96 protein-coding genes and 15 pseudogenes (2 of these 111 running past the window's edge) are annotated in these 114526 nt (G+C 68.2%); 64 read left to right on the forward strand and 47 right to left on the reverse strand.

Translation table 11 applies throughout. The features are described 5' to 3' along the window. The 3 genes in view from FRCN3DRAFT_RS46005 to FRCN3DRAFT_RS46010 are tightly spaced (at most 17 nt apart) and all read right to left on the reverse strand, a layout consistent with a single transcriptional unit that may run on beyond the window. Window positions 1-306: the beginning of an acyl-CoA dehydrogenase family protein gene (locus FRCN3DRAFT_RS46005; RefSeq protein ID WP_007510869.1), read on the reverse strand. Its footprint begins 921 nt before the window's first position; 306 of the gene's 1227 nt are visible here — the first part of the coding sequence; the start codon lies at window positions 304-306; its stop codon lies beyond the left edge, outside the window. Between the two features lie 17 nt (window positions 307-323). Beyond that, window positions 324-1373, reverse strand: coding sequence for an acyl-CoA dehydrogenase family protein (locus tag FRCN3DRAFT_RS0224315; RefSeq protein ID WP_007510867.1), 1050 nt, complete (start codon window positions 1371-1373; stop codon window positions 324-326). A gap of 11 nt (window positions 1374-1384) precedes the next feature. Beyond that, window positions 1385-1804: a TetR/AcrR family transcriptional regulator gene (locus FRCN3DRAFT_RS46010; protein WP_232794128.1), complete on the reverse strand. Its 420-nt coding sequence runs from the start codon at window positions 1802-1804 to the stop codon at window positions 1385-1387. 103 nt (window positions 1805-1907) lie between these two features. On the opposite strand from FRCN3DRAFT_RS46010, the gene FRCN3DRAFT_RS0224325 reads away from it, so the two are divergent. From FRCN3DRAFT_RS0224325 to FRCN3DRAFT_RS0224335, 3 genes are all read left to right on the forward strand, one after another. Beyond that, the gene (locus FRCN3DRAFT_RS0224325; protein WP_007510864.1) at window positions 1908-2105 is read left to right on the forward strand and encodes a ferredoxin; all 198 of its coding nucleotides are present in this window, start codon (window positions 1908-1910) and stop codon (window positions 2103-2105) included. A gap of 294 nt (window positions 2106-2399) precedes the next feature. Beyond that, on the forward strand, window positions 2400-3683 hold the full coding sequence (locus tag FRCN3DRAFT_RS0224330) for an amidohydrolase family protein (RefSeq protein WP_007510861.1): 1284 nt from the start codon (window positions 2400-2402) through the stop codon (window positions 3681-3683). A gap of 439 nt (window positions 3684-4122) precedes the next feature. Then, complete coding sequence (locus FRCN3DRAFT_RS0224335) at window positions 4123-5565, forward strand: aldehyde dehydrogenase family protein (protein ID WP_051467120.1); 1443 nt, start codon at window positions 4123-4125, stop codon at window positions 5563-5565. A gap of 132 nt (window positions 5566-5697) precedes the next feature. Here FRCN3DRAFT_RS0224335 and FRCN3DRAFT_RS0224340 read toward each other — a convergent pair whose 3' ends face one another. Next, on the reverse strand, window positions 5698-6366 hold the full coding sequence (locus FRCN3DRAFT_RS0224340) for a TetR/AcrR family transcriptional regulator (protein ID WP_007510857.1): 669 nt from the start codon (window positions 6364-6366) through the stop codon (window positions 5698-5700). Between the two features lie 94 nt (window positions 6367-6460). On the opposite strand from FRCN3DRAFT_RS0224340, the gene FRCN3DRAFT_RS0224345 reads away from it, so the two are divergent. The 8 genes and pseudogenes from FRCN3DRAFT_RS0224345 to FRCN3DRAFT_RS46025 all read left to right on the forward strand — a co-directional run bounded on the left by FRCN3DRAFT_RS0224345 (window position 6461) and on the right by FRCN3DRAFT_RS46025 (window position 14611). After that, window positions 6461-6658: a ferredoxin gene (locus FRCN3DRAFT_RS0224345; RefSeq protein WP_007510855.1), complete on the forward strand. Its 198-nt coding sequence runs from the start codon at window positions 6461-6463 to the stop codon at window positions 6656-6658. A 26-nt stretch (window positions 6659-6684) separates the two neighbouring features. Continuing rightward, window positions 6685-7869: an NAD(P)/FAD-dependent oxidoreductase gene (locus tag FRCN3DRAFT_RS0224350; protein ID WP_198536033.1), complete on the forward strand. Its 1185-nt coding sequence runs from the start codon at window positions 6685-6687 to the stop codon at window positions 7867-7869. Between the two features lie 91 nt (window positions 7870-7960). Continuing rightward, window positions 7961-9187 carry a cytochrome P450 gene (locus FRCN3DRAFT_RS0224355; protein WP_007510851.1) on the forward strand — a complete coding sequence of 409 codons (1227 nt, stop codon included), beginning with the start codon at window positions 7961-7963 and terminating at the stop codon, window positions 9185-9187. Window positions 9188-9354: 167 nt separating this feature from the next. Further along, the gene (locus FRCN3DRAFT_RS46015) at window positions 9355-10488 is read left to right on the forward strand and encodes an SDR family NAD(P)-dependent oxidoreductase (RefSeq protein WP_007510849.1); all 1134 of its coding nucleotides are present in this window, start codon (window positions 9355-9357) and stop codon (window positions 10486-10488) included. Window positions 10489-10504: 16 nt separating this feature from the next. Beyond that, entirely contained in the window at window positions 10505-11194 is a 690-nt protein-coding gene (locus FRCN3DRAFT_RS57890) for an aldo/keto reductase (RefSeq protein WP_007510847.1), read from the forward strand. Between the two features lie 141 nt (window positions 11195-11335). Further along, window positions 11336-12199, forward strand: coding sequence for a mycofactocin-coupled SDR family oxidoreductase (locus tag FRCN3DRAFT_RS0224370; protein WP_007510845.1), 864 nt, complete (start codon window positions 11336-11338; stop codon window positions 12197-12199). Between the two features lie 294 nt (window positions 12200-12493). After that, a complete protein-coding gene (locus FRCN3DRAFT_RS0224375) occupies window positions 12494-13255 on the forward strand; it encodes an enoyl-CoA hydratase-related protein (protein ID WP_007510843.1) in 762 nt (253 codons plus the stop codon). A gap of 289 nt (window positions 13256-13544) precedes the next feature. Beyond that, window positions 13545-14611, forward strand: a pseudogene (locus FRCN3DRAFT_RS46025) (integrase core domain-containing protein). Between the two features lie 66 nt (window positions 14612-14677). Here FRCN3DRAFT_RS46025 and FRCN3DRAFT_RS0224385 read toward each other — a convergent pair. The 3 genes from FRCN3DRAFT_RS0224385 to FRCN3DRAFT_RS0224395 form a co-directional block, all read right to left on the reverse strand. Further along, entirely contained in the window at window positions 14678-15448 is a 771-nt protein-coding gene (locus FRCN3DRAFT_RS0224385; protein WP_007510839.1) for an NAD(P)-dependent oxidoreductase, read from the reverse strand. After that, the gene (locus tag FRCN3DRAFT_RS0224390; protein ID WP_157845254.1) at window positions 15445-15759 is read right to left on the reverse strand and encodes a hypothetical protein; all 315 of its coding nucleotides are present in this window, start codon (window positions 15757-15759) and stop codon (window positions 15445-15447) included. The genes FRCN3DRAFT_RS0224385 and FRCN3DRAFT_RS0224390 overlap by 4 nt, the downstream gene beginning before the upstream one ends. A 1035-nt stretch (window positions 15760-16794) precedes the next feature. Further along, entirely contained in the window at window positions 16795-17457 is a 663-nt protein-coding gene (locus FRCN3DRAFT_RS0224395) for a TetR/AcrR family transcriptional regulator (protein WP_027140891.1), read from the reverse strand. A gap of 486 nt (window positions 17458-17943) precedes the next feature. Between FRCN3DRAFT_RS0224395 and FRCN3DRAFT_RS0224405 the strand changes: the two genes are divergently transcribed. The 6 genes from FRCN3DRAFT_RS0224405 (at window position 17944) to FRCN3DRAFT_RS51795 (ending at window position 23286) form a co-directional block, all read left to right on the forward strand. Beyond that, window positions 17944-19485: an MFS transporter gene (locus FRCN3DRAFT_RS0224405; RefSeq protein WP_007510832.1), complete on the forward strand. Its 1542-nt coding sequence runs from the start codon at window positions 17944-17946 to the stop codon at window positions 19483-19485. Window positions 19486-19577: 92 nt separating this feature from the next. Beyond that, window positions 19578-20312, forward strand: coding sequence for an SDR family NAD(P)-dependent oxidoreductase (locus FRCN3DRAFT_RS0224410; RefSeq protein ID WP_007510830.1), 735 nt, complete (start codon window positions 19578-19580; stop codon window positions 20310-20312). A gap of 80 nt (window positions 20313-20392) precedes the next feature. Continuing rightward, window positions 20393-21013, forward strand: a complete 621-nt coding sequence (locus FRCN3DRAFT_RS0224415) for an NADPH-dependent F420 reductase (protein ID WP_007510828.1) — start codon at window positions 20393-20395, stop codon at window positions 21011-21013. Window positions 21014-21242: 229 nt separating this feature from the next. After that, entirely contained in the window at window positions 21243-22097 is an 855-nt protein-coding gene (locus tag FRCN3DRAFT_RS0224420) for an LLM class flavin-dependent oxidoreductase (protein WP_027140892.1), read from the forward strand. Window positions 22098-22116: 19 nt separating this feature from the next. Continuing rightward, window positions 22117-22398, forward strand: a complete 282-nt coding sequence (locus FRCN3DRAFT_RS54260; RefSeq protein ID WP_116439469.1) for a GNAT family N-acetyltransferase — start codon at window positions 22117-22119, stop codon at window positions 22396-22398. Between the two features lie 642 nt (window positions 22399-23040). Next, complete coding sequence (locus tag FRCN3DRAFT_RS51795) at window positions 23041-23286, forward strand: maleylpyruvate isomerase N-terminal domain-containing protein (protein WP_232794130.1); 246 nt, start codon at window positions 23041-23043, stop codon at window positions 23284-23286. A 406-nt stretch (window positions 23287-23692) separates the two neighbouring features. Here FRCN3DRAFT_RS51795 and FRCN3DRAFT_RS0224430 read toward each other — a convergent pair whose 3' ends face one another. Further along, the gene (locus tag FRCN3DRAFT_RS0224430; RefSeq protein WP_007510823.1) at window positions 23693-24199 is read right to left on the reverse strand and encodes a MarR family winged helix-turn-helix transcriptional regulator; all 507 of its coding nucleotides are present in this window, start codon (window positions 24197-24199) and stop codon (window positions 23693-23695) included. 226 nt (window positions 24200-24425) lie between these two features. Between FRCN3DRAFT_RS0224430 and FRCN3DRAFT_RS0224435 the strand changes: the two genes are divergently transcribed. Then, complete coding sequence (locus FRCN3DRAFT_RS0224435; protein WP_007510822.1) at window positions 24426-25064, forward strand: NADPH-dependent F420 reductase; 639 nt, start codon at window positions 24426-24428, stop codon at window positions 25062-25064. 45 nt (window positions 25065-25109) lie between these two features. Next, window positions 25110-25409, forward strand: a complete 300-nt coding sequence (locus FRCN3DRAFT_RS46030; protein ID WP_007510820.1) for a YceI family protein — start codon at window positions 25110-25112, stop codon at window positions 25407-25409. Between the two features lie 191 nt (window positions 25410-25600). Here FRCN3DRAFT_RS46030 and FRCN3DRAFT_RS0224445 read toward each other — a convergent pair whose 3' ends face one another. Then, window positions 25601-25975, reverse strand: a complete 375-nt coding sequence (locus FRCN3DRAFT_RS0224445; RefSeq protein ID WP_007510818.1) for a winged helix-turn-helix transcriptional regulator — start codon at window positions 25973-25975, stop codon at window positions 25601-25603. A gap of 99 nt (window positions 25976-26074) precedes the next feature. Between FRCN3DRAFT_RS0224445 and FRCN3DRAFT_RS0224450 the strand changes: the two genes are divergently transcribed. Beyond that, window positions 26075-26668 (forward strand): YceI family protein, encoded by a 594-nt coding sequence (locus FRCN3DRAFT_RS0224450; RefSeq protein WP_007510817.1) that lies wholly within the window; start codon window positions 26075-26077, stop codon window positions 26666-26668. Between the two features lie 149 nt (window positions 26669-26817). Continuing rightward, window positions 26818-27075 carry a pyridoxamine 5'-phosphate oxidase family protein gene (locus FRCN3DRAFT_RS56435; protein ID WP_007510813.1) on the forward strand — a complete coding sequence of 86 codons (258 nt, stop codon included), beginning with the start codon at window positions 26818-26820 and terminating at the stop codon, window positions 27073-27075. 225 nt (window positions 27076-27300) lie between these two features. Here the strand turns inward: FRCN3DRAFT_RS56435 and FRCN3DRAFT_RS0224460 are convergent, their stop codons facing one another. Continuing rightward, window positions 27301-28611 (reverse strand): IS256 family transposase, encoded by a 1311-nt coding sequence (locus FRCN3DRAFT_RS0224460; protein ID WP_007507620.1) that lies wholly within the window; start codon window positions 28609-28611, stop codon window positions 27301-27303. Window positions 28612-28719: 108 nt separating this feature from the next. Continuing rightward, a complete protein-coding gene (locus FRCN3DRAFT_RS51800) occupies window positions 28720-28890 on the reverse strand; it encodes a protein of unknown function DUF1503 (protein ID WP_007510811.1) in 171 nt (56 codons plus the stop codon). Between the two features lie 52 nt (window positions 28891-28942). Between FRCN3DRAFT_RS51800 and FRCN3DRAFT_RS0224470 the strand changes: the two genes are divergently transcribed. Then, the gene (locus FRCN3DRAFT_RS0224470; protein ID WP_007510809.1) at window positions 28943-29638 is read left to right on the forward strand and encodes an IS6 family transposase; all 696 of its coding nucleotides are present in this window, start codon (window positions 28943-28945) and stop codon (window positions 29636-29638) included. An 8-nt stretch (window positions 29639-29646) separates the two neighbouring features. Here the strand turns inward: FRCN3DRAFT_RS0224470 and FRCN3DRAFT_RS0224475 are convergent, their stop codons facing one another. From FRCN3DRAFT_RS0224475 to FRCN3DRAFT_RS0224485, 3 genes are all read right to left on the reverse strand, one after another. After that, a complete protein-coding gene (locus tag FRCN3DRAFT_RS0224475; protein WP_027140894.1) occupies window positions 29647-29859 on the reverse strand; it encodes a M78 family metallopeptidase domain-containing protein in 213 nt (70 codons plus the stop codon). Between the two features lie 39 nt (window positions 29860-29898). After that, window positions 29899-30324, reverse strand: a complete 426-nt coding sequence (locus FRCN3DRAFT_RS0224480) for a universal stress protein (protein WP_007510806.1) — start codon at window positions 30322-30324, stop codon at window positions 29899-29901. 288 nt (window positions 30325-30612) lie between these two features. After that, entirely contained in the window at window positions 30613-30831 is a 219-nt protein-coding gene (locus tag FRCN3DRAFT_RS0224485; protein WP_007510804.1) for a hypothetical protein, read from the reverse strand. Window positions 30832-31459: 628 nt separating this feature from the next. On the opposite strand from FRCN3DRAFT_RS0224485, the pseudogene FRCN3DRAFT_RS55290 reads away from it, so the two are divergent. From FRCN3DRAFT_RS55290 to FRCN3DRAFT_RS56445, 9 genes and pseudogenes are all read left to right on the forward strand, one after another. After that, window positions 31460-31642, forward strand: a pseudogene (locus tag FRCN3DRAFT_RS55290) (Scr1 family TA system antitoxin-like transcriptional regulator); the annotation flags it as partial. A gap of 98 nt (window positions 31643-31740) precedes the next feature. Then, window positions 31741-31980: pseudogene (locus FRCN3DRAFT_RS46040) on the forward strand (IS6 family transposase); the annotation flags it as partial. Between the two features lie 459 nt (window positions 31981-32439). Then, a complete protein-coding gene (locus tag FRCN3DRAFT_RS0224500; RefSeq protein ID WP_007510797.1) occupies window positions 32440-32805 on the forward strand; it encodes a hypothetical protein in 366 nt (121 codons plus the stop codon). Window positions 32806-33023: 218 nt separating this feature from the next. Further along, a complete protein-coding gene (locus FRCN3DRAFT_RS0224505) occupies window positions 33024-36710 on the forward strand; it encodes a CHAT domain-containing tetratricopeptide repeat protein (RefSeq protein WP_007510795.1) in 3687 nt (1228 codons plus the stop codon). Between the two features lie 57 nt (window positions 36711-36767). Continuing rightward, entirely contained in the window at window positions 36768-37205 is a 438-nt protein-coding gene (locus FRCN3DRAFT_RS0224510) for a hypothetical protein (RefSeq protein ID WP_007510793.1), read from the forward strand. Between the two features lie 3 nt (window positions 37206-37208). Next, on the forward strand, window positions 37209-38144 hold the full coding sequence (locus FRCN3DRAFT_RS0224515; RefSeq protein ID WP_007510791.1) for a hypothetical protein: 936 nt from the start codon (window positions 37209-37211) through the stop codon (window positions 38142-38144). 363 nt (window positions 38145-38507) lie between these two features. Then, window positions 38508-38897, forward strand: coding sequence for a hypothetical protein (locus FRCN3DRAFT_RS0224525; protein WP_007510790.1), 390 nt, complete (start codon window positions 38508-38510; stop codon window positions 38895-38897). 610 nt (window positions 38898-39507) lie between these two features. After that, window positions 39508-40574 (forward strand): annotated as a pseudogene (locus FRCN3DRAFT_RS46045) (integrase core domain-containing protein). 48 nt (window positions 40575-40622) lie between these two features. Then, window positions 40623-40742, forward strand: a pseudogene (locus FRCN3DRAFT_RS56445) (integrase); the annotation flags it as partial. Window positions 40743-40799: 57 nt separating this feature from the next. Here FRCN3DRAFT_RS56445 and FRCN3DRAFT_RS46050 read toward each other — a convergent pair. After that, window positions 40800-41096: pseudogene (locus tag FRCN3DRAFT_RS46050) on the reverse strand (DDE-type integrase/transposase/recombinase); the annotation flags it as partial. A gap of 315 nt (window positions 41097-41411) precedes the next feature. On the opposite strand from FRCN3DRAFT_RS46050, the gene FRCN3DRAFT_RS0224540 reads away from it, so the two are divergent. Genes FRCN3DRAFT_RS0224540 through FRCN3DRAFT_RS56450 form a run of 3 tightly spaced genes read left to right on the forward strand, consistent with a single transcriptional unit; the run spans window position 41412 to window position 43395 of the window. Beyond that, a complete protein-coding gene (locus FRCN3DRAFT_RS0224540; protein WP_007510787.1) occupies window positions 41412-41645 on the forward strand; it encodes a hypothetical protein in 234 nt (77 codons plus the stop codon). Then, window positions 41642-43135: a glycoside hydrolase family 43 protein gene (locus tag FRCN3DRAFT_RS0224545; protein ID WP_007510786.1), complete on the forward strand. Its 1494-nt coding sequence runs from the start codon at window positions 41642-41644 to the stop codon at window positions 43133-43135. The genes FRCN3DRAFT_RS0224540 and FRCN3DRAFT_RS0224545 overlap by 4 nt, the downstream gene beginning before the upstream one ends. Before the next feature lie 5 nt (window positions 43136-43140). After that, window positions 43141-43395, forward strand: a complete 255-nt coding sequence (locus tag FRCN3DRAFT_RS56450; protein ID WP_425343353.1) for an alpha-L-rhamnosidase N-terminal domain-containing protein — start codon at window positions 43141-43143, stop codon at window positions 43393-43395. A 336-nt stretch (window positions 43396-43731) separates the two neighbouring features. Here the strand turns inward: FRCN3DRAFT_RS56450 and FRCN3DRAFT_RS0224550 are convergent, their stop codons facing one another. The 9 genes and pseudogenes from FRCN3DRAFT_RS0224550 to FRCN3DRAFT_RS0224580 form a co-directional block, all read right to left on the reverse strand. Further along, complete coding sequence (locus tag FRCN3DRAFT_RS0224550) at window positions 43732-44955, reverse strand: phytanoyl-CoA dioxygenase family protein (protein WP_007510785.1); 1224 nt, start codon at window positions 44953-44955, stop codon at window positions 43732-43734. 113 nt (window positions 44956-45068) lie between these two features. Continuing rightward, complete coding sequence (locus FRCN3DRAFT_RS0224555; RefSeq protein ID WP_007510784.1) at window positions 45069-47285, reverse strand: glycoside hydrolase family 3 C-terminal domain-containing protein; 2217 nt, start codon at window positions 47283-47285, stop codon at window positions 45069-45071. Between the two features lie 94 nt (window positions 47286-47379). Continuing rightward, on the reverse strand, window positions 47380-48327 hold the full coding sequence (locus FRCN3DRAFT_RS58255) for an alpha-L-rhamnosidase-related protein (protein WP_232794310.1): 948 nt from the start codon (window positions 48325-48327) through the stop codon (window positions 47380-47382). Between the two features lies 1 nt (window position 48328). Continuing rightward, window positions 48329-48484 (reverse strand): annotated as a pseudogene (locus FRCN3DRAFT_RS58260) (hypothetical protein); the annotation flags it as partial. 53 nt (window positions 48485-48537) lie between these two features. Beyond that, window positions 48538-48897, reverse strand: a pseudogene (locus tag FRCN3DRAFT_RS58265) (alpha-L-rhamnosidase N-terminal domain-containing protein); the annotation flags it as partial. A gap of 134 nt (window positions 48898-49031) precedes the next feature. Next, complete coding sequence (locus tag FRCN3DRAFT_RS0224565) at window positions 49032-50330, reverse strand: ABC transporter substrate-binding protein (protein WP_007510782.1); 1299 nt, start codon at window positions 50328-50330, stop codon at window positions 49032-49034. A 101-nt stretch (window positions 50331-50431) separates the two neighbouring features. Further along, window positions 50432-53299: an ABC transporter permease subunit gene (locus FRCN3DRAFT_RS0224570; RefSeq protein ID WP_007510781.1), complete on the reverse strand. Its 2868-nt coding sequence runs from the start codon at window positions 53297-53299 to the stop codon at window positions 50432-50434. Window positions 53300-53305: 6 nt separating this feature from the next. Further along, complete coding sequence (locus tag FRCN3DRAFT_RS0224575) at window positions 53306-55627, reverse strand: ATP-binding protein (RefSeq protein ID WP_007510780.1); 2322 nt, start codon at window positions 55625-55627, stop codon at window positions 53306-53308. 77 nt (window positions 55628-55704) lie between these two features. Further along, entirely contained in the window at window positions 55705-58203 is a 2499-nt protein-coding gene (locus tag FRCN3DRAFT_RS0224580; RefSeq protein ID WP_007510779.1) for a glycoside hydrolase family 2 TIM barrel-domain containing protein, read from the reverse strand. 228 nt (window positions 58204-58431) lie between these two features. On the opposite strand from FRCN3DRAFT_RS0224580, the gene FRCN3DRAFT_RS0224585 reads away from it, so the two are divergent. Together FRCN3DRAFT_RS0224585 and FRCN3DRAFT_RS0224590 are read left to right on the forward strand one after the other, a co-directional pair. Next, window positions 58432-59427 (forward strand): LacI family DNA-binding transcriptional regulator, encoded by a 996-nt coding sequence (locus tag FRCN3DRAFT_RS0224585; protein ID WP_007510778.1) that lies wholly within the window; start codon window positions 58432-58434, stop codon window positions 59425-59427. A 90-nt stretch (window positions 59428-59517) separates the two neighbouring features. Then, complete coding sequence (locus FRCN3DRAFT_RS0224590) at window positions 59518-60729, forward strand: ABC transporter substrate-binding protein (protein ID WP_007510776.1); 1212 nt, start codon at window positions 59518-59520, stop codon at window positions 60727-60729. A gap of 862 nt (window positions 60730-61591) precedes the next feature. On the opposite strand, the pseudogene FRCN3DRAFT_RS0224595 reads toward FRCN3DRAFT_RS0224590, so the two are convergent. Then, window positions 61592-61849 (reverse strand): annotated as a pseudogene (locus tag FRCN3DRAFT_RS0224595) (ABC transporter ATP-binding protein); the annotation flags it as partial. Window positions 61850-61941: 92 nt separating this feature from the next. Between FRCN3DRAFT_RS0224595 and FRCN3DRAFT_RS0224600 the strand changes: the two are divergent. From FRCN3DRAFT_RS0224600 to FRCN3DRAFT_RS57480, 3 genes and pseudogenes are all read left to right on the forward strand, one after another. Next, window positions 61942-63636, forward strand: coding sequence for a GGDEF domain-containing protein (locus tag FRCN3DRAFT_RS0224600; protein ID WP_007510770.1), 1695 nt, complete (start codon window positions 61942-61944; stop codon window positions 63634-63636). Between the two features lie 1712 nt (window positions 63637-65348). Beyond that, window positions 65349-66689, forward strand: coding sequence for an ABC transporter substrate-binding protein (locus tag FRCN3DRAFT_RS0224615; RefSeq protein WP_007510769.1), 1341 nt, complete (start codon window positions 65349-65351; stop codon window positions 66687-66689). 159 nt (window positions 66690-66848) lie between these two features. After that, window positions 66849-67001 (forward strand): annotated as a pseudogene (locus FRCN3DRAFT_RS57480) (IS630 family transposase); the annotation flags it as partial. A gap of 500 nt (window positions 67002-67501) precedes the next feature. Here FRCN3DRAFT_RS57480 and FRCN3DRAFT_RS0224625 read toward each other — a convergent pair. From FRCN3DRAFT_RS0224625 to FRCN3DRAFT_RS0224655, 7 genes are all read right to left on the reverse strand, one after another. Further along, the gene (locus tag FRCN3DRAFT_RS0224625) at window positions 67502-68731 is read right to left on the reverse strand and encodes a cytochrome P450 (RefSeq protein ID WP_007510767.1); all 1230 of its coding nucleotides are present in this window, start codon (window positions 68729-68731) and stop codon (window positions 67502-67504) included. A gap of 467 nt (window positions 68732-69198) precedes the next feature. Further along, window positions 69199-69402: a hypothetical protein gene (locus FRCN3DRAFT_RS0224630; RefSeq protein WP_027140896.1), complete on the reverse strand. Its 204-nt coding sequence runs from the start codon at window positions 69400-69402 to the stop codon at window positions 69199-69201. Between the two features lie 199 nt (window positions 69403-69601). Further along, a complete protein-coding gene (locus tag FRCN3DRAFT_RS0224635) occupies window positions 69602-70159 on the reverse strand; it encodes a nuclear transport factor 2 family protein (RefSeq protein ID WP_007510766.1) in 558 nt (185 codons plus the stop codon). 223 nt (window positions 70160-70382) lie between these two features. After that, window positions 70383-71153, reverse strand: a complete 771-nt coding sequence (locus FRCN3DRAFT_RS0224640; protein ID WP_007510765.1) for an SDR family NAD(P)-dependent oxidoreductase — start codon at window positions 71151-71153, stop codon at window positions 70383-70385. Further along, on the reverse strand, window positions 71150-71893 hold the full coding sequence (locus tag FRCN3DRAFT_RS0224645) for an SDR family NAD(P)-dependent oxidoreductase (protein WP_007510764.1): 744 nt from the start codon (window positions 71891-71893) through the stop codon (window positions 71150-71152). Before FRCN3DRAFT_RS0224645 ends, FRCN3DRAFT_RS0224640 begins: the two co-directional genes overlap by 4 nt. Before the next feature lie 125 nt (window positions 71894-72018). Further along, window positions 72019-73203, reverse strand: a complete 1185-nt coding sequence (locus tag FRCN3DRAFT_RS0224650; protein WP_007510763.1) for a cytochrome P450 — start codon at window positions 73201-73203, stop codon at window positions 72019-72021. Window positions 73204-73363: 160 nt separating this feature from the next. Then, a complete protein-coding gene (locus tag FRCN3DRAFT_RS0224655; RefSeq protein WP_007510762.1) occupies window positions 73364-74554 on the reverse strand; it encodes a cytochrome P450 in 1191 nt (396 codons plus the stop codon). Window positions 74555-74722: 168 nt separating this feature from the next. Here FRCN3DRAFT_RS0224655 and FRCN3DRAFT_RS51815 point away from each other — a divergent pair. Together FRCN3DRAFT_RS51815 and FRCN3DRAFT_RS0224665 are read left to right on the forward strand one after the other, a co-directional pair. Further along, window positions 74723-75129 (forward strand): annotated as a pseudogene (locus tag FRCN3DRAFT_RS51815) (CoA transferase); the annotation flags it as partial. Window positions 75130-75359: 230 nt separating this feature from the next. Continuing rightward, window positions 75360-76031: a TetR/AcrR family transcriptional regulator gene (locus tag FRCN3DRAFT_RS0224665; protein ID WP_007510760.1), complete on the forward strand. Its 672-nt coding sequence runs from the start codon at window positions 75360-75362 to the stop codon at window positions 76029-76031. A 93-nt stretch (window positions 76032-76124) separates the two neighbouring features. Here FRCN3DRAFT_RS0224665 and FRCN3DRAFT_RS0224670 read toward each other — a convergent pair whose 3' ends face one another. Further along, window positions 76125-77054: a TIGR03564 family F420-dependent LLM class oxidoreductase gene (locus tag FRCN3DRAFT_RS0224670; RefSeq protein WP_007510759.1), complete on the reverse strand. Its 930-nt coding sequence runs from the start codon at window positions 77052-77054 to the stop codon at window positions 76125-76127. 554 nt (window positions 77055-77608) lie between these two features. Here FRCN3DRAFT_RS0224670 and FRCN3DRAFT_RS46060 point away from each other — a divergent pair. From FRCN3DRAFT_RS46060 to FRCN3DRAFT_RS0224700, 6 genes are all read left to right on the forward strand, one after another. After that, window positions 77609-78022, forward strand: coding sequence for a hypothetical protein (locus FRCN3DRAFT_RS46060; protein ID WP_007510758.1), 414 nt, complete (start codon window positions 77609-77611; stop codon window positions 78020-78022). A 70-nt stretch (window positions 78023-78092) separates the two neighbouring features. Next, window positions 78093-79367 (forward strand): cytochrome P450, encoded by a 1275-nt coding sequence (locus tag FRCN3DRAFT_RS0224680; RefSeq protein ID WP_007510757.1) that lies wholly within the window; start codon window positions 78093-78095, stop codon window positions 79365-79367. Between the two features lie 65 nt (window positions 79368-79432). Further along, window positions 79433-80176 (forward strand): SDR family NAD(P)-dependent oxidoreductase, encoded by a 744-nt coding sequence (locus FRCN3DRAFT_RS0224685; RefSeq protein WP_007510755.1) that lies wholly within the window; start codon window positions 79433-79435, stop codon window positions 80174-80176. A 157-nt stretch (window positions 80177-80333) separates the two neighbouring features. Next, on the forward strand, window positions 80334-80972 hold the full coding sequence (locus tag FRCN3DRAFT_RS0224690; protein WP_007510752.1) for a TetR/AcrR family transcriptional regulator: 639 nt from the start codon (window positions 80334-80336) through the stop codon (window positions 80970-80972). Between the two features lie 348 nt (window positions 80973-81320). Beyond that, window positions 81321-81914 (forward strand): carboxymuconolactone decarboxylase family protein, encoded by a 594-nt coding sequence (locus FRCN3DRAFT_RS0224695; protein WP_007510751.1) that lies wholly within the window; start codon window positions 81321-81323, stop codon window positions 81912-81914. 172 nt (window positions 81915-82086) lie between these two features. After that, window positions 82087-82572, forward strand: coding sequence for a VOC family protein (locus tag FRCN3DRAFT_RS0224700; RefSeq protein ID WP_007510749.1), 486 nt, complete (start codon window positions 82087-82089; stop codon window positions 82570-82572). 405 nt (window positions 82573-82977) lie between these two features. Here FRCN3DRAFT_RS0224700 and FRCN3DRAFT_RS0224705 read toward each other — a convergent pair whose 3' ends face one another. Further along, on the reverse strand, window positions 82978-84093 hold the full coding sequence (locus FRCN3DRAFT_RS0224705; RefSeq protein ID WP_232794133.1) for an ABC transporter substrate-binding protein: 1116 nt from the start codon (window positions 84091-84093) through the stop codon (window positions 82978-82980). Window positions 84094-85457: 1364 nt separating this feature from the next. Continuing rightward, window positions 85458-85826, reverse strand: a complete 369-nt coding sequence (locus tag FRCN3DRAFT_RS0224710; protein WP_007510745.1) for a hypothetical protein — start codon at window positions 85824-85826, stop codon at window positions 85458-85460. Window positions 85827-86375: 549 nt separating this feature from the next. On the opposite strand from FRCN3DRAFT_RS0224710, the gene FRCN3DRAFT_RS0224715 reads away from it, so the two are divergent. Beyond that, a complete protein-coding gene (locus FRCN3DRAFT_RS0224715; RefSeq protein WP_198536034.1) occupies window positions 86376-87146 on the forward strand; it encodes an SDR family NAD(P)-dependent oxidoreductase in 771 nt (256 codons plus the stop codon). Window positions 87147-87175: 29 nt separating this feature from the next. Here the strand turns inward: FRCN3DRAFT_RS0224715 and FRCN3DRAFT_RS58270 are convergent, their stop codons facing one another. Both FRCN3DRAFT_RS58270 and FRCN3DRAFT_RS58275 read right to left on the reverse strand, forming a co-directional pair. Continuing rightward, window positions 87176-87670: a transposase gene (locus FRCN3DRAFT_RS58270; RefSeq protein WP_269799864.1), complete on the reverse strand. Its 495-nt coding sequence runs from the start codon at window positions 87668-87670 to the stop codon at window positions 87176-87178. A gap of 24 nt (window positions 87671-87694) precedes the next feature. After that, entirely contained in the window at window positions 87695-88186 is a 492-nt protein-coding gene (locus tag FRCN3DRAFT_RS58275) for a helix-turn-helix domain-containing protein (RefSeq protein WP_269799865.1), read from the reverse strand. A gap of 273 nt (window positions 88187-88459) precedes the next feature. On the opposite strand from FRCN3DRAFT_RS58275, the gene FRCN3DRAFT_RS46070 reads away from it, so the two are divergent. Further along, window positions 88460-89029, forward strand: coding sequence for a helix-turn-helix domain-containing protein (locus FRCN3DRAFT_RS46070; protein WP_007510738.1), 570 nt, complete (start codon window positions 88460-88462; stop codon window positions 89027-89029). A 24-nt stretch (window positions 89030-89053) separates the two neighbouring features. On the opposite strand, the gene FRCN3DRAFT_RS0224730 is transcribed toward FRCN3DRAFT_RS46070, so the two are convergent. Beyond that, on the reverse strand, window positions 89054-90337 hold the full coding sequence (locus FRCN3DRAFT_RS0224730; RefSeq protein WP_007510736.1) for an IS256 family transposase: 1284 nt from the start codon (window positions 90335-90337) through the stop codon (window positions 89054-89056). Between the two features lie 89 nt (window positions 90338-90426). Here FRCN3DRAFT_RS0224730 and FRCN3DRAFT_RS46075 point away from each other — a divergent pair. After that, a pseudogene (locus tag FRCN3DRAFT_RS46075) lies at window positions 90427-91269 on the forward strand (IS630 family transposase); the annotation flags it as partial. Window positions 91270-92064: 795 nt separating this feature from the next. Here the strand turns inward: FRCN3DRAFT_RS46075 and FRCN3DRAFT_RS56470 are convergent. Continuing rightward, on the reverse strand, window positions 92065-92322 hold the full coding sequence (locus FRCN3DRAFT_RS56470; RefSeq protein ID WP_007510729.1) for a LacI family DNA-binding transcriptional regulator: 258 nt from the start codon (window positions 92320-92322) through the stop codon (window positions 92065-92067). A gap of 262 nt (window positions 92323-92584) precedes the next feature. On the opposite strand from FRCN3DRAFT_RS56470, the gene FRCN3DRAFT_RS55310 reads away from it, so the two are divergent. The 3 genes from FRCN3DRAFT_RS55310 (at window position 92585) to FRCN3DRAFT_RS0224755 (ending at window position 95764) form a co-directional block, all read left to right on the forward strand. Then, a complete protein-coding gene (locus FRCN3DRAFT_RS55310; RefSeq protein WP_198939478.1) occupies window positions 92585-92968 on the forward strand; it encodes a hypothetical protein in 384 nt (127 codons plus the stop codon). Then, window positions 92932-93555: a DUF4982 domain-containing protein gene (locus tag FRCN3DRAFT_RS56475; RefSeq protein WP_007510726.1), complete on the forward strand. Its 624-nt coding sequence runs from the start codon at window positions 92932-92934 to the stop codon at window positions 93553-93555. Before FRCN3DRAFT_RS55310 ends, FRCN3DRAFT_RS56475 begins: the two co-directional genes overlap by 37 nt. Window positions 93556-94477: 922 nt before the next feature. Continuing rightward, window positions 94478-95764 (forward strand): cytochrome P450, encoded by a 1287-nt coding sequence (locus FRCN3DRAFT_RS0224755; protein WP_007510722.1) that lies wholly within the window; start codon window positions 94478-94480, stop codon window positions 95762-95764. A gap of 613 nt (window positions 95765-96377) precedes the next feature. Here the strand turns inward: FRCN3DRAFT_RS0224755 and FRCN3DRAFT_RS46085 are convergent. From FRCN3DRAFT_RS46085 to FRCN3DRAFT_RS0224790, 6 genes and pseudogenes are all read right to left on the reverse strand, one after another. Beyond that, window positions 96378-97114 (reverse strand): annotated as a pseudogene (locus FRCN3DRAFT_RS46085) (SDR family NAD(P)-dependent oxidoreductase). Window positions 97115-97261: 147 nt separating this feature from the next. Next, window positions 97262-98095 carry a TauD/TfdA dioxygenase family protein gene (locus FRCN3DRAFT_RS0224770; RefSeq protein ID WP_007510718.1) on the reverse strand — a complete coding sequence of 278 codons (834 nt, stop codon included), beginning with the start codon at window positions 98093-98095 and terminating at the stop codon, window positions 97262-97264. A 168-nt stretch (window positions 98096-98263) separates the two neighbouring features. Continuing rightward, window positions 98264-98590 carry a hypothetical protein gene (locus tag FRCN3DRAFT_RS0224775; protein ID WP_007510716.1) on the reverse strand — a complete coding sequence of 109 codons (327 nt, stop codon included), beginning with the start codon at window positions 98588-98590 and terminating at the stop codon, window positions 98264-98266. Between the two features lie 28 nt (window positions 98591-98618). Continuing rightward, window positions 98619-99902 (reverse strand): aromatic ring-hydroxylating oxygenase subunit alpha, encoded by a 1284-nt coding sequence (locus FRCN3DRAFT_RS0224780; protein WP_007510714.1) that lies wholly within the window; start codon window positions 99900-99902, stop codon window positions 98619-98621. Window positions 99903-100199: 297 nt separating this feature from the next. Continuing rightward, window positions 100200-101693, reverse strand: a complete 1494-nt coding sequence (locus FRCN3DRAFT_RS0224785) for an acyl-CoA reductase (RefSeq protein WP_007510712.1) — start codon at window positions 101691-101693, stop codon at window positions 100200-100202. Next, window positions 101694-103097, reverse strand: a complete 1404-nt coding sequence (locus FRCN3DRAFT_RS0224790; protein WP_007510711.1) for a hypothetical protein — start codon at window positions 103095-103097, stop codon at window positions 101694-101696. A 134-nt stretch (window positions 103098-103231) separates the two neighbouring features. On the opposite strand from FRCN3DRAFT_RS0224790, the gene FRCN3DRAFT_RS46090 reads away from it, so the two are divergent. The 7 genes and pseudogenes from FRCN3DRAFT_RS46090 (at window position 103232) to FRCN3DRAFT_RS46110 (ending at window position 110143) form a co-directional block, all read left to right on the forward strand. Continuing rightward, window positions 103232-104302, forward strand: a complete 1071-nt coding sequence (locus FRCN3DRAFT_RS46090) for an alpha/beta fold hydrolase (RefSeq protein ID WP_007510709.1) — start codon at window positions 103232-103234, stop codon at window positions 104300-104302. A gap of 32 nt (window positions 104303-104334) precedes the next feature. Further along, on the forward strand, window positions 104335-105105 hold the full coding sequence (locus FRCN3DRAFT_RS46095; protein ID WP_007510707.1) for a TetR/AcrR family transcriptional regulator: 771 nt from the start codon (window positions 104335-104337) through the stop codon (window positions 105103-105105). Next, window positions 105102-106157: an aldo/keto reductase gene (locus tag FRCN3DRAFT_RS0224805; protein ID WP_007510705.1), complete on the forward strand. Its 1056-nt coding sequence runs from the start codon at window positions 105102-105104 to the stop codon at window positions 106155-106157. The genes FRCN3DRAFT_RS46095 and FRCN3DRAFT_RS0224805 overlap by 4 nt, the downstream gene beginning before the upstream one ends. Window positions 106158-106978: 821 nt before the next feature. After that, window positions 106979-107470: pseudogene (locus FRCN3DRAFT_RS46100) on the forward strand (transposase); the annotation flags it as partial. A gap of 263 nt (window positions 107471-107733) precedes the next feature. Next, window positions 107734-108141: pseudogene (locus FRCN3DRAFT_RS58280) on the forward strand (aldehyde dehydrogenase family protein). A gap of 8 nt (window positions 108142-108149) precedes the next feature. Continuing rightward, window positions 108150-108353, forward strand: coding sequence for a hypothetical protein (locus FRCN3DRAFT_RS49805; RefSeq protein ID WP_007510702.1), 204 nt, complete (start codon window positions 108150-108152; stop codon window positions 108351-108353). Between the two features lie 236 nt (window positions 108354-108589). After that, complete coding sequence (locus tag FRCN3DRAFT_RS46110) at window positions 108590-110143, forward strand: sensor domain-containing diguanylate cyclase (protein ID WP_007510700.1); 1554 nt, start codon at window positions 108590-108592, stop codon at window positions 110141-110143. A 172-nt stretch (window positions 110144-110315) separates the two neighbouring features. On the opposite strand, the gene FRCN3DRAFT_RS54275 is transcribed toward FRCN3DRAFT_RS46110, so the two are convergent. Next, window positions 110316-111110 carry a hypothetical protein gene (locus tag FRCN3DRAFT_RS54275; protein ID WP_007510698.1) on the reverse strand — a complete coding sequence of 265 codons (795 nt, stop codon included), beginning with the start codon at window positions 111108-111110 and terminating at the stop codon, window positions 110316-110318. Window positions 111111-111393: 283 nt separating this feature from the next. After that, the gene (locus FRCN3DRAFT_RS0224845; protein WP_007510697.1) at window positions 111394-112410 is read right to left on the reverse strand and encodes a 2OG-Fe(II) oxygenase family protein; all 1017 of its coding nucleotides are present in this window, start codon (window positions 112408-112410) and stop codon (window positions 111394-111396) included. 595 nt (window positions 112411-113005) lie between these two features. Here FRCN3DRAFT_RS0224845 and FRCN3DRAFT_RS58285 point away from each other — a divergent pair. The 4 genes from FRCN3DRAFT_RS58285 to FRCN3DRAFT_RS0224865 form a co-directional block, all read left to right on the forward strand. Next, window positions 113006-113179, forward strand: a complete 174-nt coding sequence (locus FRCN3DRAFT_RS58285; RefSeq protein ID WP_007510695.1) for a hypothetical protein — start codon at window positions 113006-113008, stop codon at window positions 113177-113179. Continuing rightward, window positions 113176-113445, forward strand: coding sequence for an integrase core domain-containing protein (locus FRCN3DRAFT_RS58290; RefSeq protein WP_007510693.1), 270 nt, complete (start codon window positions 113176-113178; stop codon window positions 113443-113445). Before FRCN3DRAFT_RS58285 ends, FRCN3DRAFT_RS58290 begins: the two co-directional genes overlap by 4 nt. 357 nt (window positions 113446-113802) lie before the next feature. Continuing rightward, complete coding sequence (locus FRCN3DRAFT_RS0224860; RefSeq protein WP_007510692.1) at window positions 113803-114474, forward strand: peptidoglycan-binding domain-containing protein; 672 nt, start codon at window positions 113803-113805, stop codon at window positions 114472-114474. Then, a protein-coding gene (locus tag FRCN3DRAFT_RS0224865; protein WP_007510690.1) for a DUF6603 domain-containing protein crosses the window boundary here: on the forward strand, window positions 114471-114526 show its beginning. 4135 nt of this gene lie beyond the right edge of the window; only the first 56 of its 4191 coding nucleotides appear in the window; the start codon lies at window positions 114471-114473; its stop codon lies beyond the right edge, outside the window. Before FRCN3DRAFT_RS0224860 ends, FRCN3DRAFT_RS0224865 begins: the two co-directional genes overlap by 4 nt.

The raw sequence follows: 114526 nt of genomic DNA on the forward strand, positions 1-114526 counted from the left end.
CTCCACGGAGCCCCACACCATCCGGGTCGTCGACGCCGTGATGTACGGGACGCCGTGATCCCACTTCTCCAATTCGAGGATCCGGTAGCTGACCGGGTCCAGGCCCGCGCCGCCCTCGTTGACAGGCCACTCCGGCATGAGCCAGCCGCGGGAGCCGAGGGCCAGGTGGACATCGAGGTTGAAGCCGTTGCCGGTCTCGCGTTCCTCAGTGAGCGTCTCGTCGGTGACGATCTCGCTGAGGTAGTCGCATACCTCAGCGGCAAAGGCGCGTTGTTCGGCGGTGAGCTCGACGAGTCCGAAATCCATCGTGTTCTCCTTTTCGCTCAGGCGCGCGTCGCGGCGGCGACGAGGCCGGCACCGATACGCGCCAGGTCCGTGACCGGGTCGCCGGCCACGGCACTCCATCCCTTCGCCCGCAGGAAGTACAAGCCCACGTCCGCTTCGTCGGTGAAACCGAGCCCGCCCTGGACGTGGACGCTGGTCGTCGTCGCCCGGACGGCCGCCCGCCGAGCGACGTCGAAGGCCATGAGCGCCAGCTCGGGACGCCGGTCGGGCTCGTGCTGCATCATCCAGCCCGCCTTGTGCACGAGGATGCGAGCTCCAGTGATGTCGATCGCGGCGTCGACGAGCGGGTAGGCGACCCCCTGCAGCGAACCGATCGGAACGCCGAGCGTCGTACGGGACTTGGCGAACTCGATCCCAAGTGCCAGCGCCTCGTCAGCCAGGCCGACGAGCGCGGCGGCGGTCAGCAGCTTCCATTCCCGCACCGCCTGCTCGTACATCACGATCGCCTCCGGACCCGAGGCCAGGGTGATCAGCTCCTCGGCGTCGCTCGCGTCCCACCATGCGAGCGGCGTGCACCCCTGGTTCGAGACGTGCTTGTCCGGGATGGCGGTGCGTGCGGCGACAAGCTCGTCGCCGACAAGCGCGAGCACGTCGGTCGCGACGGCGGCGTCGGCGACCAGCTGAGGCACACCCTTTGTCGCCGTCATGAGCGCGACGGTGAAGACGCGCTCGCCGAGGCGGGCCGCGCCGAGCAGATCGTTGGGGGCATTGGACCGGCCCAGCAGCCGGGTGGCGGTGACATGCCCGGCGAGCGGGATCGGCGCGAGACGCCGTCCCTTCTCTTCACTGATCAGAGCCAAGTCGACCAGAGTGGCGTCGTCACCGCCCTGTGAGGCGGGCAGTCCCATTGCCGCGACACCCATGTCGAGTAGCCGCTTCCAAAGTCTGGCGTCGAATCCGATCGGCTCGGCGGCCCGCACGACCGCCGTGGTCGACTCCTTGGCGAAGAAGGCAGCGAAGGCCTCGCGGACGGACCTCTGGTTCTCGTCCAGTGCCGTTTCGCTGTGTCGAAGCTCGTACGTACCCATCGGATCGCTCCCTACATCGTCACGGCGTGCGTTCGATGAACGCGCAGTCCTCCATACCGCCGGTCGTGTTCTCGCTCGGCGTCGATTTGCAAGCAGTCAAGGCCGGCGTGCTCGGCGAGATTGACGAAGAAGGCGAGCAGTGACCGGGTTCCGTCTTCGGACTGGTCCGTCGAGCCTGGGCCTAGGACGGGCAGGGACTCGATCAGGTCGTCGATCATCGCGGTGCAGGCGGCTTCGGCCAGCTCGTGTACGTCCCGGTAGTGGTCGTAGAAGGTCGAGCGACTGACCCCGGCCCGTTCGGCGACGTCGGCGACGCTGATCTGGGACAGGTCCTGCTCCTCGACGAGTCGGATCAGCGTCTGCTGTAGGGCCGCGTGGGTGCGGCGTACGCGCCGGTCGCCCACCGAGGTGCCGTTTCTGGTCCCAGCCACGCTCTAGCGTACTATCTTAACCTGCACTTGCAGGGTAACCTGCAGATGTAGGGTAACGTTTGTGGACGCACCGTCACACCTGGCCAGCAGAAGGGAACTTGGTGTGAAAGTCACCGTGGACGAGGACAAGTGCTGCAGCGCCGGCCAGTGCGTGCTGATCGCGCCCGACGTCTTCGACCAGCGCGACGAGGACGGCGTGGTGATACTGCTCGACGACGCGCCGCCCCCGAAGCTGCACGACGCGGTCCGCGAGTCGGCCGGGGTCTGCCCGGCCGCTGCCATCCTGCTGGCCGAGTCGTGAGTCGAGCCGTGGACCGGATCGTGATCGTGGGCGCGTCGGCGGGCGGGCTGTCCTGCGCGGAGGCACTGCGCAGGAGGGGGTATGCGGGTGCACTCACGCTCGTCGGCGACGAACCACAACCTCCCTATGACCGCCCACCGACGTGATGGTCGTCAGCCGCAAGCTCGATAGCTGCAAGGTTGTGGCCGAGGAAGTGGCGCTGAAGACAGGACAGCGCACTCTGTGGATTCAGGTGAACGTCGGCGACTGGAATGACTGTGAGTGCCCGTACAGCACGGTGAGCGGAGGCTCGGCATGAATGCGGAAGATCTTGTCTTGATTAGCGTGGACGACCATCTGGTCGAGCCGCCCGACATGTTCAAGGGTCGGCTGCCCGCGAGGTTCTCCGATGTCGCGCCCAAGGTGGTTCGCCGGCCCGACGGTTCGGACGTGTGGACGTTCAACGGCACGGTCATCCCGAACGTGGGGCTGAACGCGGTGGCGGGCCGGCCGAAGGAGGAGTACGGCGTCGAGCCGACCGCCTTCGACGAGATGCGCCCTGGCTGTTACGACATCCACGAGCGGGTCAAGGACATGAGCGCGGCCGGGGTGCTGGGCTCGATGTGCTTCCCGTCGTTCCCGGGCTTCGCCGCCCGGCTGTTCGCGGCCGCGGACGACAAGGACCTGGCGCTCGCCGTCGTGCAGGCCTACAACGACTGGCACATCGACGAGTGGTGCGGTGCGTATCCGGGCCGGTTCATCCCGATGGCGCTGCCGGTGCTGTGGGACCCGGAGCTCGCCGCGGCCGAGGTCCGCCGGGTCGCGGCCAAGGGCTGCCACTCGATCACCTTCACCGAGAACCCGGCCACGTTGGGCTACCCGAGCTTCCACGACAGGCACTGGGACCCGCTGTGGAACGCGCTGGTCGACACCAACACGGTGCTCTCGATCCACCTCGGCTCGTCCGGCAAGCTCACCATGACGGCGCCGGACGCCCCGATGGACGTCCTCATCACCCTGCAGCCGATGAACATCTGCAGCGCCGCGGCTGACCTGCTCTGGTCGCGGGTGCTCAAGGACTTCCCCGACATCAAGATCGCGCTGTCCGAGGGCGGTACCGGGTGGATCCCGTACTTCCTCGAGCGCATCGACCGGACCTACGACATGCACCACCTGTGGACCGGCCAGAACTTCGGCGACAAGCTGCCGAGCGAGGTCTTCCGGGAGCACTTCCTGACCTGCTTCATCGAGGACCCGGTCGGCGTCGAGCTGCGCCACAAGATCGGCATTGACAACATCGCGTGGGAGTGCGACTACCCGCACTCCGACTCCAGCTGGCCGTGGCCAGGCGAGGAGCTGCTCAAGTCCGCGGTCGGCGTCCCGGACGACGAGATCAACAAGATGTCCTACGAGAACGCGATGCGGTGGTACTCATTCGACCCGTTCGCCCACCGGTCCAAGGAGCAGTCCACCGTCGGGGCGCTGCGCGCCGAGGTCGCCGGCCACGACGTGGAGATCCGCCCGTTCGACAAGGGCCGCTTCGAGATCAAACACGAGGGCATCTCCCTCGGCGAGATGGTGGGTAATACCACCGCCTAGCTAGCCTAGTAGGGCTTTATTGACGGGGTGCGGCTGGAAACGGAGCAAGCCACGAACGGCCGGGATGAAAACGCGCGGGAAACCGCGCGGACAAAGGTTCCGGACCATGCGCCTAAAGCGAGATGTCACCGCGCCAGTCGCTACCCTACAGATCGGCTGGAGCTAAGCGTTCAGCTTGCGGCAGCCGCTTCACCCGCACCACGCGGGAGCGTTACGTCCGGATGCCTACCACTCCGAATGTGGACGCCACGTAGTCGCCACCCTCGATCATCTACATGCGGTGACCTGACGATTTCCTATTAGACAAGCTCCCGAGATGTCGTTAGGCGCACGCTCAGTCAGCTGTGGCCATACCTGCCGCGGGCCGCCGAGCGAAACCGGGGAGGGCGGACGGAGCCGAGCAGTGACCGAGAAACTGAAGACTCGCCCGGAATCGCGGATGCTCGTTGACGGCGAGCTGGTCGACGCGTTATCGGGCAAGACGTTCGGCAACGTGAACCCGGCGACCGAGGAGGTCCTCGGCCAGGTGGCCGACGGTTCGGTCGAGGAGATGCGCCGCGCGATCTCGGCGGCCCGGCGGGCGTTCGACGAGACGGACTGGTCGACGAACAAGGAGCTGCGCAAGCGCTGTCTCGGCCAGTTGCAGGAGGCGCTGGAGTCGGAGCGGGAGGAGCTGCGCGAGGAGCTGATCCTGGAGGTCGGCTGCCCGCGGATGATTACGTCGGGCCCGCAGCTGGACCTGCCGCTGGCGGATGCGCTGCGCTATCCGACGAAGCTGATCGACGAGGTCGCCTGGGTGACCGACCTGCCCGAGCTGGTCGGCATGAGCGGGGCGCCGAACAAGCGCCAGATCCGCAAGGAGGCCGTCGGCGTCGCTGGCGCGATCGTCCCGTGGAACTTCCCGTTCGAGGTCACGCTGCACAAGCTCGGTCAGATCCTGGCGACCGGGAACACCGTGGTGCTCAAGCCCGCACCGGACACTCCGTTCAACGCCACCCGGATCGGGCGGCTGGTCGCCGAGAAGACCGACTTCCCGGCCGGCGTGGTGAACGTCGTGACGTCCTCCGACCACCTGGTGGGGGAGGAGCTCGTACTCTCGCCGGAGGTCGACCTGATCTCGTTCACCGGCTCGACGGTGGTCGGCCAGCGGATCATGGAGAAGGGTGCGGCCACCCTGAAGCGGGTGTTCCTCGAGCTCGGCGGCAAGTCGGCGGCGATCGTGCTGGAGGACGCGGACCTGCCGACGGCCACCATGATGGGGATGGCTGTCTGCTTCCACGCCGGGCAGGGCTGCGCCATCCCGACGCGGATGCTGCTGCCGCGCTCACGCTACGACGAGGGCGTGGAACTGCTGAAGAACCTTTTCGCGGGCATTCCCTACGGCGATCCGCAGCGTCCGGACGTCCTCATGGGACCGCTGATCTCCGCGAAGCAGCGGGCCCGGGTCGAGGGCTACATCGACAAGGGCGTCAAGGAAGGCGCGACGCTCGCCGTCGGCGGCGGCCGGCCGGCGCACCTGCCGAAGGGCTGGTACGTCGAGCCGACCCTGTTCACCGACGTCGACAACTCGATGACGATCGCCCAGGAGGAGATCTTCGGGCCGGTTCTGGTAGTCATCCCGTTCGACGACGAGGACGACGCGGTCCGGATCGCCAACGACAGCCGCTACGGCCTGTCCGGCAGCGTCTTCTCCGGGTCGGTGGAGCACTCGATCGCGGTGGCCAACCGCATCCGCACCGGCAGCCTGTCCATCAACGGCGGCGAGCCGTACGGCGCCGACCTGCCGTTCGGTGGCCACAAGCACAGCGGCGTGGGCCGCCAGAACGGCCTCGCCGGTTTCGACCAGTACCTGGAGACCAAGTCGCTGGCCTGGCCAGGCTGACACCCGTGCCTGTGCCGCGCCGGCGGTCGCGCGTGCAGCTGCCCGCGCGGCGCAGGCACGCCCACAACAGCTACAACGTCAGCCGAACAGCCTCAGCGATCCGCACACGCGCCGCCGGCCCGGCCAACCGAGTTACGAAGATTTTCGGTCTAGGTCAGCTGTAGGTGTGTCGGTATGGACGTGGTCGTAGGCGGTGAGGAGCGGCCAGGTCTGGGCGGCCATCTCAGCCGGTGTCTGCGGGCATCCGCGTTGGAGCCAGTCGGTGGCCACGCCGATGAGCGCGCCCGCGCTGAAGGCGGCCGGCACGCTGGGCGGGATGTCGATCGATGAGGTGGTGTGTTCCGGTGGGGCGTCGCCGGTCGCGGCCCGGTGCACCGCCAGGTGCACGGCCGCGGCGATGCGGCGACGGATGTGGTCGATCACGCGTGCGCTTCCCTGCGGTCCTAGCAAGCTGCGGTAGAGGCCGGCGTGCTCGGCGAGATTGACGAAGAAGGCGAGCAGTGACCGGGTTCCGTCTTCGGACTGGTCCGTCGAGCCTGGGCCTAGGACGGGCAGGGACTCGATCAGGTCGTCGATCATCGCGGTGCAGGCGGCTTCGGCCAGCTCGTGTACGTCCCGGTAGTGGTCGTAGAAGGTCGAGCGACTGACCCCGGCCCGTTCGGCGACGTCGGCGACGCTGATCTGGGACAGGTCCTGCTCCTCGACGAGTCGGATCAGCGTCTGCTGTAGGGCCGCGTGGGTGCGGCGTACGCGCCGGTCGCCCACCGAGGTGCTGTTTCTGGTCGCAGCCACGCTCTGCATACTATCTTAGCCTTCACTTGTCGGATAACCTGCACATGTAGGGTGGCTACGGCGTTGGACCCATCGTCACCCGGCCGGCAGAAAGGAACTTGGTGTGAAAGTCACCGTGGACGAGGACAAGTGCTGCAGCGCCGGCCAGTGCGTGCTGATCGCGCCCGATGTCTTCGACCAGCGCGACGAGGACGGCGTGGTCGTACTGCTCGACAAGGCGCCGCCTCCGCGGCTGCACGACGCCGTCCGGGAGTCGGCCCTGGCATGCCCCGCAGCCGCCATCCAGCTGGTCGAGTTGTGAGTCGAGCCCTGCGCCGGATCGTGGTCGTGGGCGCATCGGCAGGCGGGCTGGCCTGCGCGGAGGCGCTGCGCAGGCAGGGCTATGCGGGTGTACTCACGCTCGTCGGCGACGAACCACACCCTCCCTATGACCGCCCACCGCTGTCGAAGCAGATCCTGGCCGGGCAGTGGGAGCCGGACCGGCTTTCCCTGCGGCCGCCAGCGGATATCGAGGCGCTGGGGTTGGACCTGCGGCTGGGGGTGACCGCGACCGGGCTGGATGTGTCCGCGCGGGCGGTGGCGCTGACGGACGGCGCGGATCTGCCCTACGAGGGACTGGTCGTGGCGACCGGCGTACGCGCCCGCCGCCTGCCCGGTAGCGGGCGCGTGGCCGGGGTGCACACGTTGCGGACCCTAACGGACGCGCTGGCGTTGCGGGCGCGGCTGCGTTCGGGGCGACGGTTGGTGATCGTCGGCGGTGGGTTTGTGGGTGCCGAAGTGGCCGCCGTCGCGCGTGGGCTCGGGGTGGAGGTGACGGTGCTGGAAGCGGGTCCGGTCCCGCTGGCGCAGGCGGTCGGCGAGCAGGCCGGGCGGTTGCTGTCGCAGGTCCACCGTGACCACGGCGTCCACCTGCGCACCGGGGCGGTGGTGGCCGAGGTCATCAGCGTCGAGGGCAGGGTGACCGGTGTCGCGCTGGCCGACGGAAGTGTGGTCCCGGCCGATGACGTGCTGGTCGCCATCGGTTCGGTGCCCAACACCGAGTGGCTGGCTGGCAGTGGCCTGCCCGTCCACGACGGACTCGTGTGTGACGAGTACTGTGCCGCCGGGCCCGGTGTGTACGGGGTCGGAGACGTGGCGTGCTGGCACAATCCGCTGTTCGGCACCGCGATGCGCGTCGAGCACCGTACCAACGCCGCCGAGCAGGCCATGACCGTCGCCCACAACCTGCTCAACCCGGACGTCCAGCGGCCCTACGCCCCCGTGCCGTACTTCTGGTCCGACCAGTACGACATGAAGGTCCAGGCCTACGGGTACGTGCGTGGCCACGACGAGGCGCTCGTCCTGGACAGCGACCTGTCCCGTCGGCAGCTGCTGGTCGCGTACCGCCGTGGAGACCTGCTTGCCGGGGTGGTCGCTGTCGGCAAGCCGCCCAGGACCTTGCGCGCCTGGCGGGCGCTCATCGCTTCCGGTGCCACCTGGGAAGCCGCCGTCACCGACACGGCCGCCGCGTAGCCGCCCTCGTGGACCACCGCCCAGAAGGCCACCAGCTCAGCCCGCGCCGCTTCGTGCGGCGCGGTGGAGCCATCCTCTCGAGGAGTAATCCATGAGCACGACAACCAGCACCACCCACCCGACCGACAACGCCGGCCTTCCCACGTTCCCCGGCCAGCGGTCCGCGCACCGTCCCCTCGACCCGCCCGCGGAATACACCGACTGGCTTCGTAGTGAAGGTCCACGACGGGCACTGTGGCGCGATAGATCGGTGTGGATCGTGAGCCGGTACGCCGACATCCGGGCGGCCCTGAGTGACCCACGGCTCAGCGCGAACGACCGCACTCCCGGCTTCCCGGTCCCGGACTCGTCCGGCCCGGGAATGCCCCAGGCCTTCATCCGGATGGACGACCCGGAGCACGCCCGGCTGCGCCGGATGCTCACCGGGGAGTTCACCGTCAAGCGCATGCAGCAGCTGCGTCCGCGGATCCAGGAACTGGTCGACGGCTTCCTGGATCAGATGATCAGTGCGGGGCAGTCGGCGGATCTGGTGGACGCGTATGCCTTGCCGATTCCGTCCATGGTGATCTCGCTGCTGCTCGGTGTGCCCTATGCCGAGCACGAGTTCTTCCAGCAGCACAGCGCCACCATCATCACCGCGAGCGCGACGCAAGAGGAGAAGCTGACGGCCAGCGCGCAGCTCGCCGGCTACCTGTTCGAACTGGTGGCCCGCAAGGAGCAGGAGCCGGCGGACGACGTGATCAGCCGGCAGATCCAGCGGGTCGCCGTCGGCGAGATCAGCCGTGAAACAGTAGTGGTGAACGCCATCTCGCTTCTGGTCGCCGGTCACGAGACCACGGCCAACATGATCGCCCTGGGCGCGTTGGCCCTGCTGCAGAACCCCGGCCAGCTCGCCCGTGTCCGCGACACCGACGACCCGGCCGTGGTCGCGAACGCGGTCGAGGAGCTACTGCGCTACCTGACCATCCCCCAGGACGCGGTCTTCCGGGTCGCCGCCGAGGACGTCACCATCGGCGACCAGCTCATCCGCGCCGGCGAAGCCCTGATCATGAACCTGCCCGCCGGCAACCGCGACGAGACCTTCACCGCCGACCCCAACACCATCGACATCGACCGCGACACCCACGGGCACCTCGGCTTCGGCTACGGCAGCCACCAGTGCCTCGGCCAGGCGCTGGCCCGCGTGGAACTACAGATCGCGCTGCCCACGCTGCTGCGCAGGCTGCCCGGGCTGCGGTTGGCGACGCCCCTGGAAAAACTGACGTTCCGCAACGGAACGATCACCTACGGCGTCCAAGAGCTGCCAGTCACCTGGTAGCGCCACGACAGACACTCCTCACGCGCGGCCACGAAACGTCCGGGCGGCCCGCGCCAGGCTCTCCGCGTGAGCAGTCCGCCGGTGCCGCCACGGGCACGTAGAACACCTCGACACCCCAGCAATACCCACAGCGCTGTCGCACCCTTCAGGACAGGAGTCAGGTAGGCATGAGAGGGCTCAACGGAAAGCGCTTCGTCATCGCCGGCGGTGCCAGCGGGATCGGCGCCGCCACCGCCGAGCGCCTCGCCGCTGAGGGCGCCGCGGTCGTGGTCGGCGACATCAACCTCGACGGGGCGCAGGCCACCGCCAAACGCATCGCCGACGCCGGCGGAACCGCCCTCGCCGTCGAGTTCGATCTCGCTGACGAGCAGTCCGTGCGCGCACTGGTCGACACCGCGGTCGACCAGCTCGGTGGGGTCGACGGGCTCTACAACGTCGGCGCCGACGTCTCGGCGGAGGTGCTGGGGCGCGACGGGAACCTGCTGGACATGGACCCGGCTGTGTGGCGGCGCACGCTCGAGGTGAACCTGATCGGCTACGCGCTCACCGCCCGCGCCGTCCTTCCACTGCTGCTCGAACAGGGCAGCGGAGCGATCGTCAACACCTCCTCCGCCTCCGCGCATGTGGGCGACCGCAAGCGTGCGGCGTACAGCGCCAGCAAGGCCGGGATCAACGCCCTCACCCGCCACATCGCCTCCCGCTGGGGCAAGCAGGGCATCCGCTGCAACTGCGTGTCACCCGGAGTCGTGATGACCGAAGCCGCACGAAGGACGTCCCTGAACGCGAAGAACATCGCGATTGCACAGCAAGCCATGCCCAGCCCCTCGGTTCGGCAGGCCCAGCGACCTCGCCGGGGTGGTCGCGTTCCTGCTCTCCGACGACGGAGAATGGATCAACGGCCAGGTCTGGTCGATCTCCGGCGGCGCACTGCTCCGCGAATGAAGACCGAACACACCGGACGACTTCCCACACACGAAGCCGCGCGTCACGCTCGTCCACCGGTCGATTCCCTGCCCAACTGTATGAGGGGTGGATCCGCTGTCCTGGTCGCCAGCTGGGCTGTGGGTCACCGGGCCAATTTCTTCGCCCTGGCCGCCGGGTGTCGTCGGGCGAGGACCTGCCCTTCCGGCCGCCGTCAGCTGACGGCGTCACCGGGTTCGCCTGCGGCCGACGTCGCGGTACGCGGCTGCGGGCGCCGCGCCGCGATGCGGTGCGGTCTCGGGTGGGCCGCGGCGGTCCGGGTGTGCCGGCGGCGTGGGCGCGATCTGAATCCTGGTGGCTGCGGTCACCACATCTGCTGAAAGCGGGAGGATGCACATGACTGCGGTGATGCATGGTGTGCGAGTGCTTGAGGTCGCCGAACACACCTTCGTTCCCGCCGCCTCCGCGCTCCTCTCCGACTGGGGCGCCGAGGTCATCAAGATCGAGCATGTCGAACGTGGTGACGCGATGCGCGCCTTGGCCGCTACCGGTGTCGCGGTCGTGCCAACGTCAGCGAATGTCCTCCTCGAACACTCGAACCGCGGGAAACGAAGCCTGGGCCTGGATCTTGGGTCGGAGGCGGGCCGCGAGATCCTCTACCGCCTCGCCGCGAGCTGCGACGTCTTCCTCACCAACAAGCTGCCGGCGGTGCGCAGTTACGACCCCACCAGCCCCTTCATGCAGGGAACGGTCAGCACGGCCGCCGAACGCGCCGCCCCCGCCCGCTTCGAGGCTGTGGATGCCTTGCGAAGCATCGCCGACCAGGCGGGAATCACCCTCACAACGCTGGCACTCGCCTTCGTCTCCAGCCATCCTGCCATCACGTCGACGATCATCGGACCGCGCACGGCGAGGCACCTGGACGACGCACTCGACGCAGCGGACGTCGAGCTCGGCGGAGACGTCCTCGACGCCATCGACAAGATCGTTCCACCCGGCGTCGATCTCCCCGACATCGACCATTTCACTCAGTATCCGTCGCTGCTGCCCGCGGCTCGCCGCCGACCACCACACCTCCCTGCGTAAAGGAATGTCTTCCAGCCAGAGGGTTCGTCGGTGACCTGTCGTGGCCGTTGACCGGAAAGAGGTCGCATATGGACTGGAGGTCTTGGTCGCAGCCAATATCGTTCGGTATCTAGTGATGCATCGCGGACTGAGGAGGATCAGATGGGTAAGTTAGACGGCAAGGTGGCCTTCATCACCGGCGCAGGCCGTGGTCAGGGGCGTAGTCACGCCATCAGGCTGGCGAGCGAGGGTGCGGACATCATCGCGATCGACATCTGCCAGGACATTCCGACCGTCAACTATGAGATGGCGAGTGCGGAGGATCTGGCGCAGACCGTCAAGGAGGTCGAGGCGCTTGGCCGCGGCATCGTCGCGGTCAAGGCCGACGTGCGGATCAAGGAGCAGCTGAAGGCCGCGCTGGAGGCGGGCATCGTCCGTTTCGGCAGGGTCGACATCGTCTGCGCGAATGCCGGCATCCTGCCGATGAACGACCGCACCCTCATCGAGGGCTTCATCGACGGCGTGGACGTCGACTTCGTCGGCGCGCACAACACGGTCGCCGTCGTCGCCCCTCATCTGCGGGCCGGCGCCTCGATCATCATCACCGGTTCTTGCGCGGGCCTGATGAAGAACACCACCGAGGCGATGGGCAAGACCGGCGGGGTCGGGTACTCGTTCGCGAAGCGGCTGGGCTTCCAGTACGTCGAGACGCTCGCGCTGCAGCTGGCGCCGCACAACATCCGGCTGAACGCGGTGCACCCGACGAACGTCAACACCCGGCTGCTGCAGAACGACGACATCTACCGCGCGTTCCGCCCGGACCTCGTCGCCGAGGGCAAGACGCCGACCCGCGAGGATGCGGAGGCGGTCTTCCCGGGCATGCAGCCGATGCCGATCCCCTACATCGAGCCGGGCGACGTCTCCGCCCTGGTGCTGTTCCTGGCCAGCGAGGACTCCCGCTACGTCACCGGCCTCAACATCCGGCTCGACGCCGGCTCGATGCTCAAGGGCGAACGCGCGATCTAGAGGACGTCCGAGAAGGGTCAGGGTGACGCGCAGGAGAGGTGGAAAGCTCATCGACCTCGGTACAGTTCTGCGCGGCGCCAATGTTGCCATCATATCCGCGGGAAGCCCGTGACACCCGCGGCGTCCTCATTCTGGTCGCGGATGACCTCGACCGAAAACGTGTGCGTCGCGGATATCGCCTACCTGGGCGAGGCTGAGCGCCTCCGCGGTCTGCCCCGGGCAAAGCGCGGCGTTGGCGGCGATACGACGTATCGTGCTTGCGCGGACCACCACTCCCGAGCGGATAGGAGCACGATGACGGACAAGGCGCTGGTCGACGTCGAGCGGCGCGGGCGGGTGCTCGTGGTGACGATGCGGCGAGAGTCGAAGCGCAACGCGGTCGACCGAGCCATGGCCGATGCGCTGGACGCCGCGTTCAACCTGCTCGAGGACGGCGACGAGCTGTGGGCCGGGGTCCTCGCCGCCACCGGGCCCGTCTTCAGCGCCGGCAGCGATCTGCGGGCCGGCGGCGACTACGCCACCGCGCGCGGTGGCGAGTACGGCCTTGTGCGCCGGCCGCGGCGCAAGCCGCTCGTCGCGGCAGTGGACGGCCCGGCGCTCGGCGGCGGGCTGGAGCTGGTACTGGCGTGCGACCTGGTCGTCGCGTCGACGTCGGCGACGTTCGGGCTGCCCGAGGTCGCGCGTGGGCTCGTCCCCACCTGCGGGGCGCTCTTCCGCGGCCCGCGCGGCCTCCCCGCCAACCTCGCCCGCCAGCTCATCCTCACCGGCGAACCGATCACCGCCGCCCGGGCATACGAGGTCGGCTTCGTCAACGAGCTCGTCGGGCCAGGTCAGGCGGCCGAGCGTGCCGCCGCGCTGGCCGAACGGATCTGCCGCAACTCCCCGGTCGCCGTCCGCGCCTGCCTGGCCGCTGTCAACGAGCTGACCACGGACGAGGACAGGGCCGGCTGGTCCGCCACCGCCTCGGCCACCGACGCTCTCAGGACCTCCGCCGACCCCGAGGAGGGCATCCGGGCCTTCCTTGAGCGCCGCTCCCCGGTCTGGACCGGGCGCTGACCCGCGATCAGCACCTTCTCATGATCACGACGCGAACACGCGCAGGGCATCTACATACCGGGTCAGGAGCCAATGCCGTGAAGCTTAAGTCGATCTTGGATGGCTGATCTTCCGCTGTTGCTGGCCGGCGGGTTGGTACGGCGTGGCGGCGTGGCATCTGTGCTGGCGGGTGGTTTGGTCACGGTTCGTGGCTTCGATGATGTCCCCGGACCTGTGGGGTGCGGAAAGTCGGCCTAGGCCTGTGAGCTGGGACGATGCTACGGACCAGTCGCCGGCATGATGGTCAACCATGTCCGTGCGCCTGCTATACCTGATCTTCGTCAGGGTGTGTGGCTGGCTCGTTCTGCTCGGCCGATCGTCGGCATCGAAGGACATCGAGCTGCTCGTGCTGCGACACGAGGTCGCAGTGCTGCACCGCGCCCAGTCCCGGCCTCGGTGGGACTGGGCGGACCGGGCCATACTCGCCGCTCCGATCCGACGGCTACCGAAACGGCTACGGACGCACCGGCTGGTCACTCCCGGCACCGTCCTACGCTGGCACGCCGCCTGGTCACCAGGAAGTGGACCTATCCCCTGCGAACCGGACGACCGCCGATCAGCGTGGAGATCACTGCGCTGATCGAACGGCTCGCTACCGAGAACAAGACGTGGGGGTACAAGAGGATTCAGGGCGAGTTGCTCAAGCTCGGCCACCGGGTCGGCGCGTCCACGATCCGTAGGGTCCTGAAGTCCCTCGGGCTGCCTCCAGCACCGCGGCGGCAGCCCGACTCGAGCTGGCGGGAGTTCCTGCGCACCCAGGCCTCGACGATGCTGGCCGTTGACCTCTTCCACGTGGACTGCGCCGTGACGCTGCGGCGCCTGTACTGCTTGTCTGTCATGGAGGTCCGCACCCGCTACGTCCACCTCGTCGGGGTAACCGCGCACCCAGACGGGCCGTGGACCACCCAGCAGATCCGCAACCTCCTCATGGACCTTGGGGACCGGGCAGCCGAGATCCGATTCCTGGTCCGCGACCACGCCGGGCAGTTCACCGCGTCGTCCGACGCGATCCTCGCCGACGTCGGCATCACCACAGTCACGATCCCGCCTCGAGCGCCCCGGGCGAACGCCTACGCGGAACGGTCCGTCCGCACCGTCCGCGCCGAGGTCACCGACCGCATCCTGATCCTCGGCGAACGGCACCTACGAACCGTCCTGACCCAGTACGCACGCCACTACAACGGACAACGCCCCCACCGCGCCCTCGAGCTCCAACCGCCCCGACCCGACCATCCCATCGCCGACCTCACGGCGACACGGATCAGGCACCGACCTGTCCTCGGCGGACTGATCAACGAATACGAACGAGCCGCCTGAAACCCCAGGTCAACCCCGGTGGCACAGTTCCGGCACCCCACACGGCCAGCCGATGCAACAGCGCCGTCAGGAGTTGGCCGGGCGGGGCCATCCGCCGAACTGCTGAGCAGCCGCGTCGCCGAAGCCGGCTGGCTCTCCCGCCTCGGCGAACGTGCGAGCTATCTGGCGCATCTCCTCCTCCCAGCGCCACCCCTTGTGGGCTGCCGCATCGAGCGCGGCGGCGTGGCGTGTGGCGAGCTCAGGCTGAGAGCGCGCCCACTCTGCCGCGAGTGCTTCGTCCACACCGTGGCGCTTCGCGACGCGGCGGGCACTGATCAGCAGGGCCGCAGTGATCTTGGTCCACGCCGCATAGGTCATCTTCAGCGCCGACGCGGCCGTGTTGTCGCCGTTCAGCACGACAGCTTCGATGTGGGTGCCGCGAAAGATCGCGGCGACGTCCCCGGCTCGCTCCCCGGACAGGAACACGCGGGTGGTCCCGGGTTGCTCCGGTGGCGGCCCGATGATCCCGCCGTCGACATACGTGGCTCCGCGGGCCTGAACCACCGCTGCGACGCCGGAAGCGGTGCCCGGGCTGATCGCGTTGGCGTCCACGTACAACCCAGAGAAGCCAGCAACCGTCCGGGCGGTCTCCGCCGCGGCAGCGGGTGGGCAGATGGACAGGACAACGTCGCGGTCCCTCAGGTCGACCGACTCGCGCATCCCCGCGGCATCCGCGCGACGGCGCGTGCTCGCGCTTCGTCCGGCTGGCAGCCAGGTCACGTCGTGGCCGGAGCCGACCAGCGCCCAGCCCACCGCCGCGCCCATCTGCCCCGGGTGAAGAATCGCGATGCGGCTCACCAGGGCATCATCCGCAGTCCGTCACCGCCAGTGGACATCGACCATCCGGCCGCCTCGCGGCCCAGCAAGGTCGGGAGTTTCTGCTGTATGTCCGTGCTCAGATCTCGACGAGGTAGCTCGTGAAGCCGCCGTCGCCGCTCGAGCTGGCGCGAGACCTCGGCCGTCAGCAGACTGATCTGCCCGGTCACCGCGGCGACCGCCGCGCGTACCGCGGCCTGACCACGCTCGACTACCGGCCGGCGACGATGCGCCCCCGACGCGCCCTCCATCCGCGACCCACCCGACGGCAGCTTCGCGGAGGTTGCGGGCACCAGCGCCACACCCACCTCGGACGTCCAGCCCCCAGGTTTCCCGTCGCCAGTCATCACGGCCCCCGACCACCACCCGCGACGTCACCCGCCGCACCCGGACAAACGCGGCCAGCATCTCACAGACACCAACCGCCACCACACCTACACCGGCAAGCCGCCGAAAGCCACAAGGATGGGAAGTCCACCGTCGAGGCCCCTGGCCGACCCACTCGTCCGGCAAATGCCTCGGCGTCCGTGGCATACACGCGGTACTTGGGCCAGCGCGGCTCAGGCTGCGTCCCCGAGCAGTGCTTCTCCGCAAGCCACTCCACGCCCTCGCCGTGCGAAGCCAGATGTCACTCACAGCAGCCACGCGAGGGCCGTCGAGCGAGGACCTCTTTCCGTACGAACCAAGAGCCAGGCCTGTCTACCTGCTCGTTTAGACGACCTCCAAGTAGTCCGACTAATAGGTCAAACCTATTGACCCAGGTCGGATGCCAACTACGGAGCGTGGTGGGCCGTGTGTGCCAGCATCCGAACCGTTTGATCTTGGTTGCTGGCCCCGAAATCGCCGTCCGGCCGGTCGCCACCCGGGCTCTGGCCAGGGACGATGCCCAGTGACCGCGCCGACCTCTACATCATCTACCGAATCGAACAAACGTTCCGTAGACCTGGTAGGTCCGGCTGCACGTCGGCGCCGACACCGCCCGCGGCCTGGTCGCGCAGATCCGTAGCGACACGCATCTAACACTCGACAACCAGCCGCCAGAGGCGGCCTCAACCTAGCCCGCGCCGGTCGGCGTGCATAGGACCGTGTCGGCGTGCGCCGGCACGGTCCTATGGGCTCTGGTGCCGGCCCCGGCCTGCCGCGGCCGAGAGTCGATCCCGGGCGCCGGCGGTACAGGCCACCCACGTGCTGAAGCATCACCCCAGCGGCAAGATCGCCATCACCGCATAGCGAGCGACACCGCGCGCCATCGAACAGGGGCGCGGCCGGCGGGCGGCGTCCAGGTCTCCGCGATGCCGCGGGCTGACCGGACAGCAGGCCGGCCGCCCCTACTGCGCCTCGCTGAGATGGACCATGGCGTCGTACAGCTGCTCGTACGTCATCGGCGGCTCGGGGATCGGATGTGCCCGCTCAGCCCGGTAGGCGTCGAGCATGAGGTGGAGGTAACGCCGCCAGGCGTTGGGCGCCGTGGCGCTGGTGGCCTCGATGATCCTGCCGTTCGACCAGATGAGGTTGACGATGTCGGCCAGGGTGATATCGCGGCGAGCCTCGCCGGCTTCTTGGGCCCGGGTGAGCATGTCCACGATCTGCTGGCACATCTCGTCGTGGATGCGCTCGGTCTCGGCGCTGTCGGTGAAGCGGCGGGAGAGGAAGTCGTTGAAACCCCGGTCTCCCGCCTGCATGCCGAACAGGTGCTCCAGGTAGTAGACGAACCCTTCCCACGGGTCGTTCATCTCCAGGGCCTTGTTGGCCCCGTCGAGGAACTCCTGAAGCCGGGGCTGGAAGGCGGCCATGAGCAGGTCCAGGCGGGTTGGGAAGTGGCGGTACAGGGTGCCGATGGCAACGCCAGCGTCGCGTGCGATCTTCTCCAAGGAGGCATCCACGCCGTGTGCGGCGAATTCGCGCTGCGCCGCGGCGAGGAGCTTGTCTCGGTGCTCCCGGGCGTCACGGCGCAGGGGCCTTCGCATCTGCTCAACGTCGCTGCGGCTCACTTCGTCAGTCTACCGGCGATACTGAGGGTGGCCTCCCTTTCTGTGCCGCTCAGGAGCCCGGCAGAGCGCGGTTGACCTCGGTGAGCTCGTCGGCATGGTCGTGCGCGACGTGGCTGACGGCGCGCCGCAGCACCGTGGCGCCCGCCATCTGGCTGACGATCCCGGGGGCCCTCCCGCGAGCATGACGTTCGTTCGGTGCCCTGGCACGGTGGCAGGGCTGAGAACAGGCCAGGTGGCTGCCGGGGCCGGGCGGTACCCGGCCTGGATGTCGCCGCCGTCGCGGGCAGCGTTCGCGACCAGGCGGCGAGGGGCACCTTGTCTTCCTTCGTCTCCTTGGTGCCGCCAGATGTCGAGGCCCGAAACTCCTGCCAAGATGAGGCACCCCTCCGGAATAGAGTGAGGTACCCCTCCGTTTGTACGGGCAGCAACAAACGGAGGGGTGCCTCATCTTGGCGCTCTGACTTGACCGCACGAGGAGCGAAGCAGATGAGCACTATGGAGCCCTCCGGGGCGCAGGCGCCTCAGCGGCCCGCGGAGGCCGTCGGGGCGCACCTGGCCGCTTCGCCCGATCCCCATGACGAGCGGCGCTGGATGGCCCTGGGTGTCCTCGTCATCGCCCAGATCATGATCCTGCTGGATGCGACCGTCGTGAACGTTGCCCTGCCCTCGGCGCAGGCCGACCTCGGCTTCTCCGACGCCAGCCGCCAGTGGGTGATCACCGCCTACGTGCTGGCCTTCGGCAGCTTGCTTCCGCTGGGAGGCCGGCTGGGCGACGCGCTCGGCCGCAAGACCATGTTCATCGTGGGACTGCTGGGGTTCGCGATTGCCTCCGCTGCCGGCGGCGCGGCCCCGAACATCGGCACGCTGATCGCCGCCAGGGCCGTCCAGGGCGGGTTCGCCGCAGTTCTCGCGCCGGCGGCGTTGTCGCTGATCACGGTGATTTTCACCGACCTCAAGGACCTGAACAAGGCGTTCGGGATCTTCGGTGCAGTGTCCGGCAGCGCCGGCGCCGTCGGCCTGCTGCTGGGCGGGCTGCTGACCGACTACGTGGACTGGCGCTGGTGCATGTACGTCAACATCGTCCTCGCGGTCGCCGGGATCATCGGTGGCCTCACGCTGCTGCACAACTCCGCCGAGCCCGACAAGCCCAGGCTTTCCGTGTCGAGCACGGTCGTCGGCTCGGCGGCGATCTTCGGGTTGGTCTTCGGGTCGGCCAAGGCCCAGACCGACGGCTGGGGCTCGGCGGTCACACTGACCCCGCTCATCGCCGGCGGTCTCCTACTGGCCGGCTTCGTCGTGCTCCAGAAGGTCGCCCGCCACCCGCTCATCCCGCTGCGGGTGGTCGCCGACCGCAACCGTGGTGCCGCCTACCTGACGCTCTTCCTGGCGAACGCGGCGGTGTTCGCGCTGTTCCTGTTCCTGACCTATTACTTCCAGGGCGTGCTGGGCTACTCGCCGATCATGACCGGCGTCGCGTTCCTGCCGATGATGGCGGCGATCGCCGTGGTCGCCACGCTGACCCAGGGCGTGCTGCTGCGGCGCCTGACCATGCGGGTCATCGTCGCCGCCGGCTTGATCGCCTCCGGTGCCGGAGCCGCACTGCTGACCCAGGCCGGTGCGGGCAGCCCGTACGCGACCTGGGTGCTGCCCGGGCTGGTCCTGGTCGGGACCGGCATCGGGTCGGCCGCCGTCGTGGCAGTCGCGGTCGGGCAGCTGGGTGTCGATCCGCGCGACGCTGGTACGGCGGGGGCGCTCAACAACGTCTCCCAGCAGCTCGGCTCGGCGCTCGGCGTCGCCTTGATCAGCACCTTCGTCGCCACCGCCACCAGCCACTACCTGACCCGCCACGGCAGCACTGCCGTCGTCGACGCAACCGTGCACGGGTTCACCGTCGGCTACTGGTGGGCCGCTGGCGTCTTCTGGGCCGCTGCCGTCCTCTGCAGTGCCCTGATCCGCGGCGGCACCCGGCTCCATCACGAGGCCGGCCAGCCCGAGCCCCTCGACGAGATCGCCGGCGGACTGATCTGACAGCCCGTGGCGGGCAGCGCCCCGGTGGGGGGACGGATCGCGGCGCCAACCAGCAAGACGCGAACCACAACCGACAGAAAGGCCAGTTCACCATGCCCAAGCTCGACGGCAAGGTCGCAGTGATCACCGGAGCGACGTCTGGGATGGCGCTAGCAACGGCCAAGCTGTTCGTGGCCGAAGGCGCACACGTGTTCATCACCGGACGACGCAAGGACAAAGTGGACGAGGCGGTCACCGCCATCGGCCACAACGTAACGGGCGTGCAGGCGGACTCAGGAAATCTGAACGACCTTGCCCGCTTGGCCGAGACCGTGCGGGAGCATCACGGACGAGTCGACGTCCTGTTCGCCAGCGCCGGAGTCGGCTCGGTATCCGACCCGCTGGGCAGCATCACCCCGGACTCGTTCGACACGCTCGTGGCCGTCAACTTCCGGGGCACCGTGTTCACCGTTCAATACCTGCTGCCGTTGATGAGCGACGGCGCGTCGGTCATCTTGAACGGCACGACCAGCGCGACCAAGGGCATCCCCGGCGCCGGGGTGTACTCGGCCAGCAAGGCAGCCGTTCGCTCACTCGCGCGCACCTGGGCTGCGGAGCTGAAGGACCGCGGCATCCGGGTAAACGTCATCAGTCCCGGCTCGATCGACACCGCGCTCTTCAGCACCGTCACCCCGGAATTCCGGGAGCAGATCACCTCCGCCATCCCCCTAGGACGGCTGGGGACCAGTGAGGAGATCGCGGCCACCGCGCTGTTCCTCGCCTCTCCGGACGCCAGCTTCATCACCGGCGCAAACCTGGTCGTCGATGGCGGGTTCAGTCAAGTCTGACGCCATCCGGCCGGGCAGCCGACCCCCGATCCCCTTAAGCAAAAAGTTCATCCCAGACTACAGAAAGTGAGCGCCCGTCCATGAGTGGCATCAGCTTCGTCGGCCTGGGCGGCATGGCCCGCGCCATAGCCGCCCGCGCGGTCGAGGGCGGCAACGCCGTCGAGGTCATCGGCCGCGACCAGGCCAAGGCCAAGGACCTGGCCGCCGCCCTCGGCGGCGGCGCGACGGCCGGGACATTCGGCGCCGCGCCGGCCGGCGACATCGTCATCCTCGCCGTGCCCTACGCCAGCGCCGCGCAGGTCCTCGCCCAGTACGGGGACGCACTGGCCGGCAAGGTCGTCATCGATATCTCGAACACCTTCAACGCCGACGCCACCGCGCTGGTCACCCCTGACGGCACGTCCGGCGCGCAGGAGATCGCCAAGGCCGCCCCGGCCAGCGCGCACGTCGTGAAGGCGTTCAACACCGTCTTCGGCCACGTCCTGGCCCAGGGCGGCCCGCTGGACGTGCTCATCGCCGGCGACGACGCGGACGCCAAGGCGAGCGTGTCGGCGTTCATCGAGAGCCTCGGGCTGCGCCCGCTGGATGCCGGCGACCTGGCGGCGGCGCGCTGGCTGGAGGCGGCGGGCCCGCTGCTGATGGGCCTGGCCAGCCATGGCGCAGGGTTCAACATCAGCCTCGGCGTCAACGTCCCGGACTGAAGCCCGCTTGCAGTTCTAGCACCGCGCACTGGCACCCGGCGGCCATCCCGGGCAGGCAGGGTTCCGCCTGCCCGGGATGTCGGCGGCCCCTGCGCCATCCGACCTGCAGGCAATCGACTCTGAGCACCCGGGACTGCCCGCGTCCGGCACTGGCGAAGACGTCATCAAGCAGGTCGGCGACAACATCTCATCGTGGCTGGCCACACACGAAAGACTGAAGGAGACACCCGTGCCTGACTACGGCCATCCTCTGCGTTTCGCAACGTTCATCTCTCCCGCCAACTCCCCGGCGCGCCGTCCGGTCGAGCTGGCGCAGCACAGTGAGCGGCTCGGTTTCGACTTCGTCACCTTCCAGGATCATCCCTACCAGTCGAGTTTCCTCGATACCTGGACCCTGCTGAGCTGGGTGGCAGCGCGGACCGAGCGGATCGGCGTGTCCGCCAACGTGCTGAACCTGCCGCTGCGCCAGCCCCCCGCCGTGCTCGCCCGCGCGGCTGCCAGCCTCGACCTGCTCTCCGGTGGACGGACGAGCCTCGGGATCGGGGCCGGCTTCTACTGGGACGCCGTGCAGGCGGCCGGCGGACGGCGGCTGACCCCGCTGCAGGGCGTGGCGGCGCTCGGCGAGGCCATCGACGTGATCCGCGGGATCTGGGACGCCGACGTGCCCGGCACCCTCAATGCCGACGGCGAGTTCTACAAGGTCCACGGCGCCGAGCGCGGACCCGCGCCCGCACACGAGATCCCGATCTGGCTCGGCGCCCACAAGCCGAGGATGCAGGACCTGGTGGGACGCAAGGCCGACGGCTGGCTACCGTCGCTGCCGGTCATGGAGCCCGGCGGCCTGCCCAAGGGAAACGCGATCATCGACGACGCCGCACGGGCCGCGGGCCGCGACCCCCGCGAGATCACCCGTCTGCTCAACATCTTCCCGGACCAGCAGACCCCGGAAGCACTGGCCCAGATGACCCTCCAGGACGGCGTCAGCATCTTCATCCTGGCCAGCGACGACCTGGACGTGCTCGAACGCTTCGCCGCCGAATCGATACCCGCCGTACGCGAACACGTCGCCCGGGGACGCAAATAGCACGCGTGCCCGCTTCGGCATCACTCACGCGCCGGCCGCCGACCGGCCTGAGCTCTACCTCGAAGCATTCGTGACCTCCCGTCCGCATGCGGGCCGTGAGGTCGGCCGGCATCTGCTCGCTGCGGTCATCCGCGAGGCAAACTCCCGCGGCGCCGAACAACTGCGGGCTGACTGCTGGGCCGGCGGCGACGGACGACTCGTTCGCTACCACGAGCAGCAAGGCTTCACATCGGCCGAGACCTTCCACATCGGCACCTGGGCCGGACAGCTACTCGTACTCCCGCTCACCCCAAGGCACTGATCAACGCGGCGCCGCTCAGCTGCGGGCGCCGACCAGGTTTGGCTCAGATCAACGCGGCGGGCCCGCGGGTGCACTCGCAGCCCGCTCCGCATTTCGGGCGTCGCGAGGGTCGCTGCCATTGATCGCTGTGAGGGCGGGGCGGGGAAGAATCGCTTCGATTCTGTGGGCGGCGGTGGTGGCGCTGTTCGAACCCTGCTGTATTTGCGCTCGCCGATTCGGCGGTGGACCGACCTCCCGCGCCGGCTGCGGGCCGTGGGGTGATGCTGGACTTCGGCGGGGGCCTGAGGGCCGACTGTTGATCATGCCAATTGATGGATGACCGTTTCGGTGTCCGCCGGTGTGGTGGATCGTGTTCTATCTGGACTGCCGGCCCGCCACGGCCACTGGGCGGAGGCTGGGGTGGGCTAGCGGAGGAGAAGCGCGACACCCCATCCCGCTCGATCCGTCACTACGGTGCTGCTGGTCGTCCGAGGACGACGGCCACCTGGCGATGTCCGAAGCTGGCCCTGGCGGATCGATCCGATCCGATGTCCACATGCATCTGGACATGTCGCCGCCTGCCGTCTTATGGGTGGACCGTAACGCCCACCTGCTGGAGCAGAATCGGCATTCGTTGACCTGCTGCGCGACGCCGATTGGTCCGTGCCGGTCTCGACCTGCCCGGGTTGGACCCTCACCCAGCTTCTGCGTCACGTCGCTCGCGGTCCGCGTTGGGCCGCGGCGATCGTGCGGACCCGGTCTCGGGAAGCGATCGACCCGCGCGGGGTTTCCGGTGGCAGGCCGCCGGCGGACCGTGTGGGCGTGCTCGCCTGGTTTCAGGAAGGTCCGCGGCCCGCGGCCTTCCGCAAGATCTTGACCTCGTCCTCCAACTCGGCGATCCGCACCTGAGCGGCCCGCAGGGCCGCCGACTCGACCGCCCGGCTGGTGGGTGTCTTGAGCCCACGATCGATCAGGTCCCGCGACCGCCAGCCGTACAGGCAGGACTCGGCGATCCCAACGAGGCCCCGACGTCACGGACTGAACGGCCCCACGCGACCAGGTCCAAGGCACGACGACGGAACTCCGGCGGGTACGGCTTGGGCACGAGCAGTGGCCTCCTTCAGGCAGCCACCGAACCGTAGAACTCCTCACTTCCGAGTCCGCCGAACGGGATCAACATCACCGGCGCCACTGGCAACGATCCACGCTGACGCTGTGAGGAGTCCCGCGCGGGAACTCGGACCTACTCCCTTGACTGCGGTCCTTGATCGTTTGATGAGGATGCGGTGGCGGTGATCCGGAAGGGTCACGCCGCTCAGGGCGAGAGCGCGGGTTCGTCTGGGGTGGAGTGTTCGGGGAACGGGTCCTCGGCGAGGTGACCCAGGATCCGTTCGTTGAGGGCGGCGAGGATGTCGAGTTCGGCGGCGGTGAGCAGGCCGATGAAGTGCCGGCGGACGTTGCGCACGTGCTGGGGCGCGGCGTCCTCGATGGCGCGGCGTCCAGCGGGCAGGAGGCGGATCATGGAGCTGCGGGCATCGGCTGGGTTAGTTTCCCGGACGATGAACCCATGCTCCTGCATGCGCCGGGTCTGGTGGGAGAGGCGGCTCTTCTCCCACTGCAGCAGGGCGCACAGTTCCCGAGCGGGCAGGCTGCCCGTGGCGTGCTCCGAGAGCACAGCGAGGATTTCGTAGTCGGCCTCCGTCAGTCCGGAGTCCTCCAGCAGGTGCCGGCGCAGACGGACGGCGAGCTGGTGGTGCGCGTGCATGAAGGCCCGCCAGGCGCGGTCTTCACGGGGGCTGAGCCAGGTCGGTTCCGTCGGCATGCGGCGATATTACCTGCTGGTTGACTCGTCAACCAAGAGTCAATACGGTCGACGAGTCAACCAAGATCTCGGCGCTCCGGGAAACACATCGTGAGCATCGTCGGCCTGCACAGCCAGAGCCACATCTCCATCGCATCCGGCGCGTGACGCCATCCGGCGGGGTCGTCCGCGCCGGGCACGCCCGGATCCCGGTTGCTCCCACGCGCCCACTCAACAGGAGTGACCCATGAAGTTTGGAATGATCGGCGCGGGAACGGTCTCGCGCGCCATCGCCGGCCACGTGGTCAAGGCCGGTCACGACGTGGTCTTCAGCAACAGTCGCGGTCCGGGCACCCTCGACGCCGTCGTCGACGCCTTCGGTCCCCGCGCGTCGGCCGGCACCGTCGCCGAGGCGGGAGCCGCGGACTTCGTCGTGCTCGCCGTGCGCTGGACACGGGTGCGCGACGCGGTAGGCAACCTGCCCACCCGCGACGGCCGGATCGTTATCGACGCCACGAACCAGTGGGCCAGCCTGACCCCCACCTTCGTCGCCGACCACCTCGAGATCGGAGGCAGCGAACTGGTCGCCTCACTGATCCCCGGCGCCCACGTCATCAAGGCCTTCGACAACATGTACGGCCCCTACATCGCCGCCGACCCCGTCACCGACGCCGGCCGCCGGATCCTCTTCTACGCCGGCGACGACGGGACCTCGAAGGATCTCTTCCGCTCCGTTGTCGAGGACTTCGGATTCGCGCCCGTCGACCTCGGCCCACTTGAGATGGGACGCCTGATGCAGGTGGACGGCGGACCGCTGAGCGGACTGCACGCCGTCCGAGAAGACCGCCTCCCGCAGATGGTTGACGCATCATCTAACCAGCCGTAAGTTGGTTGAGCAATCAACTGTCCACCCCACCGCGAGGAGCGGCAGATGTCCGACACCGCCGAGGCCATTTCCGATCTCACCGGCGAGTACGTCATCGACCCGGCCCGCACTCGCATCGGCTTCGTGGCTCACGCCATGGTGACGAAGGTCCGCGGCTCGTTCACCGAGTTCGCGGGCACGGTCCGCCTCGACGAGGAGATCCCGGCGAACTCGAGCGCGCAGATCGTGATCAAGGCGCACAGCATCGACACCGGCAACGCCGATGACCGTCATCCCCGGCCTCCCGACAGCCCAACCCGAGCAGATCACTCCGCTCTACTGGGAGCTACACACCACCGACCGTGACGAGGCCGAGCGCGTGAACGGCCTCTGACACCACACCAGCCACACGCGGCTCGCCGACGCCTGATCGCGCCGCAGCCCACGGGCCGCGGCGCGATCCGACGCGACGGCTCCCGCCTCGATGACCACTCGCACCGCGATGCGTCCTGACCGCGCTACGCGAGACCATCCGCAGGCGGCTCGCTGGCGGGTGCCTACAGTTCCACCGGCTCTGCCCGGCTACAGGGCGGGGCGTCGGCGGTGCCGGCGATCAGGTGTTCGGTCGCCCAGCGTTCGAGCTCCGCCAGCGCCGGGCGCAGCGCCTCCCCGCGGGCCGTGAGCCGGTAGCGGACACCGACCGGCGGGCCCTCGATCACCTCACGGGCCACCAGACCGGCCGCGACGAGTTCATTCAGCCGCCCCGACAACATCCGCTCACTGACACCGGGCACCAGCTTGGAGATCTCCGAGAAACGCGCCGGCCCAGCCAACAGCGTGCCGATGATCAGACCGCTCCACCGCTTCCCGAGCAACGCGAACACCGGCGTGAGCGCATGACAGCTCACCGCGTCCCGCTCGCCCGGCTCCATCCACCGATGGTACTGACGGCCACCCCACGCCTGCCTTTGCTATATTTTCAGCGGCAACTAACTTTTTGTAACCCCTGATGTTCTTCGAGGAAGGTCGCCATGACGACTCCATCCGTGTCCAACCCCTCGGCGCCAGCACTCCCTGAAACGGGAAGCGGGCTACCGCTCGCTGCCGGCGTCTGGCCCATCGACCCCGCACACTCCGGTGTCTACTTCCAGGTCCGCCACCTCGGCCTGACCAACGTCCGCGGCCGGTTCGACCTGTTCAACGGCACACTCACCATCGGCGAGACCCTCGCGGACGTCGCCATCGACGCCACGATCGACATGGCCTCGGTCAACACCAACCAGCCCGACCGAGACGCCCACCTACGCTCCACCGACTTCTTCGACGTCGAACACCACCCAACCATGCATTACCGGTCACTATCCGTCACCGAAGGCGAAGACGGCTACCAAGTCGCCGGCGAACTGACCATCAACGCGACCACACAGCCAGTCAGCCTGGCGGTCGAGTTCAACGGCGTCGACGTCCACCCCGCGGACGGCCGGACCAGAGCCGGGTTCGCCGCCACCACCGAGATCCGCCGCAGCGACTACGGCATCGACTTCAACATGCCCCTCGGCGCCGGCAAACTCGCCCTCGGCGACAAGATCAAAATCGAGCTCGACCTCCAGTTCATCGCCCCATGACAACCCCGACACCCGCGCAGATCCCGGACTCACACCTGGACCTGCTCACCCAGCCCCTGACCGCGGTCCTGACCACCATCGGCACGGACGGCCGGCCGCAGTCGACCGCCGTCTAGTACCTCCTCGACGACTCGGCCCTGCGGACATCGATGGTCACCACCCGGCAGAAATACAAGAACCTCCTCCGCAACCCCGTCGCGGGCCTGTTCCTCCTCGACCCGGCCAACCCGTTCCGCACCCTGGAAATCCGCGCCGACGTCACCCTCACCCCCGACCCCGACCCCGACAAGGAACTACTCCCACTGTTCGCCAAGCACTACGGCGTCGACGAGTCGATGCTCGACCTCCCAGGCTCACAGCGAGTGACCGCGACCCTGGACCCCATCCGGATCGTCGCCAACGGCTGACGGTCGCACCCCCACGCCCGCCTCCACCTTCAAGACGGGCGTGGGGCCCCCGGCCCCCGCCCACCCTGAAACGGCGGCTACCGCACGACGGACTCCGGCGACAGCACAAGACCTCCGGAACCGTCGCCGACCGCTTGCCTATTGACGCGCAAACCGGATCCCGCCGGGGCCGGCACGGTCCATGGGACTGTCAAGTTAACGGTGTAACGGATTGTTATTGAGTTGCTACTTTCGGCCGGCGGTGAGGCGCCCGTCGAACGCGAGGTCGAAGGCGTTCAGCGGTGCCTTCCAGCGGATCATCCACTTTGCCCGGCCGCGTCCGGTGGGGTCGAGGCTGGTCACGGTGAGGTAGAGGTGCTTGAGTGCGGCCTGTTCGTTGGGGAAGTGGCCGCGGGCCTTGACGGAGCGGCGGAACCGGGAGTTCAGCGACTCGATCGCGTTGGTCGTGGCGATGACGGTCCGGATCTCGGCGTCGAAGCGCAGGAACGGGACGAACTCGGCCCAGGCGTTCTCCCAGAGCCGGATGATCGCGGGGTATTTCTTCTCCCAGATCGCGGAGAAGTCGGCGAACCGGTCGAGCGCGGCCGCCTCGGTCGGGGCGGTGTAGACGGGCTTGAGGTCGCGGGCGAGTGCGGGCCAGTCCCTCTTGGACGCATATCTGAACGAGTTGCGGAGCAGGTGCACGATGCAGGTCTGGACGATGGTGTCGGGCCAAACCTGGGCGACGGCGTCGGGTAGGCCGGTCAGGCCGTCGCAGACGAGGATGAGGACGTCGGCGACGCCGCGGTTCTTCAGGTCGGTCAGGACAAGCTGCCAGTGTTTGGCGCCTTCGCCGCCGGTGCCGGCCCAGAGGCCGAGGATGTCGCGTTCGCCGTCGGCGGTGACGCCGATCGCGGCGTAGATCGGCCGGTTCGCGACCTGCCCGTCGCGGATCTTCACCATGATGGCGTCGATGAACACGACGGCGTAGACGGCGTCCAGGGGGCGGGCGCGCCAGGCCTCCATGCCCTCGATGACCCTGTCGGTGATGTCCGAGACCTGCTGGCGCGACACGGTGGTGCCGTAGATCTCGGCGAGATGCGCCTGGACCTCGCCGGTCGTCAGTCCCTTCGCGACCAGCGAGACGACGAGGTCCTCGACCCCGCCGAGGCGGCGTTGGCGCTTGGCGACGATCGTCGGGGTGAAGGTGCCGTCACGGTCACGGGGCACGTCGATCTCGACCGGTCCGATCTCGGTGACCACGGTCTTCGTTCGAGTGCCGTTACGGGAGTTCCCGCCGTCACGGCCGGCCGGGTCGTGGGCCTCGTAGCCCAGATGCGAGCTCAGCTCGGCGGCGAGGGCCTTCTCCAGGACCATCTTCGTCAGGGTGCCCAGCAGCCCGCCCGGCCCCGTCAGCGACAGCCCCTCAACCCGGGCCTTCTCCACGAGGCTCTGCGCGAGCGCCTCGTCCACGACCACGCCCGCCGGCGCCCCATCGCCATCCACCGGTCTGACCGGGATCGCCCCAGCCGCCGTGTCAGCCATCGTGTCGGTCATCTGGTGTCTCCTCTACCTGCACAGATGCACAGAGTGTCACAGGGGAGTTACACCGTTGTTCTTACAGGCCCCGGTCCATCGGTTGCAGGCGGTGGACTAGGTGGATGGTCAGAAGGGGGTGTTGACCAGCCAGGTCGTCCAGTGCTGTCGCTCGCCGGCGACCTGGAGTCGGCGGTCGTCGCCGGGGATGCGGCGCATCACCGCGAGCAGTAGATCCGCGGCGGCACCGGACACCGTGACATCGCCGGTGCCGTGGCGGGGACTGTTGCAGCTGGCCATCGCACTGATCCGCGCCGCGAGCCGGCATGATCGTGTGGTGGCTCAAGGTGTCGTGCGTCCGCTGGTCCCAGAGTCGGAGTTCGTCGGGTTCCGGTTCCCGCCCGAGGTGATCACATTGGCGGTTCGCTGGTACTTGCGGTTCGCGTTGTCGTACCGGGACGTTGAGGAGCTGCTCGCGGAACGCGGCCTCGACATCGACCACGTCACGATCTTCCGGTGGGTGCAGCGGTTCACGCCGCTGCTGGTCGAGGCGGCCCGACCCTGCCGGCACCGCCCGGGTAGCAGGTGGTTCGTCGACGAGACGTACATCAAGATCGCCGGAAGGTGGAGGTACTTGTATCGCGCCGTTGACCAGCACGGCCAGGTCATCGACGTGCTCGCCAGCGAACGGCGCGACCAGCTCGCGGCCCGCCACTTCTTCCGCCAGGCCCTGGCCCACAGCCGCCGGCCGGTCGAGGTCACCACGGACAAGGCACCGATCTACCCCCGGGTTCTCGATGAGCTGCTGCCCGAGGCCTGCCACGTCGACGCACGCTGGGAGAACAACCGCATCGAGTCCGACCACAGCAGACCCAAAGCCCGGCTACGGCCGACGCGGGGCCTGAAACGGCTGCGCTCCGCTCAGACGATCAGCACCGGACATTCCTTGATCCAGAACATCCGCCGCGGCCACCATGAACTCGGAACCGACGTCGAACCCCGGCGCCGACTCGCCGCAGCGTTCACCGAGCTCTCCCACGCCATCTGATCACCAGGTCAGTATCGGCTCGGCATGCCCCGGCTCCTCACGATGCAACAGTCCCGCCCGAGATGGCTGCCTCGCATGATCAGTGCCTGGATGGAGACGCCCCAGCGTGCCTTGAGCATCACGAAGTCACGCAGGGTGTATTCGTGGTCGGCCATCGCCCCGCGCATCCGATCTGCCCATATGATCATCGGCAGGTCGCGGTTGGTGCGACGACCGATCACGCGTGCCGGCATCCCGATGTTGCCGGCGGCGACATCTCCTCAGTGGGTGTGCGCGATGAGGATGTCGCAAGGCGCGTGACGGGCGACGTCCGCTGCGATGCTGCCCAAGACTCGAGTGACGCCTTGGACGCGTTTGTTGCCAACCACGATGATGCTCGCCCCGAGCTCTTCGGCGACACTGACGAGCACGTCAGCCGGCCTGCCGAACTCCGAGCGAGGAGTGGTCGGCAGGCCAGCGAGGTCGGCCGGGAGATCTTCGATCGCCTGCTCGGCCATCTTCAGCGCGACATCGCTCGCGGACAGGTCGAGTTCGTCGCCGGGCCGGCCGATCTGCAACCGGTCGGTTGAGCTGAAGGCGCTGACGACGATCAGCTCATGCCCGAGGGCGGAAGCGAGCACCGCCGCTCTAGCCGCGGCATTGCTCGCTGTGTCACTTCCATCGACGCCGACAATGATCTTGCCCATCTCACACCTCTCATGGCCTGCGCGGAAGCGCGACGGTAGCCGTGCCCGGCCTGACGTTCTGTCCGCGCTGGTTGGTTGCCCAGGTCTCGATTTCGACGACGTTATCGCCGCTCTGGTCGAGGTGCTTGCCGGTCACTCGTCCACTCGGCCGGACGACGTCAGAAAGGTAGACGTGGGAGCGATGGGAGTTGCCGGGTGGTGTCGACAGACGACTGTTTGCCGACACGATCAAGGGCAAATTTCATGATCTACACGGGGCCGACACTCCGTCCCAGCGGAATCGGAGGGTCACGCTCCGTGTCCATTGCCTGGTCCGTCGGGCTCTGATGGATGAGCGGTCACGGCAAGGGCGCGCGCGAGCGCGTCGATGAGGGCGAGGGTGGCGGCGCTCCATGCGGCGGTGAACAGGTCTGTGGTGTTGGCGAGGCCGATTGCGACGGAGGCGGCGCTGGCGATCCCAGCGAGCGCGGCGGCGAGCTGGTGGGGTGTCGGGTGTGGGGCGGACATGGGTTGCGTCCCTTCTGCGGTGGTTGTCCGCCTGTCATAGGGGCGTGGGCAGGCTGTTCTCGCGCCGCTGCGGTGTGGGCAAGTTCTGCCGGGCGCTGTGTGAGATCGGGTGTCGCGATGGCCTACGACCTCGCGTCGGAACCATCGCGAGGGACGGGGTCTATGGATGCGTGGCGGAACAGCGCGACCTGCGGCGGGCAGCCGTGACGCGCCCCCCAGAACCGGCCGAGGAGGACGCTGTGTTGTACGGCCGGCTGGCCGAGGTTGGGTGCGCCGGTCCGGACTTTGATGCCGTCGCCGGCGCTTTAGTCCGCTACGCGTACACCGTGCTGTGTTCCTGGCTGGCCAGCGGCCACATCGTGGACGAGTGCCGGCGAGTGGGGGTTCGCCGTCTGGGCCGGCTCGGCTCTGGGGCGTTGGTTCTGACTCGGCACGATGTCGAGGACTTGGCGCAGGAGACGTTGCGGCGGGCCTTGGAACGGTTCGTCATCGACGGGCGGGCCGGCCAGGGTTGGTCGCCCGGCGGCGGGGCGGCGCTGAGTACCTATTTCGTACGCAGCTGCGTTCTGCGCTTCGGAGATGTGTATCGGGCGTGGGAGCGTGACGAGCGGCAGCCGAGGCCGAAGGGGGACCGTTCAGCATTCTACGGTTCCCCGAGACAGTCCTACCCGACGTGGTCTACCTGGAGTTCTTCGGAGGCTGCACCTACCTGGACCGGCGCGACGACGTCGACCGCTACACCCAAGCCTGGAACCAGCTGTGCATCGACAGCACGCCCCCATCCCAAACGGCCGACCTGCTAAAAAATTGATGACGACCTGGCCGGGCTCTGTTGCGTTCGCGGATGCCGTGATCGGGCCCGGTGGCCAGGCATGATCGGATCGTGCTTGCTGCCGTCCTTGTCCGCCGGTGCCGGTCTCGGAGTTCACCGGCTTCCGGTTCCCACCGGAGGTCATCGTTCTGGGATTTCGCTGGTATCTGCGGTTCGCGCTGTCGTACCGGGATGTCGAGGAGCTGCTCGCCGAGCGCGGCATCGAGGTTGATCACGTGACCGTGTACAGGTGGGTGCAGCGGTTCACCACGCTGCTGATCGACGCCGCCCGGCCGTGCCGCCACAGCCCGGGCAGCAGGTGGTTCACCGATGAGACGTAATCCATGAACCACGCGTGGCCCGGGCTGTGGCGGCAGGACCGGGCGGCGTCGATCGGTGCCCGGGTGAACCCTTGCACACAGCGGCAGATCGTGACGTGGTCGACGGTGATGCCGTGTTCGGCCTGCAGTCCCTCGATGTCGCGGTGCGACAGGGCGTACCGCGGCTACCGGCGTACGGCCAGCGTGATCATGTCCGGCGGGAATCGGAACCCGTGAACTGCGATGTCCGGCCAGCCAGAGCACCGAAACCGAGCTGGCCCGGCCTCGGCCACCCCGCAGGTCACTCAAACTGACGACGCGCAGTCGACCTACCCATGGACAAGATCGAGGACGAGGGCGATTGCCGCACGACCTGAGACGGGCCAGTTAAAGGACGAGTTCAGTGCTAGCACGGTCGACAGTGCGGCGACTATTCGTCATAGACTTGACTATGGTGTCGAAAATTGGAGGCGCACAGTGACTCGATCAGACTACGAGGCCACTCGGACCGAACTAGTCAAGAGGCGTGACCGCTATTTTGAGTTGTCCGAAGGCCGCGTGCGGGCGGCGGTTGACTTCTATGTCGCCGCGAGGCTTAGAAATCCCGACCTCCTCGACCTTACGGGTAATAGCAAGTGGGACGAGCTGGCAAAGCCGGCCGCGCAACGAGGTGAGTGGAAGACGATACAGGACTGCACCGACTACCAGGACCTCGCGATTCTCTCCTACCAGCTCGCAATAGACGCCCTATTGGCGGGAGACTCCGCCGGCGCCGACAACTTCGCATTGTTGGCTAATTCCGCCGAGCAATTGAGTGTCAATTGTATCCAGATATTTTTGTAGCGGCACGATGAGGATGTCACCGAGTCTTTCGCGCCGTTCCCTGTCAGCGTGCTCGCGGCAGGGCACCGCGCAAAGCGGTCTCCGGTGCCCATGACGAGATGCGTACGCTCTGATCTTGTCGTCAACTTGCAGGTCTCGTGAGTCGCGCGGCAGCCACCTCGCCCTTGATCTTGCAAACCGGTGGGTGGACTGTTCGGTAGACAGGACGGGGGCGAAGGATGCGGAAGCGTCTACTGCGAAAGCGTCTGCTCGGGCGGGTACGGTCACGGCTGGAACGGTTTGAGGTCGATCGGAATCCGGCCACGGTCCTGGATCCGGAGGCGCTCGCCGAGGTGGCGGCATTGGTCAACACGGTCTCCGACCCGGCCGCGGATCTGGAGATCGCTCAGGTGGCCGGGCGGCTGTACTGGGCGCGTTACCTGGTTCTCGACCCCGGCGAGGACCAGCAGGATCTCACCGCTGCCCTGGCGTTGTTCGCGCAGGTGTACCAGACCCGCCCGGACGCGATCCCTGACCAGGTGCGCGCCTTGTTCGACGAGAACTCGCCCAGCGAGCTCGACACTGCCCAGGCGTGGACTGGCCGTGCTGTCGCTCTCGTACGCGAAACGATGCGGACCGGTAACCGGTCAGCACTGAACGACGCGATCGACCTGTTCCGGCAGGCGGTGGACGCCACCCCACTCGACCACCCCGACCGCGTCGGGTACCTCTCCAACCTTGGCGCCGCCCTGCGGATCCGGTTTGAGCGGGGTGGGGTGCTGGCGGATCTGGACGGCGCGATCACGGCCGGACAGGCCGCCGTGGACACCACCCCGGCCGACCACCCCACCCGCGCCATGTACCTGTCCAACCTCGGCATCGCCCTGCGGACCCGGTTCGAGCGGGCCGGGGCGCTGGCGGATCTGGACGGCGCGATTGTGGCCGGGCAGGCCGCCGTGGACGCCACCCCCGGCGACCACCCAGACCGCGCGGGACGGCTGTCCAACCTTGGCATCGCCCTGCAGACCCGGTCCGGGCGGGGCGGGGGGCTGGCGGATCTGGACGACGCGATCGACCTGTTCCGACAGGCGGCGGATACCACTCCCGCCGACCACCCCGACCGCGCGGGACGGCTGTCCAACCTCGGCGTCGCCCTTCGGAGACGGTTTGAACGGGGCGGGGAGTTGGCGGATCTGGACAGCGCGATCACGGCCGGACAGGCCGCCGTGGACGCCACCCCCGCCGACCACCCCGACCGCGCCATGTACCTGTCCAACCTCGGCATCGCTCTGCGGAGACGGTTTGAGCGGCGCGGGGAGCTGGCGGATCTGGACAGCGCGATTGTGGCCGGACAGGCCGCCGTGGACGCCACCCCCGCCGACCACCCAGACCGCGCGGGACGGCTATCCAACCTCGGCCTGACCCTGCAGACCCGGTTCGAGCGGGGTGGGGTGCGGGCGGATCTGGACAGCGCGATTGTGGCCGGACAGGCCGCCGTGGACGCCACCCCCACCGACCACCCCGACCACGCAGGACGGCTATCCAACCTCGGCATCGCCCTGCGCACCCGGTCCGGGCGGAGCGGGGAATCGGCGGATCTGGACAGCGCGATCGGCCTGTTCCGACAGGCGGCGGACGCCACCCCCGCCGACCACCCCGACCGCACCGCGATCCTGTCCAACCTCGGGACCGCCCTGCAGACCCGGTTCGAGCGGGCCGGGGAACTCGTGGATCTGGACGACGCGATTGTGGCCGGCCAGGCCGCCGTGGACGCCACCCCCACCGACCACCCCGACCACGCAGGAATCCTGTCCAACCTCGGCGTCGCCCTGCGGACCCGGTTCGAGCGGGCCGGGAACCTGGCGGATGCGGACGCCGCGATCGCGGCCGGGCAGGCCGCCGTGGACGCCACCCCCGCCGACCACCCCGACCGCGCGGGACGGCTATCCAACCTCGGCAACGCCCTGCGCACCCGGTTCGAACGGGCCGGGGACATTGCGGGCCTGGACGGCGCCATCGGCCTGTTCCAACGGGCGGCGGACGCCAGCCCTGCCGACCACCCCAACCGCGCCCTGTACCTGTCCAACCTCGGCGTCGCCCTGCGGACCCGGTTCGAGCGGGCCGGGAATCTGGCGGATGCGGCCGACTCGATCGCGGCCGGGCAGGCCGCCGTGGACGCCACCCCCGTCGACCACCCCGACCGCGCGGGGTGGCTGTCCAACCTCGGCATCGCCCTGCGCACCCGGTTCGAGCGAGGCGGGAACCTGGCGGACCTGAATGCCGAGATCGACGCCCACCAGGCCGCGGTTCGGGTGGTCGGAGCGTCGCCGCGGGTCCGGGTGGGTGCGGCGCGTGGCTGGGCGCGGGCGGCGGCAGACGCAGGCCGGTGGGACGAGGCGGTGACAGGGTTTGCGGCGGCGATCGAGCTGCTGGGGCAGGTGGCGCCGCGTGTCCTGGGTCGAGGCGATCAGGAGTATCTGCTGGCCGAGGTGGGGAGTCTGGGCGCGGACGCGGCGGCCTGCTGCGTACGGGCCGGTCTGGTGGGCCAGGCGGTGGAGCTGTTCGAGCAGGGCCGGGGGGTGATGCTGGGCCAGGCATTGGACACCCGCACCGACCTGACCATCCTCGCCGAGCGGCATCCCGACCTGGCGGCATCGTTCACCGGCCTGCGTGACGCCTTGGACCGGGCCAACGACCCGGCCCGGCCGACTCGGCACCAGCTCAGTGAGGGTGGTGCCGCTGCCACTGCTACCGGTGCCGAACGGCGGGCGACGGCGGTGGCGTTCGACGATCTGATCGCCAGGATCCGTGAGCTGGATGGCTTCGCTGGGTTTCTCCGGCCACCGCCGGTCGGCGAACTGCTGGCGACGGCCGCCGACGGCCCGGTGGTGGTCGTGGCGGTCTCGCGGTTCGGTTCCCACGCGCTGCTCCTGACCGGCGGCGGGGTGGAGGCGGTGCCGCTGGCCGGGCTGACCCCCCAGACGGTCTACGACCAGGTGAACGCCTTCCTCACCGCGCTGGACGACACCACCTCAGCGGCACAGGGGCGGGTGGGTGAGATTCTCGGCTGGCTGTGGGATGTCCTCGCCGGCCCAGTACTCGACCGGCTGGGCATCGTCGGCCCGACGACCGACGGTGGACGCTGGCCGCGGCTGTGGTGGTGCACGTCGGGGCTGCTGTCGTTCCTGCCGGTGCACGCCGCCGGTCATCACCACACCCGGTTCGACCCGGCGCCGGCCACCGTCCTCGACCGGGTGATCCCCTCCTACACTCCCACCATCCGCGCCCTGGCCCACACCCGCCACACCGGCCGCCCACGCGCCGACAGCCGGGTCGCCCTCCGCGAGGACGGCCGGCTGGTCGCGGTGGCGATGCCCCACACCCCCGACGCGCCCGACCTGCCCGGCGCCCTGGCCGAAACCAGTGCCCTGCAGGCCCGGTTCCCTGGCCAGGTCGACGTGCTGACCGGTCCGGAGGCGACCCGGCAGACGGTGCTGGACAGGCTGCCGGCCGGCCGGTGGGCGCACTTCGCCTGCCACGGCGCCGCCGAGCTGGCCGACCCCTCCACCAGCCGTTTGCTGCTGGCCGACCAGCCGCTGACCGTCCTCGACGTCGCCCGGCTACAGCTGCACGACGCGGAACTGGCGTTCCTGTCCGCCTGCTCCACCGCGATGCCAGGCAGCCGGCTGACCGACGAGGCAATCCACCTGGCCTCCGCGTTCCAACTCGCCGGCTACCGACACGTCATTGCCGCCCTGTGGCCGATCGGCGACCAGCATGCCGTCAACATCGCCCACGACATCTACACCACCCTCACCGACAGCGGGGACACCGCCGCCGCCGTCCACACAGCCGCCCGCGGATCCCGCAGCCTGTGGGCGCGCATGCCGGCGGTGTGGGCATCCCACATCCACGTCGGCGCCTGACAACCACACCTTGCACAGACCCCGCCAGACCTCGACACCACCTGGGATGACACCGACATGCAGACCGACGACACCAGCCCGGCCGTCGGCGACGACGGCGTGGCGGAGGCGGCGCGGGCGATCCGCCCCTACCTGGACGAGCTGATCGGCCCGCGGGCCGCCGCCGGACTGGACCGTCAGCTCGCCGACACCCTGCTCGGCCCGGCCGATCCAGCCGAGCGCACCCGCCGACTACGCGACCTGCTCGACACCAACCCCACCACCAGCCGGTTCCTCATGGAGGTCCTCACCGACCCCCCACACTTCCGACCGCCCTACCAGCAACCCCACTACCACCACCGCACCGCAGGCAGCGGCAGCCCGCTGGGGGACCCCAGCCCCGCCACCGCTGACCGCTACACCTGCCCACACGGCGACTACGTCTGGTACCGACCCGACGTCGGAACCCCCGTGCCGACCTGCAAAACCCACCAGACTCAGCTAACGCGGTCCTGACACATGCTTGGCACCTTCTGGGAGGCGGTCGGCGGCAAACTCGCCGACCGAGCCGCCGCCATCTCCATCCCCGCCCTCATTTTCTGGCTGGGCGGGCTGGCCGCCTGGACCTACCACCACGGCGGACTGCACAGCCTGACCACACACACCAACTGGCTCGACCGGCAGACGACCCTCGTCCAGGCCACGGCCGTCCTCACCGTCCTGCTCGCCGTCGCCGCCTCCGCCGTCCTCATCCACCAGGCCGCCACCCCGCTGCTGCGGCTGCTGGAAGGCTACTGGCCGGCCTGGGCCGACCCCCTACGCCACCGCCTCGCCCACTGGCTGGCCACCCGTGCCGCCCACGACCAGAAAGCCTGGCAGACCGCCTACGCCCAGATCCATCCGCCTGCGACACCCACCGTCGACCAGCTCGCCGCCTACACCCGGCTCGAACGCCGCCGCCGACGGCGCCCCTCGCCCGCCACCCCCGGCTACTTCCTGCCCACCCCAATCGGCAACATCCTGCGCGCCGCCGAACGCCGCCCCCTCGACAAATACGGCCTCGACACAGTCATCTGCTGGCCCCGACTCTGGCCCGCCCTCCCCGACAACGTCCGCGCCGACCTGCAAGCCGCCCGCACCGCCCTCGACACCGCCGCCACCACCACGCTGTGGGGACTGCTGTTCTGTGCCTTCGCCCCCCTCACCCTCCTGGCCATCCCCATCGGCCTGGCCGTCGCCGCCCTCACCATCACCCTCGTGATCCCCGCCCGGGCGGGGATCTTCGGTGACCTGATCGAAGCCGCCTACGACACCCACCGCACCACCCTCTACACCCAGCTACGCTGGCCCCCACCCACCAACCCCCACCAAGAACACGAGCACGGACGGAAGCTCACCACCTACCTGTGGCGCGGCTCCGACGACACCACCCCCACCTTCACCCCACCCTCCTAACCGCCATCCATGGCGAGAAAACAGCAGTCAGATAAATATGATCTTGAGCGGACGGATGGGCCACACAACGATCGACCATTGACCGCCGCAGGGATGGTCGCGCTGTCCGATGGCATCCTCACCGCCGTCAAACGGCACCGCCCGGCCGGGACAGCGCTCAACCGCGCCGCGACCGGCCGCCGCGATGCGCGATCTCGCTATCCGGCCCCGGAACTTTGACGGGCCACAGCACCTGGCCGCCGGACACAGAGCAGACCCCGAGGCTTACCCACGTTTGAGTACAACCATCGGCGTAGCGCGACGCCAGCAATCGGCGATACTGTGCCCGCTCCTCCGCCATCCCTGCGCCTCGTAGTCCGGAGAATGGCCTATTGGATCGGCATATTCGACACGGCCGCGCACGCCGGCCGGACGCCGAACGTGCCAGGTACGGCGCGTAGTTCCGTCCCGGACCTCCTGGAGATGATCGTGGACGTCGCGGTCGAGGACATGCTGCGCCTGGTGACCCTGGCAGGTGCCAGCCCTTTCGCCCGGCTGCGCGCCCGGGGCGCCAGCGGCCTGGTCCTCGCCGGCGGCGTGGCTGGCGCGGGACCGGACGCGCTCGTGGCCGACACCCTGCTGACCTTCCGCACGACGACCGACCTGACCGCGCTCACCAACCCGACCGAGGCCCTGCGCTACTGCGCCGACTGGTCGCCGGCCTGCTCACCGACCACGCCGAACCGGAGCCCCGCCATCTGGCCCTGTACCTGACCAGGCAAGGAATCGGCGTCAGCTGGCCGGTCGACCGGCTCCTGCAGATCTGCGCCGGACCGGCACCCCGATACGGCCTGCGGGAACACCGCGCAGCCCTCACAGAAGCCGTCCTCGAACAGACGTTGCCCCGAAGCCCGGAGCCGCCTCGGGCTCCCCGGCAGTAACGGGACCGTCAACCTGAGACGCTTCGGCGCCGGTAGGCGACGGGGGTGCGCCTACCGGCCACCGAAGCGAATGCCCAGGGTAGATCAAGGATCGGGATGCGACCAGCCGTGGCGTACCAGGACACTTCTCGTCCACCGTCATGCCGATTCCCAGGGCTCCTGGCCAGCCCGGCCGTCGATGGTGATCGATGGTGTCGACGCACGGCGCGTGGCCTTCGGCCGCGGGCGGCGTCGCCCTCGTCGAGATCGGCGAATTCACCCGCACCGAATCGATCGCCCTCCTACGCCGCCACCTCCCCGACCTGGCCGTCGACCAGTCCGACGGGCTTGCCGCAGCGGTCGGCGACCTGCCGCTGGCCGTCGACCTGTGGGGTGTGAACAGTCGGCCTGGGCTTGTGACCTGGGCTGATGCGATGGCTGCGCGGTCGGCAGGACGGTCAGTCATGCCCGTGCGCCTGCTCTACCTGATCTTCGCTCGGGTGTGTGGCTGGCTCGTCCTGCTCGGTCGTTCCTCGGCGTCCAAGGACATCGAACTGCTCGTGCTCCGACACGAGGTCGCCGTGCTGCGCCGGAACCAACCCAAACCCCGGTGGGACTGGGCGGACCGGGCGGTACTCGCCGCGCTGATCCGGCTCCTGCCGAGACGGCTACGGATGCACCGGCTGATCACCCCCGGCACCGTCCTGCGCTGGCACCGCCGCCTGGTCACCAGGAAGTGGACCTATCCGCACCGGACCGGACGGCCGCCCGTCAGCCCAGGGATCACCACGCTGATCAGCCAGCTCGCGACCGAGAACAGGACGTGGGGCTACCAGCGGATACAGGGCGAGCTACGCAAGCTCGGCCACCGGGTCAGCGCCTCCACCATCCGCCGCGTCCTCAAGACGCTGCGGATACCGCCGGCACCGACCCGGCAGACCGACACCACCTGGCGGCAGTTCCTGCGCACCCAGGCATCGACCACGCTGGCCGTTGACTTCTTCCACGTCGACTGCGCCGTGACGCTGCGGCGTCTGTACTGCTTCTTCGTCCTGGAGGTCGGAACCCGCTACGTCCACCTCGCCGGCGTCACCGCCCACCCGGACGGGCCATGGACCACCCAGCAGATCCGCAACGTCCTCATGGATCTTGGCGACCGGCGGCCGAGTTCCGGTTCCTGGTCCGCGACCGCGCCGGCCAGTTCACCGCGTCGTTCGACGCGGTCCTCGCCGACGCGGGCATCACGGTGCTCAAGATCCCACCTCGAGCTCCCCGAGCAAACGCCCACGCGGAACGGTTCGTCCGCACAGTCCGCGCGGAGGTCACTGACCGCATGCTCACCTTCGGTGAACGACACCTCCGTACCGTCCTGACCGAATACACGGGCCATTACAACGGACGACGACCCCACCGCAGCCGTGATCTCCGGCCACCGCGGCCCGATCACCTCATCGCCGACCTTGCCAAGGAACGGATCAAGCGCCGGCCCGTCCGCGGCGGCTTGATCGGCGAATACGAACGAGTCGCATAAAAGCCCAGCTCAACACAGGTGGCCGAGTTCTGGAACCCCACAGGTCCGCGGCGGTGGAGCTACCCGCACCGGGTCGGCCGACCGCCGGTGAACGACGAACTGCGAGCACTGGTGATCCGTCTGGCCCTCGACAACCCGACCTGGGGCCACCGCCGCATCCAGGGCGAACGGGCCTGTTGCATTCGGAGGGCCGGGTGCGCGCGGAGGCCCTGGTAGGCGCGAGGATCAGACCGCTGCGGCGAGCTCGGAGAACGCGACCGATAGCCGCAGCCGCGGATCGGCGTCGGTGGCGAGTTCGTTGTGGCCGCGGCGGATATTTTGGATCAAGGCGTGTCCGCTGCTGATCGTCTAGGCGGAGCGCAGCCATTTCAGCCCGCGCATCGGTCGCAGTCTGGCCTTGAGCCGGCTGTGGTCGGACTCGATCCTGTTGTTCTCCCGAGCGGCGTCGACGTGGCAGGCCTCGGACAGCAGCTCGTCGAGGACCCGCGGGTAGAGCAGTGCCTTATCCGTGGTGGCGTTCAGGACGTATCCCACGGTGGCCCGCGAGACCCCGGCCTCGCGAGCGACGTCCACGGCTGTGACACGGCGTCCGATGCTTGCCTCTGGCATGGCCGCCTGTCTCCTGTCTCTCGTCCCGCTGGCGTGGCCGCTGTCCGACTTGCACGTGCAAGTCCATCGATGTTAGCTTGCGTCCCGCGCCACTTGCTCGTGCAAGTGGCCTGGGGCACCCGGGCCGTGGCGGATCCAGGAGCACGCCATCGGCGGCTTCCGAGACGGCTTCGCCGGCGCGGGCGGGGTGTCACCGCCGAATTCCACGTGCAATCAGAGGGGCGTCGGTTGATTCGCACATCGTTCAACGACGGCTGGTTCTTCCGGCCGAAGGCCGAGGCGTTCCTGACGATCCTGGGGCAGGCCGACACCGGCTGGGAGCCGGTCCGACTGCCGCACGACGCGATGGTGCACGGCGAACGCGACGGCACCGACACGACGGCGGACATCACGACTCCCGGCGTCACGGAATCATTCCGGCGTCGGCGCAGCATCATGATGCATCGAGGAGAGCGCACGTGAACGTCAACCCGATTCTTCCCGGTTTCTATCCGGACCCGTCGATCTGCCGAGTCGGCAGTGACTACTACCTGGCGACCTCCAGTTTTGAGTATTTCCCCGGGGTGCCGATCTTCCACAGTACGGACCTCCTGCACTGGGAGCAGATTGGCAACGTGCTCGACCGCCCCACCCAGCTGAACGTGGCCCCTGGCCTCGCCTTTGCCAGCGCCGGGATCTTCGCCCCTACACTGCGCCACCGTGACGGCCGGTTCTGGCTCGTCACGACGAACTTCACGGATGTCAGGAAGGGCCATCTCCTGGTCCACACCGACGACCCGGCCGGGGCATGGACCGACCCCGTCTACACTCAGGGGGCATTGGGCATCGACCCCGACCTGGCCTGGGACGACGACGGCACCTGCTATCTAAGCTGGTCATACCCCGGAACGATCATGCAGGCCGCCGTCGACCCCGAGTCCGGCAAGCTCCTCTCCGAACCACAGGCGCTGTGGAGCGGGACAGGACTCGCCTTTCCCGAGGCACCCCACCTGTACCGCCACGGCGGCTGGTGGTACCTCGTCATCGCCGAAGGCGGCACCGAGCGCGGCCACACCGTGACCGTCGCCCGCTCCCGTTCGATCACCGGCCCCTTCGACGCGAACCCAGCCAATCCAATCCTCACCCGCAGCGGCACCGAACACCCGGTCCAGAACACCGGCCACGCCGACCTCGTGGAACTCCCCAACGGAGACTGGGCCATGGTCCACCTTGGGGTACGCCCCCGCGGCAGCTCTCCCAAGTTCCACGTCAACGGCCGCGAAACGTTCCTCGCCGGCGTCGAATGGGCCAGTGACTGGCCCACGGTCGTCGAGGACCGATATACCGTGCCGGTACGGCCCACCGCCTTCACCGACGACTTCTCCGCTCCGGCCCTACACCACCGGTGGATCTCACCCGGGACGAACCCGCAGACGTTCGCCGATCTCCGAGCCGGAGGCGGCGTCGTGCTGGCCGCCGGTCGGGCACCGGACGCACGCGAGGCCCGCCACCTACTCGCGGTACGCACCCAGGACATGCAGTGGCAGGCCACCGCGACGATCCCCGCCGGCGACGCCTGCCTGACCGTCCGTCTTGACGACGACCACTGGGCCGCCGTCGAACGGCGCGGCGACACACTGACCGCGCGGATGGTGCTCGGCCCCCTCGACCAGGCCCTCGCCACCGTCGCGGGGATCGGGCCACAGCATCCGCTCGCTGTCCGCGCCGTCGCGCATCCCGACGCGCATACCTTCCGCAGCGGACCCGACCAACTCGAACTGGGCTACCTCCGCGACGGCCAATTCCAGCCGCTCGCCGCCGCCGACGGCCGCTACCTCTCCACCGAAGTTGCCGGTGGATTCACCGGTCGCGTCGTCGGCGTCGAAGCCATCGGAACCGACGCCACGCTGGCGAACTTCGAGTACCAGGGTTTGGATGCCTCCACAGCAGCGGTGCAGGAAACCCGGAAATAGGGGAGCTGGAGGAATTCCGTGTCACTACGGCGACCGCCAGGAGTGACACGGGCTGGCGTGCCGCGACCGGCGCGATCCTCGTGGACGGCGTCTGCGACGGCGAGACCCACGACGCCCGGCCGGATCTCACGGATTGGAGCACAGCGGGCTACGACGGCGGCGGGTCTGCGGTCGAGGTCGTCGACCGCGGACCTCGACACCCTCGTCGCGCGAACGCACCGCCGATCAGGCGGGTAGCCGGCGGCGTAGTCGCGGGGTGAACTCATCAACCCACCGGCCCCGCGATGGTCGTCCATGAAGTTGGTGTCGATTTCGATGTCGCCGAACGGGACGAGGGACATGAAGTCGGCGTACGGGTCGCCCCGGAAGGCACGTCCGCCGACGATGACGCCTCCAAGGTGCACGGTTTCGTTACGCTCGCCGAGCGCGTTGCCGTCTCAGAGTCGAAGGGCGCCAGCACGGCACGCGCACGTCGTGAAGCAGTTCCGGGTTGGCCCGGCCACGTCACGGATCTCGTCGGCGGAAAGCATGAGGTCGGCGCCGTAGCTGGCGGCGTCGGCAGGTGCGGCTTCGCTTCGACCATGCCGCCGCGCGATTCAGCGGCCGTCGGTGGCGGCCGGATCGAGAATTTTGAACACCCGCTCGCGGAGCTCGGCGATCGCGCGGCCGGCGTCGGTGGCCGGCTCACGCGCGGGGAGCGAGAAGCTCGTGTACAGCACGCGGCGCTCCGACACGAGTGGCGGGGTCGACTCGTGGAGCGTGCAGCTCAGATGCACGGTCACGTCGCCCGCCTCGGTGGGGACGGCGACCACCGGCAGGTAGGGCCGAATCTTGGCGATCTCGACCGGCATCAGGGCACGGTGCGAACCGGCGACGACCCGCAGCTGCCCGTTCTCCTCGCCGCTCGCGGTGACAGCGATGCCGACGATCGGTTTTGAACACCCATAGGCGTGCCGACCGAGGTGACAGTCTCGGTGGAAGCTGACATCCGACGGGCCGGCCCTCACCTCGCGCGGCTTGACGAGCGCCTCCAGAACGCGCCCCGTCACCGGGGCTGACACGAGGACGTCGTCGCCGGCCAGGGCGCGACGCAGATGGTCCCAGCGGTCACCACGGAGGATGGCCGCGATGGTCGGAGACCGATCTACGAACTCCTGAAGCCGGACACAGCGGCGGGAGCCGTCCGCCACGGTCGCCCACCACGACCGACCGTCGCCTTCGTAGTAGTCGGGCAGCGCACGATCGACATCAGCCGACACCTCCCGCATGTCCGCCGGGTCGACCCAGCCGCGCAGGTGCAGAAACCCGGCCTCCCGCAGGAAATGGGCGACGTCCGTCGGGTCGTCGTCGGGAGTGAAGATCCGGCCGAGTTCGAGCCGTTCGCCGTCGCGGTCACGGAAGTCGACGTCGTCGGGCGTGACCGGCCACCCTTCCAGGAGGGTCAGCCAGAGCGAGTCCCAGATGGAGACGTCCCGCTCGGTGCCGCCGCGGTACCGAAGCTCGCGCGCGACGAGCATGGCGTTGAACGAACGCTGGTTCTGCACCCAGTCGGAAAAGTCGCCGGTGCTGAACGTTACAATGAGGGCGCCTTCGGCCACACCGCTGGCGGCCGTCAGTGTCCTCCCGTCGCTGGAGAAGGTCCACGCAGCACCACCCATCTCGATCGCGAGGGGCGGAGCGCCGAGGAAGTCGATTCCCTGCGCCACGAGATGGCCGTGACGCGCGGCAAGGTCCGGAAACTCGTTCGCGAGGAAATCCTCTATGTCGACGTGGCGCAGGTCGGCGTCCCAGCGGGTACGACGGTCCAGGGTTACAGGCACAACTACCCCTCCGGGGGAAACTATTCTTGGTCGACGGCGAAATCTTCAACGGCTCACGGGCACCCTCTCTGCATTCCCCGTCGCGCCGGTGGTCGCAGGTCGACGAACGGAGATCACCGGCTCAGCTCCATCATGTGGGCCAGGGTTTCGTTCTGGAGCGCACGGCCGCCGAGATTCAAAAGCTGGCGGATGGGCATACTGGAGATCATTTCGAGCACCTCGGGGTTCCGGGCGAGTGACTCCTGCGCCTCTCCGGTCATTCCCTCGTCGAGTGACTGCCGGAACATCTCGCCGACGACGGGGTGGTCGAGCCATTCACCGATCGGGGAGTCGAGAGTGAGCGGCCTGTGGTCGGCGTCGCCGGTGAGGGTTATGGTCTGCTCGGCGACGATGTGCGCGGCGTTCTCGCCGATCTGGATCGTGTAGTCGCCGGGGGCGACGGCCCACCGGCCCAGTTCGACGTCGTAGTAGGCGAAGGCGCGCCGGTCGAGGTCCAGAGCGACCGAGTAGGTCTCGCCGGGCCGCAAGGCGATCTTCGTGAAGGCGCGGAGCTCGCGGGTGGGACGGCGGGCGGGTCCCGCGGTGGTGGCGACGTACAGCTGTACGACGTGTTTGCCCGCCCGGTCACCGGTATTGGTCACGGTGACATGGACCGTGGCGGTGTCGGCTCCGGTCACGGTGGTCCCGAGGCCGTCGGTGGCGAAGGTGGTGTAACCCAGCCCGTGGCCGAAGGGGTAGCGGACCGCGCGGTCGACGGTCTGGTAGTGGCGGTAGCCGACCATGACACCTTCGCCGTAGCGGACGTGGCCGGCCTCGCCTGGGAAGGTCAGGTAGCTGGGGGTGTCCTGCAGGCGCAGAGGAATGGTCTCGGCGAGGTGTCCGGAGGGGTTGGTGACGCCGAAGAGGATGTCGGCGATCGCGCCGCCCGCCGCCTGGCCAAGCAGCCAGCCCTCGAGGATCGCGTCGACCTCGTCGTGCCAGCCTTCGAGGGACACGACACCGCCGTTGGAGAGCACGACGACGGTACGCGGGGCAGCCGCGGCGACCGCGCGGATGAGGTCCACCTGGTTGGCGGGCAGGTCGATGTGGGCACGGTCGACGCCTTCGGTCTCCTCGTCCGGCCCGACGAACACGACCGTCACGTCGGCATTCCTGGCGATCTCTACGGCCTGCGCACGCAGTTCCGACTGATCGTCCGCGCCGTCGGCCGCGTATCCCTGCGCGTACGTCACGGCCGTGCCGAGGGCGCGGATGCAGTCGAGGGGGATGTCGGTCTGGGTGGGGATGATGCGGGAGCTGCCGCCGCCCTGGAACCGGGGACCGGTGGCAAGGTCACCGATGACCGCGATGCGCGACCGGCGGTCCAGGGGCAGGACGTTCCCGTCGTTCTTGAGGAGCACGGCGCAGTCAGCGGCCAGCTCTCTGGCCAGGGCATGATGCTCGGCGACTGGCAGGTCGCCCTCCGCCTCGGCGGCCAGGGTGGCCAGGGTGGCTATACGGCGTGCGCTCGCATCAACCAGGGACTCGTCAAGGGTCCCGCCGCGGACGGCCCGCACGATCTGCAGGTCGTTGCCGCCGTTCGTGCCCGGCATCTGCAGGTCCAGCCCGGCGGCCAGGGCGGCGACGCGGTCATAGACGCCGCCCCAGTCGGAGACGACGACACCCTGAAATCCCCATTCGGTGCGAAGGACGTCCGTGAGCAGCCAGCGGTTCTGGGAGGCGGGCGTGCCGTTGACGCGGTTGTAGGACGACATCACCGTCGCCGGCCGCGCCTCGGTGACGATCCGCTCGAAGGCGGCGAGATAAATCTCCCGCAGGGTCCGCTCGTCGACGTCGGCGCTGACCCGCATCCGGTCGGTCTCCTGGTTGTTGGCCGCGAAGTGCTTCACCGACGCGCCCACGCCCTGGGACTGCAGGCCCCGCACGTGCGCGGCGCCCAGCACGCCAGCCAGCAGGGGGTCCTCCGAGTAGTACTCGAAGTTCCGCCCGCACAACGGCGAACGCTTGATGTTGACTCCCGGGCCGAGGACCACCGTGACGCCGAGCGCGCGGGCCTCGCGGCCGACCGCCACGCCCAACCGTTCGGCCACCTCGACATCCCAGCTCGAGCCCACCGCGACGGCGGGCGGCAGACAGGTAGCGGGCAGACTGTCGTTGATGCCGAGATGATCGGCGTCGCCTCGCTGGAGGCGGATACCGTGCGGACCGTCGGTGAGAACGATCGAGGAGATTCCGGCCTCATCAAGGGGCTTGGTTGTCCAGAAGTCACGGCCCGACAGCAGGGACGCCTTCTTTTCCAGGGGCAGGTCGGCGGGATCGGTCGACGGCATCAGTTGGACCTTTCGCGGAGGTGGTGGCGACACGACGGTTGAACACGTCGGGCGTGTCCGAGGTGACGGATGAAGAGGTGGACCTGGAGCGGCTCTAGGGAGCCTCGAGCACCGCGGCGAGATCCCGTTCGAGCGCCGGAGCCTGGGCGGGGAAGTACTCCAGGAGTGCCTGGAGCGAGGGCAGCGACGGTTCGGTTCCGCTGTCGGTGTTGGCGAACTGCGGCAGGTGTTTCTGGAAGACGGTCCCCAGGGCGGCCCAGACGGCAGCGTCGTAGAAGAGCACCTTCAGCGGCGTGTCGAGGCCGTAGGCGGGCCGGGCGGGCGATGGGGTGTCGTACTCCCAGCGGTGGTCGCCCGCCTCGATGTCCACGGTGAGGTCCTCCGGGTGTCGTGGCAGGACGACCTGGGCGGTGGTGCCGGCCGGGACGGTCACCTCAACGGTCATCCGGCCGTCCGGTCCGTGTCGCCAGCCCATCCGGACCCGGCCGTAGGGGGTGTCGTGGGTGACGGTGGCATGGGTGAGTCCGCCGCCGGGCCCTGGCGCGATGCGCATCCGGCTGTAACCGGGTTGGATGGGTTCGAGGCCGCCGACCACGCGGTGCAGCCAGCCGGCGATGGCGCCGAGGGCGTAGTGGTTGAGGGACGTCATGTCGGTGTCGTTGAGCGTGTCGTCGGGACGGATGGCGTCCCACCGTTCCCAGATCGTGGTCGCGCCCTGCGTGACGGGATAGAGGAAGGAGGGGCAGGCGGTCTGGAGCAGCAGCCTGTAGGCGGTGTCCAGATGACCGGTGCGGGTCAGGGCATGCGTGACGAAGGGCGTACCGGCGAAGCCGGTGGTGATGGTGTGGTCGGCCTTCGCTACGAGAGCGGCCAGCCGGGCGCCGGCGCGCGGCTCCTGGCCCGGGGCGAGGATGTCGAAGCAGATGGCCAGTGCGTAGGCGGTGACGGTGTCGTTCGCGACCAGTCCGGCGGGGGTGACCCACCTGGTCGCGGAACGCCTGGCGGACCCGCTGGTGCAGCGCTGTGTACCTGGCCGCGTCACCGTCGTGGCCCAGCACCTCGGCGGTGCTGGCCAGCTCCCGGGTCGTCCGGCACAGGTAGGCGGTGGCGACCAGGTAGGCGTCCGTCTTCCCGCCGGCGGGGTTGTGGGCGGGCGCATCCGGTCGAGCCAGTCCCCGAGCTGAAACCCTGAGTTCCACAGGCCGTTCTCGTCGAGGCGGCCTGCCACACTGTCGATGAACGCGGTCATGGACAAGTACTGGCGGGCAAGGATGTCCCGGTTCGGCTCCCAGGTCAGCCGGCCGACCGCCCAGCCCTCACCGAGTACGGCACCGAGCGCGTTCCGTCCCGTCCGCAGCATGCTGGTGATGTCATGGCTGCTGACGGCCAGGCGGTGGTCGTAGGACGTCCACCCCGGCGTGAGCACCTCGTTACCCGCCCGACCGCCGTCGACGTGGGCCTCGACGAGCCCGAGCGCGGTGACGTGCAGGCTGGCTCTCACCAGCCCCTCGCCGACGGTGAACTCGCGGCGCAGATACGGCGCCGGCACCGGGATCTCCGCGACGGCGCGGAAGGAAGGGATTATGAAGGAGGCCCGCCAGGAAAGTGACATCGTTTCTCTCACTCCTCGGTAATCCTGTCGGCCCGTTCGTCGGCGGCCGTCACCCGGATATCCGGCCGCGGAGCCGGCCGGTGAAGGCCGCGGACGCCTCCCCGGCCGGACCCATGACGAGCCGGCGCCGACCGCTACCGGACGAGGGCGAAGTTCTTCTTCGCCGGGTCGTACTCGAACCGGCGGTCCGGAATGGCGCCGTGCGGCGTGTTCTGGCTGTAGGTGGCCCTGTCCGTGTAGAAGGGGATCTGGAAGGAGCCGAGAGCGAAGCCCGCCCGTTGGAAGCTCTGGTAGGTGAGATCCCGGCCGGCCTTGTCGGCGATGGCGGTGAACAGGGCGAGATAGCGGCACGCGACCGACACCGACACCCCTGGTGCCGGCTCACCGGGCGGTACGGTATCCGGGTCCACGATCTTGAGGCCGGGTACGGCGGCCTCGACGGTGTGGACGCATTCCTGGTTGGCCGGTTCGGCGAAGTCGGTGCCGAGGCCGAGAGCCACTGCGCCCCGCAGCGTGCTGAAGTCGTGGGCACCGGCGTCGAACGAGTACGCGCGAGCCTGGCTGACGTCGGTGAACAGCAGCCTGGGCCGGTAGTCGGTCTTCTCGAGCTGCGCCGGGAACTGGGTCGAGATACCGCCGACCACGAGCACCGTGTCCACGCCGGCGGACTGGAACTTCTGGACGAAGACGCCGGTCTGCTGGGCGACCGCGGCCGGGTCGGTCAGCGGCGCGTCCAGCACCCCGCTCTGGACCGGGGTGACACCCATGCTCCGCAGCCCTGGCAGCACGGTGTCGTCCAGCACGGCCTTGTCACCGACGTAGGTCACGACCGCGACCTTCCTGCCAACCAGGTCGCCACGGAACAGCTTCAGGCCGTCGCCCACCTCGTCGCCGCCTCGCAGGTCCGAGAACCAGGGCGCCTGAGCCTTGGCGTAGCTCTCCGTCGTGAGCGAGCCGCCGACGAGGGCGGTCTTGTGGGTCTGGACGTAGCACATCGGCTCGTTGGTGTTGAGGTTGCCGACGACCGCGAAGACCTTTTCGTCCTCGATCAGGTGGACGCAGGTGTCCTGGGCGCCGGTCGGCGAGAGGACGTCGACCGCGCCGTACACGGGCACAATCTTGCGGCCGTTGATACCGCCACCCTTGTTGATCTTGTCAACCAGGGCCTGGAAGGCGGCCTTGTAGTCACCATGGTCGATGTGGACGAACTGCTTGACCTTGGACAGGTCGGGATAGACGAGTCCGAGCTTGATGGTGTCGGCGGTGACGCCGGGCGAGATCGCCGGGGCGAGCGGCGCCGGCAGCAAACTCGGCGAAGAGGACGGTGTGGCGGCGTCGCCGCCCGACTCGACACTGCAGCCGGCCACGGCGAGCGCGGTGACCGCAGCGAGTAGTAATCCCAGACGGCGTCGGCGATGGTGGTGCGGCCTCATCCAAGGGCTCCGATTTCATACGGCGGGTGGTGGGGAAAGAAGCGGACCGGCGGCGGTCGCCGCGTGGCGGCGTCGCGGGCCGGCGAGCGGCGAGCCGTCGCTCAGGTCGACGCGTTCGCCGCGGCGGGCGCGTGGTCGTCATCCGGTGTGCCGGGCGCCCGTCCGCTACGGGTGATGGCGCGTTCGTCGGTGCCGAGGTAGCTGGCAATGACCTTTGGGTCGGCGCGGACCACGTCGGGCACGCCCTCGGCGATGACACGGCCGGTCTCGAGGCAGTAGACCCGGTCGCTGATGCTCATGATCAATGGCATGTCGTGCTCGATGACGAGCATCGCGGCGTCGAGTTCGCGGCGGATCTCCTGGATGAGCGGTCCGAACGCCTCGGTCTCGCGTTGCGCTATCCCCGCGGTGGGCTCGTCCAGGCACAGCACCCGGGCGTCCAACGCGAGCAGCCCGGCGAGCTCGACGATCCGGCGGGTGCCAGTGGACAGGTCGGCGATGAGCGCTTCGGCGTAGCGGCCCAGGCCGAGGAAGCCGATCAGGTCGTCGGCCTCGGACTTCTTCGCGCGTTCGTTGCGGAAGGTGTGCGGCAGGTGCAGGGCCGTGGCCAGCAGCCCAGTGCGGCCGCGCGCCTCCAGGGCGACCTGCAGGGTCTGGCGGACGGTGAGTTCGGGGAAGAGGGTGGCGGCTTGGAAGGTGCGGCCGAGCCCGGCGCGGGCGCGGGCGGCCGGGTTCGCTGCGGTGATGTCCCGGCCGAGCAGCTCGACGGTGCCCGTCGCCGGGACGAATCCGCCGATCGCGTTCATCAGGGTGGACTTGCCGGCCCCGTTAGTGCCGATCAGTCCGACGATCTCGCCGGGCCCGACCTGGAGAGACACCCCGTCGACGGCGGTCAGGCCGCCGAACGCCACCCGAGCCTGGCTGGTCGTCAGCACGGGCCGGTCCGCGGGCCACGGCTCGCGGGCGGCGGCGCGGACCAGCGCCGCCGGGGCGCCACTGGCGATCTTGGTCGGGGGCGGGGCGCCGATCCGGCGTTCGGCGAGCCTCAGGACGGCGTCGCGGGCGGCGTAGCCGATCTGGACCAGCCCGCCGGGGAAGTACAGCAGCAGGACGAGCAGGCCAAGGCTGGAGGTCAGCAGGGGCACGACGTCGTTGTCGGGGAAGATCGCGGGCAGGCCGACGACCCACAGGGCGCCGAGCACCGGTCCGTATACCGATCCAAGGCCGCCGATGACCACGATGGACACCAGGGTGAGCGAGTCGCCGGTGAGGAAGAACTTGTCGGCGTACGGGACGTTCTGGACGGCGCCCGCGAGCAGGCTGCCGCCGAGGCCGGCGATGCCGCCGGCGAGCGCGAACGCGCGCAGCTTCACCCGGGTGGCGGGCACGGTGTAGGCGGCAGCCGTCGCCGGGTTGTCGCGGACGCCGACCGTCGTGCGGCCGACGCCCGACCGGCGTAGCCGGGCGACCACGGCCATCACGACCGCCAGAACGATCAGGACCAGGTAGTAATACGCGCGCTGGCTGGTGATGTCGATACCGAAAACCGTGCTCCGCGGGAACGACGCGACGCTCGAACCCTCGTCGTGGAACAGGCCGAGGCGGTAGAGGTACTGCTCGGCAGCGATCCCGAACGCGAAGGTGCTGACCGCGAGCAGCAGCCCGCGTACCCGCAGCGCGCCGGCACCGACCAGCGCGGCGAGCGCGGCCGTGAGCAGGCAGGCGACCAGGACGGCCGCGGGGAACGGCAGGGCGTCCAGCGTGACGGTCATGTCCCCGAAGGAGATCCGCAGGCCGCGGTTCAGGGCGGCGGCGGTGAGAGCGCCGAGGCCGGCGAAGGCCATCTGGCCGAGGGAGAGCTGGCCGGCCCAGCCGGTGAGGATCGTGACCGAGGCCGCGCAGATCGCCCAGCAGAGGATCACGGTGTAGAGCAGGTGCCGCGACGGCTGGGTGACCAGCAACGGCAGCACCACGGCGATCAGCCCGAGCAGGAGCAGCGGGGCCCGTTCGAGGTGGCGGACCCACCACACGCCGCGCAGCCGGTCGGGAACCGGCCTGGTCTTCGGGGCGAAGGCAAAGGACGACGCATCGGTGTCACGCCCGCGGCTGACCAGGAACACCGCCGCCAGGACCAGCACGAGGATGACGAGGTCGGTCAGGCCCGGCTGGTCGAGCCAGTTGAACTGGATGAACGACTGGAGCAGGCCGAGCACGACGCCGGCGACCAGGGCGATCCGGAACGACGTCATCCGGGCGATGACCGCCGCGGCCAGCGCCCGCACCAGCGTGGTCGGGCCGAGGGTGGTGATCTGGGTCAGGGACTGGTTCTGCGCGGAGATCAGGATCAGGCAGAGGGTGCCGACCAGCCCGGCCGCCGCCCACACCGCGGTGGAGACCGTCTTCGGGCTGATCCCCTGCAGCCGCGCCAGTTCCGGGTTGTCCGCCGAGGCCAGCACCGTCCTACCGAGCACGGTGCGCCCCAGGAACAAGCCCAGCAGGCTCGCGACGAGCGGAACCATGACCAGGACGCTCAGCTGCGCACCGGTGATCTTCAGACTGTCCACCGGCGACCAGGTGCCGCCCCAGGGCACCGGGTAGCGCTCCGTCGAGTGGTCGTCCAGGTCCGGATATGAGGTGACGACGGTGAGCGCGAGTTGGGCGACACCGATGGTGGCGACCAGCAGGATCACCCGCGGCGCGGAGAACAGCCGGCGGACCACGGCCAGGTCGACGAGCGCGCCGAACACCGTCCCGACCGCCAGGGCGATGGCCAGGGCGATCCAGTACGGCACGTTCCAGCGCACAGCGAGCAGCGCGAAAAGGACGGAGCCGACGAGGCCCATGTTGGCGACGGCAAAGTTGATGACGCGGCTGGCGCGGTGGACGAGCACGATGCTGGTCGCGAGCAGGCCGATGACCAGTCCGGTGACGGCGCCGTCGAAGAGCAGTTGGGTGGTGGGCAGCTGCATGACGGGTCAGCCGCCTTCCCGGCCGAGGAACACGGCACGGGCCAGGTCGTCGCGTTCGGCCAGCTCGCGGGCTGGGCCGGTGAACCGGACCTGGCCCTTCTCCAGGAACACGGCCCGGTCGGCGATCGCCAGCGCGATGTTCAGCGACTGTTCGACGAGGATGATCGTCAGCCCGTCGGCCTTGAGCCGTTCGAGGATGGCGAGCAGGTCCTGCACCACGATGGGCGACAGGCCGAGTGAGAGCTCGTCGATCAGCAGCACCTCGGGGTCGTGCAGCAGCACCATCGCGAGCGCGAGCATCTGCTGCTGCCCACCCGACAGCGACCCGGCACGCTGCGACAGGCGGCCGGCCAGGTCGGGGAAGAGGTCGAGCACGTAGGCGAAACGACGATCGCGGCCGGCGCCGTCCCGGCGCAGCTGGAAGGCGCTCATCTCGAGGTTCTCCTGGACGGTCATCGCGCCGAAGACGCCCTTGCCGCCCGGCATCAGCCGCACGCCGTAGCGCCCGCGCTGTTCCGGGGCGACGTAGGTGATCGTCCGGCCGTTCAGCCGGACGACGCCTCGAGACGGGGTGCCAAGCCCGCAGACGACCTTCAGGATCGTCGACTTCCCGGCGCCGTTGGTGCCGAGCAGGGCCAGCGTCTCGCCGCGCCGGACGTCGAAGGCGACGTCGAACAGCACCTGCACGTTGCCGTAGGAGAAGTCGATGTTGTTGACCTGCAGCACCGGGATGTTCTCCGGGTCGGTCCGCTGCCGGTCGCGTTCGGCCAGCTCCTCCTGGAGATCCGCGACAACCAGCGACAGGTCGTTCTTCACGAAGGACGCGCCGCGGATCAGCATCAGGCCACCGACGAGGGTTGTCGGAACCCCGATCACCAGGACCGCCACCCGCGGGTCGTAGGCGTCGCTGAGCAGGCCGGACAGCAGCGCGCCGCCGGTCGCGCCGACGAAGAACATGTAGACGGCGGACATCGCGATGCCCAGGCCGCGCAGCCGGTAGGGCACCACGGACTGCATCACCGGGCCGACCATCGAGAACGCGACCGAGGCGAACACCGCGCCCGGAATGCTGGCCAGCATGAAGCCGATCCAGTTCGGCATGAACCACTGCACCGGCAGCAGTACCGCGCCCGGCAGCACGCACAGCCCGAGCAGCGCCACCGCCCGCGCGGGATCCCGGTGGTAGAGCCGGTCGTACCGCGGCCCGACGACCGGCAGCGCCAGGAGGAGCGCGGCGCCGCCGAGCGAACCCATCAGGCCCCGCTGGAAGGTCGACATCCCGTAGTGGTCCTCGGCCCACAGGTTCGCGAGGATGCTCGTCGTGAACAGGCTGAAGCCCAGCGCCGAGAAGGCAATGATCGCGGTCTTCACCGTGCGGATGCGCATCAGCCGGGCGAACGCCGCCTCCACCGAGATCGGCATCGGCTCGGCGTCCTCGATCACCTCCCCCAGCACCGACCTCATCTCGTGCTGGCCCCGTGGCGGCTCCGGTAACCGAAAGGCGACAACCGCCACGGCCATCGCGGGTAGGCCGAGGACCAGGAACGGCCAGCGCCAGCCATCGTCCCCGCCCGCCCAGGTCGCAATGGCCGCGACCAGCAGAGGGCTGAGGGCTCCCGCGGCACGGGCCGCACCGTAGGTCGTCGCCGAGATCCGCCCCCGCACCCCGATCGGATACACGTCCGCGAGCAGCGAGCCGTGAACCGAGTTGTTGCTCGACTTCGCCACCCCGACACCGAAGCGGGCCAGGAAGAACAGGAACGCGTTCGCGGCCAGCCCCGACGCGAGCACCATCAGCGAGAACGCGACACCCGCCCAGCCGATCACCCGGCTACGCCGGCACCGGTCCGCCAGCCATCCCATCGGCAGCGCACCCAGCACTAGGAAGGCACCGGCCGCGGCGGAGATGAACACGATCGCGCCGTCACTCAGGCCGAACGCGTCCCGGATGTCCGGCGCCAGCACCGCCAGGGCCGCCGACTCCAGTTCGTCCAACGCGGACAGCACCACCAGCGTCAGGAACGTGAAGGCGCCGCCCACGGCCAGCCCCTGACGCAGCGACAACGACTCACCGCCGACCCCCGGCAGCAGGTCGTCGGCGAAGATCACCTCGCGGCGCGCCTCAGCCTGGCGTTCCCGGCGTTCCGCCTCGGCGTCGATCAGGCCGGCCGCCAGCCCCGCGACCGACCGTGTCGGGCTCGTCTCCTGGGCGGCGGCTGGTGCCTGACTGGCCGGCACGGCGGCCACCCGCGCCGAGCCGGCTCGCGCGCTCACGGCTCGGTCCGATCGCGGCGGACCGCCGTTAATCCCGACTTCCTGTACACCCATGGCCTACTTTCCTGAGCTGGCGGCCGGTTCGACGGACGCTCATGGTCGCTGTTCGCGACGGTGGGAGAAACGTTCCGTCACGGCCGCTGTCTCGCCGGGAACGGGTCCGCGGCGTCGCGTGGTCGGGCCTCGATGCGGACAGTCGAGGGCGTGCATTCCCGCGCGGTGAGGGTGACGGACACCGTTCCCGGGGCCGTCGGGCGAATGACCGCGAGGGCCCGCCCGTCGAAGGTGGTCCGGGTGGTGTCGAAGAAGTTCTCCGTCGGCTTCGGGTCGGCGCTGCCGAATCCCTGGAGCTCCCCGGGTCCGGTCAGCTCGACGGACACCGGGCGGTCGGCGGTGTTGTAGAAGTTGCCGGCCTGGTCGACGAGGGTGATCGAGATGAAGGCGAGGTCGCCGTCATCGGCGCCGATCTCCGCACGGTCGGCCTCGACCCGGAGACGGACCTCGCCGGACGCCGAGCGCAGAACCGTGCGTCCGATTTCCTCGCCGTCGGTGTAGGCGACGGCGAGGATCTCGCCCGGCTCGTAGACGGTCTCGAACTCGGCTCTGAACCGGTTCTTCTCCCCCGCGGAGGCGATTCCCAGCGAGCGGCCGTTGACCAGGAGCTCGACCTCGTCCGCGGCCGAGTAGACGTCGACGTGGATCGGTCGGCCCTCGTGGCCGTCCCAGGTCCAGCTGGAGATCGAGTCGGTCCACGACCACCAGGTCGCCACCCTGACCGGCTGGCCGTGCCGTGCCGGCCGGTGCACGGCCAGGTACGGCTCGGAGCGCAGGCCGAAGACGATCTCACGGTAGTAGGAGGCGGGACGGCGATGCCCGGTGATGTCGAGGTCCCCGCACCACGCCGCGAGCCAGGGATAGGCCGCCTGGTGATCGGTCACGCTGGCGGTCGTGGTTCCCTCGCCCTGGTACTCGATCCGGCCGAGCCCCGGCTCGCCGAGATAGTCCCAGCCGGTCCAGGTGAAGTCGCCGATGACGTGGCTGTTGTCCTGGACGAGCCGCCAGTTCGTGTCGATGTCGGAGGGAAACGTCTCGGTCCCGAGAATGACCCGGTTCGGGAACAGCGCGCGATCCATCGCGTACCGCGATTCCAGGTAGTTGTAGCCGGCCACGTCGAGGTAGGACATGGCTTCCGCCGTCTTCGACGTGATGACGTCGGAGGTCATCAGGACCGGCATGAACTCCCGGAACTGGGTCATGAACGTGTTGACGTCGACATTCTCAGCGCTTTGCGGCTCGGATCCACCGGCGAACGCGGCGAACAACTCCGGACCGCCGGCCAGCAGCCCGTTGACGGCGTTCGTGACCAGCCGCGTGCCATCCAGCGCGCGCACCTTCTCGGCGATCCGCCGCCCCAGCGCCGCACCGGCGGCGCTGCCCGTCTCGGGAATCTCGTTGCCGATCGAGTAGAGGACGACGCTGGGATGGTTGAAGTCCTTGTCCACCATCGCACGCACGTCCGACTCCCACCACGTGGTGAAGTCGAGGGCGTAGTCCTCGCCGGACTTCGACCTTGTCCACGTGTCGAAGAGCTCGTCCACCACGAGCATGCCCAGCCGGTCGCAGGCGTCGAGCAGCGCCTTGCTGATCGGGTTGTGCCCGCTGCGGATCGCGTTGAAGCCGGCCTGTTTCAGGATCTCGACCCGGCGTTCCTCCGCCCGGTCGATCGTGGCCGCGCCGATGACGCCGTTGTCATGGTGGATGCACGCGCCGCGCAGCTTCACCGTTCGCCCGTTGAGCCGGAAGCCACGGTGTGGGTCGACGCCGAGGGTGCGGATGCCGAACCGCGTCAGGTCCTCGTCGAGCAGCTCGTCGCCGGCGCGCACGCTGGTCCGGCAGGTGTAGAGGAAAGGATCATCGACGCTCCACAGGCCTGGCTCCGCGACGGTCAGCCGCTGGCGCACGGTCTCGGTGGTGCCGGGGAAGAGAGTCGCCGGAGCGACGTCCTTGCCGACGACCGCGCCGTCCACGTCCACGATCTCCGTGACGACATCGACGGTTCGGGTGACCGCGGCCTCGTTGCGCACCTCGGTCGACACCGTGACGACGGCGAACTCGTCGTCTACGACCGGAGTCGTGACGCGCACGCCGTCCGGGGCCACATACACCAGGCCACCGAGAAGGATCTTCACGTTGCGGTAGATGCCACCACCGGAGTACCAGCGCGTGTCGTCCTGGCTACGCGCGTCGACCAGGATCTCGTTGTCCTGGCCGTACCGCAGCAGATGATCGGCACGCATCTGGAAGTTCGAGTACCCATTAGCGCACCGCCCCGCCAGGTCACCGTTCAGGTACACCCGGGCGTTTCGGTAGACCCCTTCGAACTCGAAGGTGACCCGGCGGTGCCGGTACTCGTCGGGCACGAAGAACGTCTTCTTGTACTCGTAGGCCCCGGCCGGGAAGTAGCCGCGCTGCGCCGCCGTCGTGTCGGTGCTGTCGCGTTCGCCGTGCACCATCGCGTCGTGCGGCAGTCGGACCGGCTCCCAGCCGGTGTCGGCCTGCCCCAGGATCGTCAGGAACGCCTCGGCCTTCGGCCGGAAGAACCAGCCGTCGTTGAACGATGTGCGAATCAACCGACGCCCCTCTGATTGCACGTGGAATTCGGCGGTGACACCCCGCCCGCGCCGGCGAAGCCGTCTCGGAAGCCGCCGATGGCGTGCTCCTGGATCCGCCACGGCCCGGGTGCCCCAGGCCACTTGCACGAGCAAGTGGCGCGGGACGCAAGCTAACATCGATGGACTTGCACGTGCAAGTCGGACAGCGGCCACGCCAGCGGGACGAGAGACAGGAGACAGGCGGCCATGCCAGAGGCAAGCATCGGACGCCGTGTCACAGCCGTGGACGTCGCTCGCGAGGCCGGGGTCTCGCGAGCCACCGTGGGATACGTCCTGAACGCCACCCCAGGACAGACGATCCCGCAGACCACCCGCCTACGCGTGCTCGACGCCGCGACCCGGCTCGGCTACCGGCCGAACAGCGCCGCGCGCGCCCTGGTCAGCGGCCGAAGCAGGATCATCCTGCTCGTCCTGCCCGACTGGCCTCAGGAGTTCAGGTTCAGACACTTCCTGGACGAGGCATCCCTCGCCCTGGACGAGTCCGGCTACTCACTCGTCACCTACACCCGCCATCCCGGCACCCGCAGCCGACCGCTGTGGGAGTCACTCAACCCCGACCTCGTGATCGGCCTGGTCCCGTTCGACCCCGAGGACGTCGCCTCGATGCGCAGCTGCGGGATCACCAGACTGTTCCCAGACCCCGACAGCGACGACCCGGCCAACATCTCGACTGCGGTCAGCGCCGGACCGGAACTCCAGGTCGACCACCTGATCGACCGAGGCCACAGCCGGCTGGTATACGCCACGTTCAAGGAACCACCCCCATACTCGCTGGTCCTGGCGCGCCACCGCGCCGCAGGCGAACGCGCCCGCTCGCACAACCTGCCCGCACCCGACCTCGTCCAGATCGACCACCGGGACGGGTCCGCCGACAACGCGATCCGCCGGTGGCGCGACACGGGCATCACGGCCGTCATCGCCTTCAACGACCTCGTCGCCGCGGCCGTCGTGGGCGCCGCCGTCACCGCGGGGCTACGGATACCCGAGGACATCGCCGTCATCGGACACGACGACAGCCCACTGGCCGCCCTACTAGTCCCCCCACTGACGACCATACGGTTCGACACCCCCACCCTCGGGCGCGACTTCACCGACTTCGCCCTCCACAAACTAGAAGGCCGACCCCGACAGAACCCAACCCCCTCCCACCGCGCCACCCTCATACACCGCAAAACCACCTAAAACGGAACCCGCAAGGCCACGCCTGCGGATCCACGGGGATTCACTAAATCAACTGATCTTCATTCGCGACCGAAATACGCGAGGACCGACATGCATTTATGTAGGCGACGATTAGTCTTAGGGGCAGCGATCGCGGTCATGGCTGCCGCGGCCACCGACTGCGCCACGCCGAGCAGTGGAGGCGGCGCGAACACGCCCTGCGACTCGCCCGGAGTCACACCGAACCAGGTGACACTGGGATTCGTCTATCCCGCGTCGGGAGGGTCGAGTTCCCCGCTCTCCACGGCCCGTGCCGGTATTGACGCCAGAATCGGCCTCGCCAATGAGCAGGGCGGCGTCCACGGCCGACGGATCGCTTACCAGTGGCGAGACGATGGAGGGACCCCGTCCGTCGCCACGGTCGCGGTCGACGACCTTGTCCAACGCCAGCAGGTCTTCGGGCTCGTGACCGCCAGTGCCACCCTCGGTGATTCCCTCAACCACCTCACGAGCCTGGGAGTGCCCGTCACCGGCATCTCCATCGAACCTGCCTGGGCCGGGCGCAAGAACATGTTCTCTTTCATCTACGCCGCATCACCGGCCGTTGTCGGCCAGTACATCCGGGCTGCTCATGGCACCAGGGTCGCGGTCATCACCGGGAGCGACTCGGCGGCAAGCTCCGACGCCACGACCGCGTATTTGGAGGGCCTACGGGCGGCGGGCGTCAGCACCTTCGAGACGTTTCCTTACACCGGCATCGGCAGTCCCGACCAGGTAGCCAGAAAGATCATGACATTCGGCGCCGACGCCCTGCTGGGGATCGTCGCGCCACACGACTTCGGGCAGGTCGTACAGGCGACGCGAGCCGCGGGCGCGCAACTGGCCGTCAGTGTCGTGCTCACCGGCTACGACCGCAGCATTCTGGCATCCGACGGTCCGGCACTCGCCGGTGTGTCGATACCGATCTTCTTCCGCCCGTTCGAAGCAGGCGGCCCAGCAATGCAGCGTTACCAGAGCGCCATGGCCCGCTACGCCCCGGAGTCCGGCGGCACCGACCAGCAGTTCGCGATGTTCACCTACATCAACACCGATCTGCTCCTACGCGGACTCGACCTCGCTGGCCCCTGCCCCACCCGTGAGGGCTTCATCAGCGCCCTGCGAAGCGTTACCGCCTACGACGCGGACAGCCTCGTCGCACCCGTCGACCTCAGCGACTACACGGGCAAACCACTGTCCTGCCATGCCTTCGTCCAGGTCTCGCCCGACGGTGCCTCGTTCCAGGCCGTCCGTGACCGCGTCTGCGCCGACGGCAGCACCGGCTGAGCGTCGCCCGGATGGGCGCTGCCGCGTCCCGAGAAATCGGGACGCGGCAGCCCTTCGAGATCCTCGCCGCCTGCCACCGCCGAATCGAGCGCTGGCACCATCAGACCGGCCTTCAGCACCAGGGGTCAGCGGAGGTCGTTCCACTGCGGGCACCGACCCCGATAAGGCAGAAGGCCCAGACGGGCTTGACGGTCGCCTCGACCGATTCGGCGGGTCCGAAACCGTCTCGGCGATAGGCCGCCATGACGACCTTACCGATGAGCGTGGCATCACGGTCGACATCCGCCGGAGCAAGGGTCGCGGCTGCCGTCTAGTGGTCGTGGTGCTGTGACCGCACACATCCGCAGACGACTCGACGGTCAACGAGCCCTCCCTCGCCGTGGATCAGCCTGGCAGCGATACCGGACGGCGGTGAGCCGGCCGTAGACGATGCTCCTGCTCGAGCCGCCACGCCTGGCGTGGTCGGGGCCTATTCCTCCACGCCAGGCGCGGACGGCAGCTCATGCATCGGGAAGCCGAACTACATGCCAGTCGTCCGCAACACGGCCAAGCGCACTTCGGCTTTCAGGCGGTGCAGGCGGCCGTCCTGGCGGATACACGAATCAACCGAGTGCCCTGACCGGCGGCAGAATCCCTGCCGCCAGGAGGCAGCAGTTCAGCCTGATCGCCACAGGCAGAAGTCGATGGGCGGGCGCACACCATCTCCAAGCGCGAACCCTATGAATTGCGCGCGCCAACGCCAAAGAGAAGCTATCACCCATCACTAGCGCGCACAAGTCAGATGCGGCCCGGAAGTCATTTGAGGTACGTCAACTGGTCCCGTTGCTGTCGCCGACGGAAGGGTGTCAGTGAATTGGGCGGCCTACAGGCGTGCGTAGGCGCCACCCTCGTCGATGAGCTGGTCGTGGGTGCCCTGCTCGACGACGGCGCCGTCCTCCATGACGACGATGGCGTCGGCGTCTCGGATCTTGGAAAGCCGGCGCGCTATGACGAACGCGGTGCGCCCTTCGAGCAGTGCAGCGGTCGCCTGCTCTATGAGGGCCTCGGTACGGGTGTCGACGGAACTGGTCGCCTCGTCGAGCACGAGGATCGCGGGTTGGGAGAGGAAGGCCCCCGCGATCGGAGCGTGGTACCGGCGATCGAGACAGAGCGCAGCAGCCGGACTGTCGCGACCGGGTTCCGCTGGTTACGATGAACTCGTTGGGGGAAGCGATGGCTGGATTCCGTGGCGTCGGAGCGGTGGGGTCAGGCATCCGGCGCCCGTTCGGTGCCGGCCACGCACCGCCCTTATTCCCTGCTGCCATGGTCGCCTGCGCGCTGCTCATCGGGCTGGATGTCGCATTCGCGGTGCTATTGGACTACCGTGCCGGCCAGATCGCCACCGTCTTCACCTGCGTCGCCGCCGAGATCGCCGCCGCAACGGCCTGCCTGTGGACCGCTCGTCACGCCGGCTCCGGCGACCGGCGATGGCGGGTGCTGATTGGTGTGATGGCGGGCGGTATGACGGCCGGAGGCCTTCTGGCTGCGACGATACTGCTGACGGGTCGACCGCTGGCTGGTGAGACATCGTCGACCCTGGTACTTCTTGTCTTCTATGCACTGGCTTTGACGGGGCTCCTGTGCCTGCCGACCGACCCGCTCGCCGACGAGAGCGCGAGGCGGCGGCACAGCCCGGGACGCTGGCACGCGATCACCATGCTGGACTGTGTCCTGATCGTCGGTTCCGTCGTCCTGCTGGAGTGGGTCACGGTGCTGGGCCCGGTCGTGCGATCGGGTGCACACGACCTGGCGCTGTTCCTCCTTGCCTTGGTGCACGACGTTGCGATGATGATCCTGGCAGCGGCGGTCCTGCTGATCGCGAGCTTCCGCCGGCCGCGTTCCGCCATGACGCTCGCCCTGCTCGCCGCGGGCCTGCTGACCCTGGGGCTCACGCAGAACATCCTCGTTTACCGTGTCGCCTACGGCGCCTACGAGCTCCCGCCATGGAGCCTGGTCCTGTTCGCCGCGGCCCTGCTTCTGATATTCCTCGCCGCGTTGGCGCCGGTCCCCCTCCAGGCGCAGGCGGACGACCTGGCACCGCCTCGTCCGCGGACGATGTGGGCGCACGCCGTCCTGCCATACGCCGTGTTCGGCCTGACGGGTCTGTTGGTCCTCTGCTCGCTGGTGACCGGCGCTCGCGTCGATCGGTTCGAGATGTATGGCACGGTGAGCCTGCTGGTGCTGGTCCTGATCCGGCAGATGATCACTTTGGCTGAGAACACCCGACTGCTCGCCGAGATCCGCGAACGCGAGCACGAGCTGCATCACCAGGCGTTCCACGACCCGCTGACAGGCCTGGCGAACCGGGCGCTGTTCACCCGACGGCTGCAGCACGCAGTCACGTCTGCCGCCAACCCCGCCTCTAGGTGCAACACGCCCGCTGACCAGACGGTCGCAATGTCCGTCCTGTTCGTCGATCTTGATCACTTCAAACAAGTGAACGACGCGTTCGGGCACGCCGCGGGCGACGAACTCCTCAAGATCACCGCACGGCGGCTACGCGCCGAAACTCGCGCCGCTGACACCGTCGCCCGCCTCGGCGGCGATGAGTTCGCCGTCATCCTCGACGGCGCCGGCTCCGACGACCCGCACCGCATCGCCGAGCGGCTCACGACCGCGATACAGGCACCCTGTCAGTTGGCCGGTCGAGACTACGCCCCGCGTGCCAGCCTCGGATTGGTCACCCTCGACGCCGTCAGCCGGCCAACCACCCCCGACATCCTGCTCCACCAAGCCGACCTGGCGATGTACGCCGCCAAACGACAACCAGTCCGGCTCGTGGTCTACCACCCCGACCTGCCCACTCGCTTCGGTCGGGACGGAGCACCCGGTTCGCCAGGCGCGCGGACCAGCACACCACAAAGCTGATCAGCCAGGCACGGCGGGTCTGGTCTCGCTGCCTCGACGATGCGCGACGAGCCCCTGCGACCGCCAGTCTTCGGCCGGTCGCAGTGATCCGCTGCCGCGCCCGTCGCGTCATGGGCCGACGCGGCACCGGGTGGCCACGACAGTTCGTGTCGCAGCGAGGACCGTCGAATTCGACGGCCTCGCGTCGCCGGTGCTGGAGCACCCTCGGCGTGACCGGCCGCCAGGTTGGTCGGCGGTGCCCATGTGGACCTGATACCGCCGACCGACGACGTCCGCCAGTACTCACCGTGCACCGACCGCTGAGGTGCCTACCGCCACCGGGTCGCGGTCCTGCGGGTGCAGGTCGGCCGCCACGGATCGACGTACACCCACGCAGGCTGCCGCCGGCAGACAAGATCGCTTGTCGTCGATCCGTGCTTCTCAATCCGTTTGTCAAGCCGCGAGAGAGCCGACGGATGGTCGTTCCTTGTAGGCGCGCCCGTCGCGGAGCGTCGCCCACAGGACGTTGACCGGCGGCGCGCGAGGACAAGAACGGCCTGGTCGCGCCGTTTGCCCTCCGACGCGTCTGCGGTCGTAGGAGACCTTGACCGATGGCGGCCAGGAACTCGGTGCCGAGCAGGTCGCCAATGCCGTCATGCTCGTGATGACCGCCCCCACCGGCTGGAGCCCAGGCTCCGCCCTCGGTCCGCCCGTCCCGGTGCCACGCGACACCCTCCCGCCACGCCCGTCACGTCCTGCTGTACAAGCGAGCAAAATTCTGCTATACAGATGCGCAACGCCCTGCTGTGCATGCGAGAAAAGGCCTGCTATACGTCTATGCGGTGAGCCTGGTTGTCTTTGCGCGCCCACCTGCCGATCGTCGCGGGGATCGGTGTCGGCGTGCAGAGAGAAAATGAGCGCCAGCGTGGTACGGGAAACGCGTCAGAGGAGAAGGCTATGACAACGATCGACGCTGGCGGAACGAGCGGAAGAGGTCCGGCGGAAAAGTAATTCCTATGACGTTGGGGCACGGAGCCTGGTGGTGGCGGCGGCCAAGGATGTCAGTTTCACTCCGTCGGGCCGGCCCGCTCGTGGAGTTCGTGGCCATGGACCAGGTCGAGCGGATCGGAACCTGGCTTGAGGTACTCCTCTCGGAACGTCTTCAAGGCTGACCCATGCTGGATCGACGTGCCCGGCAGGGACACCGTCCGTCAGAGGCTTGCTGGCGGAACACTCCAAGGTTGCAGATCTGGCCTTCCTCGTTCAAGACGAAGTCGGAAAGCGAGCGGACCGCGTCGAGCGTGCCGTCCTCACGCTGATGTCGATCCAGGATCTCGTAGTACACGGGACCTGGCAGCTCGAATAGTCTCGGCCCCGAGCCGGCGGCCCTCTTGGCCTGAGACCAGGGTACCCCCGCAGTTCGATACGTCTTCACCGACAACCACGGCACCCCGGCGCTGCCGCGGCACGCTTTTAGGCGGTCCTCTCGGCTCGTGCAGACGTCGTCGCTTGGCTGGGTGATCGCTTCCGAATGACGTGCGCGGCATGTCCGATGCGCCCGAGTCGTTGTCGTCGCTGGAGCCGGCAGTACCTTGGGCCGCATCGTGACGGGCAACCTTAAAGCCCGCACCGAATCTTGAAATTGTTTTTTCTCAGCCAAACCGCTGACCACTCTTCGCGAACGGTTCGGCAATCCTTCGTAATCTCCAACATCGGACGACAAGGCAGGAAACGTGTCACACATCCCGAAACAGGCCGCCCAGCGGTCATCTACACCGTCGCTACGGTCCGCTAGAGCCCTGCAGCCGCACACCCGCCCGACCGGGTTACAACTCGCTGGCATCGCCCTCTTGGCCGCGAGTCTTGCCTTCGTCTCGGCCTGTGGCGGCTCCGACGACCAAAGCGGCTCCACCCCCGCGGCCAACGGCCCCGCGAGTCCCGGGGACCTACTCGGCCCGATCGCCAAGGCCACCGGCGCCCCGATCAAGATCGGCGTGATCACCGACGGAGCCAGTCCGATCGCTGACCATCGAAACGACAACAGGGTGGCCGAAGCCACTACCAAATGGCTCAACGAGCACAAGTCCGGCCTCGGCGGCCACCCCATCGAGTTGACGATCTGCGAGACCCTGGGTGACCCGTCCAAGGCCACTGACTGCGGCAATCAGCTGGTCGAGGACGGCGTCGTCGCCGCCCTCATCGGCACGTCGGCTGTCATCGAGAGCGCCTGGAAGCCATTGAACGACGCGCACGTCCCCGTCATGCTCTACGGCTCGGATCATCCCGAGCTGCTCGCCAGCCCGACGACCTTCTCGCTGGGCAACCCGACCTTCGGCGTCATCGACCTGCCGATCCAGGTCGCCAAGGACAAGGGCAACAAGAAGGTCACCGCGATCGTCATCGACGTCCCCGCCGCACTCCACGCCGTCCAAGAGGTCGCGCCACCCCTGTTCCAGAAGGCCGGCATCGGCTACGAGCTCCTCCGGATCGCGCCGGGCACCGCCGACATGACACCCCAAATGCAGCAGATCGCCGGCAACGGCTCCGACCAGGTCTTCATCCTCGGCAACGACTCGTTCTGCATCAGCGCCATGAACGGCCTCAGGGCCGTCGGCTTCACCGGCACCATCAGCGCCATCTCCCAGTGCATCACCGACGCCACTCGCAAGTCGGTTCCTGGCGGCACGCTCAAGGGCATGGTCGTCGCTGCCAGCGCGCCGATCGGCGCGGACGGCCCGTCGATGCGTCTCTACACGCAGGTCGCCAATACATACGGCAAGGACATCGACCTCAGCTCTCAGGACGGCATGATCATGTTCATGATCACCGCCGGTTTTCAGAAGGCCGTGGAGAACATCTCGGGTGACATCACCCCAGCCACCATCGCCTCGACGATCAGGGCGATGAAGGAGGCGGACCTGCCTGGCGCCGGCGGGATCAAATACCGCTGCAGCGGCAAGGCCATCCCGGCGGAGCCGGCCGTCTGCGTCCTCGGCGGCCTGACAACGACCCTGGACAGCAAGGGCCAGCCGGCCGCGTACAAGGTCCTCGGCAACACGCCGATCGCGGGCTGACGGGCCGCAGGGATGGACCTGGCTCGGAGCTAAGCGCGTATCCGGGAGGTTCTGCGCCAAATCGAGCGAGGTCGCCGGAGGGAGGTGGTTGACACCGGCCTCGCCTGGGGTGGATCGAGGTTGCACCGCCCGTCCGTCCCCGGCGAGGTCCTGACCAGGATGCGCCCGCCCGGTGTGTTCGCCAACCGCTCCACCTGCGACCTGGAGAAGCTGCGGGATGATCTGCGGGGTCGGTGGTGGGTGGCGGTGCGGGCGGTGGTGCTGCCGTCGCTGCGCGGGCCGGCCGCGGCCGAGATCGCGGCGTTGACCGAGGCCGTGGCGTAGTCGCCGGGCAGCTGGTCCTCGCCTACCAGCTCGGCGAGCGCAACGGCGGGCCGTACAGGTTCCTGATCAGAGACTGGGATACCAAGTTCGCCCGTGGCTTCGACGACGTCTTCACCGCCGAGAGCATCCGAGTCATCAAGACCCCGTCCAGGCTATCTACCTACGTCGAGCACTACAACACCGCCCGACCCCACCACGGTACTTACCTCGACGCCGCCGACCCGGTGCCACGGCCCGCTGATCCGAGCGGCACGATCAGACGCATCGACCGCTTCTGCGGCCTGCTCCACGAATATCAACATGCTGCCTGACCAGCGAACCCGTCTACCTGCATCCTTCAGGGTGAACACGAACGGCCCGTCCTGAAATTTGATGAGGGGATCATCGGCCGATTCGGGGCCGGCCGCTCGCTCTGCGCTATCGCGAGGCATGGCCGCTGGTCGACGGCGCCGCCGGCCGACTCTGGCCGGTGGCGCCGCGCCCGACAGCTACCACACCACGGGAAGTTTCTCCGGTCGGCCGATCGGAGCTGCAAGTTCGTAGCGCAGGTCCGCGAGCGGCACGGCCAGTCGTAGGGTCGGCATGAGGTCGATCAACGCGCGCAGCACTTCCGCGAGTTCCACCCGGGCCAGGTGTGCGCCGATGCAGTGGTGGGGACCGTGGCCGAAGGCCAGGTTCGCGACCGGCGGTCGGGTGAGGTCGAGGCGGTCAGGGTCGTCGTAGAGAGCCGGGTCGCGGTTGGTGGCGGCGAACGGGGCGATCGCGACCTCGCCTGTCCGGACGACGAAGTCGCCGAGGTCGACGTCTTCGGTGGCGACCCGCGGGAAAGTCATCGACAGCGGGTGGTAGCGCAAGAGCTCTTCGACGGCAGTCGGCATCAGTTCCGGGTCGGCGACGAGGGACGCCCAGTGTGACCGCTCCGCGAGCAGCGTGCCCACGGCGTTGGTAAGGACGCCCGCGGTGGTCTCGAAGCCGCCGATGAGCAGGGTGAGCGCCAGCGAGCGCAGTTCGTCCTCGCTGAGGCGGCCGTCATCGCTGTCGTGGGTAGTGATCAGGACGTCGAACAGCTTCGTCGCGGTTTCGCCGGCGGCGAGCTGCGCCTGGCGCTCACGGACCAGGGTGTCCATGTAGGCATGCAGAGCCTTCTGGCCGGCGGCGGCGGCCTCCCGGTCGACGGAGAAGCGGAACAGCGTCTCGGCCCAGGTGCGCACCTTGTCCTGGTCGATCTCCGGGACGCCGAGGAGGTGGCAGATCACTTCGACCGGGACCGCGGCGGCCACGTGTTTGCGGAAGTCGGCCGGTGCGGGGCCGGCAAGCATGGTCGCCACGTGTCGGCGGGCGGTCTCGGCGATCCAGGGCCGCAGGTGTTCGATGCGGCGATGGGCGAATCCGGTGGACACCAAGCGGCGAATCCGGGTGTGGTCCGGCGGGTCGAGCCACAGCAACGAGGTGCGATCGGGGATCTGCGCTCCCGTCAGCGGGGGGCGGAAGTCCAGCGTCCTGGTTCGGGAGAAGCGGTGGTCGCCGAGCATCGCCCGGGCGGGGGCGTGCCGCACGATGAGCCAGACGGGGAGCTGGCCGGGCCCGAAACGGACGCGGATGGCGGGTGCCCGCCTGGCGATCTCGGCCAGAGTGCCCGATGGCAGGGGGCTGAACGTGTCCGGGAAAGGAAAGAACGGCAGGTCCTGGTCCTGGGTCACGGTCTCAGTAACTGACATGAGAAGGAGTGGAATCCTTTCGCGATCGAGCTCCGTCCGTGCCAGGAAAGGCGTCTCGAGACACGGAGGCGGGCCGGGTCAAGGAACAGCGCGAGCCGGAAGCGAGGCGACGTAGCGACGAGGTCCCGGGACACGCCTGGACACAGGCAACCCCACCACCAGGTCGGGGATGCGCTGGACGCGATCAGCCGACTTGGTATAGACCTCACACCCCCTTGCCAGCCTTCACGCCGAAACAATACTGCCGATCATCGCCCCACCCATGAAACGTGAACATCCTCTCACCATTCATGACCAGCGACAGCCGGTGGATAGTAATCCACCGCCGAATATCAGAGCCAGGCAGGCCAGACGGTCATGACCGCATGATGCGTAGGGCGCGCAAGAAGAAAGATCATTGCCCGATGCGCCGGCGATCTCTGTACCGACGCGAGTGTCCGGCGTCAGGTCCGGCGTCAGGTCCGGCGTCAGGTCCGGCCGAAACGCTCGGTAGACATTGTCGTTCTGCAGCAGCGCGGGTTGCCGTTTGTCGGGTGGATCGCGCCCAGTCGGAAGGAGTGCGGGGCGAGCTGCAGGGCGAGTAGCTCGACGTACCTGGCGGCCAGCTGCTTCGCCGACGAGCAGCCGAGCCCGCCCGGCGCGCCGGGCGCATCCGCCGCCCCCTTGATCATTCCAGCGATCGAGCCGGTAACGATGATCGAGGATCCCTCGCCCCGCAGGGGATTGTCTCGGCGGACCGTCCGCCGCGCGGGGACCCAGTGGCTCCTCCGCCGCGGGCCGGGCGGCGAACCTGTCTTCCGGCTCCCCCGGCTCCTCCCGCTCCCCCGGCTCCGCGGCGGAGGTGTCGGCGAGGCCGCGCCCGTTCGGGCGTCACCAGCGGGCCGTGGGCTCTGTGTCCAGATTCAACGGGCGCGCATAGGAAAGGTCGCTGGTGTCCCAGGTCCCTTTCAGGAATCCCTTGAAGGCGCCGGAATTCAGGAACGACGCGTCAGCGGTGAAGGCCCATTCGACCGTGCAGCGCCGCAAGGTGATCTTCCAGGCGCCGTCGCGGCGCTCCAGCCGGTCCAGGTAGCGACCACCCATGAAAGCGAGGGTCTTGCCGTCCTTCCCGACCATCGCACCGATGACGTAGCTCTCGGCGTGTGCCTCGTCGCCGTCGATCTCGCAGGTGTGTGTCGTGATGTTGTGCAGGTGGTCGGCGAACACCATCGAGTGCCGCGTGTTGGCCCAGGCACCGTAGTCGGGGCCGGGGTTCACGTCTGGGCCGTGCTCGTCGATCCCGTCCGAGGCGTAGACGCTCGTCATCAGGTCGGCGTCGTGCCGGTCGTGGCCGCGGGCTTGCTTGTTGATGCAGTCGAGGATCTCGATCCGGTCCTTCACGTAGCGGATCTCGCGGCGTAGTTCCTCGAGCTCGCTTTCAGTGCTCATGCTGCTCCCTGTTGTCTGGGTTCGTGGTCTGGGTGGCCCAATCGATCTCCCAGTCCGTACCGGCTGCTAGCCATGGTCGTCTTCGTTCCCGAGTGGCAGATCGGAACGTTGCTGAGTCATGGTCATCACCTGAGGTGGTCATCCGGCGGCCCGGTGAGCCATTGGCTCACCGGATCCGGTTGAGGCGTACGTGGTGTTCGCGGGCGGTGATTGGAAGTCCCCGTCAGATGCCGGCGGGGCCAGGGCCGCCGTGGACGTAGAGGGTCTGGCCGGAACAGAAACTGGCGGCGTCAGAGGCGAAGAACAGGACGACGTTGCCGATCTCCTCGGGCTCTCCCAGGCGGCCGGAGCCGTTCATCAGGCCGATCGCTTCCGGGTCGAGGCCGTATCGGGCGGCGTCGTCGGTCAGGGTGGCGGCGCGGACCGCGCCGACGGCGACACAGTTCACCCGGATGCCCTTGCGGGTCCAGGCCGCAGCCATTGACGCAGTCAGGTTGTTCACGCCGGCCTTCATCGCGCCGTAGGGCGCGGCCTGCGGCATGCCGAGCAAGCTGGCACCCGAGGAGATGTTGACGATCGCGCCCCTGCCCTGCGCGAGCATCGGCACGGAGGCCGCGCGGGACAGGAACCAGACGGAGCCGAGGTTGAGCGCTACCACCTGGTGCCACTCATTCTCGGTCCACTTTCTGATCGACTTGGTCTCGGCGCCGCCGGCGCAGTTGACGAGGACGTCGAGCCGGCCGAACTCCGCCAGGGTGGTGTCGACGATCCGCTGACACTCCTCGGGCTTGGTGACATCAGCCGGCAGGGCAAGGGCGCGGCGGCCCAAGGCCTCGATCTCCTTGGCGGTGGACTCCAGCGGCTCCGAGCGTCGCGCCGAGAGCACCACATCGGCGCCGTACTCGGCCAACGCCAACGCCGAACCCCGACCGATCCCAGTCCCGCCCCCGGTGACGACCGCGACGCGACCCTCGAGCGAGAACCTGTCACTCACAGAATGGCTCCTCCGTTTGCGGCGATGACCTGGCCGGTGATGTAGCCCGCCGCGTCCGAGCACAGGAAGGCGCAGGTCGCGGCGATGTCGTCGGGCGTGCCTATCCTGCCGGCGGGGATCATCCGGGCGATGTGCTCGGTCTTCGGAAGATTCCGGCTGCTCTGCTGGCCGCGTAGCGACGGGGTGTCCACCGCGAACGGCGGGATGGTGTTGGCGGTGATGCCCCGGGCCGCGTACTCGAGCGCGACGGCCTTGGTGAGAGCGATCACGCCGCCCTTCGTCGCCGAGTAGTGGCCCTGGCGGGCCGTGCCGGTCTGCCCCGCCGCGGACGAGATCGTCACGACGCGGCCCCAGCCGGCCGCGGCCATGTCCTCGATCGCGGCCTGGACGCAGTGGAACGTGCCGGTCAGGTTCACCGCCAGGTAGCGGTTCCACAGGTCGACGGTGATTTCCTCAAACGGAGTGAACCCAGAGATCGCCGCGCTGGTCACGACGATCTGCACGGGCCCGAGCTCGGCCCGCACCCGGTCGAAAGCCGCGTCGACCGACGCGCGGTCCGAGACGTCGACCTCGACCGCCATCGCCGTCGCTCCGGCGGCGCGCAGGCCTTCCGCGGCGTCCTTAGCGGCAGCCCCGTTCAGGTCGAGAACCGCCACCTGCCGGCCTGCGTCGGCCAGGTGTTGGCAGATCGCCAGACCCAATCCCGACGCGCCACCCGTCACGACAGCTACCCGTGTCATACGAGTCGCTCCTTTCTCCGTCGGCCCAACGCCGACCGGCATGGACACAAAGACCAGTGACCGCCACGCGATCGCCATCACGTGGACTCGTTCGCTCAGCCGAGCTCAGGACGGTGCCTTCCCCGTCAGAAGGTGATGGGCAGCTTTGCGTAGCCGCGGACCGTGCTGGTGTGCAGGCGGACGGCGTTCGCGTCGTCGACGTCCCAGGTCGGGAAGCGGCGCAGGGTTTCCTCGATCGCCACTCGGCTCTCGAGGCGGGCCAAGCCCGCGCCGAGGCAGAAGTGGATCCCGTGACCGAACGACACATGGCTGTCGAATTCACGGTGGATGTCGTAGCGGTCTGGGTCGGGATACTTGCGCTCGTCTCGTCCGGCGGACGCGGTGAGCAGCAGGACCTTCGAGCCGGCCGGGATGGTGGTGCCGTGCAGCTCGACGTTCCGCGTGGTCATCCGTCCCTGGACGGGGGATGGCGCCTCGTAGCGCAGCGTCTCCTCGAGCGCCTTCCTGATCAGCAACGGATTGGCGACGATCTCAGCGCGCGCCTCGGAATGTTCGGCCAGCAGCGCGGCCGCCCAGCCGAGTAGGCGGGCCACCGTCTCCGTGCCGGCGCTCACCAGCAGGCTGGTGAAGTCGGCGGCCTCTGAGGTGGAGAGCCGACGAGTGCCGTTCTCGCCCCGTACCTCGGCCTGGGTGAGGGCGGTCATCATGTCGTCTCGTGGGTTGCGGCGCCGCGCCTCGAGCTGCTCGGAGAAGTACGTGTGCAGTTTGATCTGGGCGGCGAAGGAGATATCGTTGATCATCCCCTTCTCGCCGTCAATGTAGAGCGCCTCGTCGATCGTGCGCCGGATCTCCTCGCGGTCGGCCGGGTCGACGCCGATCAGCTCGGAGATCACCATCGACGGCAGCTGGGCCGCGAAGTCTTGGACGTAGTCGAAACCGCCGGAGCCGACCCGGTCGTCGAGCAGCCCGGCGGCGATCCGGCGGACCGTACCCTCCATCCCCCCGACCCGCCGCGGCGTGAAGGCCCTCGAGACCAGCACCCGCATCGTCGTGTGTGTCGGTGGGTCCATGAAAATCATCTGCCCGACGTTCATCGGCTCAGGCCCCATCAGCTCCAGCACCGTGCCGTGCGCCGAGCTGAACGTCACCGGGTCGAGGTGCGCCGCGTCGACATCCGTATGCCGGGACAACGCGAAGAAGTCGAACCTGTCGTTGCGGTACACCGGCGCGTAGTCGCGCATACGGCGCCACACCGGATACGGGTCGACGTCGATCACCTTGTCGAACGGATCCCAGTAGAGATCCTCCATGGTCTCCGCCTCCTTAAAGTAACGCCCACTCGGCGGCCGACTTGTCGAAATCGGGCACGGACCGGCCGGTCCGGGACTCGGCCGTGACAATGCCGGCCGGAGGCGCGCCGAGAAGTTCAGGCGGAGTGGACAGCGGAGTGGACATTGGTCGCTGGCCGTCTCAGCCGATGGCGGCGGGCATGGAATCCCATCCCCGGACCGTCGAGGTGGGCGCGCGGCGGGCGCCGGCCAGGTCCACCTCCCACGTTGGGAAGCGCTTGAGGACCTCCTCGAGGGCGATGCGCCCCTCGAGGCGCGCGAGGCCGGCACCCAGGCAGAAGTGCGCGCCGTGACCGAACGTCACGAGCTGGCGCAGGTCGCGGTGGATGTCGAACCGCTCCGGGTCGGGGAACTGGCGCTCGTCGTGGTTGGCCGACGACAGCATGAGCAGCAACGCACTGCCAGCCGGAACCATCTGCCCGTGGTACTCGACGTCCTCGCTGACATAGCGCGCCACGTGTGGGCCAGGCGGCTCGAAGCGCAACAACTCCTCGATCGCACGCGGGATGAGCGTCGGATCCGCGACCAGCTCGCGGCGCTGGTCAGGATGCTCGGCCAGCACCTTGCCCATCCAGCCGAACAGCCGGCCGGTGGTCTCGACGCCGGCACCGGCGATCACCCCGACGAAGATCTGGACCTCCTGCCGGGTCAGCCGCCGGACCTCCCCCGACAGGTCGGCGAACTCCAGGGTGAGCAACTCGGTAATGATGTCGTCCGAGGGGTTCTCGGCCCGCCACGTCACATATTCGGTGTAGTTCCCTCCGTCGAAGTACTTCTCCCTGGTGACCGGCAGCGGTTCACCCGGCCGGTTGCGCAGGGCGCGCTGGGCAGTCGACCGCAGCGACGGCTGCTCCGAGTCGGGGATACCGAACAGCATGCCGATGGTGCGCATCGGCAGCTCGGCGCCGAGGTCGAGCACGAAGTCGAACCGACCCTCGCCCACTAGCGGGTCCAGACAGGCCGCACAGAAGGCCCGCACCTTCTCCTCGAGCGCTTTGATCTTTCTCGGCGTGAACATCCGGGACACCAGCACGCGATGGATGGTGTGCAACGGCGGATCCTCGTTGATGAAGATTCCCGGCGGCATGACGGGCGCGGCCTTGACGACCTCGAGGATGTCGCCCTTCGTCGAGGTCAGACGTCTGAGGTCCTTGAGCGCCGCAACGACGTCGTCGTAACGGCTGAGCCCCCAGAAGTCGAGACGCTCGTTGTAGTACAGCGGCGCCTCGTCACGCAGCCGCCGGTACACGGGATACGGATCCGCGTCGATCTCGACGTCGTACGGGTCGTAGTAGAGGTCGCCTGCGCCCACTGCCTGGCCTCCCTGGACATCTTTGCACGAATGTACAGCATCGCTCCATACGCTCGTACAGTCCAGCGTTACGCAGGCCAGACCGGCTCGACGCGCGGCGCGCCCCCGGCTCCACCGACCACTGACGACGCCAGCCGAGCATGGGTACCTAACCAATGGAGAGAAGCAATGACCGCGGCGACGCAGGGCGCACGTGTCCCGGAGGTGACCGAGCACACCGTCGTCGCGTCGGCATCCGCGCTACTGCCGGCTGGGCGTGGAGGTCACCAGGATCGAGCACGTCGAGCGGGGCGACGCGATGCGCGCACTCGGCTCCACGGGCGCGGCGACCATCTCCTCCGAGGTCCATGTGCCGTGCCGCTCGAGCACTTGAACAGAGGCAAGCGCAGCCTGGGCCTCGACCCCGCCTCCTCCAAGATCCTGGATATCCTCACAATCTGGCGGCGCAGTCAGATGTGTTCCTGACCAACAAGCTGCCGAGCGTCCACGCCAAACTGAAGATCGACCCTGACAATGTCCGCCCGCACAACCCGGACATCGTCTGCGTGCGTGGCACCGGTCAGGGCGAACGCGGGTCACATTCCCTGGTACGGGCCGACTCAGAACGTCACCGGCTCGTGGAGGCAAACATCATACCCTATGGCCTGCCGCGGCGCATCGTGACGACCGCGCATTCTCCTGATCGTGCGCCATCTCCTGGGCCGTCTGGTCTGGGACGTTAGCATGTCAGCGTCGGGGATCACGGATGGCCTCAGTCGGACGCCGGACGTGCCGACGAGTGGAACACGGTCCTGAAAGGCTCAATATGACAACACCCCGTCGAGTCGGAGCAGAGACGTCCAAGAAACGCGCGGACTTGTTGGACTGCGCCGAACGGCTGATGCTCAGCGAGGGATACGCCGCGGTCACCTATCGAGGGGTGGCGTCCAAGGCCGGGGTGACACCTGGACTTGTCCAGTACTACTTCCCGATGCAGGACGACCTGTTCCTCGCTCTGGTCCGGCGCCGCACCGAGCAGACCGTCGGGGCGCTGGCCGACGCACTCGAGACCGACCAACCCCTGCGGGCGCTTTGGAACTTCGCCAACAACAGTACCGCCGCGGCCCTCATAGTGGAACTTACCGCGCTGGCGAACCACCGTAAAGCAATCCAAGCAGAGATTGCCGCCGTAGGCGAGAAGGTGCGGAAGATGGTGCTTGCCGCACTATCCAGATCAACAAACGACTATACGATACCCTTGGGTCAGATCTCTCCCGAGGCGCTCGTTTTCCTCGTCACCAATAGCCCGCGAATGATCCACACGGAGAAGGCCGTCGGCATGTCCACTTCCCACGTAGAGACTGTCGACTTTCTCCAGCAGTACCTGGACAGAGTCGAGCCCTGGCCGGCATCGAACAACCCGTCTACACCAGCATCGGTGACGAAGCGGGCCGACCAAGGCCTCATCTCGGACGACGATGACGGATCTCGTCGCTGATCTGAGGTGCTCGTCCTGCTCGGCGACTGACGCACCAAGTCTAATCTGGTTCCTGGTGGAACCTGGCCGCGGATCCAACGGCCCGTCGCCGCTTCATGTCGCGAGGAGCTCGCGCAGAAGGTCGGTAGTTCGGCCTACCGAGGCGGCGCGGGCGTCTCTTGTCTCGCCGACGGGCACGATGTTGGCCCAGACGTCGGTCGCGCCAGCGTCGACGAGGGCCTGCAACTGCGACCGGACCGAGTCCTCGGCGCCGACAATGGCAGCTTCGGCCGGGTGGTCGGCGCCGCCGATGGCAAGGATGCGCTGGTAGTTCGGCATCCCCGCGTAGGCGGCCGCGGTAGCCGCGGTGGCCGTGCGGGCCTCGGTCACGTCGTCGTGCACCGCGACGGGCAGCCCGGCCACGATCCGCGGCGCCGGGCGCCCGGCGGCGGCCGCTGCCGCATGGATGCGGGGCACGACGTGGGTCTCGATCGCGCGCGGCGGGGCCATCCACAACACGGCGCCGTCAGCGACCTCTCCGGCTACCCGCAGCAGACGCGGACCGAGCGCCGCCAGCAGGACGGTCACCGGGTGCGCGACCCTGGCCATCCGACCGCCTTCGCTGCGCGTCGACCAGTCCTCCCCCTTGAAGTCGACGTCCTCGCCACGCAAGAGCGCGGCGAGGATCGTCAGGTACTCCTCGGTATTGCGACCGGGGTGCTCGTACGACAGGCCGTAAACATCGCGGACCAGCGACTCGTGGGACGGGCCGATCCCAAGAGTGAAGCCTGGCCGGCCCATCGCCGCGACGACGGAGGCGGCCCGGTTCGCCTGCAGCAGCGGGTGGCATGGGTATGTCTGGAGGACGGCGGTGCCAAGTTCGATCGTCGAGGTCTCCCGCCCGGCCAACGCCATCGCGACCAGCGGGTCACCGGTGACGATGCTGGCGTACCACAACGCGTGGAAACCGTCAGCCTCTGCCTGCCGGGCCTGCTGGATGATCTTGTCGGGCGTCGACGCGCCGCCCGTCAGACCGATACGCACGGATGCCTCCCAGGGTCGGACACGCGGGGAGCCGCCAGCGGCGCCCACCGATCGAAAACATGACTCTCAGTCTTCATAGTCACCCTCTTATACATGCGTATGGCGGTCGACGCACGCCGTCCGATGCCCTGCCGGCAGGTTTGATCAACGAGCCCGCGCCGGCGCCCAGGCCGGGCTGCCACCACTCGCGGAGAGCAACACATGCCCGATGACGAGCCCGACGACCTCAACCGCAAGTCCAGTGCCCGATGGAGGCGAGGCACGCTCCGGCCGCGGACCCGTTGCACGTCGCGGCCGCCCTCCCCCAGCCGATCCCAGCACCACGAGACACTCTCCCGTCACGCCCGCCGCAGACTGCTGTACAGACGCGCAAACCTCTGCTATACAGATGCGCAACGACCCGTTGTGCGGGTAGGAAGACTTGCCGGACATTTGTGCGGCGAGGCGGTAGACGGTCGTCTGGGCGTGTTCACCCACCGACCGTCGCACGAGTCCCGACGAGGCGCAGGCAGAATGGCCTCGCGCGTTATGGAAATGTATCGGAGGGAAAGACGATGGCAACAATCGACGCTGGCGGTTCGGGCGGTCTGGCGGAAAAAGTGATTTCCTACGACGCCACGGTCCGGAGCGTCGTAGCGATGGCCAAGGATCCCGGATTCACTCCTGAAAACTGGGCCCCGCTCGCGGAGTTCGTGGCGGTGGACGAGTTCGAGCGGGTCGGGACCTGGCTCGAGGTATCAAACTGGCAGGAGTACACCGAGTTCCTGACCAAGTGGGCGACCAGCTCGGCATTCGACACCACTTTGCTGCGGATCTCCGAGCTACCCGGTCTCGTGTACTACGAGGTCGAAGAGCGTCATCAGCGTCAGGACGGCACGCTTGACGTGGTCCGCTCGCTTTCTGTGTTCGTTTTCAACGAGGAAGGCAAGATCTGCAATCTTGAAGTATTCCTCCAGCAGCCCCGCTGACACCGCCTAGACCCCGGCCTTGCCGGTCCAGCATAGGTCAGCCTGAAGACATTCCGAGAGGAGTGGCACGGTGAGCGGTGCCGAAGATGTGGATTTCTTCACGGACTCCGCGCTCGTCGCGAATCCGTATCCCTACTTCGACGAGCTTCGGGCGCAGTGCCCGGTGCACGCCGTGAAGCACCCGAACGTCGTGGCGGTGACCGGCTACGACGAGGCCGTCGAGGTCTATGCCAACAGCGCCGCGTTCTCGTCCTGTAACGCCGTGTCGGGGCCGTTCCCTGGCCTGCCGGTGCGGGCCGAGGGTGACGACATCAGCGAGCTGATCGAGCAATATCGCGATCAGCTGCCGATGAGCGATCTCCTGGTGAACCTGGACGAGCCTGCCCACCATGCGCAGCGCGCTCTTCTCCGGAGCCTGCTGACTCCGAGGCGGTTGAAGAACAACGAGGCCACGATGTGGCGGCTGGCGGACAGCTACATCGACAAGTTCATCGAGGCCGGCACGTTCGAGGTGATGAAAGACTACGCCAAGCCGTTCTCGCTGCTCGTGATCGCCGACCTCCTCGGGGTCCCGGAGGACGATCGCGAGGAGTTCGGTGCCAGGCTGGGAGCCGAGAAGCCTGCGCCCGGAGTCGGCGAGGACACGCAGAAGGTGTCGAACAACCCGTTGGAGTTCCTGCACGAGCGGTTCTCGACTTACATCGAGGAGCGGCGGCGTAAGCCGCGGGTGGACGTGTTGACCGATCTGGCGACTGTCACCTACAAGGGCGGTTCGATACCGGAGATCGAGGTAGTCGTTGGTCTCGCCACGTTTCTGTTCGCGGCCGGCCAGGACACGACGGCCCGGTTGATCACCTCCGCGATGCGGGTCCTGGCGGAGAATCCGGACGTCCAGCGGCGGCTGCGGGAGGACCGTGCGCGGATCCCGGACTTCCTGGAGGAGACGTTGCGGACCGAGAGCCCGACCATGAGCGACTTCAGGCTCACCCGTGTCACGACGACCGTCGGCGGGCAGCGCATTCCCGCCGGCACGACCGTGATGATCCACCCCGGCGCCGCCAACCGCGACCCCCGTAGGTTCACCGATCCCGAGGCCTTCCGGCTGGATCGGGACAACGCAGGGGAGCACATCGCGTTCGGCCGCGGCGCGCACTCCTGCCCGGGAGGGCCGCTGGCGCGCGCCGAGGGCAGGGTGAGCATCGAGCGCTTCCTCGACCGCATGACCGACATCCGGGTCTCGGAGGCTGCGCACGGGCCGGCCGTGTCCCGCAGGTACGAGTACGAGCCGTCCTTCATCCTGCGCGGCCTGCGCGGGCTGCAGCTCGATTTCACTCCGGTGCGCTGAGCGGTCTCGTCGCACGTGAGGACGTCGGAGCAGAGGTCGCCGGGTGGCCGTGGAAGGAGATCAAGGTGAGCAGAGTTGCCGTCGTGACCGGTGGTGCGTCGGGCATTGGCCTGGCGGTCAGTCAACGGCTGGCCGCCCGCGGAGACAAGGTGGCCGTGCTCGACATCCAGGGCGAAGCCGCACAGCAAACCGCGAAGAGCCTGCAAGCACAAGGGTTCGGCGCGCTCGGTCTGGCGGTCGACGTCAGCGACCGCGACGGCGTCGACGCCGGTATGCAGGCGGTCCGGGATGCCTTCGGCCCAATCGAGATTCTGGTCACCAGCGCCGGTGTCACCTCGCTGTGCCCCTTCACCGAGATCTCGCTGGAGAGATGGAACCTCCTGCTGGCCGTCAACATGACAGGGACGTTCAACTGCGCGCAGAACGTCATCCCAGACATGGTCGAAGCCGGCTGGGGCCGGATCGTGACGATCTCCTCGGTTGCCGGGCAGGCCGGCGCCGCGAACCAGGCCGACTACGTCGCGTCGAAGAGCGGGCTCATCGGCCTGACCAAAGCGCTGGCAAAGGAGTTCGCGCCGCACGGCATCACCGTCAACACCATCCCTCCCGCGCTGGTCGACACGCCTATGGCCCGCGCCGCGGAAGCGGCCGGGACCTTGCCGGGGGTCGACATCGTCGGCGCCGCCACACCGCTACGCAGGGTCGGTACGCCAGAGGACATCGCCGCAGCCTGCGCGTTCCTGTGCTCGGATGACGGCAGCTACATCACCGGCCAGCAGATCGGCGTCAACGGCGGAACGTACATGTAGCTGGTGGCGACGGCATGGTTGATGCCTCGTACAGGTCTGGCCGGCCTGATGCGTATAGCCTTGCCTCCCAGCATGCGGACGGTCCGGGAGACAGGGCCAGGGCGTAGCCGTTGTCGGCTCGTGACCGTTCCCGCGGCACGATCGCGAAGGGTGGCGGATGGCATCACCACGTCGGGTCGGCGCGGAGACCTCCAAGACCCGCGCCATGCTGTTGGACCGCACCGAGCAGATCATGCTCCACGAGGGCTACGCGGCGGTGACCTACCGGGGCGTAGCCGCCAGGGCCGGGGTCGCTCCCGGGCTGGTCCAGTACTACTTCCCGACATTTAACGATCTTTTCCTCGCAATCGTCCGGCGCCGCACCGAGCAGAGCCTGGAATGGCTGACAGAGTTGCTCCGGGCAGGTCAACCCCTGCGAGCCCTCTGGACGTATGTCAGTGACAAGACCGGATCGGCCCTGACCGCTGAACTCATGGCGCTCGCCAACCACCACAAGAAGATCCGGGCAGAGATGGCCGAGTCGGGTGAACGGATCCGCGCCCTTGTGCTCGATGCGCTGTCCGAATCGTCGAGTAGCTACGGGGGCCCACAGCAGGTCGTCCCGCCCGACGTGGTCGCGTTCCTCATATCGGGCGCCTTTCGGCTGATCGCCAGTGAGGAGTCGGTCGGCATGTCCACCTCCCATGCAGAGACGGCCAGTTTCATCGAGTGGTACCTGGACCAGTTCGAACCTCGGCACCCGGACGGAAGCCAGGGGGCAACCCCTAGCCCGGCGGCGGTCGTCGAAGCGGATTAGCCGCTCGCCAGACCGGCTATGACGCAGATCACGGGCCAAACACCCGTGACGCGGGATTCGTGGTTCAGTTCGGCGGCTGCTCCCGGTGCATACGCTCACGGTCATCACCCCGAAACTGGCGATAAGCCGGACGGGGCGTCAGAAGGACAGTTGACGTCGTAGGGGCCGGCTGCGCCGAGGGCGTTGAAGGCAGCGTCCAACATTCGCTCCTGCTCCAGACCCACAACCGGCCCGCTAGTCGCCGCGTAAGCCGATGCACGGGCCGGACGGGGTACTTGGTGAGCGCGGACAACAGTTCTACGAGGCCGGCAACCCGCCGACCGAGACAACATGGAAGGATCAAGAGAAATGGCGCGCGTCGAGCCGGTCCCAGTCAACCAGTGGCCCCCCCAGATGCGGGAAGCCCTCGCCGCGATGACACCACCCGAGCCCCGCCATGGCCCCCTCTACCGGAAGGGCCGCCCCAAGGGGCTTAACGCACTCGGGACATACGCCCACCACCCAGCCCTCGCGCGGGCGTACTTCACCTTCAACGGCCATGCGCTGTTGGCGACCACGCTCTCCGAGCGGCAGCGAGAGCTGATCCTGCTACGGGTCGCGGCCCTTCGCGACTGCCGGTACATGTGGGCACAACACACCTTGATCGGCCCCGACACCGGGCTTTCCGAGACCGAGATCGCGCGGATCGCTCTGGGACCGGACGCCCAGGACTGGGACCCTCTCGACGCGGCCATGCTGCGCGCCGTCGACGAACTCATCGCCGACGCCACCGTCAGCGAGACAACATGGGCCGACCTCGCGGCCGTACTCGACACACAGCAACTCATGGACCTCATCGCGAGCGTCGGCGCCTTCGAGACCACCACCTTCCTGATGCGGGCGCTCGCGTTCGACCTGGACGACGACCTGCTGGCAGCACAGATCGGCCCGGCCAAGGACTGACAACCCCGTCGGCGCTGCGCCGGAAGCAGGCCGGTGGCGACGGCGTCTCCGGCCGGCATGCCACCCATCGCGGCGCGGTCCGCCCGGCGCTCGCTCGCGCGGACCGACGATCCAAGTTACCTGGCCGGCGCCACTGCGGCCGGGACGCGAGGCGAACAACGAGGAGTGCCCCATGTCAGCACCGTCCGAATCCGCGGCAGGGCCCGCGGTCGGCACCGTCACCACTGTGTCCCACATCGGCCTGTGCGTGTCCGACTTCGAGCGGTCGTTGCGTTTCTACACCGAAGGACTCGGCTTTGAACTGGCCGAGGGTTTCGACATCGGTGACGCACTCGCCCAGCTGGCCGAGGTGGAGCCCCCGATGAGCTGCCGGTCCCAGATGATCGTCAAGGGGTCGACGAAACTCCAACTACTCGGATGGAAGACACCCGCGGCGGAGGGCGCGGCCCTCGTGACTCGCCGCCAGATCGGTTTCACTCACCTGTCGGCATACGTCGACGACCTCACCGAGGTCGAGGCGCGTCTCGTGGCGCTCGGCGCGACACCGATCGAACATACGAGAACCCACATCCCGATGCGCGGCGGTGCCATGGATGTGCTGTTCCTCGCCGATCCCGACGGCATCCGCATCGAACTGGTCCAGGTGACCGCCAACTGACCGGCGCGACGCACGATGTGGGCCTCGCCGGGATCAGCCCCGCAGCGAGGAGCGCCAGGCACCGACGATCTCCCGCTCGACTACGGAACACGCAGCATCCGGCAGAAACGCCGACCGCCCGTTATGACTGCTGTGGGCGTCAGGCCGACGCAGGCTCCACTCGGCGCGGCCTGTAGGTCGTCGTCGAGGTGGAGCGCGAACGTCCGCATCCGGAAACGGATGACCGGCTGCGGAGCGACTTCGAGCGTTCCAACCGGTCGTCGAGCGCTGCCAAATGCCCGTTCGTGGGCAGGCCGCCGAGTACGTCTTCAAGGAAATAGGGTGCTCGGCGTCTCGCCGCGGCCGACGCCCCTTGGCCGGAGGGCGAGTACTGGGGCCGGGCCGCGACGCGAGCCGTGCGTGCGGTCAGTTCTGCAGCCGGCTGCCGCAGTAGTTGGGGTTGACCACCTCGAGCCCTGTTCCGGCACCATTGACCCTGACGAACGCGTAACAGGTACTGAGAAGCCCGAAGTCTGCGTCCAGGTCGGTGGTGGTGATGAGCCCGTCGGCGTCGTAGTGATGGACCGCGCGGAGGCCGTCGATGAAACTCTGCCTGGTTGGGCACTTCCCCGCTGCCTCCAGACCGCGGACGAGCATGTCGCCGATGACGTACCCGGTGAGGGCCACGGCCTGGTTCGGATCGGCCAGCTCCGGCGCGTACTTCGCGATGGCGCCGCGGTAGGCGTCGAGAGCCGGCGTCTCGATCTGAAACGGGAGGTAGACCGCATAGGATGTCACGCCGGCCAGTGCCGGCCCATACTCGCTCAGCAGATCAGCGCTCACTTCCTGACCAGTCAGCGTCACCTTCAGCGGGACTGATGCCTGCCGAGCGGCCGCGACGATCTGCGCAAGCGCCTCGGGGCTCATCATCGTGACCAGCGCGTCGACGTGGTCGGTGACCATCCGCTCGGCGAGCTGCTGCGCGTTCGCCGGTCCGGGGGTGTAGGTGACCACCTCGTCGCCGGAGATCTTCACGCCGGCGGCGCGCAGGCTGCGGACGATCTGGTCGGCGGTGTCCTTCGACGCCTTGCCCTCGAGAACGTTGCTGACGACCAGCGCGCGGGTACCGCCCTGCGTCCGGACGAACTTCCCGAACGTGTCTACCGCACCACCACCGCCCGCGAAGGGATAGGCGAACGCGAACATGTTGCGGTACCTGGCCCAGATGTCCTCGATGGCGAGCCCGACGACCGGGATCCGCTGCTCGGCCAGGTAGGCGGCCCCGCCCGATGTCGCCGTGGTCGTCTCGAGGACCGCGAACACGTTCTCCTGTTCGACGAGCTCGCGGGTCACGGTGCCGTTCGTCAGCTTGTCGCCCTGATCGTCGCGCCACTTGTAGACGATCGTGCGGCCGTTCACGCCGCCAGCGGCGTTCGCGACGCCGAGGCGTGCATCGATGCCGGATCGCGCCGCGTTCAGTGGGGCGGCCAGCGGCCCCGACGCCGGATATAACAGTCCCACCTCCACCTGATCGGTGGTCACGCCCGGTGTCTGGCAAGTACCAGCCGCGCCCGCGGAGTTTGCGTCGCCGCATGCTGTCGACATCGCCGCGCATAAGACGACGAGCGCGGCACCGAGCACGGAACCAGTGGATTTCACTACAGCTCCCCAGATCGTTCATCTCACGTGTTGGTTCATAAGCAGGGGCGGCACATGCATGCCGCGCGGCGCCGGCGCGTCCACCTGTCGGTCGGCCTGCCAGCGAATCCATCCGCCAGTGGCAAGCTGGTCGGCCCACCGCAGGACGAGCCTTGACAGCCGGGAGCCCGTGTACAGGGCGGCCGGGTTCAGGTACGGGATGCTCGATCAGGGTTCGGGACGAGCACATAGCGATGTCCACGGGGCCCACCGCACGCGCCGCGCCCCGATGCCGGTCTGATGGCGATCCGGGTGCGACACAACGGGTTGTGCGTCCCCTCGACGCCGGTCTGGACGAGGCCGATGACGGGCATCTGGGCAAAGCGCGGGACTCTCCGGTGAAGCGCACGACGGGCCGGCGCGTTGTCAAACAGACCGCACTCAGGTCGCGTGGGCCGATTCGTGTCGCGACGTCGACAGGTCTGCGTCATCCGCCAAGACCTGTCAGTCGATCAGTGCCTCGGTCGGCAACCGGTGTACCGGCAAACATGCGCGATCGGCGGCGTGAGCCTCCGGCCGCCCACTCGAACCGGGCCAGGGAACACACCCGTTTGCGATGGCCGGCACGCCGTCGCCAGCCGCGTGCACCTCATCGCGATATACCAACACGTCCATCCAGCCCAGCGAGTTCGGCCAAACGGGCGTATCGCACGGCCCGCTGTCGTCATCGCACGTGTGCATAAACGCAGCCCGAGGAAGCACCAATAATCACATCAGGGCAGCCTGATCGCCGCCATGGCTGTCCATGCCGGCTCGATTGAACCAACCCTCCATACGACCGATGGACAGGCTGACTTGGCCCGCGGCCGACTTGGCCCGCCAGTGCACCCAACCGACGAAGTTCGGGTTCCAGATGCCCCGCAGGGACTATCGCCCGGCCGACTACCTACCTCGCCCTGATCAGGTTTCAGACGCCTTCCACTGTAGATGCGACACGCCAAGGACCAGCGGTGTGTGGTCCGCGAAGCATAGCGGACCAATGTCGCTGCCGAGCCATGCCGATACGGACGATCCCATCCGATCCCTGCAGGTCACCCGCAACCCAGGCATCATCTCAGGAGCCGCACCCTGCCTCCGTACGCCTGTATAGCAGATCGGGCTGCTGCTGGCTAGTCTGTCCGAGCCGAGATGTGGCCGACCCGGCGGCAAGCCGGTCCCTCGAAGCGGTTCGTGTGTCGACCACGTGTCGTGTTGACGGGCCGGCGTGACTAAGTGGACGATGCCTGGTGCAGCATGGCGCGGGCTCGGACGCTCAACCGCTCACACATGTCGGCGTCGCTCACGGCCAAGGCGGCCGCCTCCATTGGGAATGCCACCATCACGTCGTCGACCTCGGTGCCTGAGCGGACGAGGCCGCCCGCGCGGCCGCATTCCGGGAGAGGCTCGAAGGCGGCGGCAGTATGGTCGGTGAGCCGGGTGAACCGTACTACGTCGGTGAAGGTGAGCGCGTGGGCGACGCTGCGGTTCTCCATCTGCATGCCTGGTATGAAGTCGAACAGTCTGATAACACCGTCCAGCTGGTCCCGTCGCTCGACGACCCGTTGTTCGATCAGCGCCACATTGTCCTCGAGCAACATCGTGGCAGGCTCCTCGCGGGTGGCGAAGTCGCACTACAGCGTGGTCCGGCTCACCGCGGCGCCACGGGCCACCTCTTCCAGAGGAACCTCGGGACCGTGTTGGCGGACACTTACCGGGCCGCGGCCAGCAGCCGCTCCCGGTTGCGCGCAGCGTCGCGCCGTATGGCCGGCTGACGATCATCCAGTATGCCCAGGAGGCTACTCGCCAGGATGCGTACGTAGATGTACGGTTCGTCTCGACCGACGACGGCCGCCGAGCGGCGTGACCATGGAACGTCGGACGTTCGGCCTGGTGACGGCCCCGCCATGGTGGCTTGTCGGCCCGCCGTCCTGGCCGCGACGGAGCTCTTTGCGTGGTCGGGTTGGTTCTGCCGCCGAGCCGTGGTTGGGCATCCGTGGCGGCTGGCTCTGGTGCCCGGCTGACACCAAGATCGACGGGGTCCGCATCCATCCGGCCAGACACGACCCAACGGCGCCCGGCTGCTCATGAACAACCGTCGGGACTCGGACGTCGGCCGCGGGTCTCGGCAACCTACTCGCAACAGGGAGATGTGCGTGGAAGGGCTAAAGGACAAGGTCATCATCTTTGCCGGCGGCGGAGGGTTGGCCACCGCAGCGGCGAAGTTCCTGGGGGCCGGCGGTGCGACGGTCGTCGTGGGTGACGTCGTCGAAGCCTCGGCCGAACGTGCGGTTCGGGCCGCCAAGGACGCCGGAGGCGATGGCGTCGCGCTGGCGGTCGACATCTCAGACGAATCCCAGGTCAAGCGCCAGGTCGATCTCGCGGTCAGCAAATATGGTCGCGTTGATGGCTTGTTCAACGTGGCGGCCAACGTCCATCCCGACGAGGTCCGCCGTGACACCAACGTGGTCGACATCGACCTGGCCGCCTGGCAGCGCACCATCGACGTCAACCTCACCGGCTATCTGCTGACCCTCAGGCATGCGCTTCCCCACATGATCGCCGGTGGCGGCGGATCCGTGGTCAACACGATGTCCGGGGCCGCATTCGGCGGCATGGCGGACAAGGTTGCCTACTCGGTGACGAAGGCCGGGATCGGCGCCCTCACCAGGCACGTCGCCAGCAAGTACGGCAAGGACGGGGTACGCGCCAACGGAGTGGCGCCGGGCCTGGTCATGACCGAAATGGCGAAACTGACCCTACCGGAGGAGTTCCGGGACGCGCTCCTGGCGACAACGCCCGCGCGGCGCCATGGGGAGCCTGACGACGTCGGAGCGTTCGTCGCGTTCCTGCTCTCGGACATGTCCGAATGGGTCACCGGGCAGACGTTCTCGGTCGACGGTGGAATCACCATGCGCTAGTGCGCTGTCCACGAACGTTGGCGGGTAGTTCAGGCGGCTTGTGATCGTGGGCGTCCCCAGCGTTGTTGGCGTTCGGCGCGGATGCGGGCGCGTTCGCGGCGTTGGGCGGCCAGGACGGTGGGGTGGCGGGCGTTGGCGTTGCGCCAGCGCAGGTAGGACTGCAGGTGGCGGGCGAGCACGGGGTGGATGGCGTGGTTGGAGTTGGCCATGACGAAGGTGCGTAGCGGGCCGAACTGGGCCTCGATCGGGTTCGCCCACGAGGCGTAGGTAGGGGTGAAACACAGTTCGACCTGGTTGGACGCCGCCCATTTTCGGATCTTCGGGGTCTTGTTCGCGGACAGGTTGTCCAGGACCACGTAGACCGGGGCGTCGTCCGGGCGGGCGACGCGGATCGTCCGCAGGGCCGCGAGGGTGTTCTCCCCGCCCTTGCGGCGCCGCGCCACGCCCCACAGCTGGTCGTCGCCGAGGGTGTAGCAGCCGTGGAGGTAGCGGACGCCGTGGGTGCGGGTGTAGGTCGCGGGCAGCCGGTCGGGGTGGCTTTCCCCGGTTCAGCCGGTGCCGTGGGTCGGGCGGATCGAGAGCGGGCCGAACTGGTCGAAGGCGAAGCAGCGGTTCGGGAACGTGCTGGTCACATACTCGATCCGGTCCAGCTTCGCTTCCTTGTCGGGGTCGGTCGACTCCTTCCAGGTCCTAGTCCGTTGGAACGAGATCCCGTTCGCGTGCAGCAGTTGGCGCAGCCGCTCCCGGCCGACCGTGACGTTGCGGTCGGGGTTGTCGGCGAGATAGGCGGCGAGTTTGCGCAGGCTCCAGTGCGTGAACGGCCGCCCGAGTTTCGTCGGGCGGGTGGTGGCCGTCGTGACCAGGAACTGTTCGTCCTGCTCACTGATCAGGCGGGGACGGCCTCCCGCCCACCGAGGGTCCAGGCAGGCCAACCCGATCCGGTTGAGGTTGTGGATCACGTCGCGGACCGTGTCCTCGTCCGCGGCCACCAGCCGGGCGATCGCCGCCACCGGTGTCCCCGCCGCCGACGCCATCACGATCGTCGCCCGCCGGACCCGGACCTAGGAATGCGTGCCCCGCCGGACGATCCCCTGCAGACGGCGGCCTTCCTCGTCGGTCAACCGCCGCGCCCTTACGGGCTCCGCCACCCGCCACCTCCCAGTACCGGACAGACGAGGCCGGTACCGACAGTGCACGCCCACCCAGCCCATCAGCCGCAGCCAGCCCGGCGTGTCCCAAACCGGCGAAAGTTCGTGGACAGCGCACTAGTGTGCCCCGTCAGAAATTAGGCGGGTAAGTACTACTCTGTCGCTATGGTGCGTTCCGGCTCTGCTGCGGTTGAGGTCGTCCTGTCTGAGGACGAGCGTGGCGAGTTGGTCCGGCGGCTGGGCGATGTGGATCGCCGGGTCGTGGAGCGGGCGCGGATCGTGTTGGCGGCGGCGGAGGGCCTGTCGAACCCGGAAGTGGCCGCGTCGGTCGGGGTGTCGTTGCGGACGGCGGGCCGCTGGCGGCGGTCGTTCGCCCGTGGCCGGTTGGCTGGTCTGGAGGATGCTGCTCCGTCGGGTCGGTCGAAGGCCGCGGAGCTTGTGCTGTCCGAGCCCGAGCGGGTCCAGTTGGAACGCTGGGCGCGGCGGGCGAAGACGGCCCAGTTCCTCGCGTTGCGGGCACGGATCGTGCTGCGCGCCGCTGAGGGCGGGACTGATCGGCGGGTCGCCGCCGAGCTCGGCGTCGACGAGTCGACGGTGCTGCGATGGCGGACCCGGTTCACCGAACGTCGCCTCGACGGGCTGTCCGACGAGCCGCGGGTGGGCCGGCCCCCGTCGATTCTGCTCGACCAGGTCGAGGACGGAGCCTGTCATGATTTCCGTGTAAGCCAGAGGTGAATAGCAGCCTACACGTCGACGTTATCAGAAAGGCAAGCGCCCCGGGAAGAGGTTCACGAGCGAGTTGAGTGCCACTTTCCAGCCGTGGGTCCCGGTCCCGGACTCACCGCCTCGATGGCTCGATATGTTCCGGAGTCCGAGGTAGAGGAGCTTCATCGCCGCATCCCGGTCCGGGAAGTGGCCTCGGTTCTTCGTGATTTTCCGGAGCTGGAAGTTCATCGACTCGATGGCGTTCGTCGTGTAGACGATCTTCCGGAGCTCCGGCGGGTAGTCCAGGAAAGGAATGAACTCCGCCCACGCGTGACGCCACACGTCGACAGCGCCCGGATACTGGGCCCCGAAGTTCTTGTCGAAGGCGGCCAGGCCGAGTTCGGCGGCCTCGAGGGTAGGCGCGGTGTAGATCTCCTTCATGGCCCTGACGACGGCCTTCCGGTCGTTGTAGGAAACGAAACGCATCGCGTTACGGATCACATGGACGACGCACGTCTGCACCACGGTCTCGGGAAAGACCGCGACGACGGCCTCGGGCAGGCCGGTGAGCCCGTCGCAGCACACGATCAACAGGTCCCGCACGCCGCGGTTACGCAGGTCGGCCAAGACCTTCTGCCAGAACTTCGCCCCCTCGGCATCCTGGATCCAGCAGCCCAGCGCGTGCTTGCGCCCGTCGACGTCGACCCCCACGGCCAGGTAGGCGACCTTGGTCGTGACCACGCCGTTGTCCTTGACCCGGATCCGCAGACCGTCCACATACAGGATCGGGTAGACCTCGTCGAGCGGCCGGGACTGCCACGCCTTGATCTCATCGACCACCACCTCGGTGACATTCGAGATCAACTCCCGGGACGCCTGGACCCCGTAGACCTCACCCAGGTGCGCCTCGATGTCACGCGTCGTCATTCCCCGCGAGTACAACGACAGGATCGTGTCATCGAGGTTCCCTATCCGACGGGCACGTTTCGGCACGATCGTCGGCTCGAACGAGCCGTTCCGGTCACGCGGCACCTCGATATCGACCGGCCCGTTACGCGTCGACACCGTCTTCGTGGACATCCCGTTCCTGGAGTTCCCCGTACCGTGACCGGCCGGATCGCCGACCTCGTACCCGAGATGGTCGGTCATCTCGACCTGCAGGGCACGCTCCAGGACCGCCTTCGTCATCCGGTTCAACAAACCGTCGACCCCGTCGACCGGAGTTCCGGTCGCTTTCGCATCCTTCAACAACGCGTCGATCGCATCCGGCGCGAAAGCCTCCGCGATTCTCTGTGCCGCCGCCTCGTCATTTGTCCGAAGCGTTCCACTCTGCGTCATTCGGTGTCCATTTCTGACCTACCCGATCAAGGTAGATCGATCCTGGTCCACCTCCGACTTACACAGTCGTCATGACACGCCCCGAGGACGTGATCGTCGCGACGCTGGAAACGACGCCCGGGGCGGACACGCACTGGTCGCGGGCGTCGATGGCGAAACGCACCGGCCTGTCGCCCTCGACGATCGGGCGGATCTGGAAACGCTTCGACCTCAAACCGCATCTGCAGGACAGCTTCAAGCTCTCGACCGACCCGCAGTTCGTGGCCAAGGTCGTCGACGTCGTCGGCCTTTACCACAACCCGCCGGAGAAGGCGGTCGTGCTCTGCGTCGACGAGAAAAGCCAGATCCAGGCGCTCGACCGCTCCCAGCCGGTCCTGCCGATGATGCCCGGCATGCCCGAGCGGCGCACCCACGACTACCTGCGCCACGGCATCACCAGCCTGTTCGCCGCCTTCAACATCGCCGACGGCACCGTCATCGGGGAACTGCACCGCCGCCACCGCGCCATCGAGTTCCGCAAATTCCTGGTCTCGATCGACAAGGCCGTCCCGGCAGGCCTGGACGTGCACCTGGTCTGCGACAACTACGCCACCCACAACACCCCCGAGATCAGGATCTGGCTGGAACGCCATCCCCGCTTCCACGTCCACTTCACCCCGACCGGTTCCTCCTGGATCAACCAGGTCGAACGCTGGTTCGGCCTGCTCACCGACAAGCTCATCCGCCGAGGCGTCCACACCTCCGTCCAGGCCCTCGAGACCGACATCCGCACCTGGATCGACACCTGGAACCGCGACCCCCGGCCCTTCACCTGGACCAAGACCGCCGACGAGATCCTCGCCTCCCTCGCCGACTACCTCACCAAGATCAACCCATCGGCAGCCAACAACAAGGCAAACCTGGCCAGCGAGATTTCTGACGGGGAACACTAGATACGACCCTTCGCGGGTGACGGGAAGTGGCCAGGTGGCCAGGTGGGCGGGTGAAGCGCGAGGCGATGTAGCGGGCACGGCGTTTTCGGTCGGCGACGTTGCGTAGGCCGAAGGCGATCCGGTAGACGAGTTTTGCCGGCCGCCAGCCGGCGGTGCCGACGGCGGTGCGGTCATCGACGACGCCGAGCAGGCCGTGGCCGCCACGGGAGTCGACGAACTCGGTCTGCCAACGATCCGCGTCGTCGGCCCGGCGGCAGCTACTGTCTCTGTGCCATTGGGATCGGCCACGACGACGATCGTCGATCCCGAGTACCTCCACGGGAGGAAGCGGCCGGACACCGACCGGGACACACCCGGCTGGGCGGCCACCCGCCGGGCCGCCGGGGCCGCGAGAATGCCATCGGCGGGGTCTCGTCGCCGGTGCCGGCCAGGTCGCTAGCTCCGGCGGCGGCAGACCCAGCGAGACAGCACAGTCGCAGGCGGCGCGGTAGCGTGCCTCCACCAGCGAGTTCGGGCCCGGGTTCCCGAAGGCGGCGAATACCAGTTTCTTGCAACCACGCTCGTTCAAGTGCGTGACCTGCAACTCGGGCCCGGTACGGATCGCCATCGCGAGGTCGGCGTTGTTGAGCCGAGTGGGGTCGGGATGGATCCGCCGGATCCCGCAGCCCTGCATGGAGGCGAGCTCGTCCGAACTGAAGGGGACGAGCCCGAAGACGGCGTCCGGGTTCAGTGACTCCCGGAGCGGGCGGGTCGCCCGTCGGAGCGGCGGATGTTGGTGACCAGCGAGTAGCCGGACTAGTCCAGCACAAGGGACACTTCGTCGAGGTAGTTGCGGAAGGTGAACTCCAGCGGCCAGTCTGGCAGGCCGACCAGGATGACCCCACTGCGGCCGCTGGCTAGTGCCCTCGCGGCGCTGTTCGGCCGGTGGCGGAGGCGGAGGGCTGCGGCCAATAGTCGTTCGCGGGTCTTCGTGGAGATGCGGTGCCCACGGGTGTCGTTGAGGACGAATCCGACGGTCGCTCGCGACACCCCCGCCGCTTGGGCCACGTCCATGGCTGTGACATGCCTCCACGCCGTTGCCTCTGACCCCGCCACCAGCCCAGCTCCGTCCCGCTAGGTGAACCTTCGGGACTTGCCCGCGCTAGCGATGTGGTGGTAGCCTCCGCCGAGGCAGCTCAGCGCGCGCTAGTGATATGAGACACGCACCGTCGGGCCGTGCCCAATGTGTCGTGACGACCGCGCGTGGCTCGTTTGATCGTCCCGGAGCGCAAGCAGGAGAGTTCGGTTGATCCGTACGTCCTTCAACAACGGCTGGTTGATCCGCCGGAAGAGCGATGCGTTACCGGACATCCTCGGCCGAGACGACGCACCTCGGGGCGAGGTCGGGCTGCCCCACGACGCGACCGTGGAGCGCGGGCGCGACGGCACCGCCCCGGAGGCGGGCCGGCGCGGTAGCCAGCAGGGTGGCACCCATCAGCAAAAGAAGACGTTCTTCGTGCCGACAGGATACCGAGGCCGGCGGGTCACCGCCGAATTCGAGGGCGTGGACCGGGGCGCCCGGCTCTACCTCAACGGCGACTTCGCGGCCCAATGCGACTACGGCTATTCCAACATCTTCGTCCACGCCGACCGGCTGGTGAGGCACGGCGAAGAAGAATCAAGGTGGACTCGGACGCCGATGAGGTCGACCTGCCGGTGAACGGGCGCTGGGCCGGCACCGTCCCGGCGGGTGAGAAGAACCGATTCGAGGCCGAGTTCGGCACCGTCTACGAACCCGGGGAAATCATCACCGTCGCCTATACCGGCGGCGCCGAGACCGGCCGCAGCCCACTTCGGTCGGCGGCCACAGAGGTCCGGCTGCGCACCACCGCCGACCGCGCCCGGATCGCCCCGACGACACCGACCTCGGTCGCGAGACCTTCCTGGCCGCATCGAGTGGGCCGGAGAGTGGCCCACCGTCGTCGAGGACCGGTTCACAGCGTCGGCACCGCGCACGTCCTTCACCGACGCGTTCCCGCACCGGCGCTGCACCCCCGGTGGATCTCGCCCGAAACCAACTCACAGACATTCGCCCGCATTAGAAAAGACGGTGGCGCCGTCCTCGCCGCCGGCCGGGCATCTGAGGCACGCAAAGCACGCCACCTGCTCGCGGTGCGAACCCGAGACCAGCACTGGCAGGCTGCCGCATTGATCCCCAACGGCGACGCCTGCCTGACCGTCGGGTGGACGACGACCACTGGGCCGCAGTCGAACGACGCGGTGACACCTTGGTCGCCCGAATGGTAGTCGGCCCACTCGACCAGTACTCGCCAGGGCCACCGCCGTGACGACCGCATAAATAATCTCGGCGATATCAGCTGGCCGGGATCACCCGCCCGCCACCACCTAGACCAACCGCGCCGCGCCGCACGCTGGGAGGCCTGCGACCTTAAGTCGATTCCCCGTCGACTTGGTGGGTGCTGCTACCACCACCCACCAAGTCGACGGCGGCGATGTCAACGCCGACATGTGGCCAGGTGAACGGCCGAGGGATCGACCTTCGTCGAACGTCCGTCGACGCGTGCGACCACTCTCACCGGCCTGCCGAAGACATCCGATCGTTTCGGATCTCGGACCGAGAGCCTATCGCCTCGGGGCGAAACGGGTGATGATCGAGCGGAGGAAGGCTCCTTCTCCCGAACCGCGCTCGCCCCCTACCGGCGGATGCTGGCCGACCGCCTCGAGCGCTGCGTCATCCCACTGAACCGGCGGGCCACTGCTGTGGCGCAGAACCGGCGGGCCGTGGGCTGGGCGGTCGTCGTGGTGTCTTCGTGGGGCACCCTTGAAAAAAAATATACGATCGTATAGCATCGTACTGCGCCTCCATGATATCAATCGAGGCGGGCGGCCCACCTCGCTGGTGATGCGCAGATCGAGAAGGGGCGGACGACCCGCTTCGCGTTCACGAGGGAGGACGCAAGGCTCGAGCCACGGATCCAACGACCCTTGGTTCGGCGGGTTTGTCCCGTGGGCGAACTCGACCCGGGCATCCGTCGCAACGAGTTCCTGGTCCGCCGTGGTTGACGGGACAACCGAGCAGGCTTGCTGTCGGCCGTCACACTGTTGCATAGCGGAACCTCAATTCCGCGCTGGGCATGCAGGAAGTCTGGTTGGCTTTCGGCACTATCGACACACGGCGCCGACAGCCTGATGTTGGAAGGAGAGAGAGTTGCCCGATTGGAAGACGGTTGACTTCTTCAACGATGAGTCGCTCGTCGACGACCCCTATCCCTACTTCGACGAGTTGCGCTCGGTGTGTCCAGTCCTACCGTTGCCGCACCTTGGAGTCGTAGCCGTAACCGGCTACGACGAAGCGACTGAGGTGTACCGGGACGCCGAAACCTTCTCGTCGTGCAATTCGGCGGTCGGCCCGTTCGCGCCGTTCCCCGTACCGCTCGACGGCGATGACGTGAGCGGTATCATCGACCGGTACCGTGACCTTATTCCATTACATGAACACATGATCACTATGGACCCGCCCGCACACACCCGCGAGCGTGAACTCCTTATGCGACTTCTGACGCCGAGACGGCTCAGGGAGAATGAATCCTTCATCTGGCGCTTGGCTGATCAACAGATCGACGAATTCATCGATAACGGTAGCTGTGAGTTCATCGGCGAATATGCAAAGCCCTTCGCCATGCTCGCTGTCGCCGACGTGCTCGGCGTGCCCGAGGCCGACCACCAGAGGTTCCGCGAGGGCTTCGGTCCCGGCGGCAACCTTGGTCAGATCGGTGACGGCGAGCAGGACGACGGAGAATCCAACCCGCTCGGGTGGCTCGACGCCGAGTTCACACGGTACATCGAGGACCGGCGACGGGAACCACGCAATGATGTGCTAACCAGCCTGGCACAGGCGACCTACCCTGATGGCAGCACGCCTGAGGTGATCGCGGTGGTTCGAGTATCGACATTCCTCTTCGCCGCCGGTCAGGAGACGACCGCGGTGCTGCTCGCCTCAACTCTCAAATACCTGGCCGAAAACCCCGAAGCGCAGGACGAGCTCCGGAAGCACCCTGAGCTGATCCCTGACCTGATCGAAGAGACACTCCGCGTCGAAAGTCCCGTCAAGGCAGACTTCCGGTTGGCCAGGCGAGCAACCACCATCGGCGACGTCGAAATCGCGGCGGGCACACCGGTCATGCTACTCAACGGCGCGGCCAACCGCGATCCGCGACGTTTCGAATGCCCGGCCGAAGTTCGCATCGATCGAAAGAACGTCCGACAGCACATATCCTTCGGGCGCGGAATTCACTCTTGTCCTGGCGGGCCGCTGGCCCGCGTCGAAGGACGCATCAGCCTTGAGCGAATCCTCGCGCGGACCCGCGACATCCGGCTCTCCGAGGAGCATCACGGGTCGCCGGACTCCCGGCGCTTCACGTATGCGCCGAGCTGGATGCAGCGGGGGCTCACCGAGCTGCACCTGGTATTCACGCCCGTCGGCGGTGACCAGTGAGCCGCGCTGCCTTCGTCGCCGGCGGCGCGTCCGGCACCGGACTCGGCATCGTGCGACGATTCGCCACCGACGGACATCGCGTCGCTGTCGTCGACAGGGCCCCGGCAAAGTTGCCGTCCAACGGAATCGATCGTACTTGTGGTGCTGATAGCGGGTTGGTGGGTGACACGCCGAGGTAGCCGCGGTATTCAAAAGATCGACACCTGCCGGCTCCAGCGGCACCCGGTCTCTGGAGAAGGACGTCGAGATTGCTGTCCTGCGCCACCAGCTAGCCGTTCCACGCCGTCAGGTCGCTCGGCCGCGGTACTCCCCGTCCGATCGGATACTGCTGGCGGCGCTGCCCAGATGTTCCCTCGCCCACGCTGGTCGGCGTTCCTCGTCACGGCCGCGACCGAGCTGACGAGCTGGCCGGAGCCCAAGGTACGAGCGGGGGCCGCTGTCCGCGTCGGCGGCCGAGGCGCGATCTGACGATGGGCGCCTGGAGTGGCGCTGTGATCCCGGATCACGGGCCGCGGCCGGGTGACGGGCGCACAGGTCAGTTGATCGGCACGTGCGGCAGACCATGTGTCGGCTCGTGGCGGTTGCCCGAGCCGGCGGTCCTCTGCACTGAGCTTCAGGTGTTGCGGCCACGGTTGACGCCGATGATCTGGCCGGTGATGTAGCTGGCCTCGTCACGGCAGAGCAAGGAGCAGGCAGCGGCGACGTCCTCGGCTTGGCGCCGGGGCCGGGGAAGCCCTTGGCGACGTTACGCTCGGTTATCGGGGTGATGATGAAGCCGGGCGGGATCGTGTTCACGGTGATCCCGTGCTCGCCGAGCTCCAGCCCCAGGGACTTGGTGAAGGTCATGACGCCGCCTTTGGACGCCGAGTAGTGCGTCATGAACTACTGCTGGCCGCCCTGGGCGGACGACGACGAGATGGTCACGATCCGGCCTCAGCCGGCCTCGATCATATCGGGGACGACGGCCTGGCAGCTGTGGAACGTGCCGGTGAGGTTCACGTTCACCAGCGCGTTCCACTGTTCGGCGTTGATGTCGAGGAATCAGCGGAAGCCTTCGTGGCCGGCCGACGTCACCAGGATCACGGCCGGGCCGAACCGGTCGTTGATCTCGGCGACGCCCGCGTCGATCTGCTCGCGGCTGGTGACGTCGACGGTGACCGGGTGCGCCTCGCCGCCCGCGGCGGCGATCTCGTCGGCGACCGCCTTGGCGTTGCCCGGGTCCAGGTCGAAGACGCCGATCCTGGTGCCGTCGGCGGCGAGGCGCGGCGCGCAGCCGCGTCCGATGCCCGAGCGGCTACCGGTGACGATCGCGACCTTGCCAGCCAGGCTATCGCTGGGTGCCGCGGTCATCCGCGCGTCGTTTCCCTTCGGTGTCAGGCTTGATCTCTGATAGTTCGGTCGGTGACGCCCCTGCCTTGGGCGACGCCGCCGTCGGCGCGGCGCCACCTCCCCGGCCCGGGGCCGCTCTGGCTTCGTCGGGGCACCCTGGCGCTCCGCCTAAGCCACGGCTTCCTCGCCGACCAGGGTGGTGCGGTGCATCAGCCGGCGGGACTCGGCCGTGTAGGGCTGCGCCCGGTGCAGGATGCCGGTGTTGTCCCAGATCACCAGGTCACCGAGGCGCCAGTGGTGGCGCAGCGCGAACCGGGGCTGGGTCGCCCAGTCGAGCAGTCGGTCGAGCAGCGCCCGACTTTCCTCGGCCGGTAAGCCGACGACGTGGTCCGCGGTCGCTCCGACGAGCAGTGACTTGCGCCCGTTACGTCGCGTCCAGACCATAGGGTGCTCCCGGGACGGAACCTTGTCCCACGACGCCCGCATCTTCTCCGACGCATTGGGGTGCACCAGCCGCTGCGCCGCGGCGAAGCTGTGTACTACGCGAAACTCCCCGAACCTGGCCTTCTCCTCGTCGGAGAGCCCGTCATAGGCCGCGTAGAGGTTCGCGAACTCGGTGTCGCCGCCCTCCGTGGCGACCTCCAGCGCGGTCAGCAGCGTTGCCTTCTGCGGAACCAGGTCGTTCGCGCCGTCGATGTGCCAGTAGAACGTGCCAGCCCGGTAGGCGGCGAGCACGCTCTGCGCCGGGTCCAGAGTGATCGCGGAGACCTCCGGGTACTCCTTCTCCCCGCCCATCGGCGCGACGACCACCTCGCCGAGCAACCGGCTCAGCGCCACCAGGTCGGCGTCACCGATGTGCGCCCCCTGGTAGATCACCACACCGTGCTCATCGAGGTACTTCTGTGTGTCCGCGGCGACCGCGGGATCCGCCAGCTGACTGCCGGTCAGGCCTGTGATCTCGACACCCACCTCGGGGCTGATCGGGCTGACAGTGACGGACATCGTTCCTCCCGTGTCTGGTCTCGGCCGAGATGGTCGAGAGCCGCCGTTCGGGGCTGTTTTGGGTGTGCCGGCGCACGGGTTCTGCTGGTGGCTGGCGATCGACCACTGGCCAGACAACCCGTGCGCCGGGGGCCTGCACTGTTCCCAGGTTGGGTCGGCAGGCGGGGGCTAGATGGCGGGGGCGAGGACGTTCGAGATGTGCGCGGCGCCCGCGTCCGGCACGCGCGGCTGGCGCCACGCCTCGACCGGGAACGAGATCGTGCACAGCGAGTAGTACATGAGGAGCAGGTTGTAGGTGTCCTCGGGGAGGTCGTCCAGGTCGAACTTGTCGAGGTAGCTCAGCGCATCCTGGATGCGAGGAAAGGCCGCGTCGTAGAACGTCTGCATCTCGTCCATGTTCGAGACGTACCGCTTGGCGAACCGCTCGTCCTCGGTCACGAGGCACCAGTCGATGAACGGCTCCAGGTCCGCGAAGTCCGCGGGCAGCTTGGCCACAGGTGGCTCCTCTCGATCAGCCGGGCGGTCAGACCAGCGCCGGGGACGGCTTGGCGCCCGGGGTGGTCTTGACGTACTCGGCGCAGAACGCGCGGGCGGTCTGGTGCAGGTGACGCAGGAGGAGCTCCTGGTCGTTCAGCGGGAACTCGCTGACCGCCCGGGACTCGAGCATGCTCTGGGTCGCCTCGAGGGTGTTGGCGTCCTGCAGGCCGTACTCCTTGAACGACGCCGCGGCCATCTCCTGGCGAAGCCGGTCGCTCACTGTCTTCGGTGGAGCGAAGTACAGCGAGCACTCGAAGGTGTGGCGGTTCACCGCGGTCGGCCAGTAGTGGTACGTGAGGTACCAGCCCGGCTTCCAGACCAGGATCATGAAGTTCGGGAAGAACAGGAACGAGTCGACGCCCCAGGCGTTGTGCCGGGCCGGGTTGACGCCCGGGGGGAGTTCGATGTCGAACGGGGGGTCCCAGGGGCCGAACAGGCCGGTGCGCAGCGCGTTCTCGATCGGCTTGACCATGCTGGGGTCCTTCGGCGGGGACATGCCGCCCCAGCTCGAGACCATCGAGTGCGGTCCCTCGATGCGGTAGTGCAAGGCCTCGTAGCCGTAGCTCTGGAGCTTTTGCGCCTCGCTGGGAACAGCCTGGCGAACGTGCAGCACCGGCGCGTGGTAGAACTCCATGAAAGCGTCGATGAACAGCTTCCAGTTGGCGCCGATGTCGGACTTGTACTTGAAGACCTGGGTCATCTCGCCGAACGGATAGCCAACGAGATCCGCGGCCATGGGCCCGAGGTAGTCGACGAGGGACTGGGTGCCGTCCTTGTCGAAGTTGATGAAGATGAAGCCTTCCCAGATCTCGCAGCGCACGTCCGCGAGGCTGTACTTCGCCTTGTCGAGGTCGAAGAACTCGGACTCCTGCTGCACGAAGGTGCAGGCGCCGCCGAGGTCGTACCGCCAGGCGTGGTACTTGCAGATGAACTGCCGCGCCGTGCCGGACGTCTCCTCACGCGGAAAGTCCTGCCAGACCAGCTTGTTGCCGCGGTGGCGACAGACGTTGTGAAACGCCTGGATGCCTTCCGCGTTCCGCACAATGATCACGGACGAGCGAGCGGCGTCGATCTCTTTGGTGAAGTAGCTGCCCACCTTCGGAAGCTGCTCGACCCGGCCGACGTTGAGCCACGTCTTACCGAAGATCGCCTTGCGCTCGAGCTCATAGTGCTCGGGCGAGATCGAGTCCTCGTACGAGGCATCCGCCGTGCTCAGGTCGGGATAGTGCTGGGTCCAGCTGCCCTCAGCTGGCTTCGGGAAGTGAGCCATGTCCGCAATCCTTTCCGTATCCGACAGGCAGCCACGATAGCAACCCTCTCAGATTACGAGAAGCAGATTCTCATATGGACGGCGATGGGCGCAAGTGGACGCCGGGAGCGGTTTCAAACGCATCGCTGGAGCGATCGATAGAGATGACCCTGGGCAGCATCGAAAGCGCCGACAGCCTACCGGTCCGCGGCGCTTCCGACGTACGACAATGACGGTGTGGTGATCGTCGGATTTGTCAGCTGGCGTTCTTACGACGTTGAGGCTGGCACCTCCGGGGAATGACTGAGGTTGCTCCGGTCAGCGGGGGTCGTCGGATTCATCGATGACCCAGCGGACCATGCGGCGCAGCGGATAGGTGCCGTCGTGCGGTAGTCCGTTGGCCTGGTCGGGGTCGACGGGCACCCGCCGCACGCCTGGTCGTAGCGACGAGCCGAGAGGCAGCGTGCGCTGGACGCCGTGCAGCGCGAGGTCGTCGCGCAGCTTCTCGCGCAGCGACTCGGGGTAGATCCCGACGGTCTGCGTCTCCTCGCTGACCCAGTTCGTGACCTGGGTGATGTCCTCGACCGGGACCAGATTGACGATCCGGTTCGTCAGCTGCTGGGCGAACTCCACCGGCTCGTCGATCCGGGACACCACGACGCCGGACGAGGAGCTGTCGCCGATGACGCGGTAGAACTCCTCGTCGAGCGCGATCGCCTCCAGCTCGCGGTCCAGTTCAGGGTCGGGCCGCTTGGGCGCGGTCGACTCGTGCGGCGGAAGTGCCTCGAAGGCCTGCTTGATCGCGTGGCCGAACCGTTCGAGCGCGTCCAGGTCGTCGTCCTCGGTGCTGGCCTCGACGTAGACGAGGCGGGTGCTGGAACAGGCGGTCTGGTTCATCTGCCCGGCCATCAGCGCGACCCCGTGGGCCGCGGTAGCCATAGACGCGTCGTCTTCGAGCGCCTGGTGGCCGACGATCGAGATCGACAGCTTCGGGTTCATCGCGATGAGCTCGATGCCCGGGACCAGGTAGCGCTGGATGTATGTCATCGAGGACATCCCGCCCCAGGCCGTGAGCTTCTCGATCCGTGACGGCCGGTAGATCTCCTTCTCGACCGCCGTGTCGCCGCCTTTCCAGTAGCCGACCGCGAAGTGCTTCGTGACCGGGTGGTCGGACGCCATGTCGATCATTGTGCGGACGATCGCGGTGGCGGTGTAGGGGTCGTTCGAGGGTGCCTTGATGAGGCAGTCGCCCTTGGTCAGTGCCGAGTTGACGACCGTCATGGCAGCGACGATCGGTACGTTGCCGGCGATGATGTGCATGTTGCGGGTGCCGACGGCGCGCAGCCGGATCGTCGACAGGCCGGGCCGGCCCTGCTCGACCCAGCCGTCGAGGTAGGCCTTGCCGACGATCCGGTCGATTCGCCCGGACAGCCGCGACCGGTCGAACAGCGCGGGGACGTTCTCGTAGACCGGCAGCAGTACCGGCTCGGTCAGCTCGCCCGCCTCCAGCGCCATGCGGTACGCCCGTTGCATCAGCGGGTTGTCCTCAAGGGCCAGCCGGGGGCCGAGCGCGGCGAGGAAGTCGATGATCTCATCGATCGGCAGCGCGGCGAGGTCGGCGAGGTCGCTGGGGTTGGCCAGCACCAGCTGAGAGGCGTAGCGGCGCGGGTTGGGAGTACGGAATCGGCCTCCGGTCCGGCCGCCGTACTCGACGGCGTCGTCACCCGGCTCGATGACCTTCCCGCGGATGAGGAACGGGATCTCCACGATGTCGGTCGAGGCCGCCACAGGCGCGAACGGTGCGGCGGTCATCTAGGCCTGTCCCACGTAGTCCATGAAGTCGCTGTACGCCTTGCCGGTGCCAGCACAGGTGATCTTGTCATCGCCACCTTTCAGCTCGCCGAACCGGGCGATGTCCTGGTCGACCCGGGGGCCCTTCCATCCGCAGGCGCAGGCGTAGTCCCAGTGCATGGTGACCCGGTCGCTGGAGATGAACCCGCCCCAGTAGGTCTCGGCGAGCAGGTCGTACAGCGCCAGCCGACCGGTCTGGACGCCGTCGGCCGGTAGCGGTCGGAAGTCCTCGTCCAGAACGATCGGGATGGCGTACGGCTGGAAGTGGAAGTAGCCGGCCGAGCACAGCGGCGCGGTGCCCATGCACTCGGACATCCCGTACATCGAGTGGATTCGGCCGATCCCGAAGAAGTCCATAAGCAACTGTCGCCAGTCCGATGGCGCGTCCCTGTACCCCTTGAAGCCGCCGCCGCCCATGAGGAGGGAGCCCTCGGCAAACTCGCAGACGATGCCCTGCTCGCGGCCCTTGAGCGCTAGGCGCACCAGGTCGGCGTAGGTGCCGCCGATGCGGATCCGCTGGCCACGGAACTCCTCCGCGACCTTGACGAACCAGCTCTGCAGGTCCTCCTCGCGGTGCGCCGCCGCCTCGATGAACGCCCGGCGCTCCGCGAGCAGCTCCGGGTCAAGCGTGAGCTGGTCAAGCTCGCCGCGCTCCTCCGCCGCCTGCAGCCGGCCGGCGAGTGACAGCAGATCCGAGGACAGCGGGTAGTCGTTGACCATGTGCCGGTTGGCCTCGCCGCCGGCCGACGCGCGGCCGAACAATCTACCCATCTTGGTCATCATCTGGTGGCCCGACCGGTAGCCGCTGGCGGACAGGTTCGGGATCTTCTCCACCCGCGTGTCGATGCCCAGCGCCGCGCGCAGCACCTCGAAGTACGCGTTCTTCCACGCCGGCCACTCGACCTGCGAACGCGGGATGAAACTCAGCTTGCCCGTCGTCCCGGTGGAATGGCCGATGATCATTTCATGCTCGTCGAGGCGGTCGAGCCAGGCGTCGACCGACCGCAGCCCGTCGAGCGGGATCGCGGACAGGTCGTGGGTGGTCAGCCGGCCCAGCCACGCCGTCAGCCGCTTGAAATTCCGCTTCTCGATGAGGCTGAGCGGATATGCCTTGTAAACACGATGGTCGAAGAGCACCGGCACGACGTCCGCGATCTCCTCGACCCGCTCGATGCCCTGCTTGGTGGCCAGCTTGTCGAGCGCGTCAACCGCCGGGCGCAGCGCCGCGAACCGCCGGGACAGCGCCGCGCGCTGCGCGGCATCGACCCCCTCCCGCCGCAGCGACAGCAGCTCGTCGACCGAGTGGACTGTCCACGCGGCCGGGTCACTCGGGTCTAACACGATGGCCGGGCTGGTCTGAGGCATCCGCCCCTCCTGGTGCTCAGGTCGTGGACCGAAAATACACGCATACGTATACTTGCGGTCAACGGATCGGCGACGGCGCGCGATGGCAACGGGGCCGCGGTCCGAACCTGGGCCGGCTAGACAGTGGAGGCAGCGTGGAACGTCTGGATCTGAAGATCGACGTCACCGACGCCGCTGGCCTTGGCGAGCCGGCCACCATCGCGGTCACCGTGCATATCCCGGACCCCCTGCCGCGCGGCCTGCCGCGGATGGTCTGCTTCGCCAAACCAGGCGCGGGCCTCTCGCGCGGCTACTTCACTGCTGCCCTGCCCGGAGCGGGTTCCGCAGCCGGCAGCCAAGCCGCGTGGCATGCCGCCTGCGGCTGGATCTTCGTTTCGGTCGACCACCTCGGCGTCGGCGCTAGCAGCACCCATCACGACCCAGCACGCCTCGACTACACGACGCTGGCGGCAGCGGCCCAGGCCGCGGAGCGCCAGGTCCTCGACAGGCTCCGGTCAGGCACTCTGCACGCGGAGCTCGATCCGGTCGCCAGTCCCGTGGTGCTCGGGCTCGGCCAGTCCATGGGTGGCTGCCTGACCGTGGTCCAGCAGGGCCAGCACCACTGCTACGACGGCATCGCCGTCCTCGGGTACAGCGTGGTCCACTCCCGCCCCCCGGTCCCGCCGGGCGCGGTGCCGATCATGCAGCCCTGGGTTCTGCGCGACTCCCACCCTGGCCGCCCGCCGGTTGTCGTGAACGCCGCCGAGATCGCGGCCGGAGCCAGAACCTTCACCTCGTCAGACACCCGAGCCGCGACGAACTGGCTGTTCTACCTCGGCGACCCCGACGCTGGCCCGCCCCGGCCATCCAAGTCCCCGAGCGGCGATACACCACCCTGGTTGTCCACGACCTACCCAGGAGTGGTCAAGTCGTGCCTCACCCCAGGGGTCATCGCGTCCGAGGCCGCCGCCGTCGACGCGCCAGTACTGGTCGCCATGGGCGAACGCGACGTCGTCGCCGACCCGAAAGGTGAGCCCCGCGCCTACCTCTCCGCGAGGTCGGTCGACCTCTTCGTCTGCCCGAGGATGGGGCACATGCATAACTTCGCCGCCACCCGACAGCTGCTGTGGGAGCGCATCGACACCTGGGCCGCCTGGGTCGCCGCGGCGACGGCCGCCGCACCCGGAACAGTCAGAACCGACGCGACCGCGGTGACCGCACCGTGACCCAAAAATATACCGATCAGTACAATTTCTAGATGGACTCGACACGGCCCACCACCGACGCCGCCAGCACAGCTCCCGCCTCCGGCGGCGGGCGGCCGCGCGGGCGACCGACAGCGACCGAGGCCGCGGCACTCAACGAACAGCTCCGCCGCGCCGCGGTCGACGTCTTCCTCGAACAGGGCTACGAGCGCACCACGATGGAGACGGTCGCCCAGGCCGCCGGCATCACCAAGCGCACGCTCTACGCCCGCTACCCGGACAAGCGCGCTCTCTTCCTCTCCGTCATCTCGTGGGCGCTCGCCCGCCAGGAGCGCGACGAGCGCCTCACCGAACCGGTCCCGGATGACCTCGTCGCCGGTCTCACGGCGATCGCCCGGACCAACCTGGCCCGCGCCGTCGACCCCGACATCGTCCGCCTAAGCCGGATGGCGATCGCCGAGTCCGCCCGCTTCCCCGAGTTCGCCGCCAGCTCGCACAGCATGACCTGGTCACCGCGTATGCGCGCCGCCATGGACCTGCTGCGCCGGCACGCCGCCGCCGGCACCGTGCAGATCGACGACCTGGAGCTCGCGGCCGAGCACTTCCTCACCCTGGTCAGCGCGATGCCCGCCTGGCTCGCCGTCTTCGGCATCTCCCGCACCCCCGAAAACGAGGAACGCCACCTGCGCTACGCAGTCACCCTCTTCCTCAACGGCGTCCTCGCCGGCCGTAGCCCAGGCACCGCCACACCCCCACCACCGACCGCCGATCCCAGTCGACCGCTGGCACCGACCCCAGACACGCCTGAAGGACGCACACCATGACCGAGCCAGGCGCCCAACGCCACGCCGTCCCCCCGGGCGCACGCCCACGGCACAGCCGGAACCCGCTGCGCCAACTCGGACGCAGCGGCCTCTACATCTCGACGTTCGCCCTCGGCACCATGACGTTCGGAATGCCGGACTGGGGCTGCGACGAGGACACCTCCGTCCAGCTTGTCCACTGCTACCTCGACGCCGGCGGGAACTTCCTCGACACCGCCGATGCCTACGGCGCCTCCGAGGACATCATCGGCCGGGCCCTCAAGGGCCGCCGACACAAGGCCATCATCGCGACCAAGGCCGGACTACCCACCGGACGCGGCCCCCACGACAAGGGCACCGGCCGTACCCACCTCCGCCGCGCCTGCGAGACCAGTCTGCGCCGCCTACAGACCGACTACATCGACCTCTACCAGGTCCACTTCGACGACCCCACCACCCCGATCGAAGAAACCCTCGACACCCTCGACGACCTCGTCCACGAAGGCAAGGTCCGCTACATCGGCGCATCGAACTTCCATGCCTACCGACTCATGAAGGCACTCGCGACCAGCGACGCCCGCGGTACACAACGGTTCATCTCCCTCCAGGGCCAGTACAACCTGATCGTGCGCACCCTCGAACGCGAGCACCTTCCGCTCCTAGAAGAGGAAGGACTCGGCTTCATCGCCTGGAGCCCACTCGCCGCCGGCATGCTTACCGGAAAGATCACCCGCGATACGACACCGGCCGACACCCGGTTGAGTCAGCGCGAGGTCGAACTCGACACCCTCGTCAAGAACGACCGCGGCTTCGCCATCGCCGCCGCCGTCGCGAAAGCCGCCTCCGAGCTCGGCTGCACCCCCGCTCAGCTCGCCCTCGCCTGGCAGCGCACCCGCCCCGTCACCTCCACCATCATCGGCGCCCGCACCATGACCCAGCTCGAAGACAATCTCGCCGCCCTCACCATCGAAGTCCCCAAGGAAACCCTGGCTGAACTAGACCACCTCACCGATCTCGCCGCGGAATACCCCACTGCCTTCCTCGCGACCGTGCAAAGCTGGCTCCGCCGCTGACGTGCGCTATGCCCGCGTCTGCGGCTACAGGTGCACACGGAGACCGTCCTGCGCTGGCACCGCACGCTGATCGCCTGCCATTACGCCGCTGTCTCCCGCCCCAAGCAGCGCGGTCGGCCCCACTCCATCGGTTCCATCCGCGCCCTGGTGCTGCGTCTTGGCCCGGAATGACAGTACCAGCTCATAAGCCGAAATCCGGATTTAGGAGCCCCACAAGACTGAACCACATCATTCCAGCCCACAGGACCGGGCCGACTTCTGGCACCACAGACGGAGATCCACGAGCTACCGGCCGCCCGCTCTATTGACCTGTTATCGACCTATTTGTGAGGTTCCTTGCGGGGAACGGAAATAAGGGGCGGAATCGTACAAACACCGTCCGGTTGATCGTCCGCCAAGGGTCGAGATCGAAGGCGCCAAATGGGCCCGGGGAGACCACAGGAACGCAGCGAGTTGCCGCATAGGTATCGCTATGCCCCGAGGGTCGATGCGGACATCAACCCCCGCCAGCTGCGACGCCTCACCAGCCAGACCGCCACAGCCAGGATCGACAGACAACACGGGACCTTCGGTGCTCACTACCTCGCCGGCCAGAAGCCCCACAGGTTCCGCCACGCCCAACAGGCCATCGTCGAAGGGCAACGCGGTCTCGCCCGGCAGCGGTCCACCCCGCCGGCGACTCACGGCCCGCCCCCCGACACAGATATGTCACGGCCCCGACCCGCGTAACGCCCTTCACCCAGGACCAGCGTTCGCGGATCGCCATCGGGACGGCCGAACTCATCGACCGTCACAAACCCGCCGGCCTCATCGGTCCCGAACGGCCGTGCCGAGACCGGCCGGCCAGCAGATGGTATGTCGACGAGATCTACGTCAAGATCGCAGGCTGGTGGACCTACCTCTACCGGGCCGTCGACCAGCACGGACAGGTCATCGACGTCCTCGCCAGCGCACGGCGCGACCAGCTCGCAGCGCGGCGGTTCTTCGAACGGGCGCTCACCCACGGGTGCCGGCCGGTCGAGGTCACCACCGACAAGGCACCCGTCTACCCACGGATCCTCGACGAACTGCTGCCCGAGGCCTGCCACGTCGACGCCGCCCGGGAGAACAATCGCATCGAGTCCGACCTCAGCCGGCTCAAGGCGAGGCTTCGGCCGATGCGCGGGCTCAAACAGCTGCGCTCCGCCCAGACGATCAGCACCGGACACTCGCTGGTCCAGAACATCCGCCGCGGCCACTACGAACTCGCCACCGACGCCGATCCGCGACTGCGGCTGTCGGTCGCGTTCTCCGAGCTCGCCGCGGCGGTCTGATCCTCAAGCCTGCCAAGGCCTCCGCGCGCCCGAGACCTTCCGAATGCAACAGACAGTGCCTACCTGGAACTCGTCCTGGCCCTCGAGCACATCCGCTGGGCGTCCAGGAACGCCGGCCGGGTACTGCGCGGGCGCGGCGTGCGGACGACCGTGCTGACCGCCAACTTCGCCGCCCGGGTCGAGCACCGGCCGCTCGGCGTCGTCGGGTCATCGGCCCGCGGAACTACCCGGTCTACACACCGGTCGGAGCGATCGCCTACGCGCTGGCCGCCGGCAACTCCGTCGTGTTCAAGCCCAGCGAGTACACCACCGCGATCGGCCGATACCTGGTCGACGCGTGGGCGGCGGCGAACCCCTAGGGGCCCGCCGCGGTCCTGTCACTCGTGTCCGGTCCCGGCGAGACCGGCGCGGCGCTCTGCGCCGCCGACGTCGACAAGATCGCCTTCACCGGTTCGGCGCGCACCGGGCGCGCGGTGATGGCCGCGTGCGGCGCACGGCCACGCACGGCGACGGCTGGCTCGGGATGTGGTGCTCGGCCCGGAGGTATGCCGCCGCCCGTGAGCAGATCCTGGCGGCCTGTGCGGCGGCCGGCTGACTGGCGCCGACGTTCGCGGGGCTCAACGTCTGGGTCCGGTTCGGCCGAGACGCTGGCACGGCAAGGGGCGCGCTGAGGGAGCGGATGTCGCGGCTGTACAACCCGCCTGCGGAGATGTTCGCCCACATCAGCGCCGCCGGAACGGCGCAGGACGTCGCGGGCTTTCTGGCGCCGTGCATCCAAGCAGGTGCCCGCACGCTGACACTGATACCGGTGGCCGACACCGTCCACGAGGGCATCGAGCAGGCCGCCGAGGTTCGCGACCTGCTCCGTGCGGGAGCGGCGTGATGGCGGTGTGACGGCCATGCTCGGCCTCGGCCGTCGTGTCGGCTCGATGGCGCCGTTTCGGTGGTGGCGGCGCGGGGCACGGCCAATATCGGCGGCGATGTGCCAATGACGTGTATCCGGTGGCCGATGATCGAAGACATGGAGTGACCAGAGAGAACGCGGGGGGTGACGGCTCTCCCCTGAGAGCTTCCGACGCCGGTCGGTTCGCGTCAGGTGGCCGGCAAGGTGCGCATGGGATGGCTCAGGTCTTCGCCTCCGGCGGCGAGGTAGGCCAGCTGATGTCGACCATGGACTGGTCCGCCACGCCTCTCGGCCCGGTACGCGGCTGGTGTGCCGAGCTTCGGATGGCGGTGAGTATCTGCCTCGAGTCCCGATTTCCGATGCAGGTTCTGTGGGGGCCAGAGCTCATTGTTCTGCACAATGACGCCCTTATCTCGCATGTGGGGCGAAAACACCCGGGATGTATCGGTCGGCCGTTCCGTGAGGTCTTCGCGGAGGTCATGCACATCCTTGACCCGCTGCTCGGCCAGGTGATGTCCGGCGGCGGGGCGACCTGGTCGCAGAACCTGCGGGTCCTGCTCGACCGGCACGGGTACCTGGAGGAGTGCTTCTTCACCTTCTCCTACAGCCCCATTCGGCGGATCTCATCGGCCGAGGTGCTCGGGGTGCTCACGACATCCCAGGAAACGACGGCGCAGGTGGTCGGTCTGCGGCGACTGTCCCGCTTGCGCGAGATCGCGAGTGTCACCGTCCACGCGCAGACCTCCGAAGAGGTCTTCAGGAACGCGGCCGAGGCAATGGGCCGCGCCTCGGCGGACGTTCCCTATTGCATGATCGTCCTGCGAGATCCGGATGCCGCCCGGCCGGTGGCGCGGCCGGTGGCGATGACCGGACTGGCCGCGGTGCCGGGTGTGTTGTCCCGCCCGGGCACGCTCGACCCCGACGGGCTCCTGCCCGAGTTCCGCGACTCACTGCTCTCGGGCCGGATGATGATCTCAAGGCGGCTCGTCGAGCGGCTCGACCTCAGGCCCACCACAGACATTCCGACCCTCAACCGCGCCATCATTCTCCCGCTCACGGCGGGTGGCTACGAGCCGCCCCTCGGGCTGCTCGTGGCCGGGATCAGCGACTGGCTCCCGCTGGACAGCGACTACCGCACCTTCTTCACCCTGGCAGCCGCCCAGATCTCCGGCGCCGCTTCGTCGGCCGACGCGGCCGAGGCGGCGCGAACACGGGCAGCCGAGGCGCGTTACCAGTCGCTGCACGACATACTGACCGGGCTACCGAACAGGGGCGCGCTTTTCGACCACCTCGGAAAGGCGCTCGACGAAGCCTGGCGAGATGGACGGCGCGTCGGTTTCCTCTTCATCGACCTCGACGGTTTCAAGGTCGTGAACGACGTGCTCGGTCACCAGGCCGGTGATGATCTGCTGTGCGACGTCGCGCGTCGGATTCGCCGGGCGGTCCGCCCCGATGACTTCGTCGCCCGGCTCAGCGGCGACGAGTTCGCCGTCGTCTGCGAGGGTATCGCTGCCGTGAACGAGCTCGAGACGGTCGCGGACCGCGTTCTCACGGCGGTGTCGACAACCAGGTCCCACGACGGAAAAACGGCCTCCGTGACCGCGAGCATCGGCGTCGCCCTTTCCGAACTGGGGATCTCCACCCCGGACGAGCTCGTACGCGCCGCCGACGTTGCGATGTACACCGCCAAACGGCGCGGCCGAGCCCGCTACCAGCTGTTCGACGGCCCCACTCGGGACGCGACGCCGCACGGCGCACGAAGCTCGTGATTGACGCCTGCGCGATCGGGTCCCGTGACCGCGTTGCTGGTCGAAGGCCAGACGGCGGCTGATCACCAGGCACGGCGGGCGCGTCCCGTTGGGGCCTGCCCGGCAGCGCGTCGCGTTCACTCTCCGCCATCCCGGAGGGAAGCGACAGGCTTTCGGGCCAGGACGTGAGGTATCAGACGAACTCCTCGTCCCGGTCGGTGAACGGCTCCGCGTCCGGGCCGGGGCGGTACACGGCGATCACAACGTTGTAGGCGCCGGGCCGGCCGACCGGCGCGGCCAGAGCCGGCCAGCATCCCGACATCTCCGGTGCCCGGACGGCCAGACGGCCGGTACGGATCATGGTGGGCAGCACGCTCTCGGCCACGCGGCCCGGCAGTGGCGGGTCGACGCTGGCGGCGAGTTTCGGGGCGTGCGCTATAACCGTCGTGAAGTCGAACTCGTGGAGTGCCGCCGCGGCGCCGAGATGATCCGCCAGTCGCCGCTTTAGTACGGCAGCCGCTCTTTTGCGATCTGCGCTACTGCGACCAGCTCGGCCCGGCGCCACGTCGGGGGTGCCGGGCCCAGGCCGTGGCGGCGCAGGAGGGTGCGCGCCGAGGTGGCTGATACCTGGGACCTGCAGCTTGCGGCATTCCCGACGATGCGGAACGTAGCCCCGGCGAGGATTCTCCCGGGCCAGGCGGAGCACCAGCTGCACCGTCGCGTCCTCAAGCGGGCGACCGCGACGCGGCTGCGCATAGGTCCACCGTCGGCGGACCAACTCTCGATGCCAGCGCAGCAGAGTGGCAGGGGTAACGAGGAACGCCGACCAGCGCGGACGGGGCAGGAGCTGAGCCAGGCTGGCCAGCAGCATCCGATCGGACGGGGCGTACCGCGGCCGGGTGACCTGGCGACGCGGCATCGCAAGCTGATGGCGCAGGACGGCGATCTCGACGTCCTTCTCGTCCGACCGGCCCCCGAGACCGGCCACGCCGAGCAGCCTAGGATCAGCAGGAACACGACCGTCGACACCATGCCGTCATGATCCCTGACGTGCTGTTCGCCCCGCTCAGCGCCCCTGACCGTCCAGTTGCACCGGGTGCAGATCGCACTCCTGGTCTACGACGCGCGAACCTGAACCAGAGCACGAGACCGCTCGGGCGGCCCGCCGAGTCCGGCGAACGCGTCTGGCACGACGAACAAGCCGAGGATCCACGTGACCAAATCGAGCCGTTCGAGCTTGTCCCGAACCAGGGTCAGGCGGTCGCCACCGTTCAGGGGATCAGGCGCGACAGGCGGTCCTCCTCGAGGATCCGCCGCGTGGTGACGCGTTCGGGATATGAGCGCATGAACATGCTGGTGAAGTGTCTTCCGTAGTGGATGTAGTCGCCGTCTCCCCCGCCGGACAGCGGGCGGACGCGGGCCTGGAAGTTGGGCTCGTGGAAGTAGGCCAGGGCGAAGCGCTCACGGGTGTTGAGTCTCACCTTGTGCGGCGTGGAGAGCAGGAAGCCGTCCGTGATGAGCTGGAGCATGTCACCGGGAAAGACCGTGAACACGCTCGGAACCGGCGGCACGAACGTCCACGGCTCCTCGTTCTCGTACCTGCCCGCCATGCTCTCACCGGGCAGCCAGTTCCTGCTTCGCTGCTCGCCGTCGACCGGCGGGCGTATGTAGAGGCCGCCCACGTCGTCCTGCGCGGCGATAACAAGCAGCCCGTAGTCGGTGTGGGCTCCTATGCCCCTGCTCGCGTGCTCCGACCGGGCCGGGAACCGGAGCACCCGCATATGGTGCCAGCCGCCTGCTGTCAGGTCCGTCAGGCCCTTGACGTCGATACCCAGGCCCAGCGCCGTCAGCCTCAACAGCCTCTCGCCGATGGAACCCAGCTCCGCCATGAAGGCCAGCATGTCGTGCTCGTACTCGTCGTCCGGCCAGGGAACCGGGCCGTGGCACGGCCACTGCGCCCGCACCCGGGGATCATCCAGCCGGACGTCCGGGCAGACGGTAAAAATCTCCGAGTAGTCCGCCTCTCCCGCCGTGCGCTCCTCTCCCAACGCAATGTATCCGCTGTAGGTCAGGCCGCTGATACAGTCGCGTTTGAACTCGGTCGGCATACCGAAGAAGCGCCCGCTGGACTCTATGGCAGCCTTGGTCCTCTGGTCCTGCTCCGGTTCGGCGGCCACCTGGAGGATTCCGCCAGCCCGCCACGCGTCGATCAGTTCGCCCGCCAATTGGATGTCCGACTTCGTGCCGTCCACAAAGTCGGGAAGCTGGAATGTCCGGAGGTCGGCCATCTGGTCTCCTTCTGGGGTCCACGCATCGATCCCGCGGCACAATGGCGACGGTCATCACCAAAGGTGTACCAGAGCCTAAAGCGAGATAGAACCGAAAGCGTGGCACCGCCTCGTGAACGGGTTCCATGACGGGTGTCACGTGCGGCGATGCCTGGTCCGGCCTTGTGGACGACCCTGTAGCTGCCGAAAATGTCATCCGCCCTGCTCAGAGCGGTCGCCGCTGCGGTAGCCGACCACGGTCCTCCCAGCGCCTGGCCCTCGCTCGTCGGGCCGGCGATGCGCGAGGATGGCGGTTCGTGGTGCTTCGCCTGACCTATCTCGGCCTCACGAACGCGTTCGCACTGCCGTAGCTGCTGCCCCGCGGTGACCGTGCCAAGGACATCGAGATCCTCACCCTGCGCCGCCAGATCGCCGTGCTGCACCGCCAGCTCGACGGCCAACGCATCCAGTTCCAGCCCACCGACCGCGCCCTGCTCGCCGCCGACTTCCCAGAGACCGTGACCCTGACCGGGACGCGCCTGTACATCCTCGCGGTGATCAAACAAGCCACCCGGCGCGTCCGGATCCTCGGCGCCACCGCGCACCCCACCGCAGCGTGGGTGACCAGGCCGCCCGCAACCTCGCCATGGATCTGCAGGACGCCGGATCGACCGCCCGCTACCTCATCCGCGACCGCGACCGCGACCGCAAATACCCAGCGCTGTTCGACGCGATCCTCGCCGACGCAGAAATCACGATCGTGCGCAGCGGCATCCAGTCCCCCGCATGAACGCGATCATGGAGCGGTGGGTACGGACCTGCCGCCGAGAACTCCTCGACCGAACCTTGATCTGGAACCAGCGGCATCTCCTGACCGCCCTCCGGGCCTACGAGGCGTTCGACAATACGCATCGGCCACACCAGGGCATCGCCAACGCCAGACCACTCCAACCGCCGCCCGAACCAATCACCGACCCGGACCGGCTGACCCGTCTCACCGTCCGCCGACGCGACCGGCTCGCCGGCATCCTGCGCGAGTACGAACATGCTGCCTGACCAGCCCGGATGTATTTTCGGCAGGTACCCCTCCCCGGGCGCAGCTGTCCGACGGTGCGCTGAGCAGTGCCGCGGCCGAATGAGCCTGAATACCTTCCCGCCCGGCGGGAACTTTTCCCGACTTCCCGGGCCGGGCCGGGCCGCGCCGCCGGGATCGCGCCTGCGCTCTCGGGGAGCCTGGTCAGATCCTCGACCTGCGGTGATGGAGACTTCAGCGGGCTGACCGCGCCGGCGGCGCCGAGCCGCGTCTCGGGTCGCCCATTCGGATAATTGTGTGGATCGACCGTTCCCTCGGGGCCGGGCGGCTGCCAGGATGGTGAGCCTGATAGCCGTGAAGGCCGTGTGCGGGGGAGCGCGATGCTTTCGCAGTTGTTTGCTGGTGACGACCTTCTCGACCGCATCGCCCGCGGCGGCTCCGAACGCATCTCCCAGACTCAGAACGCCACCCACCCGGCCGTGCGGAAGGTGCAGGCGGCGCTGCTGATCTGGGATCACACCTGCCTGCCGGTCCATGGCGCCGACGGCACCTTCGGCGGGGAGACCGCGGCGGCGGTGCACCGGTTCAAGGTCGAGGTGCTCGCCGTCCCGCCCGCGGATCTCTTCGACGACGTCGGCCCGAAGACCGTCGTCCGCCTCGACCAGATCGCCGCCGCAGACGAGACCCGCACGGCCCTCGGGGTCGTCGCCGTGGCGGGCGCGGGGGTGGGCGAGGCCGGGATCGCCACGGCCCTCGCGGCCGTCGCGGCGACCGGCGGGCAGCTCCTGCTCGGCCTGGGCACCGCCGCGGCGGCCGTGACCGGTGGGCCGGCGACACTGCGGGCGCTGGCGGCGCTGGTGGGAACGGCGCTGGCGGGGGTGGTCACACCGGAGGACCCGCGGGTGCCGGACGGCGTGGACCCGGACACGGCACAGCTGGTCGGCGTCTGGATCTCGATGCTCGACCCGGCGTTCCTGCTCGAGGAGGCCGACCCGAAGCTGGCCGACAACGTGTCCGTCGACCTCGGCGGCTGCATTCCGGCGGCAGGATGAGCCACTTCCGGCCGCTGATCGGCCACATTCTGATCCAGGTGGTGGTCGTCGA

The sequence above is a fragment of the Pseudofrankia saprophytica genome (assembly GCF_000235425.2).
Taxonomy (GTDB): domain Bacteria; phylum Actinomycetota; class Actinomycetes; order Frankiales; family Frankiaceae; genus Pseudofrankia; species Pseudofrankia saprophytica.

Bases quoted from the DNA above. Each gene is read 5' to 3' on its own strand.
- FRCN3DRAFT_RS46060 (WP_007510758.1), top strand. From the start codon at position 77,609: ATGGCAACAATCGACGCTGGCGGTTCGGGCGGTCTGGCGGAAAAAGTG.
- FRCN3DRAFT_RS57890 (WP_007510847.1), top strand. From the start codon at position 10,505: ATGACTGCGGTGATGCATGGTGTGCGAGTGCTTGAGGTCGCCGAACAC.
- FRCN3DRAFT_RS0224770 (WP_007510718.1), bottom strand. From the start codon at position 98,095: ATGTCCGTCACTGTCAGCCCGATCAGCCCCGAGGTGGGTGTCGAGATC.
- FRCN3DRAFT_RS49805 (WP_007510702.1), top strand. From the start codon at position 108,150: ATGTCGCGGCTGTACAACCCGCCTGCGGAGATGTTCGCCCACATCAGC.
- FRCN3DRAFT_RS0224635 (WP_007510766.1), bottom strand. From the start codon at position 70,159: ATGAGCACTGAAAGCGAGCTCGAGGAACTACGCCGCGAGATCCGCTAC.
- FRCN3DRAFT_RS0224845 (WP_007510697.1), bottom strand. From the start codon at position 112,410: ATGGCCGACCTCCGGACATTCCAGCTTCCCGACTTTGTGGACGGCACG.
- FRCN3DRAFT_RS0224555 (WP_007510784.1), bottom strand. From the start codon at position 47,285: ATGCCGTCGACCGATCCCGCCGACCTGCCCCTGGAAAAGAAGGCGTCC.
- FRCN3DRAFT_RS0224695 (WP_007510751.1), top strand. From the start codon at position 81,321: ATGGCGCGCGTCGAGCCGGTCCCAGTCAACCAGTGGCCCCCCCAGATG.
- FRCN3DRAFT_RS0224730 (WP_007510736.1), bottom strand. From the start codon at position 90,337: ATGACGCAGAGTGGAACGCTTCGGACAAATGACGAGGCGGCGGCACAG.
- FRCN3DRAFT_RS0224405 (WP_007510832.1), top strand. From the start codon at position 17,944: ATGAGCACTATGGAGCCCTCCGGGGCGCAGGCGCCTCAGCGGCCCGCG.
- FRCN3DRAFT_RS0224625 (WP_007510767.1), bottom strand. From the start codon at position 68,731: ATGTCAGTTACTGAGACCGTGACCCAGGACCAGGACCTGCCGTTCTTT.
- FRCN3DRAFT_RS0224450 (WP_007510817.1), top strand. From the start codon at position 26,075: ATGACGACTCCATCCGTGTCCAACCCCTCGGCGCCAGCACTCCCTGAA.
- FRCN3DRAFT_RS0224335 (WP_051467120.1), top strand. From the start codon at position 4,123: ATGCTCGTTGACGGCGAGCTGGTCGACGCGTTATCGGGCAAGACGTTC.
- FRCN3DRAFT_RS0224410 (WP_007510830.1), top strand. From the start codon at position 19,578: ATGCCCAAGCTCGACGGCAAGGTCGCAGTGATCACCGGAGCGACGTCT.
- FRCN3DRAFT_RS0224480 (WP_007510806.1), bottom strand. From the start codon at position 30,324: ATGGGCAAGATCATTGTCGGCGTCGATGGAAGTGACACAGCGAGCAAT.
- FRCN3DRAFT_RS0224330 (WP_007510861.1), top strand. From the start codon at position 2,400: ATGAATGCGGAAGATCTTGTCTTGATTAGCGTGGACGACCATCTGGTC.
- FRCN3DRAFT_RS58290 (WP_007510693.1), top strand. From the start codon at position 113,176: ATGAACGCGATCATGGAGCGGTGGGTACGGACCTGCCGCCGAGAACTC.
- FRCN3DRAFT_RS0224340 (WP_007510857.1), bottom strand. From the start codon at position 6,366: ATGCAGAGCGTGGCTGCGACCAGAAACAGCACCTCGGTGGGCGACCGG.
- FRCN3DRAFT_RS0224565 (WP_007510782.1), bottom strand. From the start codon at position 50,330: ATGAGGCCGCACCACCATCGCCGACGCCGTCTGGGATTACTACTCGCT.
- FRCN3DRAFT_RS0224435 (WP_007510822.1), top strand. From the start codon at position 24,426: ATGAAGTTTGGAATGATCGGCGCGGGAACGGTCTCGCGCGCCATCGCC.
- FRCN3DRAFT_RS0224710 (WP_007510745.1), bottom strand. From the start codon at position 85,826: ATGTTGCTCGAGGACAATGTGGCGCTGATCGAACAACGGGTCGTCGAG.
- FRCN3DRAFT_RS0224805 (WP_007510705.1), top strand. From the start codon at position 105,102: ATGACCGAGCCAGGCGCCCAACGCCACGCCGTCCCCCCGGGCGCACGC.
- FRCN3DRAFT_RS0224485 (WP_007510804.1), bottom strand. From the start codon at position 30,831: ATGTCCGCCCCACACCCGACACCCCACCAGCTCGCCGCCGCGCTCGCT.
- FRCN3DRAFT_RS51800 (WP_007510811.1), bottom strand. From the start codon at position 28,890: ATGGCCAGCTGCAACAGTCCCCGCCACGGCACCGGCGATGTCACGGTG.
- FRCN3DRAFT_RS0224575 (WP_007510780.1), bottom strand. From the start codon at position 55,627: ATGGGTGTACAGGAAGTCGGGATTAACGGCGGTCCGCCGCGATCGGAC.
- FRCN3DRAFT_RS0224370 (WP_007510845.1), top strand. From the start codon at position 11,336: ATGGGTAAGTTAGACGGCAAGGTGGCCTTCATCACCGGCGCAGGCCGT.
- FRCN3DRAFT_RS0224790 (WP_007510711.1), bottom strand. From the start codon at position 103,097: ATGCCTCAGACCAGCCCGGCCATCGTGTTAGACCCGAGTGACCCGGCC.
- FRCN3DRAFT_RS0224510 (WP_007510793.1), top strand. From the start codon at position 36,768: ATGCAGACCGACGACACCAGCCCGGCCGTCGGCGACGACGGCGTGGCG.
- FRCN3DRAFT_RS0224600 (WP_007510770.1), top strand. From the start codon at position 61,942: ATGGCTGGATTCCGTGGCGTCGGAGCGGTGGGGTCAGGCATCCGGCGC.
- FRCN3DRAFT_RS0224375 (WP_007510843.1), top strand. From the start codon at position 12,494: ATGACGGACAAGGCGCTGGTCGACGTCGAGCGGCGCGGGCGGGTGCTC.
- FRCN3DRAFT_RS0224460 (WP_007507620.1), bottom strand. From the start codon at position 28,611: ATGACCGACACGATGGCTGACACGGCGGCTGGGGCGATCCCGGTCAGA.
- FRCN3DRAFT_RS0224650 (WP_007510763.1), bottom strand. From the start codon at position 73,203: ATGGAGGATCTCTACTGGGATCCGTTCGACAAGGTGATCGACGTCGAC.
- FRCN3DRAFT_RS46110 (WP_007510700.1), top strand. From the start codon at position 108,590: ATGGCTCAGGTCTTCGCCTCCGGCGGCGAGGTAGGCCAGCTGATGTCG.
- FRCN3DRAFT_RS0224590 (WP_007510776.1), top strand. From the start codon at position 59,518: ATGCATTTATGTAGGCGACGATTAGTCTTAGGGGCAGCGATCGCGGTC.
- FRCN3DRAFT_RS56470 (WP_007510729.1), bottom strand. From the start codon at position 92,322: ATGGACGTGGCCCAAGCGGCGGGGGTGTCGCGAGCGACCGTCGGATTC.
- FRCN3DRAFT_RS0224715 (WP_198536034.1), top strand. From the start codon at position 86,376: ATGTGCGTGGAAGGGCTAAAGGACAAGGTCATCATCTTTGCCGGCGGC.
- FRCN3DRAFT_RS0224315 (WP_007510867.1), bottom strand. From the start codon at position 1,373: ATGGGTACGTACGAGCTTCGACACAGCGAAACGGCACTGGACGAGAAC.
- FRCN3DRAFT_RS0224515 (WP_007510791.1), top strand. From the start codon at position 37,209: ATGCTTGGCACCTTCTGGGAGGCGGTCGGCGGCAAACTCGCCGACCGA.
- FRCN3DRAFT_RS0224445 (WP_007510818.1), bottom strand. From the start codon at position 25,975: ATGGAGCCGGGCGAGCGGGACGCGGTGAGCTGTCATGCGCTCACGCCG.
- FRCN3DRAFT_RS46015 (WP_007510849.1), top strand. From the start codon at position 9,355: ATGAGAGGGCTCAACGGAAAGCGCTTCGTCATCGCCGGCGGTGCCAGC.
- FRCN3DRAFT_RS0224630 (WP_027140896.1), bottom strand. From the start codon at position 69,402: ATGATCAAGGGGGCGGCGGATGCGCCCGGCGCGCCGGGCGGGCTCGGC.
- FRCN3DRAFT_RS46095 (WP_007510707.1), top strand. From the start codon at position 104,335: ATGGACTCGACACGGCCCACCACCGACGCCGCCAGCACAGCTCCCGCC.
- FRCN3DRAFT_RS46030 (WP_007510820.1), top strand. From the start codon at position 25,110: ATGTCCGACACCGCCGAGGCCATTTCCGATCTCACCGGCGAGTACGTC.
- FRCN3DRAFT_RS0224665 (WP_007510760.1), top strand. From the start codon at position 75,360: ATGACAACACCCCGTCGAGTCGGAGCAGAGACGTCCAAGAAACGCGCG.
- FRCN3DRAFT_RS56435 (WP_007510813.1), top strand. From the start codon at position 26,818: ATGGTCACCACCCGGCAGAAATACAAGAACCTCCTCCGCAACCCCGTC.
- FRCN3DRAFT_RS0224700 (WP_007510749.1), top strand. From the start codon at position 82,087: ATGTCAGCACCGTCCGAATCCGCGGCAGGGCCCGCGGTCGGCACCGTC.
- FRCN3DRAFT_RS0224645 (WP_007510764.1), bottom strand. From the start codon at position 71,893: ATGACACGGGTAGCTGTCGTGACGGGTGGCGCGTCGGGATTGGGTCTG.
- FRCN3DRAFT_RS0224430 (WP_007510823.1), bottom strand. From the start codon at position 24,199: ATGCCGACGGAACCGACCTGGCTCAGCCCCCGTGAAGACCGCGCCTGG.
- FRCN3DRAFT_RS0224780 (WP_007510714.1), bottom strand. From the start codon at position 99,902: ATGGCTCACTTCCCGAAGCCAGCTGAGGGCAGCTGGACCCAGCACTAT.
- FRCN3DRAFT_RS46070 (WP_007510738.1), top strand. From the start codon at position 88,460: ATGGTGCGTTCCGGCTCTGCTGCGGTTGAGGTCGTCCTGTCTGAGGAC.
- FRCN3DRAFT_RS0224570 (WP_007510781.1), bottom strand. From the start codon at position 53,299: ATGCAGCTGCCCACCACCCAACTGCTCTTCGACGGCGCCGTCACCGGA.
- FRCN3DRAFT_RS0224585 (WP_007510778.1), top strand. From the start codon at position 58,432: ATGCCAGAGGCAAGCATCGGACGCCGTGTCACAGCCGTGGACGTCGCT.
- FRCN3DRAFT_RS0224525 (WP_007510790.1), top strand. From the start codon at position 38,508: ATGGCCTATTGGATCGGCATATTCGACACGGCCGCGCACGCCGGCCGG.
- FRCN3DRAFT_RS0224505 (WP_007510795.1), top strand. From the start codon at position 33,024: ATGCGGAAGCGTCTACTGCGAAAGCGTCTGCTCGGGCGGGTACGGTCA.
- FRCN3DRAFT_RS0224415 (WP_007510828.1), top strand. From the start codon at position 20,393: ATGAGTGGCATCAGCTTCGTCGGCCTGGGCGGCATGGCCCGCGCCATA.
- FRCN3DRAFT_RS0224690 (WP_007510752.1), top strand. From the start codon at position 80,334: ATGGCATCACCACGTCGGGTCGGCGCGGAGACCTCCAAGACCCGCGCC.
- FRCN3DRAFT_RS0224355 (WP_007510851.1), top strand. From the start codon at position 7,961: ATGAGCACGACAACCAGCACCACCCACCCGACCGACAACGCCGGCCTT.
- FRCN3DRAFT_RS0224785 (WP_007510712.1), bottom strand. From the start codon at position 101,693: ATGACCGCCGCACCGTTCGCGCCTGTGGCGGCCTCGACCGACATCGTG.
- FRCN3DRAFT_RS0224860 (WP_007510692.1), top strand. From the start codon at position 113,803: ATGCTTTCGCAGTTGTTTGCTGGTGACGACCTTCTCGACCGCATCGCC.